Raw genomic sequence first — 113,280 nt, forward strand, 5'->3', positions numbered from 1 at the left:
CCGGGTGGCCCCTGCGGTGCAAGGAGGGCTGGAGGCCACCATCCCCGCCTGGGGCGTGGACCGGGTACGGGCCTCTCGTCCCCGGCGGCGAGGCCGGGTGGCCCCTGCGGTGCAAGGAGGGCTGGAGAGAGTGCGGCATCGGTCTCGGCGGGCAGGGGGTCCGCCCCCCGGATCGGCCTGCGCCGAGGGCAGGTCCGCGCATCGGCCTGCCCGGTCACTCGCTCCAGCGGGAAACGGGAGTCTCGCGGCGGCCGGATCAGGGGTGCTCCCTTGTCGACCTCGTGGCAGCCGGCGCCCGGCCGTCCCCGGGGTTCGCACGCGCCGCCTGCCGGCTGCCCCCGGCCGGTCGTCAGGACGCGTCCGCGGCCGCCGTTCCGGCAGCCGGGCGATCACGTCCGTGCAACCCGCTGACGGAATTCCACCGTCAGGATGGTCCCGGTACCGACCCGCAGGACCACAGAGCCACGCACTCCTCGGTCATTGCGGGACGCCCCTCAGCTTGTTCCTTGGCCTCGCGCCGCGTCGGACGGTCGGCGGTGGGACAAATTTCGGTGCGTGTCGGGGGCAGACCGGTCAGACTCACGGCATGACAGCGAAGATCAGCCGCATCAACCCCGATCAGTTGCACGAGACACCGGGCTACCACCACATCACCGTGGTGGAGACCGGCCGAACGGCCTATCTTGCCGGGCAGTGCCCCCTCGACCCGGGCGGCTGTCTCGTCGGCCCGGGCTCCCTCACGGTGCAAGTCGATCAGGTGGTCGTGAACGCACTTGCTGCCCTTGCAGCGGTAGATGCTCAGCCGCAGCACGTGGTGCGTTCGGTGATCTACGTGCGGAGCCATGACAGGGAGGACCTGGGCCTGGCCTGGAACCGGCTCACCACTTCCGCCCTCGGACCGGCTTTCACGTCCGCCAGCACGCTCTTGGGGGTTGCACAGCTGGGCTTCGCAGGGCAGCTGGTCGAGGTGGACCTCACCGTCGCGCTGCCCGACTGAGCGGCCTCACGCCTCGAACAGCGCCTCGAACTGCTTCGCCCACATGGTCATGTGCCGGACGCCGAGGCGGCCTCCGTCTGATCAGGTGTTCCGACCAAGGTGCACTGACCACGACGCAGGCCGTGAGGGTGAGTCTGCTGCCTGAAGCCACTGTGGGTGAGGCGTCGCGGAAGCGTCACGCTTTCGGGACGAGTTGTACGCGTGTCCGACCGTGCGGGGCGACGAGCTGCTCGAGCTGTCGGATGCCGTGTCGTGTGCGCCGGGTGCAGTGCACTCGGCGGTGGAGCTGACGCTGCTGCCCGAGCACCGGCGCGGGCACGGCGCGATGTACGCCCTGACCAACACCAGGCCGCCGACCGATGGACCTGGCTGATCATCTCCGCATGCACCCAGCTGCGACTCGCCTGCCTGAGTCCGACGGACGTTACGGAACCTCCGCAGCGACGGAAGGGCCAGAGAACAAGCTCAGGCCGTGTGCGGGAAGTGGATCAAGCGCTCCCGGCGAGTTCGACGAGGTGCCGGGCTGTGCCGGCGGGATCGACGATCTGATGGAGGTGTGCGCCGGGCAGGTGGGCCGTACGCCAGCCACGTTCGCGCGCATCGACGGCAAGGACGTCGTACGGAGGGCCGAACAGCAGGTAGGAGCATGGGTGGTCGTCCCAGCCCTCGGGGACCGGGATGCGCTGTTCGTAGTAGGACAGCGGCAGGGTCGGCTGCTCCGCGACGACGGTCTGTCGCACCACCGGATCGGAGAACATGGGCGCGACGTCTGCCTCGTCCCACCAATCGGTCCAGCGCGGCAGCCTTCCGTTCACAGCCATCGGGCGGAGGAGATCCAGCACCTCGGGTGAGGCGACAGGGGTCGGCCCGACCCGGGCCGGAAGCGCAGCGTCGACGAAGATCGAGCCGGTCACCGGATGGTCGAGGGCCGAGCGGATCGCCGGGACGAACAACCCTGCATTGCTGTGTGCGACCAATGTGAGGGGGCTCCCGGGCGGGACCTGCCGAAGGTCGTCGCGGACGGTGGCGACGATGCGGGGCCAGAAGGGCGGAGCGCCGGCGCCCACGTGCAGCAGGGACGGCACGCGTACCAGATGTCCCGCCGCCGTCAGGTGTTCGGCCACAGGGTGCCAGGTCGAGGGGCCTACAGACGGACTGTGTACGAGAACGAAGATCGGCTGCATGCGACGATCCTGTCGCCTGTGCCGTCGAAGCGGCGACCGTGTCGGCCGACAGCAGAACGCCGGGCTTCGAGGAGGCGTCACGGGCCGCCGTTCAGGGTGCCGCACCCACCGGGATCCGCGCCGTACGGGGACCGGCCGCCTGCGGCTCGGCCGGATCGCGGACGCCTCCCCTGGTCAGCGGTTGCGCGAGGCGCGTACCACGGGCAGCCCATCAGCGCGGCCTTCGCCCGGGTGCCGTTGCGCCGTCGAGCTGGTGCGGCGACGGGCTGGACGGCGGGACGTGGAAGACCGGTGGTGGGGCCGAGAGCCGACCGAGGGCCGGAGCGCGGGAGCCCCAGCATCTGTCGGCGCCTCATGCCGTTCCGCTGCCCGTGCGACGCGACCCTCGCCTCATGCGGTCATTCCATGAGGGCCTGCAGCGCCTGCATGCAGGGCAGACAGTGCTGGTCCGTGGGTTCCTGCCCGCTGGGCTCCTCAAGCTTGTGCAGCCCGCACAGCGTGGATGTCTTGTCCACGGTCAGGACGTGCCATGCCTGTTGCCCGGACGGACCTGCGCCGCACCACATTTCACGCATCCTGGTCCCTTCTGGGGTCGACACGGATGGCTTCCATCCGAGCACGGTCCACGCGAGAACGCTTCACGAGGTGAGGCACTCGGGTGCCGGCGTGCGGGCCGGCGCGGCGAGTGCCGCCGCGCACCGTGCCCTCGGGACGATGGACTCACCGCTGATCACGACGTTCCCGCCAGAGGGTTGCGGTCTGTGCCGTATGGCGGAGCCGCAGCGGGCGTGGACCGGATTCCGCCGGTAGGACTCGGAAGAGTGACGGCCTTACCGAGACTGGGCGGTGGTTTCGATGGCGAACGGATGGACGCGTCCAGGACATGCCTGGGCGGCGCCCGTGGATCTCGATGGAACCGGGTACTACCTCCACTGGGGTGTCCTGCAGATCTCCGCTGCGAACGCCGTGGTCATCGTTGTGATGCTGATCGTCTTCGTGCTGGCGCTGCTCCTGCCCTTCCCCCACGGCCGGCGGCGCCGATGAGCGGCGCGGCAGAAGACCGGCCGAGCGGCTCGGGAGGTGTCCCCGCGGGTGGATGGACGGGCGCTGTGCAGCGGCGCGCCGTACGCGCGTTGCCGCCGGACACGTTGCTGCCCACCGCGCAGCCGGAGTACGTGGCCTCGTGGATCTACGTGTTCGGGGTCCTCACCCTGTCGAGTCTGGTGGTCGTCGTCACCACGGGATGCGTTCTGGCGCTCTTCGGGCCTGCGTGGTGGCACGTCTCGGATGCGGGCAGGTACGTCAACAGTCTTCACCTGTGGAGTGTCGAACTGTTCATGTTCTTCATGGTCGTCCATCTGTGGGGCAAGTTCTTCATGGCCGCCTGGCGCGGTCGCCGGGCGCTGACCTGGATCACCGGAGCCGTCGTCTTCCTCGCCTCGATCGGCGCCGCCTTCACCGGCTACCTGGTGCAGCAGAACTTCGACTCGCAGTGGATCGCGGACCAGGCCAAGGACGGCCTGAACTCGGTGGGCATCGGCGCCTGGTTCAACGTGCTGGACTTCGGGCAGATGTTCATGTGGCATGTCGTGCTGCTGCCCCTGGCCGTGGTGGTCCTCGCGGTCTGGCACATGCTCCTGGTGCGCCTGCGCGGCGTGGTGCCGCCCATCGGCGCCACCACGGCCGACGACGCGCCCGGCGCCGGCAGATCGCAGGAGCCCGCATGAGGGGACGCAAGATCGGTCGTGAGCCGGTGCCCGACCCCGGTTCCTTCCCGCAACGGCCGTACGACCTGGTCAAGGAGTTCACCCTCGCCCTGGTGGCGGCCGTCGTGCTGACGGTCGGGCTCGCGGCGCTCTTCTCCTCACCCGACGAAACCCCGATCACCCTGGCCCGTTGGGCGAGGGCCGCGCCCGACGACTTCACCGCCACCGCCGTCGCCGAACTGGCCGCCACCAGCGGCACCGCACAGTACGGCCCCCCGTACACCACCACGCCCGGTGCCGAACAGAAGATCGGTCCGGTGAGCCTCCAACGCGCGGCCGGCGTGACCATCCCGATCGACACGGCACGCGACTTCGTGCTCCGCCCGCTCACCGCCGCGCCGGAGCCCGCTTCCGTGTCCGACGGCCTGACCGCGTGGCGCACCGCGCCCGTCCGCCGACAACAGCAATGGGCCGCCGCGTACGCCGACGCGCTCGACGAGGCCGGAGGCGATCCAACCCGCGTCCAGCCCGGTGACTACGGCCCCGTCCCGGTGCTGACCTCCCGGCTGCTGGAACTCGCGAAGGCGGGCGCACTCGACGGCGAACTGCTGGCCGCCGGGCACTTCTACCAGACGGACTACACCGAACCTCTGCTGTTCCTGGGCGACGGCTCGTACCTCGAGGACCAGGCCCGGGCCCGGCACCTGGCCGGTGACCAGTGGGGCATGATGAACGAGACCGGCAACTACCCCGGCCAGCCCTGGCTCTGGCTGTACACGCTGTGGTACCAGATCGAGCCGTTCAGCAGCTCGGGCAACGCCGACGCCCTCGTCTGGGGCCTGATGGCGCTGCTCACCCTCGCCTTCGTCCTGGTGCCCTTCATCCCGGGCATCAGGTCGATCCCACGCTGGAGTCGCGTCTACCGACTCGTCTGGCGCGACCACTACCGCTCCCATCGCACGGCACGGCGTCACTGACCGAACGGGCCGCGACCCCGCGGGCGCCCGGGTGGGAGCGCCGGAAGTCATTCGGTCGGAATGGTCCGTCCGAGGCCCGGCGGGTGGCCGCAGAGGTGTGCGATGTGCCGAGTGGCGTTCATGAGTTCGTTCATGCTCGTCTCGTCGGCGTCCGAGATCTCGTCGAGCCGCTTCGCGTCGGCCGACAGGTCCTCGGTGCCCTCGTAGCGTTCGGCTGCGTCCGCGAGATTGCCCGCGCCCAGAACACCGGGTCGCTGCTCATGTGCCCAACGAGCACATGAGAGCAGCAGGAAGTCGCTCGCAATGCGGCAACTGCTGCTTGACGACAGCCGAGTTCGCCCTGGCACGGGGCTGGGCGTCACGGACGCGCGGCGGCGCGACGCGGGACCGGCGGCGACGGGCCCTGGCCGGGCACTCCCGGCATGCCCGGTCAGGCCCGGCCCGACGCGCCTGACCGTCAGGAACAGCCGGCGGTCGCGGCTTCTGCCACCTGGTTCCGCCACGGCGGGTTGGGGCCTGCGACCGAACAGGTCAGGGCCGAGACCCGAGCGCCGAACCGGCAGGCCTCCGCGACGTCGGCGAGACCGAGACGGGCCAGTCGGCCACCGAGGAGTCCGCGGGCGTCGAGGTGGTGCAGCAGGCCGGCGGTGAAGGAGTCGCCCGCGGCGACCGTGTCGACGACCTGTGCGGTCACCGCGGGTATCCGCAGCCGTTCGCCGTCGAGCGAGGCCAGGGCGCCCTCCGCGCCGAGCGTGATCACGACGAGCCGTGCTCCCGCGGCATGCCAGGTGTCGCACGCCTGCTCGATCGGAGTGCCCGGCAGAAGCAGTCCCAGGTCGTCCTCGCTCAGGCGCAGGATGTCTGCGAGACCACACCACCGCGTCAACCGGCCCCGGTAGACATCGGGGTGCACCAGCTGCGGCCTCACGTTGGGATCGATGCTGATGGTGGTCTGCGGTGCGGCTGCCGCCAGGAACTCCTCCACCACCGTCCCGCCGGGCTCTCGGACCAGCGCCAATGACCCGCTGTGCAGACAGGCCGTCCCGGACAGGTCCACTCCGGCCAGTTCCTCCGGGGTCCACTGCCAGTCGGCCGTGTTCTGTGAGTGGAACGAGAACGTGGCCTGCCCGGTGACGTCCAGCTCCGCCACGGCCAGTGTGCTGGGCTCATCGGCGGTGACGGCGTACGACAGGTCGACGCCGGATGCCTCCAGATGGGCTCGGAACAGGCGGCCGAACACGTCGCCGGACAGACGTGCGAGGAAGCGTGCCGGCGTGCCGAGCCGGGCCAGTGCCACCGCCGTGTTCGCGGGTCCGCCGCCGGGCAGCACCCGCAGCGCGAGTTCGTTCACGGGGCTCGCCGCTTCGGGGAAGGCGTCCGCGACGCATTCGCCTAGAACGGTGATCCGATGCGGGCTCATGGACTGCTCTCCCTCGGTCGAGGCGCGAAGAGATCGGGACAAGGAGGCCGCCCGACCGGCTGCGCGGGCTGCGGCGGCTGGGTAACGCCACCGCTGGGTGACGGGGCCGGACCCGGGATTCACTCGGGTCCGGCCCCCGCCCGGCAGGTACGACCGGGGTGTGACCGCTGGGAGGGTGGCAAGGGCTGTGGCCGGGAGGAGGTCAGGGCAGCACGACGATCTTGCGTCCCTGGCCGGCGGCGAACCGGTCCAGTGCCTGCGGGTACTCCGCCAGCGGCATCCGGTGGCTGATGAAGACCTGCGGGTCGAGGACTCCGGTGGCGAAGAGTTCCGCCGCCCGTTCGTAGCTGTGCAGCACCGCCATGGAGCCGGTGATGGTGATCTCCTGGTTGTAGATGCGGTACGGGGAAATGGTGGCTGTCGTCGCGTAGTCGGAGACACCGAACTGCAGGAACGTCCCTGCCTTGGCGACTCGTTCCAGGCCGTCCTGGATGGCGGCGGCGTTGCCGGTCGCGTCGACCACCACGTCCCAGCCCGCGGGTCGCCCCAACTCGTCCGCGGACAGTGCCGTGTGGGAGCAGCCCAGCTTCTCGGCCGTCGCGAGTCGCTCCGGATTGACGTCGACGACGTCGACCGAGGAGGCACCGGTGCGTTTGGCCAGCTCCAGCATCATCAGGCCCATCGTTCCGCTGCCGTAGATCAGCACGTGGGAGCCGATCCTGCTGTTGAGCACGTCGTAGCCGCGTACGGCGCAGGACAGCGGCTCGATCAGGGCGGCGTCCTGGACGTCGACGTGGTCCGGCAGCCGTACGCAGTTGGCGACGGGCGCCACGGCGTACTCGGCGGCGCCGCCGGCCCGGGTGACGCCGATGGCCTGCCACCGGTCGCACAGGTTGTTGCGGCCCACGCGGCAGTAGCGGCACTCGTTGCAGTACAGCGAGGGGTCGACGGCGACCCGGTCACCGATCCTCAGTTCGGTGACCTCGCTGCCGAGGCCCACCACCTGCCCGGCGAACTCGTGGCCCGGTACGACCGGCAGGGTGGGGGCGAACTCGCCCTGGAGGATGTGCAGATCGGTTCCGCACAGTCCGCAGGCCGCCACCTCGACCACGACCTCGCGGGGCCCGGGTGTGGGGTCGGGCACCGTGGTGACGGCGACCTTGCCGGGGGCTTCGATGACAGCGGCTTTCACTTGACTGCTCCTAGGGACAGGCCGCGGACCAGTTTGTCCTGGGCTGCGAAACCGGCGATGAGGACCGGCAGGGAGACCAACGTGGCGGCGGCGCAGAGCCGGGCGAGGAAGAGGCCCTCGCTGGTGATGAACCCGACCAGGAAGACCGGTGCCGTCGACGCCTTGGTCGCGGTGAGGTTGACCGCGAACATGAACTCGTTCCAGCTGAAGATGAAGCAGATCAGCGAGGTGGCGGCCAGTCCCGGCATGGCGACCGGTGCGACGATCCGCCACAGCACGGTGGGCAGGTTGGCGCCGTCGACCTCGGCGGCCTCCAGGATCTCCTTGGGGACCTCGGCGAGGAACGACCGCATCATCCACACCGCGATCGGGAGGTTCATGGCGGTGTAGAGGATGCTCAGCGTCCACACGTTGTCCAGCATCCCGACGTCCTTGACGATCAGATACACCGGGAGCAGGGCCGCGATGGCCGGGAGGAACTTCGTGGACAGGAAGAAGAACATCACGTCGGTCCACTTCTCGACCGGCTTGATGGACAGCGCGTAGGCCGTCGGCACGGCCAGGGCGAGTACCAGCAGTGTCGAACTCACACTTGCCATGGCCGAGTTGAGGAGGAAGGGAGTGATGTCGCGGCTGAACAGCAGCTTGTACTGGTCGAAGGTGAGGGGTGCGAAGAGGGACGGCGGGTTGGTCGCCGCGTCCGCCTCCTGGTGGAAGGACGTCAGTGCCATCCACGCCACGGGTGCGAAGAACGCCAGTGTGGCGAGCCAGGCCGCGAACGTCCACGCGGGTGACAACCGGGACGCACCGTGCCGGTCGTCGCGTCGGCGGATGAGTTTCTTGAGCTTCGCGCCCGGGGCGGTGGCGGTCGCGTGAGTCATCGGGACACCTCCTCGCGGAACAGCGACGCGATGGTGCGCAGCGCGAAGGTCGCGATCACGATGGAGCCGAACACGACGACCACTCCGGCGGCCGCGGCCTGACCGTACTCGTACTTGCGGAACATGGTCAGGTAGATCTCGTAGGGCAGGTTGGTCGTCCGGGAGCCCGGTCCGCCCTGGGTGATGGTGTACACGGCGTCGAAGGTCTGGACGACGTAGATCGTGCCGAGCAGGCAGCCGAGCTCGATGTACTGCCGCAGGTGCGGCAACGTGATGTGGCGGAAGGTCGCCATGGCCGAGGCTCCGTCGACACGGGCCGCCTCCAGCACGTCACCGGGCTGCGCCTGCAGGCCGGCCAGCAGGATCAGCATCATGAACGGGGTCCACTGCCAGACCAGCGACACCACGACCGCCGGCATGGGGTAGGAGGACACCCAGTCGATCGTGGGTCCGTTGTCCGCGCCGAAGAGCCGGTAGACGGCGTTGAGGATGCCGTTGAGCAGTCCGTAGTCGGGGTTGTAGATGGCGTGCTTCCACAGCAGCGCCGCCGCGACCGGCATGACGAGGAACGGTGCGATGAGCATCGTCCGGGCGAGACCCCGGCCGATGAAGCGGCGGTCGAGGAGCAGCGCCAGGCCGAGGCCGAGGACCACGCTGACGAGCACCACCGAGGAGGTGAGCACGATGGTGTTGAGCACCGCTGTGCGCAGTCGCTCGTCGGTGAAGACGAACGCGAAGTTGGACAGGCCTGTGAAGCGCCTCTCGCCGGGCTTGAGGATGTTCCACTGGAAGGTCGAGATGACGAGCGTGGCCACGAAGGGCAGCTGCGTGACGACGATGGTGAAGACCAGCGCCGGCAGCAGCGGGAAGCGGCGCTTCCACTTGCTGACTCCGGTGGAGGCGCGCCTGAGGCCGGGCGGCGGGGCTGTCTTGGGTGGAGCACTGAGCGCGGTCATGATGGTTCCTCTGCCGATGACGGCCGGGGTGGGGGAAGCGGCGCCCGGCCGGGGACGGACCGGCCGGGCGGTTCGGGCGGGTCACTGGTAGTTCTTGGCGACGTCCTCGGCGAGCTTCTGGCCGTCGTTCAGTGCCTTGTCCACGCTGGTCTTGCCGGCGATGGCGGCGGAGATCTCCTGGGTGACCTTGGTTCCCAGGTCCTGGAACTCGGGGACGGCCACGTACTGGATGCCCACGGTCGGCCGGGGCTGGAGCCCCGGAGCGGCCGGGTCGGCCTGTTCGATGGACTTCAGGGTGATGTCACCGAACGACGCGGCGGCCTGCTGGTACGCCGGGATCTCGTAGGTGCTGGCCCGCTTCCCGGCCGGCACACGTGACCAGCCGAGCTTCTCACCGACGAGGTTCTCGTACTCCTTGCTGGAGGCCCACAGCATGAACTTCGAGGCGGCGTCGGCGTTCTTGGTGGTCTTGGGCATCGCCCACGCCCAGGACCACAGCCAGCCGCTGCTCTTGGTCCTGACGGTCGGCGCGTAGGCGTAGCCGACATGCCCGGCGATCTTGCTGGAGGCCGGGTCCTCCAGCGAACCGGCCGCGCTGGTCGCGTCGTACCACATCGCGACCTTCTTCTGGCTCATCGCGTTCAGGCACTCGGTGAAGCCGGCCTGTGCCGCCCCCGCCTCGCCGTGCTTCCTGACCAGGTCGACGTAGAAGTCCGTCGCCTCCTTGAACTCAGGACTGTCGACCTGGGCCTTCCAGTCCTGGGTGAACCAGGTGCCGCCGAAGGTGTTGACCACGGTCGTCAGCGATGCCCCGAGCTCGCCCCAGCCGGCCAGACCGCGCAGGCAGATGCCCCGCATCCCCGGCTCGGCGCCGTCGACCTCGGCCGCGATGTCCGCGATCTGCTGCCAGGTCGGGCGTTCGGGCACCGTGATGCCCTTCGCCTTCATGACGTCCTTGTTGTACATGAGCATGGAGGACTCGCCGTAGAACGGCAGGGCGTACAGCTTGCCGTCGGAGCCGGACAGGGATATCACCATCGGCTTGAGGAGGTCGGCCTTGTCGAAGCTCGCGTCCTTGTCGGCGTAGGAGCCGAGCTCGTGCAGCCAGCCGTTCTTCTCCCAGATGGGCACCTCGTAGGCGCCGATGGTGGCGACGTCGTACTGGCCGGCCTGCGTGGCGATGTCCTGGGTGACCTTGTCGCGCAGTTCGTTCTCGGGGAGGATCGTGAAGTTGACCTTGATGCCCGTGTCCTTCGTGAACGTGCTCTTCGTCAGCTTCGCGATGTCCTCCATCTGCGGATTGCCGACCATCAGCACATTGATGCTCTTGCCCCCGCCGCCGGTGCCCGAGGAGCCGCCCGCCCCGCTGCAGGCTGCCAGCAGCGAACCGGCGGCTGTGGCCGTGATGAGGACGTGGGTGATTCTTCGTGCACGCATGACTGACTCCAGGAGGTGTTTTCGAGGGCGTGGGGAACCAGGGCCCCGGACCGGCGAGGAGGGGGAAGGGGAGAAGGGGGGAAGGGACTGCGGCTCAGACCCGGACGACCTCCGGGCCCAGCAGTGAGTAGCGATGCGCTTCGGAGGCGGCGAGCCCGGTGTCGGTGACGATGGCCTCGAACTCGGTGACGTCCGCGAAGCGGCAGAAGCTCGCGGCGCCGAACTTCGTATGGACCCCCGAGAAGACCCGACGTCTGGAGCTTCTGACGACCTGGGCCTTCACCTCACTGACCGCGGGGTCAGGGGTGGTGAGTCCGTACTCGCGGGATATGCCGTTCGCACCGACGTACGCAAGGTCGATGACGAGGCCGGACAGCATGTGGACAGCCCAGTGGTCGACCGTGGCCAGCGTCCCGCCACGTACCCGGCCGCCGAGCAGCAGCACGGTGATGCTCTCGGCGGAGGCCAGGTCACCCGCGGCAGCCAGCGAGGACGTGACCACGGTCAGTGGCCGGTCGCGGGGCAGGGCGGCGGCGATGAGCTGGGGAGTGTAGCCCTCGTCGATGAACACGGTCTCGGCGTCCCCGAGCAGTTCGGCCGCGGCGGCCGCGATCCGGGACTTCTCGGGTACGTGCATGGTGGTACGGAAGGCGAGCGTGGTCTCGAAACCCGCGCTCTCCACGGGGTGAGCGCCGCCATGGGTTCGGCGGACCAGCCCGTGTTCCTCCAGCACGTTCAGATCACGACGCACCGTCTCCTTGGAGACCCCGAGGTCGGCGGCAAGCTTGCCGACGTCCACGGATCCGGCACGGCGTGCTGTTTCCAGGATTGCGCGTCTTCGCTCCTCGGCGACCACGGTGGCACCTCCGTTTCACGGCTCTGTGCGTCAGGCCCGCGCCAGCGGTTTCCGCAACCATGCCCGTTCGGGCTCCGGTGGCAAATTTCTACAATCCCTGTGCCCCTATGACCAGGTTCGTCGCAAGGCGGTCCATGACCGAATCTGCCCGTTCTCAGGAGCGCGGATCCCTTGGACAGTGCGGTGGAGGGCCCCATGGCGTGGGAGCCGCTGCCTGTTCACCGCCCCGGAGTGCCCGTTTGTTGCCCGCTTCCCGCATGCATCCGGACGCACGGCCGGCACTTCGGCACCCGGCCCCCGACGGTCGTGCCCGAGCGAGGGGGCCCGCTCCGGCGAAGCGTCCGCCTCCGTCGGGGCCGCGCGGCGCACCCGCCGGCGGCCGGTACTCGGTGGTCCTGCCCGGTCGGTACTCGGCGGTCCAGCCCGGCCCGCCGGTGCCACCGGTGAGCCGGTCGATCTCGCCGTGGGCGGACGTGACCCGCCGCGTCGGTGACCTCGATCACGTCGTCGTCGGCGTCGTGGGTGTGGGCCGTGGCACGGCCGAGCGGGTCGGCGATCACCAGCGGCCGCTTGATCGCGTCGTATGTCGTGGCGGCGGACGCACCGGCGGGCCCGGGCGCCCCGGCACAGGGCCGGGCCGCAACCGGAATCGGACCGCGCATCCCGATCACCTCGCGCCGTACGCGGCCGGGGCCGACGACCCCGTTGGCGAACGGTCCTGGACCGATGGTGTGAGAAGGCGCGTCGTGCGCTGCGGACACCGCGGAGAAGCCGGGCGGGGCTGCTAGCTTCGCGTATCTGGTTCTAGGGCGATGCCGGGATCACCGGCGGGTGCGGAGGCAGCCGTGGCGAGGGCGCATGGACATCCCGACGGATTCCCCGAGGAAGCAGCCGGTGTTCCCGTTCGGCGTCGCAGCCTCCTGGCGTCGGCTGCGTTGGCTGCGGCCGCACCGGTCTCCGTGGCCGCCTGTTCCCACGGCCCCGGAGGTTCGAAGCCCGAGCGGTACCCCCCACCGCGGCACGGGGCAGTGCCCCGACTGATCGCCGTCCCGGAGGCGCACCGCAACATCGACTGGCTCCGATCGGCCCTTCAGGCGGCCGTGGAGATCGAGTTCTCCACCCTCCCTCCCTACCTGTGCGGCTGGTGGTCGATCGAGAACCGGACGTGTCAGGCCGCTCGGCTGATCCGGCGCATCATCTCCGACGAGATGTACCACTTCGGGATCGTCTGCAATCTGCTGGCGGGGGTCGGGGGCCGACCGCGGATCAGAGAGTCGGCACCGGTCTACCCGGGGCCGTTGCCGGGCGGGGTGCATCCGGGGGTGGACGTGTACTTGTCGGGCCTGACCAGGGCACTGGTGCGGGACGTGATGATGGCCATCGAGGCACCTGCGGCTCCGCTGACCGACAGCGCTCGTGAACCCCTCAGCATCGGCCGCTTCTACGACGCCGTGCTGCAGGCGTTCCGGGTGGTGGCGCCCGATCTGTCCGTCGACCGGCAGATGCACGAACGCATCGACGAGGACACACTCACACCCGTCAAGACCCTTGAGGACGTCGAGCGCTCGATCGAGGTCATCAAGGATCAGGGGGAAGGCACCTCGGCCTCCCCGACCGATGGCCCGGGCGACGACCACGTGGCGCACTACTACGCCTTCGCCGAGATCTACCACGGCCGGCAAGTGCGTGAGACCGACGGCGAGTGGCAGTTCGCCGGAACGCCGATCCCCTTTCCCGACGCCCGGCCCATGTCCGTGGTCCCGGCGGGCGGCTGGGACGAGCCGCCCGCCGAAGCCCGGCGGCTCCTCGACGCCTTCGACAGCACGTACACCGCTGTTCTGGACGCGCTGGACACTGCGTGGGCGGAAGGCGACCCCCGCAGCCTGATGACCGCTGTGCGCCACATGCGCAGGCTGGAGGGTCCGGCCGTGGACCTGATGGAGATGCCCCTCGCCGGCACCGAGGAGACCTACGGACCCCAGTTCCGCCCCTTGGGATGACCCGCGCCGCCCCGCGGAGCCGCGCGGCTCGCCCGACCGCGACCCCGAGCCGACGCGCCTCAGCGGCGTCGCCGGCCGGGCCGCGGTACGAAGTCGCCTCGCCTGTCGTCACCCGGGGCGACCGTGGCCCCGGGCAGGACAGGTCAGGTCACCTGCCCGTCCGCCAAGAACCGGACGGCCTCCGCGAGACAATTCCCGGAAACCGCCCACCGCTTCATCACCGCCGGAAAGGCGGCCCATTTTCAGCCTTTTCACAAAACCCCGGAAATTGTGCCGCCGGAGCCACCCGACCCGTATCCCATCACCATGACACGCCCCGCGAAGGTAATCTGCCGCCATCTTCGGAAAACGGTTCCACACATGGTCGGCCCGTCCCGCCGGCCACTGGGTGCGACTTCCAGGGAAGGTCATTAGGCTGATGTCATGGCGGACTTGGAGAGCGAGCTGGCGCGGTACACGCAGCGCCTCGCCGACAAACGGCTCGGCGAAGAGGACCTCCACACGATCAAGCGCAGCGTCATCGACTCCTACGCGGGGATCTGCGCCTCGATGACCGACCGGAAACTCCTGGACCGATTCCGGCGCGTGACCGAGGGACCGGGGGCCGGGTCGGACAGCGCCGTCTGGGGCGTCGGACGGGAGTCGGGCATCGCGGACGCGGTCTTCCTCGACACCGTCCTGGCACGCCGCAGCGACCTGCTGAACACGTATGTCTCACCGAACGGCATGGGCGGGATCCACCCCTCCGACAACGTGGCACTCGCATGGGTCCTGGGTGACTGGCTGAAATGGAACGGTCACCAGTTCCTGAATTCGGTGAATCTCTTCTTCCATCTGTCGGCGCTGCTCGCCGACCACTACGACCCCGAGGAAAGCGGCTTCGACCACGATGCCGCCGCCCTTTTCTGGACTGCATTCGCCATCGGGCAGGCGCTCGGCCTTTCCGAGACCCAGCTGATCGAGGCGCAGCGCATCGCGGGCGGCTTCGGATACACGAGCAATCAGGCTGCGGTCGGGGAAGTGACCGACTGGAAGCACTGCACCTACGCCTCCTGCGCCGCACGGGGCCTGGAGGCCGCCAGACTGGCGCGAGCCGGATTCACGGGGGCACAGCGCATCTACCAGGGTGAGTTCGGCGCGGATCATTTCTTCAGGCACCGTGGGACGGCGCTCGACGGCGAGCCCGACCTCACCCGGATCATCTTCAAGAGATGGCCGGCGCTCTTCTACTGTCAGACCCCGATCGACGTCGCGCTGGAGCTGTCCTCCGGATTCGACGGAGCCGACGACATCCGCGCGGTGACGGTGGAGACCTACGGCAGGGCGATACGGAACGGCGCCACCGCTTCGGCCTCCCACCCCGTCAGCCGTGCGGGTCGCACCCCTTCGCTCCCCTACTGCGTGGCCACGGCACTGCTCAAGCCCGTCGAATACAGCGACTTCGAGGCCGAGCGGGCCCGGGATCCGCAGCTTCGGCAGCTGATGGAGAAGATCGACGTGCGGGAGGACGCAGCGATGACTCGGAAGTTCCCTCCGATGACGCCGTGCAGAATCTCTGTGACGCTCCGCGACGGCGACGTCGTACGTGGCGAGCGGGACTTCTCACGGGGCGACCCGCACGACCCGCTGTCCGACGACGACGTCTCGGACAAGTTGCGCGCGAACCTCTCCCCTGTGGCGCCACCGACGGACCGCGGCGAGATCCTCGCCGATCTGTGGGGCCTGGAGCGGCTCGAGGACCTGTCGCCCCTGCTGACGCCGTTGAAGCAGGACCTGGCGACGACAGGGCCGTAGGGGGCCGGTCGGGTAGAGGGTCCACGGCACCATGGCCATCGCTGTCGCCACCGTCGGGGGTCCCGTGGACCCGGCGTCCCACGGCACGGCCTGCTGTATCTGTCCGCCCCCCGGTCCGCGTGCATCGTCCGTACGGGCTCCGCAGCGATCGCCGCGACGCCGAACGGAACGCGGACCCGTGGGCACCTCGGTGAGCCGGTACCGGGACGCGGGGGCACCGGGCGCAGGCGACCTTGGAAGACGGCAGAGGAACTGATCATGGGCTCTGGGACGGGTACCGGCGGTACCACCCGCGCGCGTTCGCGCACGGCATCGCACCTGCGCCGGCTCGTCACCGACATGCGGTACGGCACGTCCGCCTCCGCGTACGCGGGCAGGCGCGCCGTTCGGGTGACGCTGGCAGCCGTCTCCGCCTTCTACGTGAGCCTCTACGGCCTGCACCAACCCGTCACGGCCACCTACGGCCTGTTCGCGGTGGTGGCGATGGCCGGGCTCTCCCGCATTCCCGGTACCGGGCGACAGCGCGCCGTCGTCATTGCCCGGCTCCTGCCGGTCGGCTGGCTTCTCGTCACCGCCGGGACGCTGCTTGCCGTACACACCTGGACCGCGACGGCGGGGATCCTCGTGATCGGCTTCCTGATCGCGTACTCGGCGGTGACCGGTCCACGGCCGGCCGGTGCGGCTCCGGGCCTGCAACTGCTGTACATCCTGCCGTGCTTCCCTCCGTACGCGCCGCAGACGCTGGACGAACGTCTGGGCGGGATGACGTTCGGCGTCCTGCTGCTCGTGCTCGCCGAGAGTCTGCTGCTGCCCGACCCGCCCAGCACCTCCTATCGCGACCTGTCCGCGGACGCGGCCATGACCGCTGCACGCTGCGCAACCGAACTGACGCGGCCGCCATGGACGCTGTCGAGCGAGGCGGACGCGGCGGCGAGGTCTGCCGGTGAGGCACTGCGGCCGTCCGAGGTGCCGGAGTCGGAGCGGCCGGCCGGACCGGGACCGCGGGAGCGAGCGCTCGCCCACACCGGCATGGCCGCCCGCGTCCTGCTGGCCCGCCTGCAGGAGGCTCCGGGAACGGGTCCGCAGGGCCCCCGCTCCGAGACCCTTGCGCTTCTGCACGAGGTGGCGGCGTCGGCCAGGAGGACGACCGCTGCGTTGCGTACCGGCCGCCCGGCCGGCCCCGGACAGCTCGGGGAAGCCCTGGCGGTCTACCAGCGGCGACGCACGGTGGCGCCGCGCCGAAAGACGAACGGGGAGACGAACGGGGAAACACCCGAGACCGTCGACCGCGTCATGTACCGCCAGGCGATGCTCATCGAAACCGCCCACGCCGGGGTGACCCTGGCGGCCGCGGCGGACCTCGCGCTGGGCCGGCTCCCGGAGCCCGCGGAAACCCGGGACGGCGGCTTCTGGTACGCGGGGCAGGGCGCGGCGCGTCTGTGGGGGCATCGGCTCCGGGCGCATCTGAGCCCCCACTCGGTGTACTTCCAGAACGCCGTACGCATCAGCCTGGCACTGGCGGCCGCTCGCGCCGTGGCCGGGCTCGGCTCTCTTCCCCACGGTTTCTGGGCCATGCTGGCCGTTCTCACCCTGACCCGCACCACGGCCGCGCAGACCGGGGCAATCGTGGGCCGGGCTCTCGTCGGTACCCTGCTGGGCGCACTGGTCGCCGCCGCGATGCTGGTGCTCGTCAGTGGAAACACGGCGGCCTATGCCGTGGCACTGCCGGTGATCATGCTGGCCACGTTCTGGTTCGGGCCCACCCACGGCGTGGGATGGGCGCAGGGCCTGTTCACCCTGGTCGTCTCCCTCGTCTTCGCCCAGCTCGCGCCCTCCACGTGGCAGCTGGCCGAGGTCCGCTTCCTCGACGTTCTCATCGGCAGCTCGATCGGTCTGGTCTTCGGGCTGCTGGCCTGGCCCCGAGGTGCCCAGATGGAACTCCGCCGGGACGTCGCCGCCCTTCTTCGCGCCATCGGCTCGACCGTCACCTCGACCGTGTCGTCCCTCACGCACGGTGCGGCCGAGGAACGGAACAGCCTGCTGCCCCTGCGGCGCGCCCTGACACTCGCGGAATCGTCCTTCGCGCAGTTCCAGAGCGAGCCGCAGCGACCCGGCACTGCGGCCGTGGACTGGCATGCGGCGCTGATAGCCGGACATCACGCCCTGCGCGGGGCCCGGCGCCTGCTGGCCGAGGGGCCCCCGACCGAGACCCCGTCGCCCGCGCCCGCGTGGCAGAGGGGGCTCGACACGGACGGCGACGTCCTGGCCGAGCGCTACGCCATGGTCGGCGGGCTCCTGGAGGGCGCAAGGCCGCCACCGTCCCGGACCCGACCCCCGGTCCCCGGAGAGACCTCCGACGGCAGACCGCAGGGACTCCCCGCCTCGCCGCTCTACTACGACGCCGAGGCATGGCTGACGTCGCTCTCGGCCGATCTGGACCACGTCGCCGCGACCGCCGCCGCGGCCAGCTCGTCCTCGGAGGCGGTGCACGGGCCGTGACCGGCTCGGCTCCCCTCACCCGGCGCGCCGACCGGACGACACCGGACGACAGGGGAGAGCCGGGGGCCTCCGTGACCGCCGCCCCGCGGGCCACCGCAACCCGGCCACTTCTTCGCCGTGGGCGCGCGGGGAGCCGACGCGGCGCCTCCACGACGTCGCAGGGCCCGGCCGACCACCAGGTGGTCCGGTGACCCGCCCGGGTCCCCAGGCGGTGCGCGGTCACGCCGTGACGAGTCGGCCGGACGGAGCGTGCAGTTCGCGTACGCCGCCGCCCGTGCCTGCGGCGCAGCGGCCACGGAGAGCGAACGCGCCGGTGGCTGCGCACTGTTCGCGCCGGGCGCCGGTCCGGCGGAGGCGAGGTTGATCAGACACGGGTCGGGCCGACTCCACGGAGCCGGACGGGTGCGTGCGCGTCGCCGGCAGGCGGTGCACCGTCAGGACAGACCGCGCGACATGTCCCCGGCACCGGTGCGTCGGGCCCCGTCGCGCAGGCACGGGGCCCATGCGGCCGTGTCATTCGGCGTCGGCCGGAGGGCGGTCGGTCGGGCTCGCCGCCCAGGCCACCGCTTGGTCGAGCTCGTCGTGTCCGAACCGCCGCACTTCCGCGTGGGCGAAGTGGTTCGCGAGACGGGGCGCGAGGTCGGCGAGCCTGCTGTCGGCCGCCAAGGCCACCCTCCTGACCTCGCGATGATGGTCGCGGACGAAACGCGCGTGCCGGAGCAGGCTTCCGACGTTCTCCCAGCCGGGGAACTCGCGGGCGTGGATCACCACGCCCGGCAGGTCGTCGTGGGTCGCGAGCCAGCTGTCCGCGGTCTGGCTCAGTGCTTCGAAGTCCTGGACGCGCAGGGGCTGTTCGACCTCGATCACCAGGACCTGGGAGTCGGGGACCAGCCGGTGCGACACTCCTGGCCCCTCGGGCAGCGAGGCGAGCCAGCGGAGGGCCTCCTCGCGTTCCCGGGTCCCGAAGACGCGCACCGGGCAGGGCATCAGGAAGCCCGCGAGCCGGGTCGGCTCGCGGATCCAGCCGATGTCGCTGACGACGGCGCAGCCCTCGAACTGCCGCACGGCACCGAGCCCGACCTTGAAGTCCTCCCACCCCGCTCCCGGGGTGAACGAACGGAATTCCGTGCCGAACTCGTACAGGAACCGGATGCGGCGGCCCTCTTTGCGGGCGTCGTCGAGGAGTGGCTCGATCACCGCCGTGTAGTCGTCCTTCGAGACCGTGCCGGTCGCCTTCACCGCGTCGATCCCCGGGGGCACGTCGTGGAGTCGTTCGAGCATGTGCCGTTCCTCTCCCCGGCGCCGGCGGGATGCGGGGCTTCGGCCGGGGGCGCGAGGGTGAGGAGTCGGGAACAGACGCGGGGCCCTCGCGCAGCCGCCCCTCTGCGCCGCCGGAGGCCGACTCGCATCAGGACTCTTGCGCTCTCTCCCATGATGCCGAGCCGCGGCGATCTCCGCGACCGCGTACGGGCCCGTCCGAACCGGCGGATGCGTGACCGCTGAAGAGGGCGCGCGGGGTCCGTGCCCTCCTCACCTGCTGCGATGCCGGTCGGGCGGCCGGGACCCTCTCGTCCCGGGGGATGCCCTGCCGCCCCCTGCAAGGAGGGTCGGCCGCCTGCCACTCGACGATCGACCGACTGTTGTCCATCGGCCGGCGGACGGGCGGCGGCCGGCGGACGGCCGGCTGGCGCGCGGCGGGCGGGCGACCGGCGGACGGCAGACCCGGACGGACGGCAGGCCGTCGGCCGCACCCGCCGCCGTCCTCCTCCCCTTGTGCCATTGCCCTCACCCGGCCGCCGGATGAGGGCGCGGCGGCACCCGCGCCGGGGCATCGGGCGGTCTCAGCGGTCCGGGGCCGTGTCGTGGGCCACGAACCTCAGCTCCGCGGTGTAGCGACGGCCCCGGTCGTCGCTGAGCCAGGTCTGCTCCGGCGTCGGGAGCATCTCGGTGATCGTGACGGCGGCCTCCGGGTCCTTGCGGGCCAGGCGGCGCAGGGCCTTGGCGAGGATGGTGACGTAGACGGGGCTGTCGAAGTCGACGTAGAAGGGGCGGGACTCGGTCGGGGAGACGACGAACACGTAGCGGGGCAGGCCCAGTCCGGTGCGCCAGTGGCGGGCCCGGACGAAACGCCGGGCCTCGTCCTTGTCGACGGCGAACCGCGCGCCCGCCACGGGCGGCCGCCAGGTCTCCCGCGCGATCACCAGTCGGTCCACCGTGACCCGGGGGGTGTGGTCCACGGGCGGCAGGATGCGGACGAGGTCCATCGCCAGCGTCGTGAGGACGTGGGAGAACACGTCGACCGCAGGGAAGCGTGAGCCGTCGGGGAGCCGTACGACGAGGTCGCCGCCGTGCTCCTCGACCGTCGCGTCGGCGCTGCGCACGACCCGCGGGCGGGCCGGGTCGGCGGTGAAATCGGCCAGGGCCACCTGGTGGTCATGGGGCCGTACGAGCGTATGGCGGACCCGAGCCGACAGGCGTGCCCGGTGCTCCTTGGGAATGAGGGGCATCAGGCGCGGGCCCGGATGGTCGCGGTCGGTCAGCCGGAACAACTCGGACACGTCCGGGTGCTGGTGGGTGAACAGGGAGGCACCCAACGTGTTGGAGGCGACGTGGAGTTCACCGAGCACGGCGGTGAACTCGCCGCGTGCCACGGCCTCCGGCCCGTCGGCGGCGATCATCACGTCCGGACTCAGGTATCGGGCCGCCGTCCAGCCGCCGGCCCGGTCGCCGAACTCCGCCCGCACGACCGACTCGATGTCCGCCGACCGTACGGCGACCCGGTCGGCCGGGACGGCGGGCCGTGCTCCCGTCAGGATGCGCTGCCAGCGTGCGGCGAACTCCCCCTGGAGTGCGGTGGCGGTGTCGCGCCCGGTGCCGTGCAGCACCGGCAGGCACGCGAACCAGAACGACGCCAGGTCGACCGGGCCCTCGGCGGCGAGGCGGTCGTACACGTGGCGTGTCTCGGCGGTGACCGTCGCGGCGAGCGCGGAGGTGAGCCAGCCGGCGCTGTCCATCAGCAGCCGCAGCGGGCGCACGGCGTCGAGCACGGCCGGGCCGAGCCGGACGGTGGCGGACCGGCGGGTGTCCGCGTACACCAGTGCCCGGCAGGGTGCCGTCGACTCGGACTTCTCGCGCACGGCGGCCGTGGCGGTGAGGTCGGTGAACTCCCGCTCCAATGCTCCCATCGCCTCGACCAGCGCGTCGGCGTCCCGAGCCGCCGCCACCCGCGCGCGGCCCCGCTCCAGCCGGTCCAGTGCCTCCAGACCCCGCCGGCGCGGCCCGGGCTCGCCGACGGTTTCCAGCCAGCCCCGCAGCGCCCGGTCCGGGTGGGTGCCGGCGGGAACCTCCAGACGCCGGACGACCCAGCGACGGGCCGCCAGGTCCGCGAGCACGGTGGGCACGTCGATGCCGGGCAGTTCCTCCGCGATCCTCCGGGCGGGCCGGACGCCGTCGCAGCGGGCGAGGACGGCCGCCGTTTCGGTGGATACGGTCGCCGGGCGCCGGCCCGGTACCCGGACCTGGTTGCCGTCCACAGCGACGAAGGGCACCCGGCGCGGGGCGATCCACCCGCGCAGGTCGGGGTCGGCGTCCAGGGTCCGGGCCAGGGCGTCGAGGCCCCAGCTCGCCCAGTACACGGTCGACGCCTCGGTCAGCCCGCTGCCGGGATCGACGGCGAGGCCCTCCACGGCCGGGTCCCAACTCCCCCATCCGACGGGGCCGAAGAAGCCGATGGTGTCGTTCTTGACGCAGAACCGCTGCCAGTAGTGCGCGACGAGTTCCTCCCGCTGACGGGGCATGCTGCTGCGGCTGTCGGCGCTCGGGGTCCAGCGCAGGAACGGCGCGATGCCGGAGGTGAGCACCGGGCGGTTCTGCCAGGTGACCGCCTCCCGGAAGGCGGGTGTGCGGGCGATGTCCTGGAGGGTGTGGGCGGTCTCCACGGCGGCGTCCGCGAAGAGCCGTGCGAAGTCGGTCCAGCGGTCGCCGTCGAGGGCGTCCTCCGCGGCGAACTTGTCGGCTGCCTGCGCCAGTCCGGAGGGGGCCAGGCGCAGCACGCCGTCGGCGGGAAAGCCCGGCCCGCGCAGGGCGAACTGCTCCCACAGCCGCCAGCGGCCGAGGGACGGCACGAGGTCTTCGGTCATGGCACGGCTCTCCTTGGTGAGCGCGGGTGGACGGCGCGGTGCCGGCGCCGGAACGACTGAGGCGGTACGGCACGGGGGCCGGTCAGGCGGCGCCGTAGTCCGCGTCGACGACCGCCGCCAGTTCCCGCGGGGTGGGGTAGGCGAAGACCAGTGAGACGGGGACGTCCGCGCCGAGGTGCTCCTGGAGGCGGCCGGTGATCTGGAAGGCGGTGAGCGAGTCGCCGCCCGCCTCGTAGAAGTCGGTGTCGGGGGTCAGCTCGGGCAGGCGCAGCACGTCCCGGAAGATGCCGACGAGCAGCGCGACGGTGTCGGTGGCGGTGGCGGTGGCGGTGGCGGTGTTCGGTATCATGTCGGGTTCTCCTCTTATGCGATGACGGGTAGTCAGCGAATCGTGGCGGTACCGACGGTGACGGGGGCTCCGTCGGCGGGTGCGGGGGTGGGGCCGTGCCGGAGGCCGTGCAGGCGGGCGGGCGTGTTTCCGCCCGAGACGACGGCCACGGCCCGTTCACGGCGGCCGGCGCGCAGGGCTCCGGCCAGCGCGACCGCTCCGCTCGGTTCGGCGTCGATGCCGTGGCGGTGCAGCAGGGCGACGGTGGCGAGGATCTCGGCGTCGCCGACGGCGATCAGCTCGTCCACGCGGTCGCGGATGATCGGATAGGGGACGGTCCCGGGGCGCTGACCGCGCAGGCCGTCGGCGACGGTGGCGCTGGGCGGCAGCCGGACGGGGTGGCCGGCCGCCAGGGAGCGGGCGTAACGCGGCGTGCGGGACGGTTCCACGCCGACCACCCGCACCGGACGGTGCAGGGCTGCGAGGCAGACGCCCGCGAGGAGGCCGCCACCGCCCGTGGGGACGTAGACGGTCTCGACGTCGGGTGCGTCGGCCAGCACCTCGCTGCCGACCGTGCCCGCCCCGGCGACCACCAGGGGGTGATCGGAGGACGGGACGAGGACGGCGTCCCGCTCGGCCGCCAGGGAGCGGGCGCGCTCCTCGCGCTCGGCGACCCCGCCGCCGACCTGCACGGTCTCGGCGCCGAGGGCCCGGACGGCGGCGGCCTTCGCCGGGGAGGCTCCCGCAGCGAGGACGACGGTGAGCCGGATGCCGAGCGTGCGCGCGAGTTGGGCGAGAGCGATGGCGTGGTTCCCGGAGGAGCCCGCGACGACCCGGTCGGCGCCCAGGGCGAGGACGGCGTTGGCGGCGCCGCGCATCTTGAACGAGCCGCCGGCCTGGCGGTGTTCGGCCTTCAGCAGCAGTCCGGCGCCGAGTGCGCCGAGGGCCGGGCCGCGCAGCAGCGGCGTGCGGACGACGTGGGGCGCGATGCGGGCGGCGGCGTCCAGCAGGTCGGCGGGGCGGGGCCCCGGGCCGGCACTGCCGGCTGCCGCACCGGGTTCGGCGGGGGGCGGTGGTGCCGCGGTGTCCCGCAGGTCGAGGGCGGTCATGCGGTGCCCCCGGTGGCCAGGAGCCGACGGTCCGCCTTGCCGCCGCGTGTGGTGGGCAGGGCGTCCAGCCGCAGGAACCGGCGCGGCATCAGGTGCGGCGGCAGGGTCCTGGCGAGGTGGCCGCGCAGCTGGGCGTCCGTGGTGGCGGACAGGTCGCCGGTGAGGTGGGCGATCAGGTGGACGCGCCCCCGGTCGTCGGTGTGCGGTGTCACCACCGCGCCGGTGACGTCGGGGTGGGCCAGCAGAGGTCCCTCGATCTCCGCCGGGTCCACCCGGTATCCGCGGATCTTGATCTGCCGGTCGGTGCGACCGACGTAGTGGAGTCCTCCGGGTCCCCACCGGCCGAGGTCGCCCGTGCGGTACAGGCGGGCGCCGGGCGGGCCGCAGGGGTCGGGGACGAAGCACTCGGCCGTGCGGGACGGGCGCCCGCCGTAGCCGCGGGCCACGCCCGCTCCCCCGATGTACACCTCGCCGACCGTGCCGTCGGCCACCGGCGCCAGATCCCCGTCCAGCACGCGGACCACGGTGCCGGCGCGGGGCGTGCCCACGAGGTCGGCGGAGGGGTCCGGCGGGACGGGCACGCTGTGCCGGGTCGTGGTCATGGTGCACTCGGTCGGGCCGTACTGGTTGACGAGTCGGCCGGGCACGACGGCGCGTCCGCCGGCGGCGAGGAAGGGCCGCAGGGACTCGCCGCTGGAGGCGACCAGGGTGACGCCGGCCAGCGGGTCGGGGATCCCGGGCTGCGCCGCGAGGTGCGACAGGAACGAGGGGGTCGTGCTGAGGAGGGCCGTCACCCGGTGCTCGCGGACGGTGCCGGCGAACTCCTCGGGGCGCAGCAGCCGGGCGCGCTCCACGATCACCAGGCGGGCCCCGGCCAGCAGTGGTGCGAAGGTGTCCCGGATCGAGGCGTCGTAGCCCAGCGGTGCGGTCTGGAGGGCCACGCTGTCCGGGCCGAGGTCGAACGCCCGTGCGGTGTCGCGCAGATAGGTGTCGAGGGCGTGGTGCTCGACCAGGACGGCGTCGGGTCGGCCGGTGCTGCCGGAGGTGTGGCTGACGTAGGCGAGTGCCCGCGGGTCGACCCGTCCCTGTGGCGGTGGGGCCCCGGTGGGCCCGGGCCCGTCCAGTGCGAGGACCGGGACGCCCAGGTCCAGGGTCGGGGCCAGGGCCGTGTGGGCGAGCAGCAGCCGGGCGCCGCCGCTGCGGGCGAAGGCTGCCAGCCGGTCGCGGGGCTGGCCGACGTCCAGGGTGAGGAAGGCGGCGCCGCAGCGCAGCACCGCGGCCATGGCGGCGACGGCGTCGGTGCCGGGCGCGACGGCGACGGCGCAGACCGTCTCCGGGCGGGCGCCGTGGGCCCGCAGCAGCCGCGCGATCTCCTCGATGCGGGCGGCGAGCCGGCTGTACGTCACCTCGCCCTCGGGTGTGGCGAGCGCGATGCGGTCGGGGTGCCGGGCGGCGTGTGCGGCGATGTCGTCGGCGATCGTGCGCATCACGCGGCCCCCTCGCCGGTGACGGTCCGGTCGACGGCGACGAAGCGGAGTTCGGAGGTGTAGCGGCGTCCCTCGTCGTCGGTGAGCCATGCCTGTTCGGGGGTGGGCAGCATCTCGCTGACCTTGAGGCGGGCGTCCGGATCCTTGCGGGCGAGCCGGCGGGCCGCCTTGGCGAGGATGGTGACGTACACGGGACTGTCGAAGTCGACGTAGAAGGGGCGGGGTTCGGTCGGCGAGACCACGAACACGAAGCGGGGCAGTTCGTGCCGGCGCTGCCAGTGCCGGGCGCGGACGAAGCGGGCGGCCTCCGCCTTCTCGTCGGCGAAATCGACGTCGGCGACCGGTAGTTGCCAGGACTCGCGGGCGACGATCATGCGGTCCACGGTGATGCGCGGGGTGTGCGCGCCCTCGGGACGGAGGGTGAAGCGGTCCATGACGCGCTGGGTGAGGGTGTTGGCGTAGGCGTCGAGCAGGTCGTGCGCGGTGCCGTCGGGCAGGACCGCGGCCAGCCGGCCGTCCCGGTCCTCGACGGTGACGTCGGCACCGAGGACCGTGCGCGGGCGGTACGGGTCGCCGGTCTGGTCGACGAGGGCCACATAGGGGTCCTCGGGCCGGTCCAGGGAGGGCCTGCTGCGGGTGGACCACTTCCGGGGCAGTTCCTTGGGCAGCATGGGCAGCAGACGCGGGCCCGGGAAGTCGCGGGTGGTCTCGGCCAGCAGCGTGTCCGGGTCGGGATGCTGGTGCACGAACAGGGAGGCGCCCATCGTGTTCAGTGCGCAGTGCATCTCGCCGAGGACGAGCTGCACGTCGCCCCGGGCGAGCGCGATCTCGTCGTCGGCGATCACCAGCACGTCGGGGCTGATGTAGCGGGCCAGCGACCAGCCGTCGCCCGGCTCGTCGAACTCGCGACGCACCCGTTCGGCCAGGTCGGCCATGGCCAGCCGGACCCGGCGCGCGCCGGTGGGAAGGTCGAGGACGCGGGCCCATTTGGCGCGCAGTTCGGCCTGGACGGCGTCGATCAGGTCGCCGGCGTCCGGGTGGGGCGAGGGCAGGGTGTGCAGCCACAGGGTGCCCAGGTCCACCGTCTGCCCGGTGGCGCGCAGTCCGTCGTACACGCTGCGGAGGCGGACGCGGATGGCGTCGGCGAACCGGTTCGTCATCCAGCGGGCGGCCGTGAGGCACAGCTGCAGGGGTTCCAGGTGGGTCAGCAGTCCGGCGCCGGCGGTGGCGGTCGCCGCCCGCCGGGCGTCGGAGTACACCAGTCCGCGGCAGGGCGCGGTGCGTTCGCCCTTGACCCGCTGCGCCTCGCTGTCGGTGAGCGCGGCGAAGTCGGCCTCCAGGGCGCCGATCGCGGCGGTCAGCGCGTCGGCGTCGGTGCCGGCGGCGCGTACGCCGTCCCGGCCGCGTTCCAGCACGGCGAGCCGGTCCAGGGCCCGGGTGCGGGCGGTGGTGTCGGGGACGCGTTCGAGGATGTCGCGCAGGGCGCGGTCGGGGTGGGTGGCGGCGGGAACCTCCAGGCGCCAGTGCACCCAGCGGCGGGCCACCAGCTCGCCCAGGATGCGGCCGACCTCGTCCGCGGCCAGGCCCAGCTCGGTGGCGATCGCGGCCGGGTGCAGAGTCCCGTCGCACCGCTTCAGCACGGCCAGTTCGGCCGCGCCGATCGGCTGGGCGGGGCGCCCGGGGACCCGGACCGTGCCGTCGGCGCAGCGTACGAACGACACCCGGCGCGGCGGGATCCAGCGCATCAGCTCGGGGTCCTCGGCGAGGACCTTCGCGAGGGCGTCGACGGCCCAGCCGGAGAAGTAGACCTCCTGCTCGGCGAGGAAGTCCTGCCCGGGGTCCACGATCACGGCTCCCGGTGCGGCGGGTTCCCAGTGGCCCCAGCCGACGGGGCCGAAGAAACCGATGGTGTCGTTCTTGACGCAGAACCGCTGCCAGTAGTGCGCGACGAGTTCCTCCCGCTGACGGGGCATGCTGCTGCGGCTGTCGGTGCCCGGGGTCCAGCGCAGGAACGGCGCGATGCCGGTGCGCAGGACGGCGGGGTTCTGCCAGGCGAGGGCCGCCTGGAAGCGGGGCTGGGCGGCGATCTCCCGCAGGTGCCCGGCGGTGCGGACGGCGGCCGCGGCGAGGTCGTCGGTGAAGGCCTGCCACTCGGGTCCGGACAGCTCGGTGCCGGGGCCGAACTTGTCGGCTGCCTCGGCCAGCCCGGGCGGGGCGAGGCGCAGCACGCCGTCGGCGGGGAAGCCGGGCCCGCGCAGCGCGAACTGCTCCCACAGCCGCCAGCCTCCGCCCGGCAGCAGGACAGGTGCGTGCTCGTCCGACATCGCGTGCTCCTTCCGAAACGGGGGGTGCGCGGGGATCGCGCGGCTCGGCCGGGCGGCGGGCGCCGCCGGATGCCGGGCGCCCGGCGACCGGACAGCACGGTCCCGCGCCGCGGCACCGGGTCACCAGAGAAGATCCGGCAGCAACGCGTGCCCGGAGTTCGGCGCGTTCGTCCCTGACCGGTCGTCCCGGCGCGGGGCACGCTGACCTCGTCGGCCCCTGCTCTGCGGGCCGGCTCCATCACCTGCGGGAGGTTCACCGTGACGCAATCCGACTCCGCGATCCGCACGGGCGGCGAGATGGCCTGCCCGGACACCGACGAGATGTACCTCGTGGTGCGCAACGACGAGGAGCAGTACTCGATCTGGCGGGCGGACCGCGCGCTGCCGGCCGGATGGCACCCGGACGGGCGGCGCGGCACCCGGCAGGAATGCCTGGACCACATCGACGCCGTCTGGACGGACATGCGCCCGCTCAGCCTGCGCCGCCGGCTGGCCGGGGCCGATGTCTGAGTCCCGTCCGGGTCCGCTGCTCGCCCCGCCGGCGCACGCCCCGCCGGCGCTGTCCCTGCCCGAACGGCTGCGCCCGGCCGTCATGGACCTGTCCGGACTGCGGTCCGGCGGCCCCGTCGCGCGCCCGCGTGGATCGCGCCGCCCGCTGGAGCTCTATCTGGCGGAGGTGGGGAGCCAGGACCGTCTGGCGCTGCGGCGGGCGCGGGAGCTGTTGGACGCCGAGGAACGGGCGCGGGCGTCCGCCTTCCACCGTCCCCGGGACCGTGACGCCTACGTGGTGGCGCACGCGGCGTTGCGGGGCGTGCTCAGCACGCTGATGGGCGTCCCGGCCGACGCGCTGCCGCTCGTGCGCGAGCCGTGCCCGGGATGCGGAGGACCGCACGGCCGGCCCGCGCTGCGTTCCCGCGACGTGCACTTCTCGCTGTCGCACAGCGGGGACCTGGTGATGGTGGCGCTCGCACCGACCCCCGTCGGTGTGGACGTGGAGGGGCTGGCCACCGCCCGGGCGGTGCTCGACGCCCGGCCCGCGCTGCACGTGGCGGAGGCGGAGGAGCTGGCGCTGCTGCCCCTGCACGAGCGCCCGGTGGCCTTCACCCGGACCTGGGTCCGCAAGGAGGCCTACCTCAAGGGTCTGGGCACGGGGCTGGTGCGGGACCCCTCCCTGGACTACGTCGGCACCGGGCCGCGGCCGGCCGCTCCGGCTGCGGAGTGGACCCTGCGGGACGTCCTCGTCCCGCACGGGTACGCGGCGGCGGTGGCCCTGCGGACGGGGTGAGGGCACCCGACGGGAGAGAGCGGGGACCGGCCAGTGGCCGGTCCCCGCTCCGCGTGTCCGGGCGCGCCCCGATGCGGGCCCGGCCTTCACGGATTCGCCACGCCGGGTGGGCCCCCCGCGCTATGATCACGCGCGTGACCGCTCCGGAACCGACCGTCCTCGCCACCTCCGGGGGCCACCGCGTCGGCACGCGCACCCGGGTGGTCTTCGATGCCCTGGTCCACCATGCGGTAGACCTCTCCGGTGTGCACGGCAGGCGTCCGCGCATCCTCTACGTCGGTACGGCGACGGGGGACGCCGAGCACGTGACGGCGCGCGTGGCGGAGGCGGCCCGGGTGGCGGGTTTCGACCTCACCCCCCTGTACCTGTTCCCCATGCCGAACGTCGAGGACGTGGAGGACACGGTCCTGGACCACGACGTCGTCTGGGTGATGGGCGGTTCGGTGGCCAACCTGCTCGCCGTGTGGCGGGTGCACGGCCTGGATGCGATCATGCGGCGGGCGTGGCGGGCGGGCGTGGTGCTCGCCGGCGTCAGCGCGGGGTCCATCTGCTGGTACGAGGGCGGCGCGACCGACTCCTTCGGGCCCGAACTGCACCCGGTCACCGGCGGGTTGGGCCTGCTGCCGTACGGCAACGGGGTGCACTACGACTCCGACGCGGGCCGGCGCCCGCTGATCCACCGGATGGTCGCCGAGGGTGCCTTCGGCACGGCCCACTGCACCGACGACGGGGTGGGCCTGGTGTATCGGGGCACCGAGTTGGTCGAGGCCGTGGCGGAGCTGCCGGGCAAGGGCGCCTACGTCGTCGGCCGCTCGGGCACCGGTGTCGTCGAGGAGCGGATCGAACCGCGGCTGCTGTCCACGCCCCGGTTCTGACGCGGTCCGCCACCGGCGACCGCGCGGGGGGCGGCTGACCGTTCGGGGGCGGCGGAAGACCGGCGCCCGCCGCTCAGGTCTCCCGCCGCCCGAGTCTCCCGCCGTCCACCTGCCCCTTCGCCCGTGCGTCACGCGCCGTGCGGGGGCCTCGGTGGGTCAGACCAGGCCGTGCCGGACCGCGCGGGCCACGGCGTGCGCGCGGTTGCGGGCCTGGAGGCGCGCCATGATCTCGTAGATGACGTTCTTCACGGTGTGCTCGGAGCAGCCCAGCAGCCGCGCGATGCCCGCGTTGGCGTGGCCCTCGGCCATCAGGCGCAGCACAGAGATCTGACGTGACGTCAACTCCCCTACCCGGGGCTCGCGATGGTCCGTCCGGTCGTCCGACGGCCCGTTGGCCAGCAGGTGCGACAGTTCCGGGTAGGGGATGCTCGGGTGCGGGTCCACGGCACGCCGGGCGGCGGCCGTCAGGCTCTCCGGAGTGAGGTCCGCGCTCCGCACGACGACCGCGCCCGCGCGCAGGGCCCGGAGCAGACCGGCACGGCTGACGGTGTCGCACACGAGCAGCAGCGGTCCGGGTCCGGGGTCCTTCCGGCCGCTCAGTGCCCGTTCGGTGTCCTCCACCACGACGACGGTGACCGTGCCGGTGCCGCCCGGCCCGTCCGCGCAGCACAGGCCGGCCCGACGGGCGACGGCGCGGACGCGGTCGGCACCGCGACCGGGGAGCACGTGCAGCGGCACGGAAACGCCGACCGCACCGGACGCGCCGGGGCCGGCGGCCCGGACGGGTTCGGCGGACGCCGCCACGGGGAACGGGTCGGGTTCCGCCGACGGGACGGAGCGGGCGGGCGCGAAAGGCCCGGTGGGCAGGGCGGGTTCGGCGGACGTGGCAGGTCCCGCGCGCACGGCGGGTCCGGCAGAGGCGGCCGGGCCGGCAGGCTCGGGAGGTCCGACCGGCGGGACAGGTCCGGCAGGCGCGAAAGGTGGGGCGAGAAGGGGAAGTTCGGCAGACACGACAGACTCCGCGAGCACGTTGAGTTCGGCGACGACAGCCGGTCCGGCGGGCGCAGCCGGTCCGGCAGGCACGCGAGGTGCGGTGGGTCCGGCGGGCACGGGCGACTCGGCCGTGAGGGTGGCCGTCACAGCAGGCCCGCCCGGAGGGCGTAGGCGACCGCGTGAGCACGGTTGCGCAGCCGGAACCGCTGGGTGATGTCGTGCACGACGGTCGTCACGGTGCGCGGCGAGTAGGCGAGGCGCTGGGCGATCTCCGCCGTCTCGTGCCCGTCGGCGACCAGGCGCAGCACCGAACGCTCCCGTTCCGACAAGGCGCCACCGGGCCAGCCGCCGTGGCCGCTGCGGGCGTCGGCCGGGTGCTCCAGGACCTGCTCCAGCAGGTCCGTCGGCAGGGTGCAGTCGTCCTGCGCTGCGGCCAGCACGGCGTGCGCGAGGCGGGAGGTGTCCGCCTCGCGGCGCAACAGCAGGCCGCGGGCGCCGGCGGCGAGGGCGTGCAGGGCGTCACCGGGGGCGAGGGCGCCGGCCACCAGGACGACGGCGGGGCGCTGCGGATAGGCGCGGGCGATGCGGACCGTGTCGAGTTCGGCCGGGCCGGTCCGATCCACGGTCAGTACGGCGACCCGGGCATCGCCGGGCTCGCACAGCGTCAGTTCCTGGCAGGCGAGCAGGGTACTGCGGGTGCCGGCCTCCAGCACCGGGTCGAGGGCGACCACACCGACGGGTACAGGTGCTCCCATCTGCTGCTCCTTGGAAGGTCGTCCGCCCCGTGGTGAGCACGGCGGGCGGTTCGGGGGGTCTGCACGACACCGTGCGCCGCGCGGGGGTGCGGCAGCATCGGTAGTCGGTCCCCACCTTTCCCGGTCCCTCCCGCCGGCGGGGACGGGCCGACCCCCGTCGCCCACCGTGCGGGGACCGTCGGGCGGTGGGCGGCGCGCCCGGCGGCGCTGCTGCGGGTGGGGTGCGTCGGCGTGGCATGGGGGGCTGTCCTACGGCGGGGACGGGATGCGTGCGGCCGGGGCGGGTGGACGCGGCCTGCCCCGGGGGTGCTGCGGCCGGTACGGGGGTGCTGCGGCCGGTACGGGGGTGCTGCGGCCGGTACGGGGGTGCGCCCGCCGCCGGCTCGGGGGGTGCGCCCGCACACGGGGAACGCCGGGCCCGTCGAGCAGCCGGGCCGTGTCGCGTCCGAGGACCGTGGGGAACCGTCGTCGACCTGCGGTTCTCCTCGATGCGGGGCGTGCGTGCGGTGGCCCTCCCCCACCGGTGGGGTGGGCCCGCAGGGAATATGGGGGTCGGTTCCCCATGTGGGGTCGTCGGGGGTCTGCCACCTTCGTTGTCGTGACTGAGACCGCCAGCCTCCCGACTCCCCGGAGCGCCGGCCTGCCGCTCGCCTGGTGGGCCCCGGCGCTGAACCTCGCGGAACGGCTCGCCGCGCCCGGACTCCCGGCGGCGCCCGCCGGCTCCGCCGCCACCGGGCGCGCTCCCTGGGCCGCCGGGGACGGCGAGGGGTTCGCCCTGCGACTGGCCCACCTCGAAGTGGACGCGGAGACCGCCGCGGCCCTCGCGGCGGAGTCCCCCGAACAACTCGCCGCGCGCACGGTCAAGCCCCGCTGGGCCGCGTACGCGGAAGCAGCGTTGGACGCCGCCCCCGAGAACCTGGACGAACTGACCACCGACGGAACGGGTCCCAAGGTCTTCGCCACCGTCGTACGTCCGCTCGTGGTCCCCGCCTCCGAGCGGCTCTCCCGCCGTATGCCGGGCATTCCCGCCGTCGAGCAGGCCGTGTGGCGGGCCGCGTTCGAGCGGCTGCTGACCGAGCAGCTCGTCCGGCAGGCCGCCCGCACCCTGGTCCACGAACTGTCCCTCGCCCGGCGTGCCCGGCGGCTCGCAGGAACCGGCCCGCACGAGCGGTTCGCCTCCTTCGTCGCCGCCACCGGCAGCAGGCGGGGCCTGACTGAACTCCTCGCCGCCTACCCGGTACTGGCGCGGATGCTCGCGCAGTCGGCGCTGGACGCGGCGGACGCGGCGGCGGAACTGGTGGCGCGGTTCCAGGCCGACCGGGACGATCTGGCCGCCGTGCTGCTCGACGGGCGCGATCCCGGTGCGCTGGACAGGGTCGACCTCGGTCTCGGGGACGCCCACCAGGGCAACCGGGCGGTCGCGATCCTGCGCTTCACCGGCGGGGACCGGATCGTGTACAAGCCGCGCCCTCTCGACCAGCACGCGCTGCTCGACGGCCTGGCGGCCTGGCTCTGCGCCAAGGTGCCCGGCCTGGAGCTGCGTACACCGCGCAGTGTGCGCCGGCCTGGTTACGGCTGGCTGGAGTTCGTGGAGCACCGCTGGTGCCGGTCGGTGGCCGAGGCCGACGCCTTCTACCGGCGCCAGGGAGCACTGCTGGCGCTGCTGTACGCGGTGGACGGCGCCGACATGCACTACGAGAACGTCATCGCCTGCGGCGACCAGCCGGTCCTGGTGGACGCGGAGACGCTGCTGCACACGGGGCTCCCCCAGGCCATGACCGTCGGCGCCGACCCGGCCGCCGACGCCCTGCACGCCTCCGTGCACCGCACCTGCCTGCTGCCCCACCTGCTGATCGGCGAGCACGGCGCGCTGGACATCTCCGCGCTGGGCCGGTCCACCGACGGCACCTTCCCGAGCGAGGGCCTGCGCTGGGAGGGCAGCGGCACCGACACGATGCGCGCCGTGCGCGCCCCCGTGCCCAGTCCCGCGGCGCAGAACCAGCCGCTGCCCGACGGGACGCCCCTGGAGGGTGCCGACCACCGGGCGGCCCTGTTGGAAGGATTCCGCACCGCCTATGCGGCGCTGGCCGCGCACGGGCACGAACTGAGCGCCGCGGGTGGGCCGTTGGCGGTGCACGCCGACAGCCCGGCCCGGCTCGTCGCGCGCTCCACCCGCCTGTACGCCACGCTCCTGGAGGAGTCGGCCCATCCTTCCCTGCTGGGGGACGCTCTCGCCCGGGAGGGTGTGTTCGCGGTGCTGTGGACCGAGTCCGAGCAAGACGAGACGCGCCGGCGGCTCGTCGAGCACGAGACGGCGGACCTGTGGCGCGGCGACGTACCGCTGTTCGTGCATCGGCCGTCCGGTACAGGGGTCCGGGCGGCCGACGGCGACTGGCTGCCGGAGGTGCTGCCCGTGGCGAGCCTGGCCGCCGTCGGCGGCAAACTCGCCCGGATGGACGAGGTCGACTGCCACGACCAGGAATGGATCATCTCGGCCACGCTGGCGGCGCGGGGCACCGGTTCGCCCCTGGCCAAGCGGTCCGAGCTGGCCCTCGCCCCGCTGCCGGCGGTCGCGCCGGACGCCTCCCGGCTGCTGGCCGCCGTGTGCGGCATCGCCGACGAGATCGCCGCCCGCGCGATTCGCGGCGACGGCCGGACGAACTGGCTCGGCCTGGAGCAGGTCTCGGGGCCGCACTGGGCCGTCCTGCCGATGGGGGCGGGGCTGGGGCAGGGCTATTGCGGCGTCGCGCTGTTCCTGGCGCAGACGGACGCGCTGACCGGGGCCGGACGGTACGCCGCGCTGGCCCGGGAGGCGGTCCGGCCGCTGCCCGCCCTGCTGAAGGCGCTGGCCGCCGACCCCGAGCTGAGTGCCGCGGCCGGGCCCGGCGCCTACGACGGGCTCGGCGGCATCCTCTACGCGCTCCCGCGCCTGTCGGAGCTGCTCGGGGACGACCTGACGAGGTGTCTGCCCGACGCGCTCACCGCGCTCGGGCACGCCGTCGCCGCCTGCTCCGACCCGGGGCTGGCCGCCGGCACGGCCGGCGCGCTGGCCGGCGCCGTCGCCGTCCACGAGGCGACCGGGACGCCGCAGGCCCTGCGGCTGGCGGACACCGTGGCGGACCTGCTGCTCGCGTCGGTGTCCGGACCGCACGGCGGTGGGCAGGACGGCTCCGCGCCGGCCGGCCGGGGCGCCGGACTCGCAGACGGCGCGGCCGGCATCGGCTGGGCCCTGGGGCGCTACGCCGCCCGTCGCCCGGACCGTGCCGCCGCGCACGCCGGGGCCGCCGACGCCCTGCTGGCTGCCGCGGTCCGGGAGGTTCGGGCCGCGCACGCGGACCCCTCCTGGGTCTCCGGTCTCGCCGGTGTGACGGCCGCCGCCCCCCGGCCCGCCGCCGACGCCCTGTCGGCCCTGCTGACCGACGTCGACGTCCACCCCGGGCTGAGCCTCGGCCAGGGCACGCTCGGCACGCTGGAGGCCCTGGCCGAGCTCGCCGGGCGGGGCGACGCGGCCGCCGCCGACGCCCTGCGCCGGCGCACCGGGCAGGTGCTCGCGCTCGTCGAGGCGCAGAACCACCGGTGCGCCACGCCCGACCACGTACCCTCCCCCGGACTGCTGACCGGGCTGTCCGGCATCGGCTACGGCCTGCTCCGCCTGACCCACCCCGCAAGCGTGCCGTCCGTCCTGCTCCTGGGACGGAACGGCCACTGACCGACCACGCGCCTACGCACCACGGCACTTCCTCCATCGCCACCCGCGCCCACCGCTCGGCACACCTGAAGGGGAACACGTCATGGACAAGCACCTCACCTCCACCGCCACCGACGTCACCGCGACCTCCGCCGACGAGCAGGACGACGCCGCGGGCGGGATCACACTGCGGGGCCGCAACCGGGCCTGCGCCCGCGCCCGCGTCCTGGCCGGCCTGGTGCTGACCAGCGGCGTCGTCGTCACGCTCAGCACGCTCGACACCTCGGTCTCCGCACCGCAGTGACCCCCGGTTCCGGCGGACAGGGTGGCGCGGGACCGCCGGCTCGGGCCCGCGCCACCGTGCCGGGCCGGCTCCGCGCGGCGGCGCCGGCCGCGTACGCGTCGGGTTCCGCACGACCTGACGCAGGCCCCGCTGTTCCGATTACTATCTGCGGTCATGCGTTCCCATGCGCCTTCCCTGGTCGGACGGGACTCCCAACTGGCCCTGCTCGAACGTGCCCTGGCCGACGCACGACAAGGCCGCGGCGGTGTCGTCTTCCTGGTCGGAGAGGCGGGCGTCGGCAAGTCGAGGGTCGCGGCGGAGGCCGTCGGCGGGGCGCTGGGCACCGGGATGCGGGTGCTACGGGGCCGCAGCAGCACCACGGGCCCGGCCGTACCGTTCCGGCCGTTGACCGAGGCGCTGATGTCGCTGTTCCGCAGCGGCGAACCGATGGACGACCTCGCGCTGGGCCCCTACCGGCCGGTGCTCGGGCGGCTGATCCCCGACTGGGACACCGGGGAACGGGACAGCAGTTCCATGGTGATCCTCGGCGAGGCGGTGCTGCGCCTGCTCATCGCCGTGGGGCGCGGGCAGGGCCAGTTGCTGCTGCTGGAGGACCTGCACGACGCCGACCCGGAAACGCTCGGCGTCCTCGAATACCTGGTGGACAACCTCGAGTACTCGCCCGTGCTGCTGCTGGCCACGGTGCGGACGGACTTCAGCGACGCCCTCGACCTGGCGCAGTCCGCGCGGCGGCGCGGCGCCGCCACCCTGGTGGAGCTGCCGCCGCTGACGCGGCCCCAGGCGCACCGGATGGTCGCCGCGCAGCTCGGTGCGGACGGCCCCGACCAGGTGCCCGCGGCGGTACTGGAGCGGCTGTGGGAGGACGGCTCCGGAAGCCCGTACCTGATCGAGGAACTGCTGCAGTCGATGATCGGCGCGGGCACGCTGGTACAGGGGCCGGAGGGCTGGCGGCCCGTCGGCGACCTCCGCAGTGACGTTTCGTCGTCGCTGGCACGCGGCATTCTGCGCCGCATCGACCGGCTCGGCACACAGGGCCTGACCCTGCTGTCGGCCGCCGCCGTGCTCGGCCGGCGCTTCCCGCTCACGGTCCTGCAGCGCATGACCGGCATCGACGACCGCGCCCTGCTCAGCCACCTGCACGCGGGCGTGGCCGCGCGGCTGGTGATTCCCGACGAGCCGGCGCCCGACTGGTACTCCTTCCGCCACTCGCTCACCGTGGAGGCTCTCTTCACGCAGATGACGCCGGGCCAGCGCGCCGACCTGGCCCGGCGGGGCGCGGAGGCGGTCGAGGAACTGCACCCCGAACTACCCGGTGACTGGTGCCCGCTCGCGGCCGGGCTGCGCGGCGCGGCCGGCGACGACGTGGAGGCCGGCCTGCTGTTCTCGGACGCCGGCGGGCGTGCCCTGGCGGCCGGGGCGCTCGGCTCCGCGATCACCCTGCTCGGCCGGGCCGAGGCCTTGCTGACCGACGCGGGCGACCCGCAGGCACGGGCCCTGGTGCTGGAGAACCTGCTGCCGGCCCTCGCCGAGGCCGGGGACTTCACGCGCGCCCTCGACCTGGCCGAGGACCTGCACGTGCTGGACGGCTCGGGGCTGAGCCCCGTCCGCCTGGCGACGCTGCACACCCGGCTGGCCAAGGTCGCCCACACGGCGGGCCGGTGGAGCGACGGCAACCGGCAGATAGCGCGCGCCCGCGAGGTGCTGGCGACCACGCCGGACGAGTCGGCCACCGCGGCCGTCGACGTCACCGCCGCATACCTGGCACTCGACACGCCGGGGCCCGACCGCACCCAGCACGCGGAGAAGCTCGCCCGGTCCGCCGCGGACACCGCCGAACGCCACGGGCTGCCGGTCGTCGCCTGCCAGGCCCAGGAGCTCCTCGCGACCGTGGCCCGGGAGCGGGACCCCGAGGAGTCGGAGGCGATGCTCCGGCAGGCGCTCACCACGGCCGAACGCCACCGCCTCCCGCTGCAGCGCATGTACGCGGCGACCCGGCTGGGCGGGAACGCCTGGCTGGCAGACGGCGACACCTCGGGTCTGCTGGCGGCCCGCGAGGAGGCGCTGCGGCTGGGATCCGTGAACATCGTCCACACGGTCGACGGCATCCTCGTCCTCGACGCGGTGCTGCGCGGTCGCCACGACGCCGCCCGGCCGGCCGCCGCCGAGTGCCTGGCCGTCGTCCGGCGCCTGCGCCTCGCGCCCGCCGTGCGGTACGTCCTGATGGCGCAGGCCGTGCTGGAGGCCCACCGCGCGGACCGGGAGGCGATGGAGCGGGCGCTGGCCGCGTTCGCCGAGTGGGACGGCGCCGGCTCGCAGGAGGAGCCGCTCGGCCGCGGTCTGGCCCGGGCCTTCTGCGCCCTGCTGGAGGAGGACCGCGGCCTCGCCCGCGGCGAGCTCCGGCAGGTGCTGGCGCTGGAGGCGGACAACCCGTCCACCTACCACCTCAGCGGCACCCACGGCCTGGTCCTGCTGCTGGACGTCCTCGCCGGGGACGCGGACCGGGCCCGCCACGAGGAGATCACCGCCACCGCCATGGCCCGGATGCGCTGGAACCGGCAGTTCGTGCTGCTCGCGGAAGCCGTCCTGCTGGGCCGCGAGGGCGCGGGCGACCGCGCTGCGGCGACGGTGGAGGCGGCGCTGGCGGCGGCCGAGCCGTACCCGCTGGGCCAGCACCTCGGGCTCCGGCTGATCGCGGACGCGGCGCACCAGGACGGCTGGGGCGATCCCGTCAGCTGGCTGCGGCGGGCGGAACACTACTTCCACGAGCGGGACGTCCAGGCCGTCACGGGCGCCTGCCGGGCCGGGCTGCGCCGGCTGGGCGCCTCCGTGCACCAGCACCGCACCGGCACCAGCGGCATCCCCGACGACCTGCGCGCCCAAGGCGTCACGGTCCGGGAGTTCGAGGTCTTCCGGCTGCTCGCGGAGCGGCTGAGCAACAAGGACATCGCGGATCGCCTCTTCATCTCACCGCGCACCGCGGAGAAGCACATCGCGAGTCTGATCACGAAGACGGGGGCGGCCAACCGCGCGGACCTCTGCGCGCGGTCGGCCGCACTGCGGGACGCCTGAGCGCTCCGCCGGAAGTGCCGTGGTACGACGTCCGTCGACGACAGCGCCGTCGTGGCCGGTCGCGCGGTTCCCCGCGCCTCCTCGGGGCGCTGCCGGACCTCGGTGGACTTCGCCGGCCTGCTGAGGGTCCGTTGCCACCGGGACGATCTGCCGGGACGCTTCGCCGGGAAACCCGCCGCGCCCGGTGGGAGCCGGTGGCTCTGTGCGGTCACCGCACCGGTGGCGCGTCCGGCGGAGACCGGCCGCCCGGCGGCGGCGTCGCGGCGCGTGTGCCGCCCGGCCGGGTGCTATCTCATCTCGCGCACCTGGCGGGAACCGAGCACGGCCAGGCCGGTGAGCGCGAGCACCGCGGCCACCAGCCCGAACAGGGCGAGCGTGTCGACGCGGGCCAGCGCACCGCACGCGATCAGGGACAACGGGGCGGCGGCGTAGCCGAGGACCATGTCGACCGACACCACCCGGCTGAGCACGTCCTGGGGAATGTTCCGCTGGATCCAGCTGAGCCCGAACACGCCCTGGAACCCGATGGCGAAGCCCATGGCGAGCACCGTCGCCACGACGGCAGGGGTGCTGTGGACGAGACCGAGCACGGCCATCCCCGCGCCCAGCCAGCCGGCCAGACCGGCCACCAGCAGGCCGACCCGGGGCCGGCCGCCGAGGGCGCCGCCGGCGAGCGTGCCGAGCATGGCGCCGCCGGCGAGGGAGCCGTTCAGCACGCCCAGGGTGGCGGAGCCGCCGCGCAGCACCTGGTCGGCGAGGGTGGCGAAACCGACCGTGAAGGGCCCGGCATAACAGAAGTTGACCGCCGTGTCGAGGGCGACGATCGTGCGCAGCCGCGGGTCCCGCAGGGTGAAGGTCACGCCCTCGCGGATCCGGTCGGCCAGGGAGGTCCGCGACTCCGGCCCGGCGGCCCCCGCAGCGTCGCCCTCCGTCCGGACGGCCGTCCTGGGGCGGGTCCGGATACTCGCCACGCACCAGCCGCACAGGGCGAAGCAGACCGCGTCGACCAGGAACGCCACCGGAGCCCGCGTCACGGCGATGACCAGGCCGCCGACGGCCGGCCCGGCCACGGCCGCGATCCGTGAGCCCGCGCCCAGCAGTGCGTTGGCCGGGGTCAGCAGGCTCTCGTCCACCACGGACGGCAGGATGGACACGCGCGCCGGCTGGAAGAAGGCGTCGACGGCGCCGAACGCGGCGGCTGCCGCGCACAGCATCCACACCGTCAGCTGCCCCGTCAGCCCCGCCACGCCGACCCCGGTCATCAGCCCGGCCCGGGTCCAGCTGGAGGCGATCATCAGGGTGCGGGTGGACAGCGAGTCGCCGAGGCTGCCGCCGACCAGGGTGAGCAGGGCGCGGGGCACGGCCTGGAAGGCGAGGACGTAGCCGAGGGTGAGGGTCGAACCGGTCAGGCCGAGGGTGATCCAGGAGAAGGCGACGACGCTGAAGCCGTCGCCGAGCAGGGACAGCGACTGGCCCAGCCACAGGAGCTGGAAGGGCCGGTGCCGGGCGGGTGCCCACAGCCGCGGACCGGCTCCGGCGAGGGTGGTGGCCATGGTGTGCCTTTCGTCGTGCGGACGCATCCGGAGGGCCGGTCAGTAGTGGACGGGCAGGGCGGTGAGGCTGCGGTTGAGGAGCGAGGGCTGCCAGGTGAGCCGGGCGCCGTCGGCCAGGGCGAGGCCCCGGTGGTCGCGGACCAGGGTCCTGACCGCGGCGACGGCGACCAGGCGGGCCAGGGCGGCGCCGACGCAGAAGTGGGCGCCGAAGCCGAAGCCGAGATGGGTGGCACCGGTGCGGCGGACGTCGAACCGGCCGGGGTCGGGGAAGCGGGCCGGGTCGCGGTTGGCGGCGGCCGTGACCAGGAAGATCCGGTCCCCGGCGCGCACGGTGCGGCCGTCCAGGTCGAGGTCGCGGGCGGCGGTGCGGATCGACATCTTCGACGGGCCGTCCAGCCGCAGCGTCTCCTCCACCGCGCCCTGGACCAGTTCGGGGTCCTCGCGGACGGCGGCGAGCGCGCCGGGCCGGGTGTGCAGGGCCAGGACGGTGTTGGCGATGAGGTTGCTGGTGGTCTCGCCACCGGCGAAGGCCATCTGGGTGAGCATGCCGACGAACTCCTCGACGGTGACCGACTCCCCCACCCGGCCCTCGCCGAGGACCTGGCTGATCAGGTCGTCGGCGGGCTCGGCCCGGCGCCGGTCGACGAGGCCCGCGAGATAGTCCTCCAGGCTCACGAGCGCCTGCAGGGAGGCCCGGTACTCGCTCTCCTCCTGGGCGGTGCCGAGGACGAGGTCGGCGACGCGGGCGTTCCAGTACCAGAAGGCGGGGGCGTCGGTGCGCGGGATGCCGAGCCAGCGGGCGAAGACCAGCGCGGGCAGCGGCTTGGCCACGTCGGCCATGAGGTCGCCGGTGCGGCCGGGGACCGCCGAGCGGGCCAGGACGGCGCGGGTGGCCTTCTCCGTGAAGGTGCGGTAGCGGACCACCGCCCGTGCGGCGAAGGCCTCCTGGAAGACCCGGCGCAGTCTGCGGTGCTGCGGCGGGTCGTTGAAGACCATCCAGCGGGACAGGATCCCGAAGGCCCGCTCGGCGTCCGTGCGGGCGCCCTGCGGCACGGCGTCCATCAGGGGCCGTACCCGGTCGGCGGAGACCACCGGGTCGCGCAGGCAGCGCATCACCTGGTCGTAGCCGGTGACGAGCCACGCGTGGTGCATCGGGCTCCAGTGCACCGGCGCGTGCGCGCGCAGGGCGTCGAGGTGCCCGTAGGGATCGGCGACCATGTCCGGCGAGAGCAGGTACCGCTCGCTGAAGGCGCGGTCGGGGGCGGCGGGGTCGGGGGCGGCGGCCCGGGCCTCCCGGGCGGTGGCCGGCTCCGGCACGGTGGGTGATTCCGGGGATGTGGCCCGCTCCTGCACGGCGGGGATGACGCGTCCGGTGGTGGCCGTGGAGGCGGCGGGGGTCATCGGGCGGTCTCCGTCTCCAGGGCGGTGAGCAGCTCGGCGATCCCGGCCACCCTCGGCTCGGCCATCATCGACATGTGGTCGCCGTCGCTGATGTGCAGGGTGAGGCCGCCGCCGGCCGTCTCGCGCCAGCGCTCGACGTAGGTGTCGTAGTCGACGTCGAGACCCGGCATCGTGCGGCCGCGCGGGAGCCCGGCGGCCTCGCTGCCGACCACGAGGTGGATGTGGCCGGGGTACGGGCGGACCTCGTAGGCGGCGAGCGCGGCCAGCAGCGAGTGCCAGACCTCGATCGGGGCACCGTCGACCAGGGCCGCCTCGACGGGGCTCATGCCGGCGCCCAGCAGAGTGGCGGTCAGCTCCGCCGTCGCCCGGTCGCGTTGCGGCGACGGAGGCGTCTCCCGCAGCCGGTCGCGCAGCCGCAGGGCCGTGCGCAGGTCCTGGGTGACCCCGTTCAGCCGGGCACGGGCGGCGCTGTTGGACAGGTAGGGCTCGACGAGGACCAAGGGCGTGGTCCCGTGTCCCGCCCCGTGCAGCTGAATGGCCATCTCCAGGGCGATGTTGGCGCCCATGGACCAGCCCAGCAGGGCGTGCGGGCCCTCGGCCTCCCGGTCGGTGATCTCGGCGACGTAGTTGGCGGCGATGCCCGTCACCGTGCTCGGGTCGACCCCGCCGAGCAGTCCGCGGGCCTGGAAGGCGTGCACGGGCCTGCCGGGCGGCAGGGCGCGGGCGAGCGGCACGAACCAGGCGGCGCTGCCGCCGGTGGGGTGTACGCACCACAGGGGCTTCCCCGCGCCCTCGCGCAGCCGTACCTCGGAGGTGACCGCGGCGGGCAGCTCCGCCTCCGCGGTGCGGGTGGCGTGCGCGGCGAGCTGGGCGACGGTCGGGTGCTCGATCAGGTCGCCGACCGAGACGGTGAGCCCGCGTCCGGCAGCCGTCAGGGAGACGCGGACGGTGGACAGCGAGCTGCCGCCGATGCGGAAGAAGTCGTCGTGGACGCCGATGCGGGACAGCCCGAGCACCTCGCGCCAGATCTCGGCGAGGATCCTCTCCGCCGGGGTGGACGGAGCGGCGTACTCGGTGTCGTTCCGGGCGAGTTCGGCCGGCGGGAGCGGCAGGGCCCGCTTGTCGATCTTTCCGCTGCGGTTGATCGGCATCTCGTCGAGGACGACGAACCGGGCGGGCACCATGTAGGCGGGCAGCGAGGAGCGCAGGGCGCGGCCCAGGTCCCCGGGAGCGGGCCGGTCCGGGCCGTGCACGACGAGGTAGGCGACGAGGGCCGGCTCGCCGGGCAGGTCGGTGCGGTGCAGGACCACCGCCTGGCGGACCTCGGGCAGCTGCCGCAGCGCGTGCTCGACCTCGCCGAGCTCGATGCGGAAGCCGCGCAGCTTCACCTGCGAGTCGCGGCGTCCGAGCCACTCCACCGAACCGTCGGGCCGGTGGGTGCCGAGGTCGCCGGTGCGGCACAGCCGTGCGCCGGGCTCACCGTAGGGGTCGGGCACGTAGGTGGCTGCGGTGAGCGCGGGCCGGCCGAGGTAGCCGCGGCCCACGGCCCGACCGCCGAGATGGATCTCTCCGGGGACGCCGACCGGGACCGGCTGGAGGTCGTCGTCCAGGACGTGGATACGGGTGTTGCGGATCGGCGTGCCGATGGGCGGGGTGCCCCGGCCGGGGCTCAGTTCGGCGGCGACTGACCACACGGAGGTCTCGGTGAGGCCGTAGACGTTGTGGAAGCGCCGGCCGCGCGCCCAGACGTCGGCCAGTTCGGCCGGGCAGGCCTCGCCGGCGACCTGGAGCACCCGCAGCTCGGGGAAGTCGTCGTGACCGAGGACGGCGAGGGCGCTGGGCGGCAGCATGGCGCCGGTGACGTGGGCCTCGCGCAGGGTGCGGGCGAGATCGGGACCGGGGCGCAGCTCCTCCGCGGGCGCGGTGACCAGCCGGCCGCCGTTGGCCAGGGACCAGGTCAGCTCCAGGATCGAGGCGTCGAAGCCGAAGGACGCGAACTGCAGCACCCGGTCGTCGGGGGTGGGGCGCACCAGGTCGCGCTGGCCCTCGATCATGTTGGACAGGCCCCGGTGCGGGATGGCGACGCCCTTGGGGACGCCGGTGGAACCGGAGGTGTAGATGATGTAGGCGAGGGTGTCGGCGTCGGGTTCCCCGCCGGGGACCGGGGCCACCGGTTGCGCGGGGGCGTCCAGCTGGACGACCGGTCCGCCGAAGCGCACCCGCCCGTCCAGCTCCCGCTGGGTCAGCAGCACCCGCATGCCGCTGTCGTCGGCCATGAACGCGAGCCGGTCGGCCGGGTGTCGGGGGTCGAGGGGCAGGAAGGCACCGCCGGCGCGGAGCACTCCCAGGGCGGCGCGCACCAGGTCGGGGCCGCGTTCGGCGCAGATGCCGACGACGGTCTCCGGGCCGACGCCGAGCCGTCGCAGCCGGTGCGCCAACTGCTCGGCTTGCGTCTGCAGTTCACCGTAGGTCAGGAGCTGCCCGCAGTGCTCGACGGCGACCGCGTGCGGGGTCCGGGTGGCGTGGACGGCGACGTGCTCGTGGAACAGCAGGGGGGAGGCCGGGATCCGCGGTCCGCGGGCCCACACGTCGAGGGCGGTGGCACGGGCGTCGCCGGTGAGCGCGGGGCGGGTGACGCGGGCGTACGGGTCGGCGACCATGGCCTCCAGCTGGGCGCAGTACACGTCGGCCAGCTGCTCGGCGGTGGCGGGTGCGACGAACGCGGGGTCGGCGTCCAGGGTGAAGGCGTTGACGCTCGCGTTCACCAGCAGCGGGAACATGGTCCGGGCGATCTCCAGGGAGTCGTCCCAGGACTCGTGGGACAGCCGGTGGAAGTTGACGTAGTTGAAGACCGCGTCGGTCAGGCCGGGCTCGGTGGGCCGGAGCCGGGCGATGCGGACGAGCGGGACCCTGCGGTGCGGGAGCATCTCCTGCTCGGCGGCGAAGACGTCGTGCAGGAGGGCGAGCCAGCTGCCGCGGGGCCGGGCCACGCCGAACGGCACCGTGTTCAGGAACAGTCCGCGCATGCGGTCGGCGCCGGGCAGTTCGGGCCGCCCGTTGGTGACCAGGCCGATGCTGTGGCCGGACACACTGTCGTCGCGGTCGGCGAACAGGCTCATGGTGTGGTGGAACGCAGCGATCAGCACGGTGCGACGGGGCACGCCGGCCGTTCTGGCCAGGGAGCCGATGCGTTCGGCGAGGTGGGCGTAGGAGCGGCGGACCTCGTGCACGGGCGGACGGCCCGCGGCCTCGCCAGCGGGGCGCCGGCGGAAGGTCACAGGCCGCAGTTCGGCGAGTCGTTCGCGCCAGTAGCCGAGGGACTCCTCACTGTTCACGGCCGCGCGTTCGAGGGCCACGTACTCGGCGAAGGCCGGGGCCTGCGGGGGTTGCGGGGTGGTGCGGTGGGCGACGGCCTCGCGGTGCAGGGCGAGCAGGTCGGCGACGAGGGAGGTCAGGCTCCAGCCGTCCAGGACGACATGGCAGTCGGTGAGGACGAGCCGCAGGTCGTGGTCGGTGACATGGTGCAGGTGGATGCGGACCAGGGGCGCTGTGGCGAGGTCGAAGCGGTGCTCGAACTCCGCGTCGACGAACCGGCGCAGGCGCTCCCGCTGCTCCTGTCGGGGCAGTGCGCGCAGGTCGGTGTAGCCGACGGGCAGGTGGCCGGTGCGGTGGACGAGCTGGAGGGGTTCGCGGTAGGTGACGAGGTCCACGGAGGTGCGCAGGACGGGATGCCCGGCGACCACCGCGTCCACGGCGGCCTGGAAGGCTCCGAGGTCGAAGCCCTCGGGCACACTGATCTTCAGATCGGTGACGTTGTGGTACGCGCCGCGGCGGGGGTCGGCGAGCATCTCGTGCAGCATGCCCGCCTGGAGCATGGTGAGCGGGTAGGCGTCCGCGAGCCCGTCGGGCAGGCGGCCGGCGTCGGCGGGGTCGAGCTGGGAGAAGGGGGCGACCGGGTCGGGGGCGTCGGTGACGTCGGTGACCAGGGCGGCCAGGTCGGCCAGGGTGCGGGCGCGGAACACGTCGGCGACGGTGAAGCCGAGTCCGGCGGGGCGGCCGAGACCGACCAGGCGCAGCGCGAGGATGGAGTCGCCGCCCAGGTCGAAGAAGTTGTCGGTGCGGCTGACGTGCTCGGTCCCGAGGACCTGGCTCCACACTCCGGCCAGGGCCTCCTCCAGCGGGCCCTCGGGCGGCACGTGGGCGCGTCGGCCCGTCGATGCGGACGCGAGGGGCGCGACGGCGGTCAACGCGGCCCGGTCCACCTTGCCGTTGGCGGTCAGCGGCAGCCGCCCGTGGCGGACGAACAGGGCCGGCACCATGTACGCGGGCAGGGTCAGTCCGAGGCCCGCGCGCAGAGCGGGCGGGTCGAGGGGGCGGCCCTCGGGGGTGACGACGTGGGCGACCAGGCGGGCGGTGTCGCCGTCGCGGCGGGCCACCACCGCGACGTCGGCGACGCCGGGCAGGGCGCGCAGCGCGGTCTCGATCTCCCCCGGTTCGATGCGGTAGCCGCGGACCTTGACCTGGTGGTCGGCGCGGCCCGCATAGGCGAGTTGGCCGTCCGGCAGGACCCGGACCAGATCCCCGGTGCGGTACATGCGGGCTCCGGGCGTGCCGAACGGATCGTCGAGGAAGCGTTCGGCGGTCAGCTCGGGGCGGTTGCGGTAGCCGCGGGCGACACCGCCGCCGGCGACGTACAGCTCGCCGACGCTGCCGGGAGGCACGAGCCGGCCGAAGGAGTCGAGGACGTAGCCGTGCTGACCGGCGAGGGGGCGGCCGATGGGAGAGCGGACGGTCCCGTCGACGTCGTCCTCGGTGATCGTGCGGAGGGTGACGTGGACGGTGGTCTCGGTGATGCCGTACATGTTCACCAGGGCGGGCCGGTGTCCGGGGGTGGTGAACCAGTCGCGGTAGTCGCGGACGTCGAAGGCGTCGCCGCCGAAGACGACCGTGCGCAGGGGCAGGTCGGCGAAGGAGGCGCCGGCGCCCTCGATGTGGGCGCGCAGGCCCTTGAAGGCGGCCGGGGTCTGGTTGAGGACGGTGACGCCCTCCTCGCGCAGCACCCGGTGCACGGTGCCCGGATCGCGGACCTCGTCACCGGTGAGGACGACGACGCGTCCGCCGCTGGTGAGCGGGGCCCACAGTTCCCAGACGGAGAAGTCGAAGGCGGGCGAGTGCATCAGGGTCCACACGTCGGCGGGCCCGAAGCCGAAGTGCCGGTCGGCGGCGTCGAGCAGCCAGGCCAGGTTGGCGTGGGTGATCTCGACGCCCTTGGGGCGGCCGGTGGAACCGGAGGTGTAGATGACGTAGGCGAGGTCGCCGGGGTCCGGGAGGACGTCGTCGGTCGGCGCCGGCGGGCCGTCGGGCTCGGCGTCGAGGACGACGAGGCGGGCGGGCAGGTCCTCCACGGCGAAGCGGGTGGCGGTGTCGGTGACGATCAGGTCGACGCCGGAGTCGGTGACGGTGAAGGCGCGGCGCGCTGCAGGGTGGGAGGGGTCGAGCGGCAGGTAGGCGGCGCCGGCGCGCCACACGGCGAGCAGGGCGACGGCGAGGTCCGGGGTGCGGTCGAGGCAGACGCCGACGAGTGAGCCGGGGGTGACCCCGGCGGCGCGCAGCCGGCGTGCCAGGTCGCTCGCGGCGGCGTCCAGCCGGGCGTACGTCAGGGTGTGTCGCCCTGTGCCGACGGCGGCGGCGTGCGGCGTGCGGCGGATGTGCTCGGTGACGCGGTCCGGGGCCGTGCGCGGGGCGGCCGTGGGTCGGTGACCGGTGTTCGCGGGGCCGTCGGGGCCGAGGAGATGGGCGCGTTCGGCCGGGGTGAGGGGGTCGACGGCGCCGAGCGGGACGTCCGGGGTGGCGCGGAACGCCTCCAGCAGGGCGAGGGTGTGCCGGGCCAGGGCGGCGACGGAGGCCTCGGAGAACAGGTCGGTCCGGTAGACGAAGACGAGGTCGGTGCGCCCGTCGCCGTCGCGCAGGTCGAGGGTGAGGTCGAACTTGGCGGTGGTGAGGTCGATCCGGTAGGGCGTGCCGTGGGCCTCGCCCAGCGCCAGGTCGGAGCCGGTGGTGTCGGTGTGGGTGTAGAGGACCTGTACGAGCGGGTTGCGGGCCAGGTCGCGCTGCGGGCTGAGGGCGTCGACGACCTGCTCGAACGGCAGCGACTGATGGGAGAAGGCCTCCAGGACCCGGTCCCGGGTGCGGGCCAGGAGCGCGGCCGGGGTCGGGTCGTCGGAGAAGTCGCCGCGGAGGACGAGGGTGTTGACGAAGAAGCCGACGAGTTGTTCGGTCTCGGCCCGCTCGCGGTTGGCGACGACGGTGCCGACGGCGATGTCGCGCTGTCCGCTGTGGAAGGCCAGGGCGGCCTGGAAGGCGGCCAGCACCGTCATGTACGGCGTGGTGCCGGCCTGCCGGCCGAGGTCGGCGAGCGCGCCGGTCAGCTCGGACGGCAGGGTGAGGGTGTGGGTGGCGCCGGGACCGCCGGGCGTGTCGGGGCGCGGGTGGTCGGTGGGCAGGTCCAGCGGGGTGAGGCCGGCGAGCCGGGTGCGCCAGTGGTCGAGGGACGCGGACTGGTCGCGCTCGCGCTGCCAGATCGCGTAGTCGGTGTAGTCGAGGGGTAGTTCGGGCAGGCGTGCGGCACCGCCGCGGACGCGGGCCCGGTACAGCTCGGTGAGGTCGCGGACGATCAGTCCGAGGGACCAGCCGTCGGAGACGATGTGGTGCATGCCGAGCACGAGGACGTGCTCGTCGTGCTCGTCGTGCCCCTCGTGGTCGTCGTGGGCGGCACGGACCACGGTGGCCCGGAAGGCGGGTTCGCGGGCGAGGTCGAAGGGCCGGACGGCGGCGGCGTGCACGGCGGCGGCCACCCGCCCCTCGCGGTCCACGCCGGGCGGTCCGGTCACCTCCACCACGTCCGGTTCCGTCCCGTCGGCGGGCAGGACCCGCTGGTACGGGACGCCCTCGTGCTCGGGGAAGACGACCCGCAGCTGCTCGTGCCGGGCGACGAGGTCGGTGAGCGCGGCGCGCAGGGCCGCCAGGTCCAGGGGGCCGGTGAACCGCCACGCCGCCGGCAGGAGGTAGGTGGGCGTACCGGGGTCGAGCCGGTCGAGGAAGTACAGGCGCAGCTGGGCCGCGGACAGCGGAATCCGCTCGGGGCGGGGCCGGGCCCGGCCGGGCCCGTCGTCGCGTGCGGTGCCCTGGCCGCGCAGCCGCTGCTCCAGCAGCCGCCGGGCGGCCGGGGACAGGGCGGCCTTCGGGGCTGCCGGGGGGCCGGGACGCACGTCGGATGTGGTCATGAGGGCACTCCGATCTCAGAACGGGGGTGAGGGGGTCGGGACGGTGGCGTCCTCAGAAGTCGGCGGTGAGCGACAGGTCGATGTCGTCGTCGCTCATCCGGGAGATCAGCTCCAGCAGCCTGCGCTCCACCTCGGCGGCCAGCCGCTCCACGGTGGGGTGCTCGAAGAGGTCGCGGACGGCGAGCGGGCAGTCGAAGGCGGTGCGCAGGCGGGAGGCGACCGCCACCGCGCGCAGCGAGTGACCGCCCAGGGCGAAGAAGTCGTCGTGGACGCCGGCCCGGGGCAGGTCGAGGACCTCGCACCAGATCTGCGCGACGACCGTCTCGGCGGGGGTGCGCGGTGCCACGAACGCGTGCGGGGCGCGGGCGGCTGGCTCGGGCAGGGCCGCGGTGTCCAGTTTGCCCTGCACGGTCAGCGGCAGGGCGTCGAGCAGGACGAACACCGACGGGACCAGGTAATGCGGCAGGTGCGCCCGGCAGTGCGTGTCCAGGGCCTCCTCCGACAGTCCGCTCCCCGCGGCGTATCCGACCAGGGCGGCTTCGCCGTGCAGGGCGCGGACGACGACCGCCGCGCCGGTGACGCCGGGGTGGCGGCGCAGCACCGCCTCGGCCTCGGCGGGTTCGACGCGGAACCCGCGGATCTTGACCTGGTCGTCGTTGCGGCCGAGGAACTCCAGTTCGCCCGAGGGAAGTCGGCGCACGACGTCACCGGTGCGGTACAGGCGCCCGCCGGGCCGGCCGAAACCGTCGGGCACGAACCGCTCGGCGGTCAGCGCGGGCCGCCCCAGGTATCCCCGCGCCAGTTCGGCGCCGCCGACGAGGAGCTCGCCGGGAAGGCCGTCCGGTACCGGCTCCCCCAGGGCGTCGACGACGTAGGTGCGGCGGCTGCCGAGCGCGCGACCGATGGGCACCCGGCCGCGCGGGAGGGTGTCGACGGTGTGCGCGGTGGCCGAGATCACGGCCTCGGTGGGCCCGTAGGTGTTGATCACGGGGACCGAGGGCAGGTGGGCGAACCAGTACTCCAGTGGGTCGGCGGGCAGCGTCTCCCCGCCGGTGACCAGCAGCCGCAGAGAGGTGAGGTGCGGCGCCAGGGCGTCCAGGCGGGCGACGAGTTCCGCCCAGTAGGAAGGGGTGAGTTCCATGACGGTCACCCCCTCCTCGGCGACGCGGGCGGCGAGCTGCTCGGGGGTCCATATCTCGTCCGGGCGGACGATCACCGTCGCTCCGGTGGCCAGCGCCGGGAGGATCTGCTCCAGGGAGGCGTCGAACGAGGTCGAGGCGAAGGTGAGCACCCGGTCGTGCGCGGTGAGTGCGAACTTCTCGCGGGCGGTGGCCACATGGGCGTCCAGCGCCTGGTGCTCGACACCGACCGCCTTGGGCAGGCCGGTGGAGCCGGAGGTGAAGACGACGTAGGCGAGGGTGCCGGGGTCGGGGGCGTGGCGGGGGCCGTCGGGGTCGGGCCGGACGTCGCGGACGTCGACAGGGTCGACCCGGAGCGCCGTCACGGTGTCCCGGGTGCTCGCGTCGCACACCACGTGCCGTGCTCCGGCCTCCCGCAGCATGTGGTGCAGCCGTTCCTCGGGCAACCGGGGATCGAGCGGCACGTACACGCCGCCCGCCCGCCACACCGCGAGCATCGCGGCGACGGACCACACCCCCCGGCCCACGCACACCCCCACGGCGTCGTCCGCGCGCACGCCCGCGTCGGCCAGGGCCGCGGCGAGCCCGCCGGTCAGGGCGTCCAGGCCCGCGTGGTCGAGGGTGGTGTTCTCGCAGACGACGGCGGGCGCGTCCGTTCGGCCCGCGACGCGGAACCGGGGCGCGGGTGCGGCGTCCGTCCCGGCGGTGGCCAGCAGCCGCTCGCGCTCGTCGGCCGCGAGCAGGGGGGCCGCGTCGACAGGGGTTGCGGGTTCGGCGAGGAGGGCCTCCAGCAGCCGGCCGACGTGGTGGGCGAAGCGGGTGGCGGTGGCCGGGTCGAACAGGTCGGCGGCGTACTCGACGTTGAGGGCGAACCGCTCCGGGCGGATCACGTACGTGGCGGTGAGGTCGAACTTGGCCGTCCCCCAGGGCAGCGTGAAGTCCGCCGTGTCCGGACCCTGCGGGCCGGAGCCGCCCGTCGAGGCGTCCTGGACGTCCACCATGACCTGGAACAAGGGGTTGCGGGACAGGTCGCGTTCCGGGCGCAGCCGCTCCACCACCCGCTCGAACGGCACCTCCTGGTGGTCGAAGGCGCCCAGGACGGTCTCCCGCACCCGGTCCACGAGGGCGGCGAACGTCGGACGCCCGGACAGGTCCGTGCGCAGCACCACGGTGTTGACGAAGAAGCCCACGAGCGGCTCCAGTTCGAGCCGGCCGCGCCCGGCGACGGGGGTGCCCACGGACACGTCGTGCTGTCCCGTCCAGCGGGCGAGGACCGCCTGGGCGGCGGCCAGCAGCACCATGAAGCGGCTGCCGCCGCGTTCGCGGGCGCAGGCGTCCACGGCCTCCACCAGGTGGACGGGCAGATCGACCTCGACGGCACCGCCCCGGCCGGTGAACACGGCCGGGCGCGGCCGGTCCGTGGGCAGCTCCAGCACGGGCGCCCCGTCCAGGGTCTCCTCCCAGTAGGCCAGTTGCGCTTCGAGGGCGCCGCTGTCGGCACGGTCGCGCTGCCAGACGGCGTAGTCGGCGTACTGCACGGGCAGCGGGGGCAGCTGCGCGCTCCGGCCGGCCCTGCGCGCCGTGTAGTGCCGGGCGAGTTCGTCCAGCAGGACACCCTTGGACCAGCCGTCGGTGACGGCGTGGTGCAGGGCGAGGAGGACGACGTGGTCGTCGTCGGCCAGTTCCCACACACCGGCCCGCAGCAGGGGCGGCCGGGCGAGGTCGAAGCGGCGTGTGGCGTGGGCGGCGGCGGACCGGCGGACCGCCTCCAGGCGGCTCTCCTCGTCCGGGGCGTCGGGGGCGGGCACCCAGTGGAGCGGGATCGCCATCGGGTCGCACACCTTCTGCACGGGGCGGCCGTCGGACTCCACCAGCGCGGTGCGCAGCACCTCGTGCCGCTCCACCAGGTCGTCCAGGGCCTGCTGCCAGGCGGTGCGGTCCAGGCCGCCGCGCACCCGCCGGCAGTACCACAGCAGGTAGGAGTCGCCGCGGTCGGAGGTACGGTCCAGGAACCACAGGCGTTCCTGGGCGAAGGACAGCGGCAGCGGCCGGTCGCGGTCGACGGGCAGCACCTCGGTGGCTCCGAGGGTGCGCGCGGCGCTGACCCGGGGCGCGAAGCCGCGGACGGTGGGATTCTCGAACACGGTGCGCAGTTCGATGTCGCGACCCAGCCGCTGCGCGATCCGGGAGACCGCCATGGTGGCGAGCAGCGAGTGCCCGCCGAGGTCGAAGAAGCCGTCGTCGATGCCGATCCGGTCCAGGCCCAGGACGTCGGCCCACACCTCGGCGACGATCCGCTCCGTCTCGTCGCGCGGGGCGGCGTCGTCGGTGAGGCCCGCGGAGCGGGTGCGGACCGGGTCGGGCAGGGCGGAGCGGTCGAGTTTGCCGGAGACGCCGACGGGCAGGGCGTCCAGGACGACGAAGTCGGAGGGCACGGCGTGGTGCGGCAGGTGGCGCGCGCACCAGGCGCGCAGCTCCGCCGGGTCCGGCGCACGCGGTGCGTCCGCCGCCGGTACGACGTAGCCGACCAGGCTGCGTCCGGTGGCGGGGTCCGGACGGGCGGCCGCGGCGGCGACGAGCGGGCAGGCGCGCAGCACGGTCTCGATCTCGCCGAGTTCGATCCGGAAGCCGCGGATCTTCACCTGGTCGTCGTGGCGGCCCACGAACTCCAGGTCTCCGCCGGGTTGCCAGCGCACGAGGTCGCCGGTGCGGTACAGGCGGGCGCCGGGCGGGCCGTAGGGGTCGGGCACGAAGCGTTCGGCGGTCAGGGCCGGCCGGTTCAGGTAGCCGCGGGCGACTTCCGTGCCGCCGACGAGGAGTTCGCCGCAGACCCCGACCGGTACCGGTTCGCCGTCGGCGCCGACCACGTACACCCGCCGGTCGCCCAGGGGCCGGCCGATGGGCACGCTGCCCGCGGGGGGCTCGTCGGCGTCGTAGGTGGTGGCGGTGACGGTGGTCTCGGTCGGACCGTAGGCGTTGCACACCCGCGCCCAGGGCACCGCGGTGCGCCAGGCGGCGAGGGAGTCGGGCGGTACGGCCTCGCCGCCCAGGACCAGCAGCCGCAGTGAGGCGAGGGCCGCGGCCTGCCGCCGGTCGAGGGAGAGCGTCAGTTCCGACCAGTACGTGGGCGGCAGGTTGACGACGGTCAGTTCGTGCCGCCGGACGATCTCGGGGACCTGGGTGGGCAGCCAGGGTTCGTCGGGCCGCATGACGACGGTGGCGCCGGTGGTGAGAGCGGGCAGCACCTGGTCCAGGGAGGCGTCGAAGGAGAAGGAGGCGAAGGCGAGCACCCGGTCGGCGGCAGTGATGCCGAGCCGCTGCCGGGCGGCGGCCACGTGGGAGGCGAGCGCCGCGTGTTCCACGCCCACCGCCTTGGGCCGCCCGGTGGACCCGGACGTGAAGACGACGTGGGCGAGCTCGCGGGGGTCGGGTCGGTGGCGGGGGCCGTCCGCGGCCGGGGTGACGGCGGTGACGTCGACCGTGGCGGGCGCGAGGCCGATCGCGCCGGCGGAGGTCGCCGGGTCGGTGACCACGCAGGCGAGCCGAGCCTCCTTCGCCATGAACCGCAGTCGCTCGGCGGGCAGTTCGGGGTCGAGCGGAACGTAGGCGCCGCCCGCCCGCCAGACGCCCTCGATGGCGGCGACCGACCAGGTGCCGCGGCGCAGCAGGACGCCCACGGGGCTGCCCGCGGTGACTCCGGCCTTCCCGAGCGCCGCCGCGAGGCCCCCGGTCAGGGCGTCGAGTTCGCCGTAGGTGACGCTCTCCGCGCCGCATCGCAGGGCGGTCGCGTCGGACGGCCCGGAGAAGGCGAGCGGGGGTGTCGGCCCTGGGGGCCGGTCGGCCGCCTCGTGCCACTCGGGGCGGGGGCGGGTCGGCGCCCCGGGTCCGGTGGGCAGCGCGCGGGCCAGATCCTGAACGGGTGCGTCGGGGTCGGCCAGGACGGCGCGCAGCAGTGCCGGGTAGGCCCGGGCGAACGCGCGCATCGTGCCGGTGTCGAACAGGGTGCTGGCGTACTGCAGGACGGCGGCGATGCTGCCGTCCGTGCGCAGGGTCAGGTCCAGGAAGACGTCCAGCGGGGTCTCGGTGAGCGGCGGCTCGACGAGGGTCACGTCCAGGCCGGTCATCCGGATGGCACGGATCGGGGTGTTGAGCAGGGTGAACGACGCCTGGGCGAGCGGATGCCGGGACAGGTCGCGGCGGGAGCCGCCGAGCGCGCCGACGACGAGGTCGAAGGGGGCTTCGGCGTGGGCGAGGTCGGCCGGGACCCGGCCGCGGACCCGGTCGAGCAGGGTGGCGAAGCCGGGCCTGCCGGACAGGTCCGTGCGCAGTACGACGGTGTTGACGAGCGGACCGATCAGCGCGTCGGCGCCGCGCTGGACGCGGTCGGCGAGCGTGCTGCACACGGCGACGTCGGTGCGGCCGGACCAGTGGGCGAGGAGCGCCTGGTAGGCGGAGAGCAGCACCATGTAGCGGGTGGCGCGCCGGGATCGGGCCAGGGCGTCGACGGCGGCGACGAGGTCGGCCGGCAGGTCGAAGCGGAGGACGTCGCCCGAACCGTCCCAGACGCGGGGGCGCGGCCGGTCGGTGGGCAGGTCGAGCGGGCCGAGCCGGTCGAGCCGGCCCCGCCAGTGGGCGAGCAGGCGTTCCAGGCGCTCGCCGGAGAGGCGTTCGCGCTGTGCGCGGGCGAGGTCGGCGTACTGCACGGCGGGCGGGGCGACGGGTTCGCCGCGGTAGCCCGCGGCGAGTTCGTCCAGCAGGACTCCCCACGACCAGCCGTCCACGGCGATGTGGTGCACCTCGACGAGGAGGACGTGTTCGTCGGGCGCCACCCGGGCCAGCGTCGCCCGCAGCGGATGCTGCGCGGACAGGTCCACGGGGCGGCCCAGGCAGCGTTCGAACAGGTCGGCGGGGCCGGTCGCGTCGGTGTGCTCCAGCACCACCGGTGCCGGTGGGTCCACGACCGGCACCGGCTCGCCGTCGACGGCCGTGAACCGGGTGCGCAGGACCTCGTGCCGGGCCACGATCGCGGACAGCGACCGCTCCAGCCGGGCCGGGTCCAGGCGGCCCCGCAGCCGCAGCGCCAACGGGAGCATCGATCCGGTGGAGGAGCCGGCCAGTTGGTCCAGGAACCACAGCCGGCGCTGCGCGAAGGATGCGGTGCGCGTGTCCACGTCGTTCGGTGCCCCGTCAGGGGCCGGGCGTGTTGTCACTGTGAGCCTCCCAGCCGTGTTTTGCAGCAGACTGCCGCCGGCTCGGCTCGGCCCGTAGGGAAGAAGACGCAGCACCACCGGCAGACCGGTCCGCTGTTCCGGTGGCGTACGGAGGGGGCCGCCGATCGGGCGGGCCGGGCCCGGTCCGGCGTCCGGCGCGGCCACGGGCCGGCCCCTTGCTCAAACGTTCCTGCACAGTCGCGCGGACGGCACTCCACGCCTCCTCGACCGGGTGGGGCCGACCGCGTCGGCGGGGACGACCGCGCCTGCGGGGTGGACGGAGCCGACGGGGAGGAGCTCGCCGGCGGAGCCGAGCGGGAAGGCGGCACCGCTGGGACGAGCGGGACGGCGACGCGGGAGCGGTCGGACGGCCGGGCGGCATCGGGTCCGGGCCGGGCGGGTCCCGGCCCGGGGCGGATGACCAGCGCAGGGCCCTCCTCGGCCCCTGGCAGAACGCGCCATTCACCGGCGGCGTCCGCGTCCCGGGGTGCGGTCCGCGGCACCCGTACGGGTGCCGCACACGCTTGGGGTTACGCACGGTCAGGGCGCCCGCCGACCGCGTCGGGCGCCCTGTCGTTTTTCGGACGCAATGGGAATCTCCCCTTCCCCCGGCGTCACAGCAGGCGAACGATGTTCGAAGAGCCACGTCACGGATGTGTGACGTCGCTGACCACACCGCTCACGTTCAACACCTCATGACACTGCTGCGCCTGACGGCCCGTGGCCGGAGTACCCGGCTTCGCACAGGTCACCTTCACCGTGACGGCGGCACTCTCGGGGATCTTGATGGGGGTGACCCAGTGGTAGTCCTGGTTGCGGAACGTCTCCAGCGCGATGGTGGTGATCTTCCGATCGCCGAAGGTGATCGTCATCAGCCCCTCGTCGCCCTGGAAGTTGGCGACGACGATGTCCGTCACGCCGAAGACCTTGCCCTGCGGGACCACGTACAGACCGGTCTCGGTCTGCCCCCGGGACGTCTCCAGGTCGATGGTGGCCGAGCTCTGCTGGCCACCGGCGCCCCCGGTGCCGCTGCCGGCCTCTCCCCCGCCGGAGGGACCCTTCGTGCTCCTGTCCGCGCCCCCGCCGGCCTGCCCGGAGCCCGCGGCACCCACCGATCCGGCCCCGGGCGACGGCCCGTTCTGCAGGGCCGGGGTGGGCCGGGGGCGGACCGCCGCGTCGGCGGCCTCCCGGGCGGTGCTGCGCACCGCCGGGCGGACCAGCGCGAACCAGGCCAGCACCAGGGCGATCAGGGCGGCGAGCACCACCGGCAGCCACCGGGGGAAGACCGGCAGCTGGACGAACTCGGCCTCCAGCCGGGGCTGTACGGCCCCCTCGTGCGCGGCCTCCTCCGCCACCCCGAGGTCGCCCGGGCGTACGGTGAATGGCCAGACCATGGGCTTGCCGAACCAGACCGGTCTGCCGGTGCGGACCCGCAGCCGGGTCTCCGCCGATTCGCCGGGCTCCAGGCTCAGCTCGGCGGGGGCGAACCCGAACCGCAGTTCCTCCCCCGCCTGCTCCGGCGCGCAGGCGATCCGGGCGGAGGTGTTGCCCTCGTTGCGCACTGCCACGCGGTAGCGTCCGCGCAGCCAGCCGCGACGGCGGCGCGGGAGCACCTCGGCACGCAGTTCACGGAACTCCTCGACGTGCACCGTGGTCTCGGGCACCCGCACCGACTCGGGATGCTCGGCCGGCAGAACCCGTATCGCCAGGGGCACGTCGCCCGCCCGGACCTCCGGGGAGCGCGGTGGGGCCAGGCGGACGGTCACGGTCTCGTGGCTGCCGGGATAGAGGGAGACCCGGTCGGGCTCCACGGTGGTCCAGGCCGCGCAGTCGCCGACGACGTGGAGGCTGTACGCCTCGACGATGTCGCTGTCGTTGCGGACGGTCAGGCTGGTCGAGGCGGTGCCGCCGGGTGTCACTGTCACGGCGGGAACGGCGAGACCGGGCGCCCCGGGCCCGGAAGAGGCTGCAGATGGCGTCACGCCCCGACGCTAGGCCCGCGACCGGACCGCCACGAGAGATGCGGGGGCAACACCCGGGCAGGAGGAGTGCCCGCGACGGTCGACGACTCCGCCACCGAACGGGTCGGCCGATGCGTCGCCGGCGTGCACCGCCGGCCGACGGGCTCCGTGCCCGCACCAGAGAGGAACCGGAACCACCATGTCCTGCTCCGCCGAGAAAGGCCCGCCCATGACCGCTGACACGCCGCGCGGGACCGGCCCCGCCCCCACCGTCCGCCCCGTCCCCGCCGAGGGGGCGGAGCGGGTGACCGTGACCGTCTACGCCCAGGACCTGGTCCTGCGCATCGGCGTCGTCCAGCAGCTGCGGCAGCGCCCCGAGCTGGAACTGGTGCCGGACGACGGGGCGGACCGGGCGCGGGTGTCGCTCGTGGTCGCCGACACCGTGGACGACGAGGTGGTCGCCCTGTTACGACGGTTGCAGCGCAACCCGGGCACCCGCACCGGGCTCGTGGTCGGCGCGTTCGAGTCCGCGGCACTGCAACGGGTCATCGAGTGCGGGGTCGCGGCGGTGCTACGGCGCGCCGACGCGGACCAGGACCGGCTGCTCCACCTGCTGCTGGCGATCGCCAAGGGCGAGGGGGTGCTGCCGGGCGACCTCCTCGGCAAGCTGCTGAAGCACGTCGGCAGCCTGCAGCGTTCGGAACTCGACCCGCGCGGTCTGACCCTGTCCACACTGACCGCGCGCGAGGCGGACATGCTGCGCCTGGTGTCGGAGGGCTTCGACACCGCGGAGATCGCCCGGAAGACCTCCTACTCCGAACGGACCGTCAAGAACGTCCTGCACGAGGTCACCACCCGACTGCAGTTGCGCAATCGGGCGCACGCGGTGGGCTACGCGCTGCGCAACGGGCTGATCTGAGCACCGCCCGTACCCCGGAGCTGCCCCAAAGCGCAGCACGTGCTTCCCCCGGCGCCGCCCCTGCCGCCCTGCTGCCGCACCACCCGCCTGCGGCACCGTTCGGGGGAATCCGGGTGTTCCGAGACTGCGAGGTGGACCGTGAACGGCACCGCTGCCCCCGGCGGACGGCTCCGGCTGGGGCGAGTCGGCGCGTCGTTGCTCCTGACGGTCCCGCTGCTCGCGGCGACGGCGGCCTCCGGACCCGGCGCCGCCGCCGGTCCCGAGGCGGCAGCCGCGCCCGCGACCCGGATCGTGTACGCGGGTACCGGCCACCGCAGTCTCGGCCGGGTCGTCACCACCACCTCCAGTGAGCCGCTGTTCGGGACGGGGCCGGCGCACTTCGACGTGCAGCCGTCGGCGCTGGGCGACACGACGGTGTTCGCGAGCCGCCGCGACGACCGGCGTCCTCAGGTCTACCTGCGGTCCGCCGACGGGTCGGTGCGCAAGCTGACCGACGGCCGCGACGCGGGACATCCCCGGCTGACCCCGGACCGATCGGCGGTGGTGTTCGACTCCGCGGAGCCGGGCGGCCCCGGCGGAGCGCGGCAGCGCGACCTGTGGCTGGTCCGCACCGACGGCACGGGGCTGACCCGGCTGACCGACACGCCGTCCGACGAGGACAGCCCGACGGTGTCCCCGGACGGGCGGCGGCTGGCGTACGCCGGCAACGGCGAGTCGGCGGCCGGGTGGCAGATCTACGTGCGGCCCCTGGCCGGCGGCCCGGCGACCCGGCTCACCGGTGCACTCGGCGGCTCGGCGAGGGAGCCCGTGTGGAACCCGGTGGACGACCCGGCGCACCGCGACCTCGTCGCGTACACGTTCACAGCCGACGCGGCGGCGGGCCCACGGCTCCGGGTGACCGGCGGGGCCGCCGGGGACCGGCCACTGCTCGCGGGTGTGCAGGCGCAGTGGCGGACGCACGGGGCAGCGTGGCTGCCCGACGGGGACGGGGTGCTGTTCCTCAGCCCGAACCGCACCTGCGACTGCGAGGGCGACTGGGACCATGTGTTCCGGGTGCCCGCGCATTCCGCGGACACCCCGCGGCTGGTGCTCAGCGAGGACCGGGCGGTCGGCTCGCCCACCTGGGTCGGCCCGCTGAACGGGGGCCACACCGTGGTGGAGCGCACCTCGGCGCCCGGACCGCACGTGGCGACCCTGCAGGACGCCCGGCTGGACGGCGCCGACCCGCGTGACCTCGGCCCGACCCTCCTCACGGAGGACCCGGCGGCCGACACGGAGACGGACCCGGCGAAGGACCCTCTGTTCGACCCGTCGCCCGGACACGATCCGTGGACCGAGCGGCAGAGCTACACGCCGGACGGCCGCCGCATCGTGGTCACGCGTTTCGAGGACGGCCCCGACGGACGTGTCGAGCGGATCTGGACGGTCGACGCCGACGGGTCCCGTCCGGCGCCGATGCCGCTGGCCGGGCGGGGCCCGAAGGACTGGGACACCGATCCCGCCTTCTCCCCGGACGGCAAGTACCTCGCCTTCACGCGGTCCTCGCCGGGCGGCGTGGGATCCGCGGCCGGGCCCGGCCGGATCCTGATCGCCGACGTCGCCACCGGCAAGGTCGTCGACGAGATCGTCCCGCCGGCCGGACGGCAGGCGGACGGCGACGCCCAGCCCACCTGGTCCTCCGACGGCACCACTCTGGCCTTCACCCGCACCGAGGTGATCGACTCGCACGGGGGCGACAAGCACGTCTGGACCGCACCGGTGAACGCCCTCGACCGGCAGCGCGACCTGAGCGCGGCCGTCTGCCCCGGAGCCTGCGCGGTCATCGACGACAGCCCGGCGTTCTCGCCGGACGGCCGCTCCCTCGCCTTCAACCGGAAGAACGGCGGCGGCCGGATCGACGAACGCAACGGCATCGTCCTCACCTCGCTCTCCGGGGACCGCTGCCGGGTCCTGCTGCCGGCGGCAGCCCGGGACACCGCCGACGCCTGCCACCGGGAACTGCCCGACACCGCGGCGACCGGCCCGCACCAGCCGCGCGACGCGGCCTGGACGCCGGACGGCGACGGCCTGGTCCTCAGCGCCCGTCCGGAGCAGGCCGCCAACTGCCCGGAGCGGCTGTACGTGCTGGACGTCGCGACCGGTCGGCTGTCCCCGCTCACCGAGGCGATGCCGGGACGTCAGAAGGAGCCCGGCGTGCAGCAGTCGGTGGACCTGGCCGTGCACGCACCGGGCACGGTTCCCGCCATCACCGTGGGGACGGCCGCCGACATCCGCGTCGACGTCGTCAACCACGGCCCGGCCGCGTCGCCCGGCACCCGGCTGACCGTCGACCCGCCGGCCGGCGTCACCGTCACCGGGATCCGCCGGCCGGGCGGCACCTGCGACGCGGCCGCGCTCCGGTGCGACCTCGGGGTGGTGCCCCCGGACACGACCGTGCCGGTGACCGTGACGGTGGACGGGCTCACCCCCGCCGACCACACGGTGGGCTGGTCGGTCACGGGCAGCGTCATCGACCCCGAGCCCACCGACAACAGCGCGGGCACCGTCGTCCCGGTGCGCAGGGCTACTCCGCCGCCCCCCACACCGACACCCGACCCGACGCCCGCCCCGCCGGCCCCGGAGCCACCCGCACCGCTCCCGGCACCCGAGGCCGGACCCGGGGTGCGGGTCTCCGCCCGCCCGAACCCCGGCTACGTCGGCGGCCGGGTCGTGGTGACGTACACCGTGCGCAACGGGCGCAACGCCCTCGCGACCGGTCTGCGGCTGCGCATCGGCCTGCCCGCCGGGATCCCGCACGACGCGCCGCCGCCGGACTGCGACGCCGCGTGGGTGTGCACGCTGCCCGACCTGGCGCCGGGCGCCGACACGGTCGTGCGGGTGGTGCTCACTCCCGACCGCGCGGTGACCGGCCGCGCCACCGGCGTCCTCACCACGACCGGGACGGACGCCGACCCCGGTGACAACACGGCCCGGACCACGCTGCGGATCCTCCGACCGCGCATCGTCGCGGTGCCGCCGATCGGCAGGCCCGGCTTCGTCACCTCCGTGCGCGGCAGGGACTTCCCGCCGGGGGTGCCGGTGCGGTTCACCTGGAAGCCGGGCATCACCACCGCCGCCGCGCCGACCGTGCCGAAGCCGGACGGCACCTTCATCGGGCAGTTGCTCATCCTCGCCAAGGACCGGACCGGGCCACGCACCATCACCGCGCGCGGTCCCGGATTCGCCCCGGTCCGGACGGACTTCCTGGTGGTGAACGGCAGTGTGCAGCCGCCCGACGAGGTGACCCGCCGGTGATCCACGAGGTCGACGAGGCGCTGCGCGGTCTGCTCGACGAGTCCGGGCTCGCGGCCTCCGGTGTCGAGGTCGTCTTCGACGCGCCGACGCGCGACTGGGCGGCCCGCCGCAACGCGCCCACGGTGTGCGTGTTCCTGTACGACATCCGGGAGGACGTGTCCCGGCGCGGCAGCGGCGCCGGCGAGGTGCACGACCCGGACGGGCACCTGGTGGCGCGCCGCGGCCCGCCCCGCTGGTTCGAGCTGACGTACCTGATCACGGCGTGGGCGAACCGCCCGCAGGACGAGCACCGGCTGCTCTCGCAGGTCCTGGCGTGCCTGGTGGCCGTCGACGCGCTGCCGGACCGGCTGCTGTCGGGCACCCTCGCCGCACTCGGCCTGACCGTGGACCTCGACACCGCCGGGGCCGGACTCGCCGCGCCGGCCGCCGCCGACGTGTGGTCGGCGCTCGGCGGTGAGCTGAGGGCGTCGCTCGGTGTGCGGGTGCGCGCTCCGCTCGCCGCGGTGGCCAGGCCCACCGCGCCGCCGGTGACCGAGGGGCTCGTGGTGCGCTCCGGCGCCCGGCAGGAGGACGGCGGTGGGGTGCCCTGGCACCGGCTCCGGTACGAGGAGGTGGGCGACCCGGGCCCGGACGGGTTCTCCGGCCGGCGCGCGCGACCCGCCGCGCCCGTCCGCCGCCGTCGCGGGGGCAGGCAGCCGTGACGTACACCGACGGGCGCGCCGACGTGGCCGCCGATCACCTGTGGGCGCGGTTGCGGCTGGTCGAGGACCGGGTGCGGCACGCGGTCGCGGCACGCCGCGCGGTCGATCCCGACCCCGACGACCTTTACCGGGGCCAGTACCTCTCCCCCGGCGAGGTGGAGCGGATCCTCGACGGGCCGGGCGGCCTGGACGTGCCGGGGCACCGGCCGCAGCCGGCGCCGCCGGAGACCGTGCTCGGCACGCTCGCCGTGCGGTTCGGGCTGGCGCCCCTGGACACGGATCTCCTCCTGGTCGCCGTGGCCCCCGACCTGGATCCCCGGTTCGAGCGGCTCTACGGCTACCTCAACGACGATCTGACGCGCCGTCGGCCCACGGTCGCCCTGGCCCTGGAGTTGTGCGGGCTCGCGGCGGCCTCGGCCGCACGGTTCCGCCTGTCGACGGCGGCGCCCCTGAGGGCGGGCGGTCTGGTGGAGCTCGCGGAGCCGGACCGCCCGCTGCTGTCGCGGGTGCTGGCGGTCCCCGACCGGGTCACCGCACACCTGCTGGGCGGCACGGAGCCCGACACCCGCCTCGCCGGCGTGCTCGGCGAGGCCGTCGACGACCCGACGGCCGAGGCGGAGGACGTGCGCCGGGCGGCCTCGGCGGCCGGGACCGGATCGGGCCTGGTGCACCTGCTCGACCGGGGCGGGGACGCGCCGGGACTCGCCGCCGCCGCGGTGCGCGCGACCGGTCTGCGCCCGCTGGTCCTCGACCCGGCGGCCCTCGCCCGGCGCTCCGAGGACCTGCCGGCGCTGGCCCGGGTGGCGGCGCTGGAGGCCCGGCTGAGCGGGGCGGGGGTCGTCCTCGGCCCGCTGGAGGCGCTCTCCCCTCAGGCCTCCGAACGATCCTGGCGCATCAGGGAGTTGAGCACGGCTCTGCGCGGCACCCCCCTGTTCGCGTACGGTGCGGACGGCTGGGATCCGGCGTGGGCGGCCGACAGCCCGGTCGTCGTCCCGGTGGCCCCGCCCGCCCCGGCGCGGCAGACCGCCCGCTGGCGGCACGCCCTCGCCCTGACCGGTGCCGCAGGCGCCGCGGACGGTGCGGTGGACACGCTCGCCCGGGCGGTCGCCGCCCACCGCCTCGACGGCGCGCAGGTGCGCCGGGCCGCCGCCGCTGCCGTGCGGGGTGCCGCGCTGGCCGGCCGGCCGGTCTCCGCCGGCGACCTGCGGTCGGCGGTACGGGCGCAGAACGGCGCGGGGCTGGCCCGGCTGGCCCGCAGGGTGGAACCGGCTGTCGGCTGGGACGACCTGGTGCTGCCCGCGCCGACCCACCGGGCGCTGCGGGAGCTCGCCGTGCGCGCCCGCCACCGCGAGCAGGTGCTCGGGCAGTGGCGGATGCGGCCTGGCGGCGGACGGGGCCGTGGAGTGATCGCCCTGTTCGCCGGGGAGTCGGGCACCGGCAAGACCATGTCCGCGGAGGTGGTCGCGGCGGACCTCGGCATGGACCTGTACGTGGTGGACCTGTCCACGGTCGTCGACAAGTACGTCGGGGAGACCGAGAAGAACCTGGAGCGGATCTTCACCGAGGCGTCCGCGGTCAACGCGGTCCTGCTCTTCGACGAGGCCGACGCCGTCTTCGGGAAGCGTTCGGAGGTCAGGGACGCGCACGACCGGCACGCCAACATCGAGTCGGCCTACCTGCTGCAGCGCATGGAGTCGTTCGACGGGATCGCCGTGCTGACCACCAATCTCCGGGCCAACCTGGACGAGGCGTTCACCCGGCGGCTCGACGTGGTGGCGGAGTTCCCGGTACCCGACGCCGGCCGGCGGCTGGCCCTGTGGGAGCGGTGCCTGGGGGATCGGCTGCCCCGCGGTGAGGACCTGGACCTCCGCTTCTGCGCGGACCGCTTCGAACTGGCGGGCGGCTCCATCCGGGCCTGTGCGGTGACCGCCGCGTATCTCGCGGCCGAGTCCGATGTGCCCCTCACCATGCGGCAGTTGGTGACGGCGGTGGCCCAGGAGTACCGCAAGCTCGGACGGCTGGTCCTGGAGAGCGAGTTCGGGCAGTGGACGCGGGACGTGCGGGCACAGGGGTGACGGAGCCGGGCCGCCGCGGCCTGGGCCGGGTGGGTGACCGGCCCGGAAGCGGTCGCGGCCTCAGACGTCCTCCTTGAACTTCTCCATGCGGCGGCGCATGGTGCGCGGGGTGATGTGCAGGAAGGCGCCGAGGGACGTGGCGTTGTACTGACCGGCCATCGTGCGCAGCACCGTCTCCATCGCCGGCCCGAACGCGGGGGTGTCGCCCGGGTTGTCGGCGCCGTCCTCGACGGCCTGCCACCATGTGCGGAACTGCGAGGACATGGCGGCGCGCAGCAGGTCCCTGCCGGCGTCGTCCAGCGGGCGGCCGAGGGTGCGGGTCGCCCCCTTGCCGCTCTTGGGCGCGGCGGCCGAGGAGGACGCCTCGCTGTCGTCCCGCCGCGGCTTCTTGTGGCTGCCGGTGCGGCGCTTCACGGTCTCCGTGAGGCGGTTGGGGGCGACGCCGAGGTGGCCGGAGATGCTGTTCATCGAGATGTCGCGCTCGTCGACCAGCCTGCTGATCGCCTCCAGCAGGGCCTGCGGATAGTTCAGGGCGGCGTTGCCCTTCCCGCCGTCCTTGCCCTTGCGTTCCTCCAGGGCCTTCTTGAAGTCGGCGCCCATGGCGTCGTCGAGCATCCTGATCGCCTCCGGGTCGTCCCTGATGTGGGTCTTCCGGGGGCGCTTCAGCTTGTTCCGGACGGCTTCCGACTCGGAGTCCGCGCTCGCCACGCCCCTGACGCCGCTCAGGTCCAGGCCGGCGAACGAACGGGTCAGCGAACCGTCGCTCCCCTCGACGACATCGGTGTCGGAGGGGGTCTCATGACCGCCGGTGCCGTGGTCGGCATGGCTGTACGTGACCTTGCCGTCCTTGGTGCGCTGCTTGGCCGCGACCCGTGTCTGCCGGCCGCCGCGCGAGCCCGTCTCCGCCCCGGCGGGGACGCGTTCCCCCGCGAAGGCGGAGATGCGGGTGCCGTCCTGGGCCTTGGTGACGATCTGCTCGGACATCCAGTTGCCCCCGCCCTGCCCGCCGGGCGGCCGGGCGACGTGGGGCAGGTGCTCCACGATGGTGCCGGCCGACTCCTGGAAGAACGAGCCGAAGTCCTGGTTGAAGCTCAGGGGGAAGCCTTGCCGGCGGTAGTGCTCGAGCATCGCCCAGCACGTCTTGCAGGGGCGCTTCATGCCGCGGACCACGATCCGCTCGCCGAGGTGCTCCTCCGCGAGCCCGGCCGTCTCCAGGGCGAGCATCAGCTTCTGCTCGGCGTGCATCGACCGGGTGCCGTCCGGGTTCTGACCCGGTCCGGTGGAGTGCTTGAGCAGGATCACGGCGCCCTTGTGGTCGTCCGAGGTGAGCATCTCCTGCAGCCGGGCCAGTTGCCCGGGATCCGTGGGCTGCGCCTCCATCTGGACGACAGGGCCCCTGCGGCGCATCGCCTCCGCGGTCTCGCTGGCCCGCTGCCCCTGGTAGACCTGCTGGATCTTCAGTCTGGCCCGCCGGTTGGTGCCGACGGCGTCGTCCGCGTCCCGGGTCGGCCGGCCGGCGCGCAGCGCCCGTTCCGGCGGTTCCGCGTTCATCAGGTGGGACAGGTCGGGCGCGGGTGCGTCCTGCGGGGCGGCCTCGGACTGGGCCCGGAGGTACTCCATCAGCAGGGTCACGGAGCGGTTCCGGTTGGTGGCGAACACCAGCCGTCCGTTGATCAGCATGCCCTGCACCTCGGACTCCCTGGGCGGGCCCTTCTTCTTGGGCGCCGCGCCGCCCCGGGCCTTCTTCCCCTTCCCCGGCGCCGGCCCCGGGGCGCTCGTCGCCCGCTGGGCGGCCGCGGACGAGGACTCGGCCATGGCGGTGTCGCCGTCGGCGTCGACGGCGGGCGTCCCACCCTGCGCGTTCTGCTGGGCCACGTCGTGCAGGTAGCGGATGCAGTTGAACAGCCGGATGCAGATGTGCCGGAGCGTCTGCTCGGCCCGTTCACCGCTCTGGTCGCGCGGGAACCTGACCACGGCCTGCTGTGTGGAGCGTCCCTCCTGCAGGAGCGTGGGGTCGCAGGTGCAGGCGCGTACGTCCTGGACGAGCTGCCGCAGCGTCTCGTCGCCCGCCATGGCCTCGGCGATGTCGGACTCGTCGTCGCCGAGATACTCGTCCTCCTCGTCGCCGGAGGCACGCTGCACCGGCGCCGCCCTCGGCGCGGAGGGCGCCGTCGCCGCCGGCGGCCGCGCGGTGCCCGGATCCGCCACGCGCAGGACCGGCACCGGGCCGCGCATCACCTGCCGTGCCTGCTGCTCCGCGGCCACCTCCCAGCGGTCGCCGGGGTCGGAGACGGCCAGGCCGCGCTCGTCGGCCGTGCCGCCGACCGGGCCCTGCCGCTGCTGCAGGTAGTGGCTCAACTCGTGGGCCAGGGTGAGCCTGTCTCCACCTCCGGGGCCCACGACCACGTGCCGTCCGGACGTGAAGGCGCGAGCGTCCACCTCCTCGGCGGAGCTGCGGGCCAGCCGCCCGGTGTGCAGCCGTACGCCGGAGAAGTCGGCGCCGCCGAACCGGGCCTCCATCTCCGTGCGCACCCCGTCGTCGAGCGGTCTGCCCGGCGTGCGCAGCACCTCGTGGACCAGGGAGGAGCGCTGCACCGGTGCGGCGTCGTGCCCGCATCCGGGCGCGTGCTCGTGCACGTTCCCGTCGTCCCGCCGGTTCCGTGCCCGCTGGACCATCCGGGTCACGGCGGCGTTGCCGGCCGTCGGTTGGAGCGCGGCGGCCTGTGCCGGGCTCAGGGGCGCCCCGGGCACCGGCCGGGGCCGTTCGGACGCCCGGCGCCGCACCGGCTCAGGCCGCCCGGCCGGGCCCTGCGGCCGCGTGCGGTCGGCTGCGGATTCACGCAAGGGGCGGCCTCCTGGTCCCGAAGACGTCGCACCGTCCGGGGCGAGCGGGCACCGGGACGGTCTCCCACACGGTCCCGGTTCCCCGGCCCGCCTTCCAGGGCGCCGGGCACCGTCCCGGGGGCGGCGCGGCTGCCCGATGGGGAACCCGGGCTGCCTCACGGCCCGGCGCCGCCTGCCCGGCCGGCCGCCCCGTACGCCACTCCGGTCACAGCGTGGTAGGCGGAGCGGGCGGCGTCCCACGTGCCGGGAGGGCGTCCCAAAAGGCAGCGCGGCTGCCCCCGGCCAGGTCCCCTCGCCCCTGGCGCCGCGCCGGAACGGCCTCGGAGACTCGGCATCGACGCAGGTGACCATGGGACACGAAGGAGCACGCATGCCGACGTACCTCACCCCGGGCGTCTACGTGGAGGAGGTGCAGTCCGGTGCCCGTCCGATCGAGGGGGTCGGCACCGCCGTCGCCGCGTTCGTCGGGTTCGCCCGGACCGGCCCGTTCCACGAACCGACGCTGGTCACCAACTGGGACCAGTACGTCCAGCTCTTCGGCGGCTTCACCGAGGGCACCTGTCTGGCACACGCGGTGTACGGCTACTTCGCCAACGGCGGGGGCGCCGCCTACGTGGTGCGGATCGGCGAGTCCCGCGCGCCGGCCGGCGGCCCCCGGGAGTCCCCGGGGGCGCCGGCGGCGGCGCGGCCGGTGCCGCTCGGCGGATTCCTGGTGGCGGCCCGGCCCGGCGCCTCGGGTCTGTCCGTGGAGATAGCCGCCCCGGACGGGGAGAACCCGCCCGAGGACCGTTTCCGGCTCCTGGTCCGCCAGGGCGAGCAGGTCGTGGAGACCTACGACGTGTCCACGCGCAAGAACGTCAAGGGGTACGTCGTCACCCAGCTCCGCGCCTCCAAGCTGGTCGAGGTCACCGAGCAGCGCGAGTCCGCCCAGACCCGGCCGGCCGCGCAGACGGTGACACTGCCCGACGCGCCCGCCGCGCCCGCGGCGCCCGCCTCCGGTGAGGTGGCGCGGCACGATCCGGCCGAGTACGTCGGCGACATCGCCGCCCGGACCGGGTTCGGCGGCCTGGAGGCCATCGACGAGATCACGATGGTCGCGGTGCCGGATCTGATGGGTGCCCATCAGCGCGGCGACATCGACGCGGAGGGCGTGCGCACCGTGCAGCTCGCGGTGATCTCCCACTGCGAGCAGATGGGCGACCGGGTGGCGGTCCTGGACACCCCGCCCGGGCTCACCGCGCAGCAGGTGCGGGCCTGGCGCAACGACGAAGCGGGCTACGACTCCCGGTACGCCGCCCTCTACTACCCGTGGGTGCGGGTCTTCGACCCGGCGACCGGCCGCAACACCACCGTCCCGCCGAGCGGCCACATCGCGGGCGTGTGGGCGCGCAGCGACGCCGAGCGCGGTGTGCACAAGGCGCCCGCCAACGAGGTGGTCCGGGGCGCGGTGGACCTGGAGCTGCGACTCAGCAAGGGCGAGCAGGATCTGCTGAACCCGATCGGTGTGAACTGCGTCCGCGCCTTCCCCGGGCGTGGGATCCGGGTGTGGGGCGCCCGCACTCTGTCGTCGGACCCGGCGTGGCGGTATCTGAACGTCCGTCGCCTGTTCAACTACCTGGAGGAATCCATCCTGCTGGGCACCCAGTGGGTGGTCTTCGAGCCGAACGACGACCGGCTGTGGTCGAGCGTCCGGCGCAACGTCACCGCGTTCCTCACCGAGGAATGGCGCCGGGGCGCGCTCTTCGGCCGCACCGCCGAGGAGGCGTTCTACGTGAGGTGCGACCGCTCCAACAATCCGCAGGAGTCGATCGACCAGGGGCGGGTGGTCTGCGAGATCGGGGTCGCGCCGGTCAGGCCCGCCGAGTTCGTGGTGTTCCGGCTGGCCCAGTTCTCCGACAGCACCAGCATCGTCGACGAGTGACCCGCGGGTCGGTCCAGGGAAGGTGACAGTCAGTCATGGCAGAGGGCGATGCTCTTTCCACCCATGTCTTCGGCGTGCAGCTCGGCGGCTACATGGTGGAGTCGATCCAGGAGATCAGCGGGCTCACCGTCGAGGAGGAGGTCGTCGAGGTCCGGCAGGTCAGCTCGGAGGGCAAGCAGATCATCCGGAAGCAGCCGGGAGCCCGGCAGGCCGGTGAGATCACGATCACCCGGGGGCTCGACCAGAGCAGCGAGTTCACGCAGTGGATCAAGGAGACCCTCAACAACGGGGCCGTCGACACCGCGCGGCAGAACCTGACCATCGAGATCAAGGACTCCAAGGGGGACACGGTCCGCCGCATCCAGCTGATGCAGGGCTGGGCGTCCCGCTGGGAGGGCCCGTCACTGCGGGCCGGGGAGTCCGCGGCGGCCACGGAGACCGTCACGATCGTGTTCGAGGAGATCGTCGTCGAATGAGGCGCCGTACGGTGACGGCGGGCAATCTGGAGGAGATCCTGGAGGTGACGGCGCCCGTCCCGGCCGCCGACCAGCCGCAGGCCCCGGCCGCCCGCCCCGCGACACACGAGGAGCACGGGCTGCGCACGGAGTTCGAGTTCGAGCTCCCGCGCGGCTACGTGGACGAGACGGGCACCGTGCACCGGCACGGCGCGATGCGGCTGGCGACCGCCCGCGACGAACTGCGGCCGCAGATCGACCTGCGGGTCAAGGAGAACCCGGCCTACCTGAGCGTGGTGCTGCTGAGCCAGGTCATCACCCGGCTCGGCACCGTCACGGACGTGCACGCAGGGGTCGTGGAGCGGATGTACGCCACCGATGTCGCGTTCCTCCAGGACTTCTACCGCCGCGTCAACAGCGAGGGGCACACGCGCGCGGCGGTGACCTGCCCGCACTGCGAGGGCGCCTTCGAGGTCGACCTCTCGGGTGGGCGCCTGGGGGAATCGTGACGTACGCACTCCCCCGGCTCCACGAGGAGATCGCGTACGTCGCCTACCACTTCCACTGGCAGCGCGAGGAGATCCTCGGCCTCACCCACGCAGAGCGCCGGCGGTGGGTGTCCGAGATCGCCCGCATCAACACCCGAGTGAACGAGGGCGGTTGAGTCACATGGCATGGCGGGACAGACTGCGCCGCCGGCCGCGCCTCGGGGACGCGGCCGGGTACGCACCGGGCGCGGGGAACGCTTCCGGCCCGGGGACGGGGGATGCGGCCGTCCCGGGGACCACCGGCACGACCGGGCCTGCCGCGCCGGGCGCGGGAGGTACGTCCGTCCCCGGCGCGGCAGGCCCGGTCGTGCCGGGCGACTGGGACGGCGGCTGGCGCCGCACGCCGGCGCCCGCACTGACCGTGGCCCGCGCCCCGCTCGGCGTCAGCGACGGGCTCGCCTTCCGCTCGTCGCTCGCGTCGTGGCAGAACCCGGCCCTGGGCACCGGTCTCGGCCACGCCCTGCTGCCCTCCGCTCCGGTCGGTCTCGCCCACGGCATCGCCGGTCCCGCGCTGCCGCGCGCGGTGCATGCCGACGGCGGACCGCTGCTGCTGCGGGCGGCGCGTCCACAGGCGGAGGCCGGGACCGCGACCTCATCGGGAGAGGCCCCGGCGCCGCAGACCCCCCGGGCGCCGCGCGGGAGATCCGCGGGGGCGACACCGACCACGCCGACGGCCGACGGCTCCGGACCGGTTCGCCGGGCGGGCGGCGGCTCCCGCACCCCCGCGGGGGCCGATGCGGTGAACACGCCCGCGGCACAGGGCCGTACGGACACCCGGGGGGCCGGCACGGCTTCCTCCCGGAACGCTCCGGCGAGCGCGCGCCCCTCCGGTGCGGCCGACGGCGGGGGCACGGCCGTGGCGCCCGTGGCCCGGCGCTCGGCGGCGGTCGCGCCCGACCGTGCGGCCGCGACCGCCGGTCCCCGCCCGCCCCTCGCGGCCCCGACGCCGCTCGTCCAGCGGGCCCCGGCCGGGTCCGCCGGGCGGACGGCCCGGGCGGACGGCACCGGCCGCCCGCTCGCCGAACCGGAGATTCCCCCGGTCCGCCGGGTGGCCGTGGTGCCGAACGGCCCCCGCAGGGCACCGGCACCCGGGACCACCGCGCTGTCCCCCTCCCCGGCGCGAGGACGGGCGGCGGCGCCCGGGGGGATCGGCGGCGGTACACCCGCGGCGAACGAGCCCGCCGTGGAGGACGGCGAGGGCTTGCGCGATGGACACGCGGTGACGGTGCGTCCGCGGCCGCTGGGTCCCCCGCTGACCGTGGCCCGGCGGGCCACCGGCCGGGCGTCGCGCCGGCTCGCGGCCCTGCGGCCCGAGGCGGTTCGCGGCACCGTCACCGACGCCGTTCTTGAGGGCGGCCGCGGCGGGACCGCGTATGCCGCCCAGTCCCGGGCCGCCGGTCCGGGGCCGCGGCCCACGGCAGCCGCCGCCGGGGCTCCCCCAGCCGCCTCGCCCGTGCAGCGCGCCGCGGCCCCGGACCGGACGGACGGCCGGGGCCCGCTGGGCGCGCCCCTGAAGGCGCTCCCCGCCACGGCGGAGCCCCTGACCCCCATGACTCCCGAGGCGTCCGGCCCGGCGGCCGGCGCCCGCCCGGCGGCGGGGCCCGTGCTGCCCGTCGTCCAGCGGCGGCCGGACTCGCCTGCTGCCCCACCGGTCCCGCACGAGGGGGACCCTGCGGCGCCCGCGAGCCACGGTGCCGTGCCGCCCCCGGCTGCGCAGTCCGCGCCGGGGCGCGGTGTCGCCCGGTCCGGTCCGGGCGGGGCACGGGCCCGCGGCGGTCTGGGCGCGCCTCTGCCCGCGCTGCCCCCGACCGCCGACGTGCTCCGGGCCGCGGCCCGCGCTCCCCGGACGCCGGGCGCCGTCGACGACCGCGGTGCTCCCGGCGGCCGCCCGGACGTCCGGGACACCCCGGGCGCCCCGGCCGTCCGGCCTGCCCGGGTGAACCGCGGTAGCGGGTCGGGCACACCCGAACGCCCCTCGGGGACGGGCACCGCCCCTCTCCTGGGTGCGGTGCCCGCAGTACAGCGCAGCCCGGCCGCCGGATCTCCCGCCGGCGCGGGGGATGCGGTACCGGCCCGCGGGGCCGCGGGCCCGCCGCCGGACACCGGCGCGGCAGGCGCCGCACCGCTCGTGACGCGCGGGGGCGCCCGGTCGGCACCCCCGGCGGAAGCAGCGCCCGGATCCGCCCCGCGCGTGTCCGCTGCCGTGCACCGCCCGGCCGTGCAGCGGGCACCGGACGGCTCACCCGGCGGTGGGGCGGCGGTCGGTGATGCGCCGACGCCGGCCCGCTCACCGGCCCGTGGGCGGGTCCGCGACGGCGCCCGCGCGCCCGGACCGGCCTCCGGCACCCGCGCGGCGGGACCGGTCGCCGGCAGCCGCAGCGCGCCGGGTCCCGTGGCCGTGGCCCGGGCGGTCACCGGGCCCGGCGGGATGCGGGGGCACGGCCCGGTCGCCGTCCGGGAACCGCTCACGACCGGGCGGCCCGCGGCGCCGTCCGGGCCGGCCGCGCCCCACGTCGTCCCGCTGCTCGCCGCGCGCCCGCTCGCCGTCCGCACCCGCGTGCCGGAAGACACTCGGTCGCCCTCCGCGGAAGGGGGCGCTCGACGCCCCGTCGTCGCCGCGTCCTGGCCCCGTGGGACGGATCAGGCACCGGGCGCGCGGGACACGCCCGTGACGGGCGCCGCCACGGGGCCGGCCCGTGACGGGCACGCCACGGCACCCCGGGTGTGGCCGTCCCCCGCCGTCGCTGCGTCGTCGGGCGCGAACGCGCCGCCGTCCGGCACGAGCGGTCCGCCTCGGCCCGGCGGGACCGTACCCGTCGTACGCCCGCATCCGCTCGTCCAAAGGGCGGCGGCCGGCGGGGAGGCGACGGCGCGCCCGCAGGCGCTGCCGGTGGCCGGCCCGTCGGGGGCTCCGCTCCAGGACCGCGCGTCCGCCCCGGCGGTGCCCGGCCCACCGGTGCCCGTCGTGCGCACCGCTGCTGTCGGCTCGGCGGCTCCGGGACCCGCCGTCGGCGCAGCGGTGCCGGTCGTCCAGCGGCACAGGTCCGGAGCGGGCGCGGACGCGGCCCCCGCCGCGCTTCCCGCCGGGGTGCCCGGGACGGCGGTACCCGCCCAGGGACGGCAGCGGCAGACCTCGGCGCCGCCCGCGCCCGCGCCGGCCGCCACGCCGGACGCCGGAGCCGACCTGGACGACCTCGCGCGGCGCCTGCTGGACCCGATGGCCCGGCTGCTCCGCGCCGACCTGCGGCGCGGGCGGGAACGCGCGGGCCGTCCGCACGACGGACGCCGCTGAGGGCACGGAGCGGAGAAGACGGAGAAGAACGGATGACGGACAGCATCTTCGCGACGAGCGTGTTCTTCCGGCTCGCGATCGGCGGCAACGACCTGGGGGCCTTCCACACCTGCTCCGGCATGGGAGCGGAGGTGGAGATGGAGAGCTACGCCGAGGGCGGCAACAACGGGTTCACCTGGCAGCTGCCGGGCCGGGTCACGTGGTCGAACATCACGCTCACCCGGCCGGTCACCGCCGACACGGCGAAGATCGGCCGCTGGCTGGACGAGACGCTGCGGCGGGTGGAGCCCAAGGACGGTGAGATCGTCGCCCTGAAACCGGACTTGACCCGGATCATCAGCTGGCAGGTGCTGGGGATCGTGCCGGTGCGCTGGCAGGGGCCGTCCTTCGACCCGTCCTCCTCCCAGCCGGCCGTGGAGACGCTGGAGATCGCCCACGAAGGCCTGCGGCCGTCCTGACAACCCGTCACCGGCGAGTACCGCCCCCGCCAGGATCCTACGGAAGGAGTCCCCGGTATGTCCCCCATCGGCCGCGCCGGCCGGGCCAGGGCCCAGCTGACGCTGAAGGAACCGCCGGCGACGGTCGGGGCGAGACCCGGCGGGACGATCGCACGGCTGAACCTGCGGTTCAACCCGACCACGCTCCAGTTGCGCAAGACCACCGAGTGGCGGCGCAGCCCGTCGCGGATGGCCGGGGCGTCGGCGCTGCCCGAGTTCGTCGGCAGCGGGCCGCGGGAACTGAGCCTGGAGGTCTTCCTCGACGCCACCGCCACCCACGACAACTCCGTCGAGCAGGCGGTGGAGAAGCTCATGAAGGGGTGTGTGCCGACCCCGGCGAGCCTCGCCCGCAAGAAGCCGGCGAGCCCGTGGGTGCGGTTCGAGTGGGGCACCGCCCGCACGACGTCGTTCGACGGGGTGCTGTCGAGCCTGTCGGTGACGTACACGCTGTTCGACGTGGACGGCAGTCCGCTCAGGGCGACGTGCGCGTTGTCGGTCCAGGAGGCGAGCGTGGACCCCCCGGGGCAGAACCCGACCTCCGGTGCGCGCTCGGCCCGCAGCACGCACCTCGTGGTGGCCGGGGACAGCCTGGCGATGCTGGCCTGGCGGGAGTACGGCGACGCGACGGCGTGGCGGGTCATCGCGGAGGCGAACGGGATCGACGACCCGATGGCCCTGGTGCCCGGCACGGAACTGGTGGTGCCGGGGCCGGCGGACCCGGACGGTGAGGAGGAGCGGTGAGCACACCCGAGGCACGGGGCGGCCGGTCGTTCGCCGCGGACCCGATCGTGGAGGCGCCCGGCGAACTGCCGCAGATCTGGGCGGCGCAGCTGGTCAGCTGTGTGGTGGACGAGAACGTCGGCCTCCCGGACACGGCGGTGGTCAGCTACCGGGACCCCGACCACGAGTTCCTGAGGTCGACCGGGATCACCCTCGGCACACCGCTGCGGGTGTCGGTGATGACGGTCTCCGGGCAGGCGCGCGAGCGGCTGTTCGACGGCGAGGTCACGGCAGTGGAGATCGACCGGGACAGCACCGGCTCGTTCACCGTGGTGCGGGCCTACTCCAGGGCGCACCGGCTCCAGCGCGGCCGCAAGGTGGCGGCGTTCCGGAACATGACGGCCGCCGCGATCGTCCGCAAGGTGGTCGCGGGCGCCGGGCTCGCCTGCGGGACGGTGGAGGCGGCGCCGGTCACCTATCGGCACCTGTCTCAGCCGAACGTGTCCGACTGGGAGTTCCTGCAGTACCTGGCGGGCGAGAGCGGCGCGCAGGTACGCGTGGACGACCAGGGCGTGGTGCAGTTCACCCGGCCGGCGAAGGCCTCGGCCGCGCCGGCGCCGTCGACGCCGGCGACGCAGGACCCGATGGTGCTGGAGTACGGGCGGAACCTGCTGGCGCTGCGGGCCTCGCTGTCGGGTGCGGACGGGGCGTCCTCGGTCGAGGTGCGCGGCTGGGACGTCACCACCAAGACCCCGCTGGTGGCCCGGCACCCGTCGGTGGCCGGCGAGACGGTGCTGCCGGGACTGGCCCCGGAGTCCGCGGTCCGGTTCGGTCGGTCGGCGAAGCTGACCGTGGCGGACACGCCCTACCGCACGCAGGCCGAGACGACGGCGGTCGCGCGAGCGGTCGCCGGGCGGATGAGCGCCGGTTTCGCGGAGCTGGAGGCGGTGGCCGAGGGCAATCCCCGGCTGCGGGCGGGCCGCCCGGTCGCGCTCGGGAACGTGGGCGAGGCCTTCTCCGGCCGGTACACGGCGACGGCGGTGCAGCACAGTGTGGAACCGCACGGCGGCTACCGGACCACGGTGTGGGTCGGCGCCGGTTGGGACCGGTCCCTGGCGGGTCTGGTGACCGGCGCGAACGCACCCGGACGCAGCCCCCGCGTACCGGGCCTGGCGATCGGCGTGGTGACCGACGTGCGGGAGCCCGGCGGCGCCCAGAGCGGCGGGGTGCGGCTGAGGTTCCCCTGGCTGGACGACACCTACGTGACCGACTGGGTACGCACGGTCCAGTGGGGCGGCAAGGGCGGTGGGGGCGTGGTGAGCCCGGAGGTCAACGACGAGGTGCTGGTCGGGTTCGAGCAGGGTCTGCTGGACCGGCCGTACGTCATCGGCGGCCTCTACAACGGTGTGGACGAGCCGTCACCGCACGACGTGCCGCTGGTGGACGCGACCAGCGGCACGATCAACCGCCGTTCGGTGGTGTCCCGTTCGGGCCACCGGGTCGAACTGCTCGACGCCAGGGCCCCGGGCCCGTCCGGCGTGCGGCTGCGCACCGCCGACCGGCGGCTGGAGGTCCTGCTGCACGACCGGGACGACAGGATCGAGCTCACGGTGTACGCGGCGGGCGGCCGGAGGCCGCTGTCCTCGGTGCGGCTGGACACCCGCGGCATCACCTTGGACGCGGGCAGCGGCACGGTCACCCTGAAGGGCGGCGCCGTGACCATCGACGCCGACACGGCGGTCCGGGTCGGCGGCGAGACCGTGAACGTCGCGGGACGGGCGGACCTCACCCTCGACGGCGGTCTGCTGGGGGTGCTGAAGGCGAGACTCGTCCGCATCAACTGACGCCGCACGGCGCCCTCCGCACTCCCTGCTCCCTGCTCCCTGCTCCCTGCTCCCTGCTCCCTGCAACTCGTTCCCATCACGCGGTCCTTGAGGCCCCGACCACTCTCCGAGGAGCCCGGCATGCCCGCCGCAGCCCGTACCGGCGACCCCACCAGTCACGGCGGTGTCATCACCACGCCTCCGCCCGGCGCCGCCGCGGCGGTGGCGCGCGTGCTGATCGGCGGCCGTCCCGCGGCCGTCGTGGGCAGCCTGCACACCTGCCCGATGCCCCCGCACGCGGCCCTGGGCCCGACCGACGTGATCACCCCCGATCCGGCCGCCGTCGCCTCGGGCGAGGTACTCATCGGCGGGCTGCCGGCCGCGCGGGCCGGCGACCGCACCGTGTGCGGCGCGATCGTCCAGCTGGGCGCGGTGAACGTGCAGATCGGCGGCGTGCTGTGAGCGAGCGGTTCATCGGGCGCGGGTGGGCGTTCCCCCTGCGGGTCGGGCCGACCGGCGGGATCGGCATGGTGGAACGGGAACGGGAGATCGAGGAGGCGATCCGGCTGATCCTCGGCACCGCACCCGGTGAACGCCCGATGCGGCCGGAATTCGGCTGCGGCATCCACGACTTCGTCTTCGCACCCGGCGACGGCGCCACCGCGGGGCGGATCGCCCGGCAGGTGCGTGAGGCGCTGGAGCGCTGGGAGCCGCGGATCACGGTGGACGACGTGGTGGTCGCCTTCGACGCGGTCGACGACGGAACCCTCTACATCGACGTGCGCTACACGGTGCGACCCACCAACGACCGGCGCAATCTGGTGTTTCCCTTCTACACGATCCCCTCCGAGGAGGGGGCCGAGGAAGCGGTCGCGGACTGATGGCCCTGCCCTCCCCCAACCTGGACGACCGGCGGTTCCAGCAGCTCGTCGACGAGGCGAAGCGGTACGTGCAGCAGCGCGCGCCGGAATGGACCGACCACAATGTGTCCGACCCGGGTGTCACGCTGATCGAGACGTTCGCGTACCTCGTGGACCAGTTGCTGTACCGGTTGAACCGCGTGCCCGACAAGAACTACACCGCCTTCCTCGACCTGCTGGGCGTCCGCCTGTTCCCGCCGGCCGCGGCGAGCACGCAGGTGGACTTCTGGCTGTCGGCGCCGCAGCACGACACGGTGACCCTGCCCGCAGGCACCGAGGTGTCCACGGCGGACGGCGAGACGGAGGAGACCGTCGTCTTCGCGACCACCGGTGAGCTGCGCATCGTGCCGAGCGAGTTGACGCGGCTGGTGACCGTCCCCCGGACCGGTGACCGGACCGACCGCACCGCGGAACTCGCCGAGGGCCGCGACGTGCCGTGCTTCCAGGCGGTCCCCGAGCCGGGTGACGCGCTGTTGTTCGGGCTGCCTCTCGCCGTGCCGCACTGCGTGCTCGCGGTCCGCCTGGACAGCCGGGTCGAGGGGGTCGGCGTCGACCCGCGGCAGCCGCCGCTGGTGTGGGAGGCGTGGACCGGGAGCCGCTGGGAGGCCTGCGAGACCGGATCGGACACCACCGGCGGCCTGAACCGGCCCGGTGAGGTCCTCGTGCACGTGCCGCCCGGGCACACGGCGTCCGTGATCGGCGGGACCAGGGCGGGCTGGCTGCGCTGCCGTGTCACCGAACCGGAGCCGGGTCAGCCGTTCTACTCGGAGTCCCCGACGGTGCGCGAGGCGACGGTGTTCACGGTCGGCGGCACCACCTCCGCCGAACACGCCGAGACCGTCCGCGACGTGGTGCTCGGCACGTCCGAGGGTGTCGCCGGCCAGACGTTCCGTCTCGGCCGACCTCCGGTGCTCCTGGACGGCGAGCCGCCGGTGGTGGAGGTCTCCTCGGCCGACGGATGGCAGCGGTGGGAGGTGGTGGAGCACTTCGGCCGCTCGGGTCCCGACGACCGGCACGTCGCCGTCGACGCCACGACCGGCGCGTTCTCCTTCCCCCCGGCGTTGCGCGAACCGGACGGGACACTGCGGCTGTGCGGCGCGGTACCGCAGAAGGGCGCCCGGATCCGGGTGGCGCGGTACCGCACCGGCGGCGGCCCGGCCGGCAACGTCGCCCGTGGCGCGATCTCGGTGCTGCGCAGTTCCGTGCCCTACATCGCCCGGGTGGGCAACCGGGAGGCGGCGCGCGGCGGAGCGGCCGGCGAGACCGTCGAGAACGCCAAGCTGCGGGCACCGGGCGCGCTGCGGATGCAGGAGCGCGCGGTCACCGCCGAGGACTACGAGGTCATCAGCCGGCAGGCGGCCCCCTCGGTGCGCCGGGTGCGCTGCCTGCCGGCCGGGGAGGCCGATGCGGGCGCGGTGCGGGTGCTGGTGGTGCCGGACGCGGTGGCCGACGAGGGCGACCGGTTGCGGTTCGAGCAGCTGATCCCTTCGGACCAGGTGCTGGCCGCGATCACCGCGAGCCTGGACGAGCGGCGGTTGATCGGGACGCGGCTGGTGGTGGAGCCGCCGTTCTATCAGGGCGTCACCGTCGTCGCCCGCCTCGCGGCTCCGCCCGGCGACACCGACCGGGTGCGGGACGCCGCGCTCACCGCGCTGTTCCGGTACCTCGACCCGCTGCGCGGCGGTCCGGACGGCACGGGGTGGCCGTTCGGCCGGGCGGTGCAGTACGGGGAGGTGTTCGGTGTCCTGCAGCGCGCCACCGGCGACGCGCTGGTGGAGGAGATCAGGCTGTTCGCCGCCGACCCGGTCACCGGCCGGCGCGGGGCGCCCGCCGACCGGATCGACGTGGATCCGGGCGCGCTGGTGTTCTCCTACCGGCACCAGGTCGTCGTGCAGGCCCTCGAACCCGAGGGGCGGTCATGAGTCGCGCCGCCGTGCCGGGCCTGGAGAGCCGGCATCCGATCGGGGGTCTGCTGCCCGCGCTGTACGCCGACGACGACTTCGCACAGCGTTTCACCGCCGGGCTGGACACCGTGCTGGCCCCGGTCTTCTCCACCCTCGACAACCTGCCCGCCTATCTCGACCCCCGGGTGGCACCGCTCGACTTCGTCGCCTGGCTGTCGTCGTGGGTGGGCGCCGCCGACGACCAGCACCGGCCCGCGGAACTGCGCCGTGCGGCGGTGATGCAGGCGGTGGACCTGCACCGCCGGCGCGGCACCCGGCACGGCCTGGTCGAACGGCTTCGGCTCACCCTCGGGGTGAACGCGGAGGTCACCGGCGACGGCGGGGCGGCGTGGTCGCGTACCGCGGGCGCCGCCCTGCCACCGCGCGCGGCAGGCGAGGTGGTGGTCCGGGTGTGGCCGGACCGCACCCCGGACGTGGACGAGGCGCGGGTCCGAAAGGCCGTACGGGTGCTGTGCCCCGTGCACGTCTCGTGCCGGGTGGAGTTCCTGCCCGGCCCGCCCGCCGGGGACGGGGAGTGATCTCGTGCGCACCTGTCCCTCGTGCGGCGCGGCCGACGATCCCACGGACGACTTCTGCCGCAACTGCGGGACGTACCTGGGCTGGTCCCACGCTGCGCCCGACACGTCCTCCCGGTCCACCGCCTCCGGAGCACCCCTCCCGCCGCCCGGCGGGGCGGACGCCCCGCCGTCGGACGGACGGCCGTCGCCGGACCCGGCGGGCGGCGAGCCTCCCGCCTCCCACGCCGCGCCCTCCCGCACCACAGCCTCCCGCTCCCCGTCCACGCGGGGCGGCGGAGCCGCGGGACGCGCCCGCGGGGAGGGCCGGGAGGGTCCGGACACGAGCGGTACGCGGCCCGACGCGAGCGCCGGGCCGTCCTCGGCCGCTGCTCCGGACGTTGCGACACCGGACGTGACAGCGCCTGACACGACAGCGCCTGACATGGCGGCTCGGGACGAGGCGACCGGGAACAGCGCGGTTGCGGACGGTGCGATGCCGGCTGCCGCTGCTCACGACGCCGCGGTGCCTGGCGCGCCGCCACGGCCGGCCGGGGAGGAGCCGCCGGACGACGCGGGCCGAAGGCGGGCGCCCGGCCCCGGCGCGGCCGACCACACCGGAAGCGGGGCCGGGGAGGAACGCGGCGCCTCCGTCAGGAGGTGGCGCCGTGCGGGGTCGCGTGCGGCGCGCTCCGGCGACGCACCCGGCCGTGTCCTGCCCGACGGCGATGCCCCCGGAGACGGCGACCCCTTCGGCCCGCACCGGCCGAGCCCGCCGGAAGCGGCCCCGGCGGGCGGCGCGGACGTCTCCGGCGGCCCCGGCGCGGACGCACCCGGCCCCCGGCTTCCCGGGTCGGACGGACGGGCCGGTCCACACACCGAGCCGGTGCTGCCGGTACAGCCCGCGCGGCCGGTCGCGCCGCGTCCTCGCGTACGCCCCGTCGAGGCGCCGGAAGAGGTGGCGGGTCGTCCCTGCCGGGAGTGCGGCACGCACAATCCGCCGGACCGCCGGTTCTGCCGCCGCTGCGCCGCCCCACTGGCCCCGGCGCCGGCGCCCGCCCCGCTGCCCTGGTGGCGGACCGTGTGGCCGCTGCGTCGCCGGGTCCGGGCCGGGTCCGGTCGCGCGGTGCGTCTGCTGGTGATCCTGGCCGTCGTCGCGGCGCTGTGCGCGGCCGGGTTCCTGCTGCTGCCGGCCGGGCGTGCCCTGATCGGCGACACGCGGGACAAGCTCGGCGGCGCCGCGGCCGTCACCCCGACGCTCGTCACGGCGAGCGCCGAGGTCCCCTCCCATCCGGCGACGGACACGACGGACGGCCTGAGCAACCACTACTGGGGCGCCCCCGGGGCCGGTGCCTCGGTGACGTTCACCTTCGGCGAGCCGTTCCGGCTGGTCGACGTCATCGTCACCAACGGCGCGTCCACGTCGCCGCAGCAGTACGCGCGCGAGGCCCGGGCGCTGAGGATGGATCTGGAGATGACCTCGGCGGACGGCACGGTGCACCACGAGGCACTCTCACTCAGCGACAAGCCGGGTCCGCAGACCGTCCCCACCGGCGTCGACGACGTGGTGGCCGTACGGCTGGTGCTGCGGTCGGTCACCGGACTCGCGCCGGGGCGTCATGTCGCGGTCGCGGAGGTGGAGTTCTTCCGGCGCACCTGAGATCCGGCCGACCGGGTCGCAGATCGCCGGGGCAGCCGCGAGGAACGCCGGACCGCGACGCAGGCGTCCCCCGTCCTCGGCTTCTCTGATTCCCGGTTTCCGTGCTTCTCCGTCTTTCCGCTTGTGCGCCTCCGCCTGAACGACGAGGCCCTGCCGCCGCCCTCCCCGCAGGGGCCCGGGGCCCCGTTGATCCACTTCCCGGCCCACCGCCCGCCGCTCACGCGGTGGCGCGGCTCGGCCCGAACGCCTACGGGGCGCGGGCGAGGACGGTCAGCGTGCCGCGCGGGCCCCTGGGATCGCCGTACGCAGGGTCCGGAGCAGGCCGTGGTGGTGGCGCGGTGACACCGCGTCACCGCGGCTGCCCGACCATGTCCAGCCACCGCTCCAGTTGCTCCGCCTGTCCCCGCATGACATCGGGATCCCGGAAGGTGTGGGCGAGCAGGGACGCGCCCTGGAAGACGGAGACGAGGGTGAGCGCGAGGTCGCGCGCGTCCTGCTGACCCAGAAGCCGGAACTGGTCCTGCGCCCAGTCGACGTACTCGCCCATCAGGGCGGCAGCAGCGGCGCCCGGACCGTCCTCGCGCTTGCCGAGTTCCGAGCAGAGCGTGCCGTGGGGACAGCCGTAGCGGGACACGTGTGCGCCGGACCGTGTCAGGGAGCGGGCGAACGCCTTCAGGCGGTCCAGGGGGAGCGGGTGCTGCCGCTCCAGTCCGGCCAGTTCGGCCCGGATCGCCTCGGCGTGGGCGGCGATCACCGCCTGGACGAGTTCGTCCTTGGTCTTGAAGTAGTAGTAGACGTTGCCCAGCGGGACGTCCGCCGCGGCGGCCACCTTCGCCAGCGAGGTGCGTGCCACGCCGTTCTCGTGCAGCAGCTCGGATGCCGCCCTGACGAGCCGTTCCTGCTTGCCTCCGGCTCTGGTCCGCTGTGAGTCAGTCATCAAACCGAACGATACCTCTTGCGCCGCCGCCCCCGTCTCCGCTTAAGTTAGTCATCCAACTGACTCGCTCGGGGGAGGCGGCGAACGCGCTCGGACGAGCCGGGCCACGCACCCGCCGACGGCTGGGCCGGCGACCTCCCGGCGCGATGACCGGGAGGGCCCGACGGCTCGCGGCGCCCGGCACGGCACCCCGCCACAAGTCGCGTGGCCCGCGCCCCGCGCACCCGATCAGCCGGTCCCGGCCGGCGCACCCCGACCCACTTCCACGGAAGGAAGTTCCACGATGAGCACCGTTTCCGACTACGGGCCCTGGGCCGTCGTCACCGGAGCGTCGTCCGGCATCGGCAGGGCCGTCGCCGAGCACCTCGCCGCCGAGGGGGTGCACCTCGTCCTCGCCGCCCGGTCCACCGGGCGCCTGGAGGACCTGGGCCGCCGCCTCACCGAGCAGCACGGCGTGCGGCACCGGGTGGTCACCGTCGACCTGAGCCGGACCGACGGCGCCGCCACCCTGCTGCACGCCGTCGGTGATCTCGACGTCGGCCTGCTCGTGTCCAACGCCGGCGCGGGCCGCCCCGGCCTGTTCCTCGACCAGGACCTCGACGACCTGAGGACCCGCCTCACCCTCAACACCACCACGCACCTGGAGCTCGCCCACGCGTTCGGGCGCCGGTTCACCGCCCGCGGCGGGGGTGCCATGTTGCTCGTCTCCGCCCTCGGAGCCCTTCACGGCCTGCCGCACATGGCGCACGAAAGCGCCTCCAAGGCCTACGTGCTGCACCTCGGCGAGGCACTCCACCACGAACTCGGCCCGGCCGGAGTCGCCGTCACCGTCATGCTGCCGGGCAACGTCGACACACCGATCATCGACTCCCTCGGCCTGGACCGCGGGCGCCTGCCCCTGCGCCCCCTGCCCGTGGAGACCGCCGTCCGCCAGGCCTTCGACGCTCTGCGCAGGCGGCGCGCAACGGTGATCCCGGACCGGAGGCTGCGCACCGCTACGCGGCTCACGCCCCGGGGCCTGTCCATCCGGATGAACGGCCGCATGCTCGAACAGGCCGCACGCAACCTCGACACCCGCCGGCCCGTCGCCACCGAGGCGCACACCGGCGACGGAGTCTGATCGGCTCGGACCACAGGCCGTACGGCCTCCCGCACGAAAGCGCCCGGCGCCTGGCGGCGGCGGGCCCCGCCAGGCGGTTGCCGCACCGCCACCTCCCCGCCGCGCCGTGCACCCGGCGGGAGGCACGGCCCGGACACGACCCACGCCCCTCGCACCGCCCCCGGATCCACGACCGCCGGGACCGCTCGCTCTCCTGGCCCGCGGCGATCCGCCGGGGCGAACCTCCCGGGGGAATACACAGCGACCTCACAGGAAAGGGCGCACGGCCGCAGGCACGGAATGCGCCTGGCGGCGCCCACCCGCGACCATGCCGCCACCGCCTCCGGAGAGATGGCGGGCCACTCCCGCAGCACACGTCAAAACGTTTCTGTCGAGCCTGCGCAGGACCGCCCCGCAAGCGATACGACGCCGTACCCATCCGCGCACGAGCCGGTTCGCCACTCACGGAGTCCAGATTCTGCACATGATCCGAGTTTCACGACTGCTCTTGCCAGTGGCCCGCCTTCTGCCGCTGTCTGGTGATGCATCCACCTCCCCACCGGGTTCCCGATGAACTCCGGGACCGAGCGGCAGGCCACCGGCAGACCCGGTGCCGTCGCCGTTCCGGGAGGTGGTCGGACGACACCAACCTGAGGAGTAGTCATGAAGAAGGCCTACGAGGCACCGACTCTCGTCCGGCTCGGCACGTTCCGGAAGGAGACCGGGCTCCTGGGGCGCTCCGGTAACGACCGGCTGGTCCTGAGCAAGAACTGACGGCTGACGGTCCCTGACCGACGACATGACTGAACTGCACGAAAGTGCGGGGACGGGCCCCGGCGACCCGCACTTCGCGGTCTTCACCGACCACGTGGACGCGGCCGCCGTGGCCCGCTCCTTCTCCCGTTCCGGACACCGGAGCCTCGCGCACGCGTCGGGCCGGCCCTGGCTGGTCGGCCACTGGCACGACGACGAGATCGTCACGGCGACCGCCGGCACCGCCGCCCTCGCCGTCGTCGGCTGCTGCCCCGTCGACGCCGGCGAACTGCGGCGCCGGGCAGCCCGGTTGCGTGATCTCGCGGAGCTCGACGCACTGGCCCGGTCCCTCCCCGGCAGCTTCCATCTCGTCGGTGCCCTCGACGGACAGGTCAGGGTCCAGGGCACGGCCTCCGGACTGCGCCTGGTCTTCCACGCGGAGATCGACGGCGTACGGGTGGCCGCCTCCCGCGCCGACACGCTCGCCGCCGCACTGGGGCACGAGCCGTCCGTCCAGGAACTGGCCGTCAGGCTCCTGTGGCCCGCCCCTTATCCGTTGTTCGAGACATCCCTGTGGCGTGCGGTCACCGCCGTCCCGCCGCAGGACGCCGTGGTCGTCGCCGTGGACGGACGCACCGTCCGCCACACCCGCTGGTGGACACCACCGGAGCCGGTCCGCCCGCTCGCCGAAGCGGCCCCCCTGATCCGGACGGCACTCCAGGAGGCGGTCGGCGCGCGCACCCGCCAGGGCGGCGTGGTCAGCTGCGACCTGTCCGGCGGCCTGGACTCGACCTCGGTGTGCTTTCTGGCCGACCGCTCCCCCGCCCGCGTGGTGGCCAGCACCTGGCCGGGACGCGACCCGGCGGACACCGACCTGCACTGGGCCGAGCAGGCGATGCGGCATCTCCCCGACGTCGAGCACGTGGTCTGGGACGCCGACGCCTCACCGCTGGTCTACGACAACCTCCTCGGCATCGACGACCTCCTCGACGAACCCACCATCGGCGTCATGGACCGCTCCCGCGTCCTGCACCACCTGCCCGGCCTCGCCGACCGGGGCAGCCGGCTGCACCTGACCGGCATCGGCGGCGACCACGTGGCATGGTGCTCCGAGGCGTACCACCACCGCCTGCTGCGCACCCGGCCGCTGTTCGCGCTGCGCCAGCTGAGGGGGTTCAGGGCCCTGTGGCAGTGGCCGCTCGCCGGAACGGTCCGCGCCCTCGCCGACTCCCGTCCGTACGGGACGTGGCTCGCCGACACCGCCGGCCACCTGCGTGATCCGCTGCCCCCGTCGGTCGCCACGGGCCTCGGCTGGGGCATGGCCCCGCGCCTGTTCCACTGGATGACGCCCGAGGCCGAGCGCCTTGCCCGCAGGGCGCTGCTCCGCACCGCGGCCACGGCCTCGCCGCTGCACCCGGACCGCGGCCTGCACAGCGACCTGGAGCAGATCAGGTCGTGCACCCGCGTCATCCGCCAGTGGGACCGGATGGCGGCCCGCACCGGACTGCCGATGGCCTCGCCCTTCCTCGACGACCGCGTCATCGAGGCGTGTCTCGCCGTCCGTCCGAGTGAGCGCGTGACCCCTTGGCGGTACAAGCCCGTCCTGACCGCCGCGATGCGCGGCATCGTGCCCGAGCCCTGCCTGCGGCGGGCCGACAAGGCCACGGCCTCCATGGACGCCTCCAACGGCCTGCGGCAGCACCGCGCCGACCTGCTGGCCCTGTGGGAGGACTCACGGCTGGAAGAACTGGGGCTGGTGGACGGCTCCGAGCTCCGTCGCCTCGCCCTGCGTCCCGCCTCCCGGGGGCTGTCCGACGCCATCCTCTACTCCACGATCGCCACCGAGGTGTGGCTGCGGGGACCGGCCCGCGACCGCGACCGCATCCCACAGCCCTGACCACATCCCCCGTACAGAAAGGCCCCCGCATGCCCCTGGGGTTCGGTGACAACATCTCCACGGCCGAGACCGACTACGGCACGGTGCTGCTGGACGAACGAGCCGGCACCTACTGGGAGCTGAATCCGACCGCCACCGTGGTGGTACGGACCCTGCTGGCCGGCGGCGAGGAGTCGGACGCCGCCGCCGCGCTGGTCCGCGAGTTCGACATCGACCAGGCCCAGGCCCTGCAGGACGTCGAGACTCTCGTCCGGGAGCTGAGGAGTTCGGGGCTCGCCTCATGACGACACCGAGCGCGCTGGAACGGCCCACGGGCGTCCCCCCGACCCGGCTCCTGGCCGCCCGTCTCGTCCTGCTCCCCGCCCTCCTCCTCGCCCTCCTGCCGCCGCGCCGCATCCGCACCGTACTCGGCCTGCTGCGGCGCGGAGCGGCGCCCGCCGGCACCGCGCAGGCCTTGAACGCCCGCGACGCCATGTGCGCCGCCAGCCTGCACTGCGCCGGACCGAGGGGATGCCTGCCGCGCTCCCTGGGGGCCGCGCTGCTGTGCCGGCTCGGCGGAACATGGCCGACCTGGTGCACCGGCGTCCGCGTCGTCCCGCCGTTCACCGCGCACGCCTGGATCGAGGCGGACGGTCACCCCGTCGGCGAGGGCGCGCCGGAGGGCTACTTCGCCCGGCTGGTGGCCGTCGGCCCGCTGCCGCGGCCCACCGACCGATGACCGGCGCGTCGGCGGTGAACGGCGGCCCGGCCGCGGTGAACGGCAGCCCGGCCGCGGGCGCCACGGGCGGCACGTCCACCCGAGCGGCCGTCGCCACCATGTACCGCCTCACCGCCGGGCACCGCGGCGCCATCGCCGCCGCCACCGCCCTGACGCTCGTGGGGTCGGCCCTCGGGCTGGCGCAGCCGCTCGTCGCCAAGCACGTCGTGGACGCGAGCGGCCACGGGCAGGTGATCTGGCCCCTGCTGGCCCTCCTCGGCGCACTGTTCGTCGTCGAGGCGGCCACCGGGGCCGCGGGGCGGTTCCTCCTGGAGCGGATGGGTGAAGGCGTCGTCCGGCAACTCCGGCACGGGCTGGTGGGACGGCTGCTCCGGCTGGAGATGAGAGAGTACGACCAGCACCGCGCAGGCGACCTCATCTCCCGGGTGACGGCCGACACCACCGTGCTCCGGGAGGTCGTGTCGCAGGCTCTCGTCGACCTGGTGACGGGGAGCATCGTCGCGGCCGGGGCGATCGTCCTCATGGCGTGGCTCGACCCCCTGCTGCTGCTCCTCGTCGCCGCCACGGTGGCCGCGGCGGCTTTCGTCGTCGCTTCGCTCCTCACAGGCATCCGCAACGCCTCCGAGCACATGCAGAACTCCGTCGGCGCCCTCGCCGCCGACCTCGAACGCGCCCTCGGCGCCCTGCCGATGGTCCGCGTCCACCGTGCCGAGGAGCGCGAGGCGGCCGGCATCGGCGCGCGCGTGGAGGCGGCCTACGGTGCGGGCGTGCGCACCGCGAAGCTCGCCTCGGTGATGAGCCCCGCGGTCGAACTCGCCGTCCAGGGCTCCTTCCTCATCGTCCTGGTCGTGGGCGGCCTGCGCGTCGACAACCACGCCGGATCCCTCGGCGACCTCGTCGCCTTCCTGCTGTACGCCTCGTTCCTCGTCCTGCCCCTGTCCTCCGTCTTCCGCGCCATGGGCCTCGTGCAGCGCGGGATGGGCGCCTACCAGCGCATCGAAGGGGCACTCCGACTGCCTGTGGAGCCGACGGCGCCGCAGACTCGGCAGGCCGCAGCGCACACGCCGCTGCCGGTGCGGCCGTCCACCGCACCAGGACGGGTCGCCCTCGCCCTGCACGACGTCCGCTTCGGCTACGACACGCAGCGGCCCGTCCTGCGGGGCATCTCGTTCACCGTCGCGCACCGGCAGCAGGTCGCCCTGGTGGGCCGGTCGGGAGCCGGGAAGAGCACGGTCTTCGCACTGGCGGCACGGTTCTACGAGCCGGACGCAGGAACGGTGCTCTTCGACGGAAGGCCCACCACCGAACTCACCCGTGACGCCTGCCGCCGCCGGATCGCGGTCGTCGACCAGAACAGCCACGTCGTCCACGGCACGCTGCGCGACAACATCGCCTACGGCATGCCCGGCGCGACGGAGGCGGAGATCCGGCGCGTGGTCGAACTGGCCCGGCTCGACGAGGTGGTCGACCGGCTACCCGGCGGTCTGGACGCCGTCGTCGGCGAACGCGGCAGCACCCTGTCCGGCGGAGAACGCCAGCGCGTCGCCGTCGCCCGCGCCCTGCTCGCGCGCCCCTCGGTGCTCCTCCTGGACGAGCCCACCTCCCACCTCGACGCGATCAACGAGGCGGCCCTCATCGGTGTCATGAAGGAGGTCGGTCAGGAGTGCGCCGTCCTGGTCATCGCCCACCGCCTGTCCACCGTGCAGCACGCCGACCACATCGTCGTCCTGCACGAGGGCCGCACGGAGGCCGCCGGACGCCACGAGGAACTGCTGGCGTGCAGCCCCCTCTACCGCGAACTGGCCGCGAGCCAGATGCTCCGCCCGGGCGCGACCCCCGCCCATGGCACCGTCCCCGGACGGACGGGCTGACGCGCCCGGGCGGGGCCCCGTTCGGGGGCGGGTGGACACGGGGCGGCCGTCGTCTGCCCGTGGCAGCGACGGCCGGGTCAGGTGGTCGGAAAGCCGCTCCGCGGCCCGGAAGGAAGCGCGCGCCGCCGACCTCTCGGGCCCGGACCAGGAGCACATGCGGTTCCGAGGCGACGGGCGTCAGTTCCACAGCAGCTCGGCCACGGCACGGAGCCTCCCTCGCCAGGCGAGTGATCGGACATCGGCCCACCGAGGTGTGCGCTCCCACAACCAGGCATGGCGGCGGCTCCTTCCCGCGATGTCCCCACTGCACGCAGCCGCTGCCGCACCGACCACCGGGACGGCCGCGAGCGTCGACAGCACCTGCTGAATGCCGCCTTCCGCACTGACCACGGCCTCGCCGACGAAGAGCGTTCCGGCGACAACTCCCGCCAGAAGCCGGCGGAGCAGCCCATGAGTCGTGAGCCGGCCCGGCGCGAGTGCCAACGCCGCGCCGAGGAGCAGGCCCAGCGCTGCGCCCACCGACAGGCTGCCACCCATGAGGACCACTTCGGACAAGAGAGCCGGAAGCACTGCGCGCCAAGGCGCCACCACCGACGCGACCATCACCGCAGCCGTCCACACGGCGCCCCAGCCCACCGCGCAGACCCCTCCGACGACCAGACCGAAACGCAGGCCTCGCGTCACGGCACCCCGCTTCACGGGTTCCCCCTCGCGCGGCAGCTCACGTGAGCGGATCCTTCCTCGGCGCGGCAGCGGCACTCGGCCGGTGGCACCGCTCTCTCGGGGCAGGAGGCTCCCCTGCACAGCCTCAGAGGGCGTCCAGGACCTCCCGCGCGGCCCGCTCGCCCGACCGGACGGCGCCCTCCAGCTTGCCGTTCCATGCCGTGGAGGTCTCCGTCCCGGTCCAGTGGAGCCGCCCCGTCGGGGCGGCCAGCGCCGGGCCGTACGCCGTCCAGACGCCAGGGGTGAGGTATCCGCCGTACGCGCCCCTGGTGTACGGGTCGTCGCCCCACGACCATTCGTGGTACGAGCTCGGCGAGCCGGCCTCCGGGCCGAAGTAGCGTGTCAGGTCGGCCAGGACGGCGTTCCGGCGCTCGGCCTGCGACGCCGGGGCCAGCCGACGGGCCTCCGCGCCCTCGATGAAGGCGACCAGCACGCCCGGGGTGCCGCTCGGGGGTGAGTTGTCCGCCGTGGCCCGGACCGCCCCGTGGTCGCTCACCACCTTCCCCGACAGCCCGTCGGCCGCCCAGAAGCGCTCCGGGTACACGCAGTGCGTCTTGATCACCCATCCCATGGGCATGCGCTGGGTGAGGTGGTCCCGGGCCGCGGGAAGAGGTGGCTCGTAGCGGATCCGGGCTGTCAGGGCGGGAGCGGGAGACAGCACCGCGCGGGACGCCCGTATCGTCGTCGCCCGGGTGGTGAGCAGCACTCCGGCGCCGTCGTCCAGCACGGCGGACACGGGCGCGTCGAGCAGCACCGGGTGCGGCAGCTCCGCGGCCATACGGGCGCTGATCCGCTGCGCGCCGCCGACGAAGCGACGTTCGGGGCCCAGGTCCCGGTCCGACACGAGCCGGGTGATCTCATGGGCGCCGGAGCGGACGATCGCCAGCGCGGCCAGCAACGAGGTCCGGCCGGGGCCGCCGCCGAAGACCCCTTCCAGGCTGCGTGCCAGCCCCGCGCGCGCCGCCGGGTCCTCGACCCGGGCGTCCAGCCAGTCCTGGAAGGTGATCGCGTCCCACTCCTCGGCGTGCGGGGCGGCCCAGGGCCGCCCCGCCGGCAACTCCCCGGCGAGCCGCGTCAGATCCGCGGCGGACTGCCGCAGTGCGGCGGCGGACTCCTCCGCCCGTTCCAGGAACAGCCCCGGCGCGGTGCCGCGCCGGCCGTCGTGCCAGTGCACGGTCAGGCCGTCGTCCCAGCTCGGGAACAGCTCCACCCCCAGGGTGCGGGACAACTCCACGACGTGGTCCTGGCCGGGGCTCACCCACTGGCCACCGTGGTCGATGGCGACACCGTCACGCATGGTGACGGTGTAGGTGCGCCCGCCCACCCGGCGCTGGGCCTCGACGACGAGCACCGACACTCCGGCCGCCGCCAGCTCGCGGGCCGTCCGCAGACCGGAGAGCCCGCCGCCCACCACCGCCACGTCGCAGGAGAACTCCTCACGTGACACAACCCCAGCATGGGCCGACCTCCCGTGCCCCACCAGTCGGGGCGCCGGCCCCGCCCGGCGCCCCGGCAGGGCGGCCTCCGAGAACGCCGATCCGCCCACCCGGGCCACCGGTGGCCACCCGCCGCCCGGCCGCCGTCGCCTCCTGCCTCCGCCCCGCGCCGCCACAGCCGTTCCACCGCATGCGACCGGCTGCCGACGACTCACTGTCGTGGACACGGGGCCGTCGACCGCGACGGCTGACGGCGCCGCTCCGGGGGCCGCCCTTCCCGCCGTGGCCGCCCGGGCAGCGGCCGGCACCTCGCCCGGGGCCGCGGCCCTCTGCGCCGCGCTCCCGGCGGCCCTGTCCGACGGCGCGGCCCCGCCGGTTCGGTCCGTCCGGGACGGGTGTGTGACAGTGCGGGCCCCGCCTCGTTGAGTCCGACGAACGCGACGAAGACCGGCCGGGCCGGCCGAGGCGGTACGGCATGCAGCGGCTGCATGCCGTACCGCCTCGGCCCCCGTCCCGCCCCGTCGCCACCGTCGGTCCGACAGCGAAGGCTCACCCATGGAATCCCTCCCACTGCCCGGACGTCAGGGACCCCTCGGCGGTGCGGCGAGCGCGCGGCCGGTGCACGGCCGGCGGTGCTCCGAAGGCCCGCGACGAGAGAGGACCCGATGGAACACCTGGTCGACGCCGAGATCCTCATGGACTTCCTGGCCGATGATCTCGAATACCCCATTCCGGTGCGGATGCTGTACCACGGCTGTGATCCGCTGGCGGTCCGGCTCACCTTCGCACTGCCCGGTGACACACCCGTCACCTGGTACGTGGCCCGTGAGCTGCTCCTGGAGGGACTGCTGCGGCCGGCCGGCGAGGGGGACGTCCGCGTGCTCCCGGCGCAGAGCCGCCACCCGGACGCCGTACTGATCCACATCCGCGTCTGCGAGGAGGAGGCGCTGTTCCGCAGCTCCGCTCCGCCCCTGCTGGCGTTCCTGGACCGCACCGGCATGGTGGTGCCGGTCGGCCGCGAGGATCTGCACCCCTGCTTCCAGGAGCACCTCGACGACGAACTCGACGCGATCATCCGGACCTCGCTGTGACCCGTCGACCGCCGTGAGCGCTCCTGTGGCGGTACGCTCCGCCCGCTCCCGGAGCCGGACACCGTTCGCATCCCGCTCGCAGCGCCCCTGGACCACACCCTCCTCAGCCGACCTCCTCGCTGTCGAACCTCCAGCCCCCGGGAATGACAGCGCCCCCGCGCGACCTCGCACAACCCCGCGCGCCCCCGCACGACGCCCCGCGACACCACACGCCCCCGCGTGACCCCCGTACAACCGGGCCACGACAACGGTGGACTTCGGCGTGCCGCCCGGCCCCGCCCCACGGCAGGCGGCCGGAAGCCGGCCGCGGCCGATACCCGCGCGTGCTCGTCGGCAGGACGTGGACCGGCCATGGCCGTTCGCCCGGAGCCGCCTCGCCCGGAGCCGCCTCGCCCGGACGACGGACTCACCGCTCCTGCGCACCGGTTCCACGCCCTCTGACGCCCGCTCGGCCCTACTCGGCAATCCGTCTCCGGCAAGGACGAGATCCCCCACGCCTGCCGACCCCGTCCCGGCAGTGCTCTCTCGCGACAGGCGTGTCCGACGACTCCCCCGGCACGCCAACCACGTGACTCAGCGATCGAACAGACGGTGCGTCACACGTTCGATCCGTTCGGTGCCCCTGACAAGTGCCCAACGGCTCGGCCGCCCGAGGCCTTCCGGCCCCATCACCCTGGCCCCGTTCGCGACCAAGGTGTTTGAAGGAGGTCGAACGACATGAACCCTCGTATCAGCCCGAACGAGACACCCTCCGCCGACGCATCGGAGCGCGGCACTTCGGGCGTCAGCGGCAGGTTGGGCGGCGCCCTGGCCGATACCGCCGGTGTGGAACGGGAAGAGCTGACCATGCGCGCGGCACACCTGCGTCAGATGGTGAACGACCTGGCCGCCTTGCACGGCCCGGGGATCGACGCGGTGTGCAAGGTCGCCGTGGACATGTGCAGCGTGGACTGTTCCGCCGTTCTCATCGGCCGCGGCGAGAGCCGGGGAGCCCTGCACACCACCGACCGGGCCGCGGCGTCGATGGAGGACCTGCAGATCACCGTGGGCGAAGGTCCCTGCGTGGACGCGTGGGAGACCCGCAGGCCGGTGCTCACCGCCGATCTGGACGAGCCCGAGGTGGCGGACCGGTGGCCGGGATTCGCCTCGCTGGCGCGGGCCGCCGGTGTACGCGCAGTCTTCGCGTTCCCCCTCCAGGTGGGCGCCGTCCGCCTGGGCACCCTCTCTCTCTACCGCCGGCAGCCCGGCCGCCTCGGACAGGACGAGACGCGGGACGCGATCCTGCTCTCCGCCATCGCCGTGGACCAGTTGCTGGCCCTGTCGGAGGGAGCCGGCGCGTCCGACCCCCAGGAGATCGGTGTGGGCGAGGACAGCCTGAAGATCTATCAGGCCACGGGGATGGTGGCGGCGCAGCTCGGCGTCGGAATCGAGGAGGCTTTCGCACGGCTGCGCGGCCGGGCCTTCAGCGAAGGGAGGCCCCTGTCCCACGTCGCAGGCGGGGTCCTGGAGGGAGTCGAGGCGTTCACGGCCCAGGAGGAAGGCACCCACGGCTCTCCGCCCTCCACGGAACACGACGAGGACAGGTGAGGAGCGTCCGTCATGGCACGCGAAGAAGCACTGATCACAGCATTTGTCGACCTGGCCGACACCCTCGTCGAGGAGTTCGATGTGATCGAATTCCTCAATCGCCTGGCGGGGCACTGCGTCTCGCTGCTGGACGTCGACGCCGCGGGCATCCTGCTGACCAACCCCCAGGGCCGCCTGCACCTGATCGCCGCCTCCAGCGAGAAGGCCCGGCTGCTGGAGCTCCTGCAGCTGCAGGGCTACCAAGGGCCGTGCGTGGCCTGCTACACGGAACGGCGCCGGATCGACTACAACGACGCCGACCCGCAGGCGCCCGTCACGGACCTGCCCTGGCCCCGCTTCGCCAAGGCGGCCCGGCAGGAGGGTTTCCACAGTGTGTGCGCTCTGCCGATGAGGCACAACGGACAGGTCATCGGCGCGCTGAATCTCTTCCGCGCCGAACCCGGCATCCTCGACGAACGGAACGCGATGCTCGGTCAGGCGCTGGCCGACATCGCCACGATCGGCATCCTGCAGGAACGGGCGTCGCGACAGCGCGAGATCCTGGCCCAGCAGCTCCAACACGCCCTCGACAGCCGCGTCATCATCGAGCAGGCGAAGGGCTTCCTGGCGCACCGGCTCCAGGTCTCGCTGGACGACGCGTTCAACGCCCTGCGGACGATGGCGCGCAGCGGCAACCGCAAGCTGGTCGACGTGGCGCTCCACGTGGTCACCGCTCCCGAGTCCGCCCCGAGACGTCCTATAGCAGACCCCGCAGCCGAAGAGAGCTGACCCTGGCGCCGGTTCACCCGAACCGGCGTCGCCGGGGTTTCGGCCTCACATCACCCCAAGGGGTGAGATTCACACAGACCGGCCAAGCGCCCCATTCCCCCGCGCCGACCACCGCCACGGAGCTGACGTGGCTGGTGAACGGGCCTTCACCCAGATGATGGGCTTCATGTCAGGTGCCGCTCCAGACCCCGGCGGACGCAGGACCCAGGCTTTGCCTCGGCCAGGAGCAGTCGTGCACCTCCACACCGTGTCCACCGTCCGTCCCGACCACATCCTGGTGTCCCTGTACGGCGAGGCGGACGTCCTCACCGCGCCCCTCCTGCGCCAGACGTTCGGCACCGCCCTGCGCCGGGCCGAACACGGCTACGTCGTCGCAGATCTGTGCGGTGTCGACTTCATGGACCGCAGTGGCGCCCGGCCGCTCGTCGAGGCCGACCAGATCCTGCACCGGCAGAGCCGACGCCTGTGGCTGGCCTGCCTGCACAGCCACACCGACCTCATACTGCGCAGCATCCGGCTCGACGGCTACTTCCCCGTCCTGCCCGTGACCGTCCCGGTGCCGCGGTGCCAGCACTTCGATCCCGGGTGGCGGCCCTGGACGGCGGAGAGCGACGGGACGGGCGGCGCAGACGGTGCGGGCCGCCCGCTGCCCCGTCCGTCCGGCGACCGGGACACCTGGTGACGGGCTCGGCCTGCTCCGACGTCACGTCCACCGGGCCGCGGAAGCCGCCGCCGTCGCCCCGGCGCCCCGGGCGGCGCACACGGGCGAAACGTCGCACGGCGGGCCGGAGCGGGCCCCGGAGCATCGTGGCACCGGTGCGCCCGGCGCCCGGCGGCTACCGGTAGAAGCGCACGGCGTCGGCGGACCCCTGGGCGTCGAGTTCCAGCACCCCGCCGTCCGAGGTCACGTACAGCGAGCCCGCGGTGAACCGGTGGTGCCCGGTGCCGTCCGGCAGGCGGGTGACCGGAGTGACGGCACCGGTGCGCGGATCGAGCCGGAGGAGCTGGGCCGGGCCGGAGGTGGAGACGGCGTACACCGGGCCGTCCTCCGCGGCGGACCGGGCGAGCGCGGCACCGGGGCGGCTCCACAGCTTGGCGCCGGTGGTGACGTCGTACCCGTCGATCCCGTCACCGGCCGAGTCCTCGGCCGGGGTGACCAGGACGTCGCCGACGAGGCGTGCGGAGCGGTCGGCGTCCGACTCGTTGCCGGACAGCACCGCGGTGTTGCCCACGGCGAGCTTGCGGCTGCCCCCGGAGGAGGTGAAGACGCGGACGCTGTCCTCCGTGGGGGTGTGGAGCGAGGCGATCAGCGGTGAACCGGACAGGACCTGCTTCACCACGGTCCGGGTGCTGCCGTTCCGGGTCCACAGCACCTTCCCGGTCTCGCCGTCGTACGCGCTGAAGGTGTACTTCTTCTGCTGGTCGGCGCAGTAGTCGTTGACCAGGACGACACCCTCCGCACCCCAGTCGAGGGCGTTGCAGTAGGCGCCGCGGGCCCGGTAGCCCCAGACCCGGTGGCCGGTGCGGATGTCGAGGCCGCCCAGGAAGTTCTGGCTGACGACGGTGGCGACGTCGCCCTGCACGAAGGTCCGGGTGGCGGTCGCGGTGGGGTGCTTGCCGTCGACCAGGGGCACGCTCCACAGGATCTTGCCGGTGGCGGCGTCGACGCCGGCCAGCGACGTGCAGGAGTGACCGTCCTGGCCGAACGCGACCGTGCCGATGCCCTGTTCGGCCGGGCGCGGGGACATGGCGCACGGCACGGTCCCCTCGGCCGCGGGGGTGGTCCGCCACATCTGCTTGCCGTCGGACAGCCGGTAGGCGCTGACGCCGCCGCGGGTGGAGGCCCGGACCAGCAGCGTGCCGGTGTTCCAGCTGCCGACCAGTTCGTCGTCCGAGGCGGGCGCGGGCACCCTCCAGGCCTGGGTGGCCTGCTGGGACGCCAGGGGCACGGTGTCCGCGTCGCGCAGGGCCACTGCGGTGCCGCTTGCCGCCGCGACGACGGCGACAGCCAGGACGATCTTCATCGCGCCACGGCCCCGCGGCAGGCGCCGCCGGGCGGGCGGGGTCTCGGCGGCGCCTGCCGCGGGGGCGGGTGCCGGCGCGGTCCCGGGTACGGGGCCCGGGCCGGGCGGCACGCTTCCGGAGGGAAGGGCCGGAGCGGCCGGGGATGCCTGCGCGGCGGACGGAGCGGGCACCCGGGTGTGCGGGATGCCCGTGGACGCCGGGACCGGTGCGGTGGCCTGCGCGTGGCCGGGGAACGCCCCGGGCCAGTCGGAGCGCACCCGCTCGGGGGGTGTCCGGCGGACCGGTTCCGCCGTGACCGGCGTACGGGGCCGGAATGCCCAGCCGGGCTCCGGCTCCTGGGAGCCCTGCCCTGCCGACGGTTGTTCCGTCATCTCGTCCTTCCACTCCGCTCGGTCGTCCGCGCCTGAGCGGCCGACGGCGCTGACGCGCCCCATCGTCGATTCCCCGCGGCCGGACCCGCCGTCCGGCCGTTCTCGCGGCCGGACGGCGCCGGCCTGCGGACTCAGTCGCGTGTGAACGGGTGGCCGAAGCCGGCCCGGGCGGATTCCACGCGGAAGGCGGCCTGGGCGCCGAGTGAGGTGTCGATGCGCCAGTCCGTCGGCTGGGAGCTTCCCGGCCAGGTCTTGCGCTGGTCGTACCAGACCAGGCCGATGACGCCCGCGTCGGCGGCGCCGTCGAACAGGTCCCGGATCTGCGCCTGCTTCCTGCTGCCCTGGGCGACGCCGGTCTCGGTGATCAGCACCGGCTTGTCGCAGAAGCGGCCGATCTTCTTCAGGGTGGGGGTGAACAGCGTGGAGAACGCGACTCCGTCGACGGGACCGTAGTAGCCGACGACGCCGACCCAGTCGACGTAGTCGTTCCCGGGGAAGTAGGGGCGCAGTTCGGCCTTGCTGGCCGTGTCGACGACATGGGGGTTCCACACCCAGATCACGTTGGTGACACCGAGTTCACGGAAGACGTCGTGGAGGTGCCGCCAGGCCCCGACGAAGTCGGAGGGCTTCTCGTGGCCAGGGCCCCAACCGTTCCACGGGCTGTTCATCTCGCCGGCGAACGAGAGGGCCAGCGGCCCCCGGTAAGCGGCGACCTGGTGGGCCAGCTTGCGGATGTAGGTGTCCTCCGCGCCCTCCGCGACCCCGGCCAGCGAGGTGTCGACGGGCACCAGGGCGAGCATCGGGAGCTGGCCGTGCTTCCAGAGGAAGGCGTTGCCCTCCGGGTCGAAGTCGTCTCCCCAGGAGGTGTAGTACTCACGTATGTCGGGGGCACGCCCCGCTTGTTCCGTGAACGTCTTCACGATGTCGTACTGCCAGGGCGTCTTGTTGTCGACGACGCCCAGCATCCGGCCGGACGGGCGGAGCATCGACGACACGTCGAAGGGGGCCTCGGGGGAGGCGGACGACGCCCCACCCGCCTCTCGGGTGTCTCCGGCGGCGCTCTTGCCACCGAGGACGTAGGCGGCGACGAGGCCGGCGATGACGAGGGCCACTGCGGCCAGCAGGTAGCCGGGGCGGGGACGTCTGGCCATGCGTGGGTCATCCGATCGGCAGGTGGACGGGGTCGGGGGCCCGGATTCTACGAGGCCTCCCCATGTTTTCCCTATCTTGTCTCGATATCATCACAGGCTGCCTGCCAGAGCATGACAATTCGAACATCCCGACCGCTGTTCATAGTTGGCTCCAGTACTTTCATCGCGCTCTGGAGTCCGCGGCGACGCGATCATTGAAAGCCGAGGTCCTCGGTGACCAGCCCATCCCCGCAGCCCGACCCGTCTCCCGTCTTCGTGGACCGGACGGGGCGGCGCGGCCGGCTTCTGCGTGGGGCCGGCTGGGTGTTCGGCGTGCTGTGCGTCGGATGCTTTCTGGCCATGATCTCCGGCCTGCTGGGCACCCAGTCGCAGGCCCCGCCGTTCGCCGTCCCCGGCACCGCCGACACCACGCCGCCCAGTCAGTTCGTGAACGCGCCGCTGCCGGCCCCGCCCGACTCCTCGCGTACAGGAGGGCAGTCGGCCGACGCGAGCCCCTCCGCCACCGACGCCCCCTCGGGGAGCCGAAGCGTCTCCGACACGGGCACCGGAACCACCGGCGGCGGCACCGCCTCGGGCACGCGTGTCTCCCACAGGGGCGCGGGCACCGGCACCGCGACGACCGGAGCCGGAACCGGTACCGGGACCTCCACCGGCACCGGCGCGGGCACCGGCACCGGCACCGGCGGCGCCGACGGCACCTCGGGGAACGGCGGAGCCACGGGGACCGGCGGCACCACGGGCGGCACCACCGGCACAGGCACCGGCACAGGCACCGGCACCGGCACCGGCACCGGCAGCACGGATGGTGGCACCGGCACCACGGACACCGGCGGAGGCACCTCCGACACCGGCGCAGGAGCCGGCTCCGGAGCCGTCGACCCGGCAGCAGCGGTCCCCTGAACCCGACCGGCCACGACCGACACGCCCCCGCCCCGCGAAGACGACGACCTGGAAGTGCATGTCCCGCCATCAACGCTCCCGGCGTTCCCCCCTGCGCTCACGCCGACTCGCAGCACCCCCCTTGCGCTTCTTCCTGCCGCTGACCGTGCTCATGACACTGCTGGCGCTGATGGTGCTGCGCGGCATGGCGAACAACGAGGTCTTCCACGACGAACGCACCGCGGTCTCGGTGGACAAGGGCACCGTGCCGCCCGGCGTGCTGCAGGGCGGGCCGGTCGTCGACGCCCGCGGTGACAGGAACGACCGGCCGGTCAGCTACTCGATCCCCGAGAAGACGGTGGTCCTGACCTTCGACGACGGCCCCTCCGCGACGTGGACGCCCAAGATCCTCAAGGTGCTGGCCGACGAGGGCGTACGGGCCGACTTCTTCGTGACCGGCTCGATGACCACCCGCAACCCCGAGTTGATCCGCCGGATCGTAGCCGGCGGACACGAGATCGGGCTGCACACCTTCACCCACCCCGACCTCGCCCTGCAGACCAGCACCCGGCTCACCTGGGAGCTCGGCGAGACCCAGCTCGCCCTGGCGGGCGTGGCGGGCATCCACACCACCCTGTTCCGCCCGCCCTACTCCTCCACCGTCGACGCCCTCGACGACTGGTCCTGGCCGGTGACCAAGGAGGTCGGGGCCGACGGGTACCTGGTCAGCTTCATCGACAAGGACACCGACGACTGGAAGCGGCCCGGTGTCGACGCGATCGTCAAGGCGGCCATGCCGGACCTGCCCGGCCAGGGCGAGATGGTGCTGATGCACGACGCGGGCGGCAACCGGTCGCAGACCCTGACCGCGCTCCCCCTCATCATCAAGAAGCTCAAGGCCGAGGGCTACGCCTTCAAGACCATCGGCGAAGCGCTCGGCACCGGCCCCGCCAACACCCGGGTCGACGGTTACGACCTGTGGGCGGGCAAGGCCTTCCTGTGGTGCACGTCCTTCGCCGTGCACCTGATGCCCTGGCTGGTCGTCCTGCTCGCGGTGGTCGGGACCCTGGTGTTCCTGCGCTTCGCCCTGATGCTGGTGCTGTCGGTCATGCATGTCCGCCGCACCCGGAAGCGAGGATTCACCTGGGGCGATCCGGTGACCGAACCGGTCACCGTGGTGGTGCCCGCCTACAACGAGCAGGAGTGCATCACCAACACCCTGCTCTCCCTGGCCAGGAGCGAGCATCCGATCGAGGTGATCGTCGTCGACGACGGGTCGACCGACGACACTGCCGCCATCGTCGAGGAGCTGGACCTGCCCATGGTCCGGCTCATCCGGCAGCCCAACAGCGGCAAGCCGGCCGCCCTCGACACCGGTGTGGCCGCGGCCTCCTACGACCTGGTCGTGATGATGGACGGCGACACCGTCTTCGAGCCCTCGACCGTGGGCGAGCTGGTGCAGCCGTTCGCCGATCCGCGGATCGGCGCCGTGGCGGGCAACGCCAAGGTCGGCAACCGCGACACGCTGATCGGCGCCTGGCAGCACATCGAGTACGTCATGGGCTTCAATCTCGACCGCCGGATGTACGACGTGCTCGGGTGCATGCCGACCATTCCCGGCGCCGTCGGCGGCTTCCGACGCTCCGCGCTGGAGCAGGTGGGCGGGATGAGCGACGACACGCTCGCCGAGGACACCGACGTGACGATGGCCCTGCACCGCGGCGGCTGGAAGATCGTCTACGCCGAGAAGGCCCGCGCCTGGACCGAGGCGCCCGGCAGCCTGCGCCAGCTGTGGTCCCAGCGCTACCGCTGGAGCTACGGCACCATGCAGGCGATGTGGAAGCACCGGCACGCGGTGCTGGAGCGGGGCGCCGCAGGGCACTTCGGCCGCGTGGGGCTGCCCTTCGTCGCCGTGTTCATGGTGCTCACCCCGCTGCTCGCGCCGGCGATCGACGTCGCCATGCTCTACGGGGTCATCTTCGTCGACCCGTACGCGACCCTGGCCGCCTGGTTCGGGGTGATGGCCCTTCAGGCCGTGTTCGCCGCGTGGTCCTTCCACCTGGACGGTGAGAAGTACTGGCACCTGATCACCCTGCCCGTGCAGCAGGTCGTCTACCGGGTCCTGATGTACATGGTCCTGCTGCAGTCCTGGATCACCGCCCTGACCGGAGGCCGGCTGCGCTGGCAGAAGCTGCGACGCACCGGTGAGGTCGGCCTCGACGTCACCATGGGGGAGATGCCGTCATGAGCACCGCGGAACCAGTCCGGGCCGGATTCACGGTCGACTCCGACACCATGGCCCTCCGGGCCCTGCCCGGCACCATGGTCACGGCCTCCGGACTCGTGCTGCCGGTCGAGCCGGATCCGGCTCCGGCCGAACCCGTGACCCGGAAGCCGGGCCGCGACCGCTACCTCGACCTGCTGCGGGCGATGGCGCTCGTCCGGGTCGTGATCTACCACAACTTCTCGTGGACCTGGCTGCCGCTGGTCTTCCCGTCCATGGGCGTGATGTTCGCGCTCGCCGGGTCGCTCATGGCCCGGTCCCTGAGCCGGCCGGCCTTCGGCGTCATCCGGTCACGACTGCGCCGCCTGCTTCCTCCCCTGTGGATGTTCGGCGCCGTCGTCGTGCCGGCGATGATCCTCGACGGCTGGGGCCCGGACTACGACGGGCATCCGAACTGGTGGTGGGGCCACCTCGCGTTCTGGATCCTGCCGGTGAGCACGCCGCCGTTCGCCGACCACCTGGGCGGTTTCGGCGGGCATCTGCCGGCCACCTGGGCGGAGCAGATCGTGGTACCGCTGTGGTACCTGCGCGCCTACCTGTGGTTCATGGTGCTGTCGCCGCTGCTGCTCAAGGCCGTGCGCCGGACACCCTGGGTCACCCTGGTGCTGCCGCTGGTCCTGTCGGCCGTACTCAACTCCGGACTGGTCGACCAGTCCGGCCGGATCATGGAGACGGTCACCGACTTCACCACCTTCGGGGCCTGCTGGATCCTGGGCATGGCCTACCACGAGGGCGTGTTCCGCCGCATACCCGCCTATGTCGCACCGTCGATCGCACCGCTGCTGCTCGCCGTCGGCTTCTGGTGGCTCCAACAGGCCCCGGTGGACCAGCCCAGGATCGGCCCCGACATCGAGGCGGTGCCGCTCGCGCAGGCGATCTGGTCCTTCGGCAGCGTGCTGCTGCTCCTGCACCTGAGTCCGTCCTGGGAGAAGTGGCCGCGGCGGCTGGAACGGTTCAACGGAGTCGTCAGCCTGCTCAACTCCCGCGCGGTCACCGTCTATCTGTGGCACGCCCTGGCCCTGGTACTGACCGAGCCGCTGATCGAGCCGCTCTGGGACAACGCGTTCTTCTACACGCACCTGCGCTGGCTGCTCACCAGCCAGTGGTTCCCGCTGATCGTCGCCGTCCCGCTGATCGTGCTGGCGCTGCTGCTCTTCGGCTGGGTCGAGGACGTCGCCGCCAAACGCCGTCCACGCCTGTTCCCGTACCCGCGGCGGCCCAAGGGGCAGCGGCGGAAATAGCGCGCCGGAGGCCCGGGTCGACGGGCCGGAGGCCCGGGCCTCCCGGGATGCGAGGCCGCCGGGGCCGCATCCCGCCGCGGTCGGCCCGGAGGAGGCCGGCCGACCGGATCGCCGTCCTCGGCGGGGGCCGGATCGTCGCCGAGGGCACCGCCGACGAGCTCAAGACCGGCTCACGTTCCCTGCGGCGTCCGCGGTTCCTGACCGCCGACGGCGGGTCCGGACAATTCATACGGAATCACCGGATCCGCCGGCGATGCTGACGGTGTGTGACCAAAACCACAGGCAGGGGCGGTCTTTTCGCTGCGCGCAATGATTGATCCGCACGTTCCCTCCGTACGTTCTGATGACCGGGATGCTCACGTCAGGAGGCGCCATGCCCATCTCCCGCCAAACGATCGGCACCGTCTTCGTGGGCGGCGCGTTGGTTCTGACTCTCAGCGCCCTCGCATACCCGTCCATGCTCGGCGTCCAGAACGCCAGTACCAACCAGAGCCGCATCATCGCCAACACCGAGTACGGCCCACTGACCGAGTCCGACCGCGACTTCGTGGTCAAGGTGCGCTCCGCCGGACTCTGGGAGTACCGGCTCGGGCAGGACGCCATCAAGCAGGGTGCCACCAAACCGATGAGAGAGGCCGGAGAGCATCTGGTCGTGGGGCACGCTCTGCTCGACGACAGCTGCCGAAGGATCGCTCCGGTGCTGAACATCACCCTGCCCAACGAAGCCACCCCGCAGCAGCAGCAGTTCGTGGCCACCGTGGAGTCCAAGACGGGCATGGAGTTCGACTCCACCGCCGCCAACATCATGCGCGTGACCCACGGCCAGATCTTCCCGGCCATCGCCAAGATCCGCGCCACCACTCAGAACACACTGGTGCGCCAGCTCGCCGACCAGGCCAACGAGGTGGTCCTCGACCACATCGCGTCGATGGAGAAGACCGGACTGGTCAACTTCGACCAGGTCAACTTCCAGGAGACCACGCCGCCCAAGCTCCCCCAGAACCAGCTGACACCCCCCGCACCGCAGCCGGGTTCCCCCATCGTGAAACTCGCGGCGCCCACGAACATCAAGAACTTCTACAAGACCACCGTCCACGTGCCGTGACCCTCCCGGCCGTCCGCGGGGGTGCACGTCCCTCCGCAGAACGAGGCCGGCCGGGGCCGAATGCCCCGCCGGTGCCGGTGCCGGTGCCGCCGACGGTGTCGCGGCCGTAGTCGATCGATCACCGGCGTCCTACTCGCGTGACGGATGGGGCGCCGGTTTCCGCTGTCCGGTGACCCCGGCCACAGCCACAGCGAACGCCTTGCCGGAGACAGCTGCTCCGCTGGAGTGTGCTGCTCACAACTCCCGCTGTCCCAGACGAGGTTGCCGTGAAGTGTCCGAGCCAGGAGTGCCAGTCGTCGAACGTGCAGCTGTTGTCCCACTACGTGGATTCGCTGCCGCCGGGGTCGCCGAACCGGGAGCGGTACGCGAAGCCGGCCGGTCCGGGCAGGTCGTTTCCGGGCGCGCTGGTGGTGATCGTGCTGGGGATCGCCGCCCTGGTGTCGGGGCACGTGTGGGCCGGTCTGCTGGCGGTGGCCGGTGGCGGGGCGTGGGGCTGGGTGCTGTACCGCAGGTACGAGGCGGCGGAGTCGGCACGGGCCGCGTGGTCGAATCGGCGGATCTGTCTGGCGTGCACGGAGCAGTGGGTGCCGTGACGTCCTCGCCGTCCCGACAGCGGTGTTCCGCACCTGCGCGTCCTCTCACGGGGCCCTGTGCGGGCGACCCGACGACGCGCTGAGGTGCCGTCGCCGTCGTCGTGCGCCCGCCGGGGACGACGGGCAAGCCCGTAAGCTGACGGTCGTGGCAAGAGTGCGGTTGAGTGTGGCCGAGCGGCGGGAGGAACTGCTCCGGGCCGCCGTCGAGCAGATCGAGGCACGCGGTGTCGCAGCGGTCAGGATCGCCGACGTGGCCGCGGCGCTCGGGGTGAGCAACGCGCTGGTGCTCTATCACTTCTCCACGAAGGAGAAGCTCGTTGCCGCGGCGTTCGCCCACGCCGCGGCGGACGATCTGGCCCGGCTGCGCCGACTGCTCGGGCGCCGGACCAGCGCGCTGCGCAGGCTGCGCTCAGCGGTGCGGTGGTACGCGCCGACCGGACAGGCCAAGGGCTGGCGGCTGTGGATCGAGGGCTGGTCCGCCTCGCTGCGCGAGCCCGCCCTGCGGGAGGTCACGCGCGACCTCGACCGGCAGTGGAAGGCCTCGATCGCCGAGGTGGTCGCCGAGGGTGTCGCAGCGGGCGAGTTCACGTGCCCCGACCCGGCGCAGACCGCACTGCGCCTGACCGCGCTGCTCGACGGCCTCGCCGTGCAGATGACCGCCTACCCGGGCGCGGTGTCCCGGGCTCGCGCGCAGAGTTGGGTGGACGACGCCCTGGCACGCGAACTGGGCCTGGAGCGGGAGTCCTCGGCACCGCCGCGCTGACGGGGGGCGACCGGCCGAGGACGCCGGGGGGCGGATCCGGGGCGTGGCGTCGCGGCAGTCCGTGCCCGGCGCGGCGGGTGCGGCGGGTGCGGCGGACCGCTCGCCGCGGGTCCGGCGGCAGGGAGAGCGCGGGCACCCTGGGCGTCGGAAGGGCGGGCCGGGTGGCCGCGGGCACGCTGGGCGTCGGAAGGGCGGGCCGGGTGGCCGCGGGCGACCGGGGGCTCGGACTCCTCGCCCGAGGCCTGGGCGGACGGGGTCGGCGCACGGGATCCACCCACGCCCGGAGCCCGCAACCCGCAACCCGCGCCCGCCCAACCCCGGCACGCCGGGGTCCACTGCACCACCCTTGCGCCCCGCAGGCCTGCACGCCCGCACGCCCGCACGCCCGCACGCCCGCACGCCCGCACGCCCGCACGCCCGCACGCCGGTCAGGAGACCACGCCACAAGCGCACCCTCCTCGCTCACGCCGTACCCGCCGTCAGGCCACGGAGGCGATCCGCGTCCTGATGTCGTCCGGGGACAGAGTCCCCTTGGCGGTGACGTGGTCACCGGAGGACTCCCCGCGCAGCCGGCGCCCGATCCAGGGCACCAGGTACTCGCGCGCCCAGTGGACGTCGTCGCGCCGTACGTCCAGGGTGCCGCGGGGTGGCAGCGGCGGCCACGACTGCTCCGGATCGGCGGGCACCGGCAGACCGAGCGCCTGCCCGGCGCGGAGCGCGACCCGCGTGTGCCCCTCGGGCGAGAGGTGCAGCCGGTCGTCGTCCCAGGCCCGCCGGTCCTGCACAGACCTCAGGGACCACAGGTCGAGCACCGGGCAGCCGTAGCGGTCGGCGATGGCCCGCACATGCCCGTTGTAGGTGGCGATCTTCCCGCGCAGGTGCTTGAGGAGCGGGACGCCGCGGGTGTCGAACCCGGTCGTCACCATGACCGTGCCGGCCGCCTCGGTGAGCAGCGCGACGGCTTGCTCGAAGCGCTCGGCGACCTCATCGGGGTCCGTGCCGGGCCGGATGATGTCGTTGCCGCCCGCACAGAACGACACCAGGTCCGGCGCGAGTTCCCCGGCCCGGGGAAGTTGGTCGGCCACGATCTGGTCGAGGAGCTTCCCGCGCACGGCGAGGTTCGTGTAGGTGAAGTCGCCCTCCGGCTGCCGGTCCGCGAGAAGTACGGCGAACCGGTCGGCCCAGCCGACGAACTGCCCGTCGGGGCCGGGGTCGCCGACGCCCTCGGTGAAGCTGTCCCCCACCGCCACGTACGACCCGATCACTGTCCTGCTGTCACTCTTCGAATCGTCTGCCACAGCCGTCCATGATTCACCCTCCAATGTGACCTACGCGACCGTAGGCAGGGGTTGACGGGCGGTGACATAAGCCACTGCGCCACCTGGGGCCGAGAGGGAATAGACCATGCTTCCGGGTGTGCCGAAGGCCGGACCCGGGGATGAGGTCCGGCCTTCGGCGGCGTGCCGGGCAGGGCGGTGCGTGGGCGAGGGTCGCGTCAGCCGACGGCGAGGCCGTGCGAGCGCAGGTAGGCGACCGGGTCGACGTCGGAGCCGTAGTTCGGCGTGGTGCGGATCTCGAAGTGCAGGTGCGGGCCGGTCACGTTGCCGGTGGCACCGGACAGGCCGATCTGCTGACCCGCGCTGACGGTCTGGCCGGCCGAGACCGACAGCTGCGAGAGGTGGCCGTACTGGGCGTAGTAGCCGTCGTGCAGCTTGATGACGACCTGGTTGCCGTACGCGCCGCCCCAGCCCGCGGAGACGACGGTGCCCGAGGCGACGGCCTTGAGGGAGGTGCCGGTGGGGACGACGAAGTCGACGCCGGTGTGGTAGCCGCTGGACCACATGCTGCCGGCCACGTGGTAGCCGGTGCCGACGGCCGCGCCGGCGACCGGGAGGCTGTAGCCGGTGGCCGCGGCGGGCTTGGCGGCGGTGACGGTCTTCGCCGAGGGCTTGGTCGCCGAGGACTTCGTGGACGACTTCGCGACGGCCGAGGACGCGGAGGTCTTGGCCGTCGCCGCCTCCTTGCCGAGGGCGAGCTTCAGGCCGGGGTGGATCAGGGACGGGTCGCTGCCGATGACCGCACGGTTGTCCGCGTAGAGCTTCTTCCAGCCACCGCTGACGTGCTGGTCGTGGGCGATCTTCGACAGGTAGTCGCCTGCCTTGACCGTGTAGTGCCGCACGGTGGCGCTCTTCGCCGCCGCCTTCTTCTGGACGACCTGGGAGACGACCTTTTCCGGGGCGGACTGGGGTGTGGCGGCGTGGGCGCCGGTGGCTCCCAGCAGCGGGAGCGCGAGCGCGGCGCCGCCGGTGCCGGCGACGGCGATGGAACGGGTGAAACGCTGGGCCTTGGGACGGCGGTGCTTACCCTTCGCGGGCATGGCGAATTCCTCTCCGGCGCCTGCGAGGTGAGCTGTCGGGTGCGGACTGGAGATGTCCGGCCGCGCGCTCGGCGCGACTTGACCCCTAGCCGTTCCGGAGACCGGAACAGGCGGTTGTACCTGTGGGTCCCCCGCTCCTGCCGGGCACGGGTGAGTGTGTGCGGGCCCCGGGCGGCGGCAGGATTCGGCGTTCCGCCCGGATCGGTGTGGAACGTAGGCGAGCAAGACGCACAGGGACAAGCGCGGGGTGTCACGGACGACCATTTCGCATGATCGGCGGACAGAATTACCGGTCACCCTGTGTGCATTCGACGCCGCGCCATATGGCCAATGCACGAGGAAAGAGCCGCGAATTACGTGAACATGACGCGCGACGGACGGTCACGAATATGACGCTCCTCACGCAGCCGCCCGCCATGCCCCTTTATTCCACGCCGAGTTGTAACGAAGTCAGCAATTCGGACAGAAGGACCAGATACGACACAGGCGGAGAACTGCCGCATCGAGATTCCCGCTCGGGCCGACCTGAAGCCCGCCGCACAACAGAACGGCCCCTCGGTGGACTTCACCCGCTTCAAGGCGTTCGTACCCATTTCTCCAGATCCAGGCCGCACAGCCGCAGCGCCGGGACGGGCGCGCCGTGCCGCCACGCCCGGACATCCTCCCGGACGGGTTCGGGGGCAAGTCGATTACGGAATTCCATCCATGTTTGTCCCGTTTGGCACTGCACCAACTCGGCGTGCCCGGGCGCAGATGACTGTCCGGACCGACCATCTCCGCTTCGAACTCGATGCCGAACCGGAGCCCGAGGCCGTGCACATGGCCGGCGAGCGGCTTGAGACTCCACGGGAAGTGCTGCGGGCCGGGCCGCCGATCCCCGGGGCCGCCCGGCCTGAGGCGCGGCCGCCGAACCAGTCGCCGTGGACGACGAACAGCGCGACGCCGATTCCGACCGGTCGCCGTCGGTGTCGGTGTCGGTGTCGGTGTCGGTGTCGGGTAGGTCCTGTGCCCACCCGACGTGCCAGACGCGGCTCGGGGCGCCGAAGCCGCCGTCGCTCCACAACCCGGCGAGGACGGGCGTGCCGTACGACGCACCCCTGGCCGGCGTCGGCAGTCGTCGCGCCCGACGCCCCCGCGATCCGCTCCCGGGCACCCGGGAGCGGGGCGGTGCGGTGCGGTGCGGATGGGGGTACGCGCCGGACCGGCCGAGCGCGCAGCCGCAGACCCAGGCCCCCGGTGGTGCCGGTGCCGAGCGCGACCCGGGGCAGAGGCCGGCGCCCGGTGCGGCGGCGGCCCCCACCGAGGTCCTGCTTCCCCGCGGCAGACACCGCGCCCCTGGCATACGAATCGTGCGATCGCGCACCGCCGTCATCACGGGGCACGCACCGGCTCGGCGACGCCGGTGGAAAACCCGCCGCACCGCGCCGCGCGCCCCCTGCGTGCCCCTGTGGGCAACCCGTTGCCCCAGGTATCCGTGTCGTATGGTCGAGAGGATCCCCGCCGAGCCGCGCCGGCGGGCCGAGTGGGAGGAGCCCTTCGTGACGCAGCAGGTGCCGTCGACCGAACCGGAGCTGGCCGGAGTGCGCAACTTCCGCGACGTGGGCGGGCTGCCCACCGCGGACGGGCGGCGCGTCCGCCACGGAGTGCTGTTCCGCAGCGGTCACCTCGCCCACGCCACGCAGGAGGACGCCTCGTTCCTGTCCGCGCTGGGCCTGCACACGATCTTCGACTTCCGCAACGCGGCCGACCAGAAGCTGGAGGGTCCGGACGTCGAGCTCCCCGGTGTGCGCAACGTGAACCTGCCGCTGAGCGACCCGGCGGACGGCGCCGAGTTCTGGAAGATGGTCCGCGACGGCGACATCGGCCAGCTCCGCACCGTCCTCGGCGACGGCAGGGCCGCCCACCGGATGATCACCTCCTACCGGATGATCGTCCGGGAGCGCACCGCCGAGCACTCCCGGGTCCTGCACGCGCTGGCGGAGGACAGCGTCCCCGCGCTGATGCACTGCGCGGCGGGCAAGGACCGTGCGGGGCTGTCCATAGCCGTCACGCTCCTCGCGGTCGGTGTGGAGCGTGACGCGATCCTCACCGACTACCTGGAGTCCAACGCCAAGCACCGCCGCTACAGGGTGCGCCGCAGCAACGGGTCCGGCGACGCCTACTCCCCCGAGGTGATGGAGCTGCTCAGCCCGCTGTTCGACGCGCGTGCCGAGTATCTGACGGCGGCGGTCGAGACCATCGAGGAGACGTGGGGCGGCGTGGAGACCTACCTCTCGCGGGGACTGGGCCTCAGCGCCGAGACGCGCGAGCGGCTGCGGGACCGGCTGCTGGACTGACGCGGCCCGCGGGGACGCTGCTACTGACCGGCCCCGACCTCGAACAGCAGCCAGATGAACGCGGCCAGGACGTGTCCCACCGCGATGTAGATGATCAGCCGGATCCACAGGGTGCGGGGGAACCTCTCCTCGCGCTCGCTCATGGCGTCTCTCCAGGGGTGGGGCCGAGGCACAGTGCGGCCGTCGGGCTCTGCAGCAGGGTGTGGACGAACAGGAGCTCCACCCCGTCCGCGTCCTGCGCGGCGAGGCGGTGCGGGGTCAGCGAGTCGAAGTGCGCACTGTCGCCGGGCGCCAGCCGGTGCGTGGTGTCGCCCAGGTGCAGCACGAGCCGCCCGGTGAGGACGTACAGCCACTCCTCGCCGGGATGCACGCGCACGATGTCGCCCTGGGCGCCGTGGGGGACGTGGACGCGAAGGGCCTGCATGCCGCGGCCGGGAGCGCCGGCCTGCCAGTACGTCCAGCCGCCGGCCGCCGTCGACTCCATGCCGGCGTGGCGCACGACGGCGTCGCGGTCGGCGACCGTCTCGCCGAGCAGCTCCGAGACGGTCGTACCGTAGACGCGGGCCAGTGCGAGCAGCATCGGCAGGGAGGGCTGGCGCTGCCCGGTCTCCAGCCGGGAGAGGTGGGCGGGCGACAGGCCTGCGGCGCGGGCCGCTGCCTCCAGGGTGAGATCGGCCCGGCGCCGCAGGGCACGCAGCTGCGGCGCCACCGCGGTCAGGGCTTCGGGGGAGCTCATGCCTCCATTCAGCCGGACCCCTTGCCCGCTAGGCAAGTTTCTTGCCTCTGAGGCAAACCCTCGAAGGCGGCAGTCGGGGTCAGCGTCCCGAGACCGCCTGTCTGGCCAGCGTCTTGCCGAAGTCCCAGACGAGGCCGCCGCCGTTGTGCGCGTCGTCCATCACGGCCCTGAACGCGCCCACGAACCGGTCCACGTCCGCCTCGTCGATCACCAGCGGCGGAATCAGCTTGATCACCTCCAGGTGGTCGCCCGAGACCTGCGTGAGGATCCGGTGCCGCTGCAGCAACGGCACCACCACCATCTGTGCGAACAACCCCTTGCGCGCCGCCTGCAGCATCGTCCACCGGCTCCGCAGCCGCAGCGACCGCGGCCGCCCGAACTCCACGCCGATCATCAACCCCCGCCCGCGCACGTCGGCCAGCAGCTCGTACTCCCCCACCAGCCCCGTCAACCGCGACTTCAACAGCTCGCCCGTCGCCCGCGCCCGCGCAACGATCCCCTCGTCCTCCATCACCGAGAGCACCGCCAACCCCGCCGCCATGGCCTGCGCATTCGATCCGAAGCTCGCCGAGTGCACCAGCACCCGGTCCATCGACGAGAACACCTTCCTGAAGATCCAGTCCCGCCCCAGTGTCGCCCCCACCGGCACGTACCCGCCCGACAGCGCCTTCGCCACGCACACCAGGTCCGGCTCCACACCCTCCTCGTGCTGGTAGGCGTAGAAGTCACCGGTACGGCCCAGACCCGTCTGCACCTCGTCGGCGATCAGCAACGCCTTGTGCCGGTGCAGCAGCTCCTGCGCCGCCCGCAGATACCCCGGCGGCGTCGCATGCACACCCTTGCCCTGGATCGGCTCCACGATCAGGGCCGCGACGTCCCCCCGCTTCAGCTCACGCTCCAGGGCGTCCAGATCCCCCAGCGCGACCACCCCGTCGGGCAGCAGCGGGCCGAACCCGTCCCGGAACGAGGACTCACCGTTGACCGACAGCGACCCCACCGTCAACCCGTGGAACGCATGCTCGCAGTACAACACCCGCGACCGGCCCGTCGCGCACCGCGCGAACTTCAGCGCCCCCTCGACCGCCTCGGTCCCGCTGTTGCCGAAGAACACCCGATCCAGATGCGGACTGTGCCCCAGCAACCGCTCCGCCAGCAGCCCCGGCAGAGGAGGACAGTCGAACCGCGTCAGATCCGCCAGCTGCAGGTCCAGCACGTCGTGCAGCGCCTGCCGCACCACCGGATGATGCCGGCCGAGCCCCATCACCCCGAACCCCGCCAGCATGTCGAGGTAGTCGTTGCCCTCCGCATCCCAGAAGTGCGCACCCGCGGCCCGCTCGTACACCTTGTCGAAACCGATGGTGTGCAGCATCCGCGGCAGCTGATGGTTCAGGTACCGGTCGTGCAACTCGTAGCGCTCGGCCCCCCGCGCCGCCAGCAACCCGTTCAGGTCGAAGGGGGCGGCCTGCGGCGACGCGGATTCCGCGGTTGTCATTGCTGTCTCTCCTCGGGCAACTGTTCCTCGTCGGCCGGGCCGGCGTCCTGCACGGCCAGGCTCGCGCTGATCCGGCCCGCCACCTCGACGGGGGTGAGCCCGATGTCGGCCAGCACCTCGCCCCGCTTGGCGTGCGCCAGGAACTGGTCCGGGATGCCGAACCGCCGTACCGGCACGTCCACGTCGGCATCGCCCAGCGCCAACGCCACCGCGCCGCCGACCCCGGCCGCGCGGCTGTTGTCCTCGACCACGGCGACGAGGCGGTGCGCAGCGGCGAGGCGGGGCAACGCCGGGTCGACGGGCTTGACCCAGCGGGGGTCGACGACGGTGCTCCGGATGCCCCTGGCCTGGAGCAGTTCGGCGGCCCGGAGGCAGACCGGCGCCATCACGCCGACGGCGACCAGCAGGACCTCGGGGTCCTCGTCGCGATGCAGCACGTCCAGGCCGCCGACACGGTCGACGGCCGGGATCCGCGGTCCCACCGACTCCTTCGGGAAGCGCACCAGCGTGGGCGCGTCGTCCACGGCGACCGCCTCCCGCAACTGGGCGCGCAGCTGGTCGGCGTCACGCGGCGCGGCGATCCTCAGGCCGGGGACGACCTGAAGGATCGACATGTCCCACATGCCGTTGTGGGAGGGACCGTCGGCGCCGGTGACACCCGCGCGGTCCAGCACGAAGGTGACGCCGCACCGGTGCAGGGAGACGTCCATCAGCAGTTGGTCGAAGGCGCGGTTGAGGAAGGTGGCGTAGACGGCGACGACCGGGTGGAGGCCTCCGGTCGCGAGTCCGGCGGCGGAGACGGCCGCGTGCTGCTCGGCGATGCCCACGTCCCACACCCGGTCGGGGAAGCGTGCGGCGAACTTGCCGAGGCCGACCGGGTGCAGCATGGCGGCCGTGATGGCGACGACATCGTCCCGTTCCTCGCCGATGCGCAGCATCTCCTCACCGAAGACCGACGTCCAGGACGGCCCGGCGGCCGGGCTGAGCGGCTCGCAGGTGCGCGGGTCCATCACGCCGACGGTGTGGAAGTGGTCCTCCTCGTGGGCGAGGGCCGGTTCGTAGCCGCGCCCCTTCACGGTGAGGCAGTGCACGAGGACGGGGCCGTGGAAGCGCTTGGCACGTCTGAGCGCCGACTCGACCGCCTTGATGTCGTGGCCGTCGATCGGGCCGACGTACTTCAGCCCCAGGTCCTCGAACATGCCCTGCGGGGCGAAGGCGTCCTTGAAGCCCTTCTTCGCTCCGTGCAGGGACTCGTAGAGGGTGTTGCCGACGACCGGGGTGCGCAGCAGTACGTCCTTGCCCCAGGCGAGCACCTTCTCGTAGCTGTCGGTGGTGCGCAGGGTGGCGAGATGGTTGGCCAGGCCGCCGATGGTCGGGGCGTAGGACCGCTCGTTGTCGTTGACGACGACGATCAGCGGCCGGCCCTTGGCCGCCGCGATGTTGTTCAGTGCTTCCCAGGCCATTCCGCCGGTGAGGGCGCCGTCGCCGATGACGGCGACGACATGGCCCTTCTCGCCCTGGACCTGACGTGCCTTGGCGAGCCCGTCCGCCCAGCCGAGGGCGGTGGAGGCATGGCTGTTCTCGATGACGTCGTGCTCGGACTCCTCGCGCGAGGGATAGCCGGACAGGCCCCCCTTGCCGCGCAGCTTGGAGAAGTCCTGACGCCCTGTCAGGAGTTTGTGGACATAGCTCTGGTGGCCGGTGTCCCAGAGGATGCGGTCGACGGGCGACTCGAAGACCCGGTGCAGGGCGATGGTGAGTTCGACCACCCCCAGATTGGGCCCGAGGTGACCACCCGTCCTGGTGACCGCGGTCACCAGGAACTCACGTATCTCTTGGGACAGTTCGCCCAGCTCCGCCTCGGACAGCGCCTTCAGGTCGCGTGGTCCGCGGATGTTCTCCAGCATGCTCACCCTCGGCCCCCTCTCGATCCGTGCCGTAACTCAACTCACCGTGACTGCCGATTTCCCCGTGTCCGCGACGGAGTCCTGCTCCATCTGCTCGGCGATCTTCATCGCCTCTTCGATCAGGGTCTCGACGATCTTCGACTCGGGCACGGTCTTGATGACCTCGCCCTTGACGAAGATCTGCCCCTTGCCGTTGCCGGAGGCGACACCC

At 73.7% G+C, this 113,280-nt stretch carries 81 protein-coding genes, 2 pseudogenes and 1 riboswitch; of the genes and pseudogenes, 48 read left to right on the forward strand and 35 right to left on the reverse strand.

Going from position 1 to position 113,280, the window contains the following annotated elements; genetic code table 11:
* Positions 1-586 precede the first annotated feature (586 nt).
* A complete protein-coding gene (locus JS756_RS26350; RefSeq protein WP_205385702.1) occupies positions 587-997 on the forward strand; it encodes a RidA family protein in 411 nt (136 codons plus the stop codon).
* Positions 998-1,125: 128 nt separating this feature from the next.
* A pseudogene (locus JS756_RS37610) lies at positions 1,126-1,340 on the forward strand (NF041680 family putative transposase); the annotation flags it as partial.
* A gap of 145 nt (positions 1,341-1,485) precedes the next feature.
* On the opposite strand, the gene JS756_RS26360 reads toward JS756_RS37610, so the two are convergent.
* Entirely contained in the window at positions 1,486-2,181 is a 696-nt protein-coding gene (locus tag JS756_RS26360) for an alpha/beta fold hydrolase (protein WP_205385703.1), read from the reverse strand.
* Between the two features lie 900 nt (positions 2,182-3,081).
* On the opposite strand from JS756_RS26360, the gene JS756_RS26365 reads away from it, so the two are divergent.
* From JS756_RS26365 to JS756_RS26375, 3 genes are all read left to right on the forward strand, one after another.
* On the forward strand, positions 3,082-3,225 hold the full coding sequence (locus JS756_RS26365; protein WP_205385704.1) for a hypothetical protein: 144 nt from the start codon (positions 3,082-3,084) through the stop codon (positions 3,223-3,225).
* 65 nt (positions 3,226-3,290) lie between these two features.
* Positions 3,291-3,908, forward strand: coding sequence for a cytochrome b N-terminal domain-containing protein (locus tag JS756_RS37855; RefSeq protein ID WP_205385705.1), 618 nt, complete (start codon positions 3,291-3,293; stop codon positions 3,906-3,908).
* On the forward strand, positions 3,905-4,864 hold the full coding sequence (locus tag JS756_RS26375) for a hypothetical protein (RefSeq protein ID WP_205385706.1): 960 nt from the start codon (positions 3,905-3,907) through the stop codon (positions 4,862-4,864). Before JS756_RS37855 ends, JS756_RS26375 begins: the two co-directional genes overlap by 4 nt.
* A gap of 47 nt (positions 4,865-4,911) precedes the next feature.
* On the opposite strand, the gene JS756_RS26380 is transcribed toward JS756_RS26375, so the two are convergent.
* The 7 genes from JS756_RS26380 to JS756_RS26410 form a co-directional block, all read right to left on the reverse strand.
* Positions 4,912-5,211: a hypothetical protein gene (locus JS756_RS26380; RefSeq protein WP_205385707.1), complete on the reverse strand. Its 300-nt coding sequence runs from the start codon at positions 5,209-5,211 to the stop codon at positions 4,912-4,914.
* Between the two features lie 110 nt (positions 5,212-5,321).
* Positions 5,322-6,284, reverse strand: a complete 963-nt coding sequence (locus JS756_RS26385; RefSeq protein WP_205385708.1) for a carbohydrate kinase family protein — start codon at positions 6,282-6,284, stop codon at positions 5,322-5,324.
* A gap of 202 nt (positions 6,285-6,486) precedes the next feature.
* Positions 6,487-7,476: a zinc-dependent alcohol dehydrogenase family protein gene (locus JS756_RS26390; protein ID WP_205385709.1), complete on the reverse strand. Its 990-nt coding sequence runs from the start codon at positions 7,474-7,476 to the stop codon at positions 6,487-6,489.
* The gene (locus JS756_RS26395) at positions 7,473-8,357 is read right to left on the reverse strand and encodes a carbohydrate ABC transporter permease (RefSeq protein ID WP_205385710.1); all 885 of its coding nucleotides are present in this window, start codon (positions 8,355-8,357) and stop codon (positions 7,473-7,475) included. The genes JS756_RS26390 and JS756_RS26395 overlap by 4 nt, the downstream gene beginning before the upstream one ends.
* On the reverse strand, positions 8,354-9,313 hold the full coding sequence (locus JS756_RS26400) for a carbohydrate ABC transporter permease (protein WP_205385711.1): 960 nt from the start codon (positions 9,311-9,313) through the stop codon (positions 8,354-8,356). The genes JS756_RS26395 and JS756_RS26400 overlap by 4 nt, the downstream gene beginning before the upstream one ends.
* Before the next feature lie 81 nt (positions 9,314-9,394).
* On the reverse strand, positions 9,395-10,750 hold the full coding sequence (locus tag JS756_RS26405; RefSeq protein WP_205385712.1) for an ABC transporter substrate-binding protein: 1,356 nt from the start codon (positions 10,748-10,750) through the stop codon (positions 9,395-9,397).
* Between the two features lie 94 nt (positions 10,751-10,844).
* A complete protein-coding gene (locus JS756_RS26410; protein WP_205385713.1) occupies positions 10,845-11,606 on the reverse strand; it encodes a DeoR/GlpR family DNA-binding transcription regulator in 762 nt (253 codons plus the stop codon).
* Between the two features lie 1,028 nt (positions 11,607-12,634).
* On the opposite strand from JS756_RS26410, the gene JS756_RS26415 reads away from it, so the two are divergent.
* The 3 genes from JS756_RS26415 (at position 12,635) to JS756_RS26425 (ending at position 17,899) form a co-directional block, all read left to right on the forward strand.
* A complete protein-coding gene (locus JS756_RS26415) occupies positions 12,635-13,606 on the forward strand; it encodes a ferritin-like domain-containing protein (protein WP_307791082.1) in 972 nt (323 codons plus the stop codon).
* Between the two features lie 423 nt (positions 13,607-14,029).
* A complete protein-coding gene (locus JS756_RS26420; protein WP_205385715.1) occupies positions 14,030-15,400 on the forward strand; it encodes an MmgE/PrpD family protein in 1,371 nt (456 codons plus the stop codon).
* A gap of 258 nt (positions 15,401-15,658) precedes the next feature.
* Positions 15,659-17,899: an FUSC family protein gene (locus JS756_RS26425; RefSeq protein WP_240204400.1), complete on the forward strand. Its 2,241-nt coding sequence runs from the start codon at positions 15,659-15,661 to the stop codon at positions 17,897-17,899.
* 513 nt (positions 17,900-18,412) lie between these two features.
* On the opposite strand, the gene JS756_RS26430 is transcribed toward JS756_RS26425, so the two are convergent.
* The 6 genes from JS756_RS26430 to JS756_RS26455 form a co-directional block, all read right to left on the reverse strand.
* Positions 18,413-19,180: a SpoIIAA family protein gene (locus JS756_RS26430; RefSeq protein ID WP_205385716.1), complete on the reverse strand. Its 768-nt coding sequence runs from the start codon at positions 19,178-19,180 to the stop codon at positions 18,413-18,415.
* A 560-nt stretch (positions 19,181-19,740) separates the two neighbouring features.
* A complete protein-coding gene (locus JS756_RS26435; RefSeq protein ID WP_205385717.1) occupies positions 19,741-22,038 on the reverse strand; it encodes a lantibiotic dehydratase in 2,298 nt (765 codons plus the stop codon).
* A gap of 82 nt (positions 22,039-22,120) precedes the next feature.
* Complete coding sequence (locus JS756_RS26440) at positions 22,121-22,387, reverse strand: acyl carrier protein (protein WP_205385718.1); 267 nt, start codon at positions 22,385-22,387, stop codon at positions 22,121-22,123.
* Positions 22,388-22,419: 32 nt separating this feature from the next.
* The gene (locus tag JS756_RS26445) at positions 22,420-23,475 is read right to left on the reverse strand and encodes a threonine ammonia-lyase (RefSeq protein ID WP_205385719.1); all 1,056 of its coding nucleotides are present in this window, start codon (positions 23,473-23,475) and stop codon (positions 22,420-22,422) included.
* Positions 23,472-24,962 (reverse strand): amino acid adenylation domain-containing protein, encoded by a 1,491-nt coding sequence (locus JS756_RS26450; protein ID WP_205385775.1) that lies wholly within the window; start codon positions 24,960-24,962, stop codon positions 23,472-23,474. The genes JS756_RS26445 and JS756_RS26450 overlap by 4 nt, the downstream gene beginning before the upstream one ends.
* Positions 24,962-27,286 (reverse strand): lantibiotic dehydratase, encoded by a 2,325-nt coding sequence (locus JS756_RS26455; RefSeq protein WP_205385720.1) that lies wholly within the window; start codon positions 27,284-27,286, stop codon positions 24,962-24,964. The genes JS756_RS26450 and JS756_RS26455 overlap by 1 nt, the downstream gene beginning before the upstream one ends.
* 297 nt (positions 27,287-27,583) lie before the next feature.
* On the opposite strand from JS756_RS26455, the gene JS756_RS26460 reads away from it, so the two are divergent.
* The 3 genes from JS756_RS26460 (at position 27,584) to JS756_RS26470 (ending at position 29,446) form a co-directional block, all read left to right on the forward strand.
* A complete protein-coding gene (locus tag JS756_RS26460; RefSeq protein WP_205385776.1) occupies positions 27,584-27,796 on the forward strand; it encodes an MbtH family protein in 213 nt (70 codons plus the stop codon).
* Positions 27,789-28,571, forward strand: coding sequence for a 4'-phosphopantetheinyl transferase family protein (locus tag JS756_RS26465; RefSeq protein ID WP_240204401.1), 783 nt, complete (start codon positions 27,789-27,791; stop codon positions 28,569-28,571). Before JS756_RS26460 ends, JS756_RS26465 begins: the two co-directional genes overlap by 8 nt.
* Positions 28,572-28,705: 134 nt before the next feature.
* Complete coding sequence (locus JS756_RS26470) at positions 28,706-29,446, forward strand: Type 1 glutamine amidotransferase-like domain-containing protein (protein WP_205385721.1); 741 nt, start codon at positions 28,706-28,708, stop codon at positions 29,444-29,446.
* A 156-nt stretch (positions 29,447-29,602) separates the two neighbouring features.
* Here JS756_RS26470 and JS756_RS37860 read toward each other — a convergent pair whose 3' ends face one another.
* A complete protein-coding gene (locus JS756_RS37860; RefSeq protein WP_205385722.1) occupies positions 29,603-30,349 on the reverse strand; it encodes a helix-turn-helix transcriptional regulator in 747 nt (248 codons plus the stop codon).
* 233 nt (positions 30,350-30,582) lie between these two features.
* Positions 30,583-31,194, reverse strand: a complete 612-nt coding sequence (locus tag JS756_RS26480) for a helix-turn-helix transcriptional regulator (protein WP_205385723.1) — start codon at positions 31,192-31,194, stop codon at positions 30,583-30,585.
* 598 nt (positions 31,195-31,792) lie between these two features.
* On the opposite strand from JS756_RS26480, the gene JS756_RS26485 reads away from it, so the two are divergent.
* The 3 genes from JS756_RS26485 to JS756_RS26495 all read left to right on the forward strand — a co-directional run bounded on the left by JS756_RS26485 (position 31,793) and on the right by JS756_RS26495 (position 38,255).
* A complete protein-coding gene (locus JS756_RS26485; protein ID WP_307791084.1) occupies positions 31,793-34,903 on the forward strand; it encodes a type 2 lanthipeptide synthetase LanM family protein in 3,111 nt (1,036 codons plus the stop codon).
* 82 nt (positions 34,904-34,985) lie between these two features.
* The gene (locus JS756_RS26490) at positions 34,986-35,186 is read left to right on the forward strand and encodes a hypothetical protein (protein WP_205385725.1); all 201 of its coding nucleotides are present in this window, start codon (positions 34,986-34,988) and stop codon (positions 35,184-35,186) included.
* A 153-nt stretch (positions 35,187-35,339) separates the two neighbouring features.
* Positions 35,340-38,255 (forward strand): helix-turn-helix transcriptional regulator, encoded by a 2,916-nt coding sequence (locus tag JS756_RS26495; RefSeq protein ID WP_205385726.1) that lies wholly within the window; start codon positions 35,340-35,342, stop codon positions 38,253-38,255.
* 287 nt (positions 38,256-38,542) lie between these two features.
* Here the strand turns inward: JS756_RS26495 and JS756_RS26500 are convergent, their stop codons facing one another.
* From JS756_RS26500 to JS756_RS26520, 5 genes are all read right to left on the reverse strand, one after another.
* Positions 38,543-39,808 (reverse strand): MFS transporter, encoded by a 1,266-nt coding sequence (locus tag JS756_RS26500; RefSeq protein WP_205385727.1) that lies wholly within the window; start codon positions 39,806-39,808, stop codon positions 38,543-38,545.
* A gap of 39 nt (positions 39,809-39,847) precedes the next feature.
* The gene (locus JS756_RS26505; protein WP_240204403.1) at positions 39,848-41,209 is read right to left on the reverse strand and encodes a cytochrome P450; all 1,362 of its coding nucleotides are present in this window, start codon (positions 41,207-41,209) and stop codon (positions 39,848-39,850) included.
* Positions 41,206-48,492, reverse strand: coding sequence for a non-ribosomal peptide synthetase (locus JS756_RS26510; RefSeq protein ID WP_205385728.1), 7,287 nt, complete (start codon positions 48,490-48,492; stop codon positions 41,206-41,208). Before JS756_RS26510 ends, JS756_RS26505 begins: the two co-directional genes overlap by 4 nt.
* 52 nt (positions 48,493-48,544) lie before the next feature.
* A complete protein-coding gene (locus JS756_RS26515; protein WP_307791086.1) occupies positions 48,545-54,802 on the reverse strand; it encodes a non-ribosomal peptide synthetase in 6,258 nt (2,085 codons plus the stop codon).
* Positions 54,803-55,488: 686 nt separating this feature from the next.
* Entirely contained in the window at positions 55,489-56,766 is a 1,278-nt protein-coding gene (locus tag JS756_RS26520) for a COG1470 family protein (protein WP_205385730.1), read from the reverse strand.
* 265 nt (positions 56,767-57,031) lie between these two features.
* On the opposite strand from JS756_RS26520, the gene JS756_RS26525 reads away from it, so the two are divergent.
* The 4 genes from JS756_RS26525 to JS756_RS26540 all read left to right on the forward strand — a co-directional run bounded on the left by JS756_RS26525 (position 57,032) and on the right by JS756_RS26540 (position 63,791).
* Positions 57,032-57,721, forward strand: a complete 690-nt coding sequence (locus tag JS756_RS26525; protein ID WP_307791088.1) for a helix-turn-helix transcriptional regulator — start codon at positions 57,032-57,034, stop codon at positions 57,719-57,721.
* Positions 57,722-57,859: 138 nt separating this feature from the next.
* Positions 57,860-61,015, forward strand: a complete 3,156-nt coding sequence (locus JS756_RS26530) for a hypothetical protein (protein WP_307791089.1) — start codon at positions 57,860-57,862, stop codon at positions 61,013-61,015.
* Positions 61,012-61,716 carry a Pvc16 family protein gene (locus tag JS756_RS26535; RefSeq protein WP_205385733.1) on the forward strand — a complete coding sequence of 235 codons (705 nt, stop codon included), beginning with the start codon at positions 61,012-61,014 and terminating at the stop codon, positions 61,714-61,716. The genes JS756_RS26530 and JS756_RS26535 overlap by 4 nt, the downstream gene beginning before the upstream one ends.
* A complete protein-coding gene (locus JS756_RS26540) occupies positions 61,713-63,791 on the forward strand; it encodes an AAA family ATPase (RefSeq protein ID WP_205385734.1) in 2,079 nt (692 codons plus the stop codon). The genes JS756_RS26535 and JS756_RS26540 overlap by 4 nt, the downstream gene beginning before the upstream one ends.
* A 60-nt stretch (positions 63,792-63,851) precedes the next feature.
* Here the strand turns inward: JS756_RS26540 and JS756_RS26545 are convergent, their stop codons facing one another.
* Positions 63,852-66,635 carry an eCIS core domain-containing protein gene (locus tag JS756_RS26545; protein WP_240204404.1) on the reverse strand — a complete coding sequence of 928 codons (2,784 nt, stop codon included), beginning with the start codon at positions 66,633-66,635 and terminating at the stop codon, positions 63,852-63,854.
* A 370-nt stretch (positions 66,636-67,005) separates the two neighbouring features.
* Here JS756_RS26545 and JS756_RS26550 point away from each other — a divergent pair, with 370 nt between their 5' ends.
* The 13 genes from JS756_RS26550 to JS756_RS26610 all read left to right on the forward strand — a co-directional run bounded on the left by JS756_RS26550 (position 67,006) and on the right by JS756_RS26610 (position 80,929).
* Positions 67,006-68,556, forward strand: coding sequence for a phage tail sheath family protein (locus tag JS756_RS26550; RefSeq protein ID WP_205385735.1), 1,551 nt, complete (start codon positions 67,006-67,008; stop codon positions 68,554-68,556).
* A gap of 35 nt (positions 68,557-68,591) precedes the next feature.
* Complete coding sequence (locus JS756_RS26555; RefSeq protein ID WP_205385736.1) at positions 68,592-69,032, forward strand: phage tail protein; 441 nt, start codon at positions 68,592-68,594, stop codon at positions 69,030-69,032.
* Positions 69,029-69,520, forward strand: a complete 492-nt coding sequence (locus tag JS756_RS26560; RefSeq protein ID WP_205385737.1) for a hypothetical protein — start codon at positions 69,029-69,031, stop codon at positions 69,518-69,520. Before JS756_RS26555 ends, JS756_RS26560 begins: the two co-directional genes overlap by 4 nt.
* Entirely contained in the window at positions 69,517-69,675 is a 159-nt protein-coding gene (locus JS756_RS26565) for a DUF6760 family protein (protein WP_205385738.1), read from the forward strand. The genes JS756_RS26560 and JS756_RS26565 overlap by 4 nt, the downstream gene beginning before the upstream one ends.
* A 191-nt stretch (positions 69,676-69,866) precedes the next feature.
* Positions 69,867-72,851: a hypothetical protein gene (locus JS756_RS26570; protein ID WP_205385739.1), complete on the forward strand. Its 2,985-nt coding sequence runs from the start codon at positions 69,867-69,869 to the stop codon at positions 72,849-72,851.
* Between the two features lie 32 nt (positions 72,852-72,883).
* Entirely contained in the window at positions 72,884-73,309 is a 426-nt protein-coding gene (locus JS756_RS26575; protein ID WP_205385740.1) for a phage tail protein, read from the forward strand.
* A gap of 57 nt (positions 73,310-73,366) precedes the next feature.
* Complete coding sequence (locus JS756_RS26580) at positions 73,367-74,089, forward strand: CIS tube protein (protein ID WP_205385741.1); 723 nt, start codon at positions 73,367-73,369, stop codon at positions 74,087-74,089.
* A complete protein-coding gene (locus JS756_RS26585; protein WP_205385742.1) occupies positions 74,086-75,912 on the forward strand; it encodes a VgrG-related protein in 1,827 nt (608 codons plus the stop codon). The genes JS756_RS26580 and JS756_RS26585 overlap by 4 nt, the downstream gene beginning before the upstream one ends.
* Before the next feature lie 120 nt (positions 75,913-76,032).
* Positions 76,033-76,353, forward strand: a complete 321-nt coding sequence (locus JS756_RS26590; protein WP_205385743.1) for a PAAR domain-containing protein — start codon at positions 76,033-76,035, stop codon at positions 76,351-76,353.
* Positions 76,350-76,772: a GPW/gp25 family protein gene (locus JS756_RS26595; protein ID WP_205385744.1), complete on the forward strand. Its 423-nt coding sequence runs from the start codon at positions 76,350-76,352 to the stop codon at positions 76,770-76,772. The genes JS756_RS26590 and JS756_RS26595 overlap by 4 nt, the downstream gene beginning before the upstream one ends.
* A complete protein-coding gene (locus tag JS756_RS26600) occupies positions 76,772-78,733 on the forward strand; it encodes a putative baseplate assembly protein (RefSeq protein ID WP_205385745.1) in 1,962 nt (653 codons plus the stop codon). The genes JS756_RS26595 and JS756_RS26600 overlap by 1 nt, the downstream gene beginning before the upstream one ends.
* A complete protein-coding gene (locus JS756_RS26605; RefSeq protein ID WP_205385746.1) occupies positions 78,730-79,293 on the forward strand; it encodes a phage tail protein in 564 nt (187 codons plus the stop codon). The genes JS756_RS26600 and JS756_RS26605 overlap by 4 nt, the downstream gene beginning before the upstream one ends.
* 1,102 nt (positions 79,294-80,395) lie before the next feature.
* On the forward strand, positions 80,396-80,929 hold the full coding sequence (locus JS756_RS26610) for an NADase-type glycan-binding domain-containing protein (RefSeq protein ID WP_240204405.1): 534 nt from the start codon (positions 80,396-80,398) through the stop codon (positions 80,927-80,929).
* 349 nt (positions 80,930-81,278) lie between these two features.
* On the opposite strand, the gene JS756_RS26615 is transcribed toward JS756_RS26610, so the two are convergent.
* The gene (locus tag JS756_RS26615) at positions 81,279-81,866 is read right to left on the reverse strand and encodes a TetR/AcrR family transcriptional regulator (protein ID WP_205385748.1); all 588 of its coding nucleotides are present in this window, start codon (positions 81,864-81,866) and stop codon (positions 81,279-81,281) included.
* Positions 81,867-82,149: 283 nt separating this feature from the next.
* On the opposite strand from JS756_RS26615, the gene JS756_RS26620 reads away from it, so the two are divergent.
* The 6 genes from JS756_RS26620 to JS756_RS26645 all read left to right on the forward strand — a co-directional run bounded on the left by JS756_RS26620 (position 82,150) and on the right by JS756_RS26645 (position 88,204).
* A complete protein-coding gene (locus tag JS756_RS26620) occupies positions 82,150-82,986 on the forward strand; it encodes an SDR family NAD(P)-dependent oxidoreductase (RefSeq protein WP_205385749.1) in 837 nt (278 codons plus the stop codon).
* Between the two features lie 642 nt (positions 82,987-83,628).
* Complete coding sequence (locus tag JS756_RS26625) at positions 83,629-83,739, forward strand: keywimysin-related RiPP (RefSeq protein ID WP_205385750.1); 111 nt, start codon at positions 83,629-83,631, stop codon at positions 83,737-83,739.
* A 25-nt stretch (positions 83,740-83,764) separates the two neighbouring features.
* Positions 83,765-85,615: a lasso peptide isopeptide bond-forming cyclase gene (locus JS756_RS26630; RefSeq protein ID WP_205385751.1), complete on the forward strand. Its 1,851-nt coding sequence runs from the start codon at positions 83,765-83,767 to the stop codon at positions 85,613-85,615.
* A 29-nt stretch (positions 85,616-85,644) separates the two neighbouring features.
* On the forward strand, positions 85,645-85,899 hold the full coding sequence (locus tag JS756_RS26635; RefSeq protein WP_205385752.1) for a lasso peptide biosynthesis PqqD family chaperone: 255 nt from the start codon (positions 85,645-85,647) through the stop codon (positions 85,897-85,899).
* Positions 85,896-86,333, forward strand: a complete 438-nt coding sequence (locus JS756_RS26640; protein ID WP_205385753.1) for a lasso peptide biosynthesis B2 protein — start codon at positions 85,896-85,898, stop codon at positions 86,331-86,333. Before JS756_RS26635 ends, JS756_RS26640 begins: the two co-directional genes overlap by 4 nt.
* A complete protein-coding gene (locus JS756_RS26645; protein WP_205385754.1) occupies positions 86,330-88,204 on the forward strand; it encodes an ABC transporter ATP-binding protein in 1,875 nt (624 codons plus the stop codon). The genes JS756_RS26640 and JS756_RS26645 overlap by 4 nt, the downstream gene beginning before the upstream one ends.
* A gap of 177 nt (positions 88,205-88,381) precedes the next feature.
* Here JS756_RS26645 and JS756_RS26650 read toward each other — a convergent pair whose 3' ends face one another.
* A complete protein-coding gene (locus JS756_RS26650) occupies positions 88,382-88,888 on the reverse strand; it encodes a hypothetical protein (protein ID WP_205385755.1) in 507 nt (168 codons plus the stop codon).
* 124 nt (positions 88,889-89,012) lie between these two features.
* On the reverse strand, positions 89,013-90,374 hold the full coding sequence (locus JS756_RS26655) for a flavin monoamine oxidase family protein (protein WP_205385756.1): 1,362 nt from the start codon (positions 90,372-90,374) through the stop codon (positions 89,013-89,015).
* 654 nt (positions 90,375-91,028) lie between these two features.
* Between JS756_RS26655 and JS756_RS26660 the strand changes: the two genes are divergently transcribed.
* The 4 genes from JS756_RS26660 (at position 91,029) to JS756_RS26675 (ending at position 94,491) form a co-directional block, all read left to right on the forward strand.
* Positions 91,029-91,454, forward strand: a complete 426-nt coding sequence (locus JS756_RS26660) for an SsgA family sporulation/cell division regulator (RefSeq protein ID WP_205385757.1) — start codon at positions 91,029-91,031, stop codon at positions 91,452-91,454.
* 717 nt (positions 91,455-92,171) lie between these two features.
* Complete coding sequence (locus JS756_RS26665) at positions 92,172-93,041, forward strand: GAF and ANTAR domain-containing protein (protein ID WP_205385758.1); 870 nt, start codon at positions 92,172-92,174, stop codon at positions 93,039-93,041.
* Positions 93,042-93,053: 12 nt separating this feature from the next.
* Entirely contained in the window at positions 93,054-93,809 is a 756-nt protein-coding gene (locus tag JS756_RS26670) for a GAF and ANTAR domain-containing protein (RefSeq protein WP_205385759.1), read from the forward strand.
* A gap of 232 nt (positions 93,810-94,041) precedes the next feature.
* The gene (locus JS756_RS26675) at positions 94,042-94,491 is read left to right on the forward strand and encodes an STAS domain-containing protein (RefSeq protein WP_205385760.1); all 450 of its coding nucleotides are present in this window, start codon (positions 94,042-94,044) and stop codon (positions 94,489-94,491) included.
* Positions 94,492-94,645: 154 nt separating this feature from the next.
* Here the strand turns inward: JS756_RS26675 and JS756_RS26680 are convergent, their stop codons facing one another.
* The gene (locus tag JS756_RS26680; protein ID WP_205385761.1) at positions 94,646-96,268 is read right to left on the reverse strand and encodes an outer membrane protein assembly factor BamB family protein; all 1,623 of its coding nucleotides are present in this window, start codon (positions 96,266-96,268) and stop codon (positions 94,646-94,648) included.
* Between the two features lie 68 nt (positions 96,269-96,336).
* Positions 96,337-97,356 (reverse strand): glycoside hydrolase family 26 protein, encoded by a 1,020-nt coding sequence (locus JS756_RS26685; protein WP_205385762.1) that lies wholly within the window; start codon positions 97,354-97,356, stop codon positions 96,337-96,339.
* A gap of 213 nt (positions 97,357-97,569) precedes the next feature.
* Here JS756_RS26685 and JS756_RS26690 point away from each other — a divergent pair, with 213 nt between their 5' ends.
* The 6 genes from JS756_RS26690 (at position 97,570) to JS756_RS26715 (ending at position 104,221) form a co-directional block, all read left to right on the forward strand.
* Positions 97,570-98,256: a hypothetical protein gene (locus JS756_RS26690; protein ID WP_205385763.1), complete on the forward strand. Its 687-nt coding sequence runs from the start codon at positions 97,570-97,572 to the stop codon at positions 98,254-98,256.
* 58 nt (positions 98,257-98,314) lie between these two features.
* Positions 98,315-100,483: a bifunctional polysaccharide deacetylase/glycosyltransferase family 2 protein gene (locus JS756_RS26695; protein WP_205385764.1), complete on the forward strand. Its 2,169-nt coding sequence runs from the start codon at positions 98,315-98,317 to the stop codon at positions 100,481-100,483.
* Complete coding sequence (locus JS756_RS26700) at positions 100,480-101,760, forward strand: acyltransferase family protein (RefSeq protein ID WP_240204407.1); 1,281 nt, start codon at positions 100,480-100,482, stop codon at positions 101,758-101,760. Before JS756_RS26695 ends, JS756_RS26700 begins: the two co-directional genes overlap by 4 nt.
* 373 nt (positions 101,761-102,133) lie before the next feature.
* Positions 102,134-102,865, forward strand: coding sequence for a DUF4142 domain-containing protein (locus tag JS756_RS26705; protein ID WP_205385765.1), 732 nt, complete (start codon positions 102,134-102,136; stop codon positions 102,863-102,865).
* A 266-nt stretch (positions 102,866-103,131) separates the two neighbouring features.
* On the forward strand, positions 103,132-103,458 hold the full coding sequence (locus JS756_RS26710) for a hypothetical protein (RefSeq protein WP_205385766.1): 327 nt from the start codon (positions 103,132-103,134) through the stop codon (positions 103,456-103,458).
* A 145-nt stretch (positions 103,459-103,603) separates the two neighbouring features.
* Complete coding sequence (locus JS756_RS26715) at positions 103,604-104,221, forward strand: TetR/AcrR family transcriptional regulator (RefSeq protein WP_205385767.1); 618 nt, start codon at positions 103,604-103,606, stop codon at positions 104,219-104,221.
* 479 nt (positions 104,222-104,700) lie between these two features.
* On the opposite strand, the gene JS756_RS26720 is transcribed toward JS756_RS26715, so the two are convergent.
* From JS756_RS26720 to JS756_RS38110, 3 genes are all read right to left on the reverse strand, one after another.
* Positions 104,701-105,486 (reverse strand): SGNH/GDSL hydrolase family protein, encoded by a 786-nt coding sequence (locus JS756_RS26720; protein WP_205385781.1) that lies wholly within the window; start codon positions 105,484-105,486, stop codon positions 104,701-104,703.
* Positions 105,487-105,716: 230 nt separating this feature from the next.
* Positions 105,717-106,598 (reverse strand): M23 family metallopeptidase, encoded by an 882-nt coding sequence (locus tag JS756_RS26725; protein WP_205385768.1) that lies wholly within the window; start codon positions 106,596-106,598, stop codon positions 105,717-105,719.
* A 4-nt stretch (positions 106,599-106,602) separates the two neighbouring features.
* A riboswitch (cyclic di-AMP (ydaO/yuaA leader) is annotated at positions 106,603-106,761 on the reverse strand.
* Between the two features lie 287 nt (positions 106,762-107,048).
* Positions 107,049-107,693, reverse strand: coding sequence for an alpha-galactosidase (locus JS756_RS38110; RefSeq protein WP_205385769.1), 645 nt, complete (start codon positions 107,691-107,693; stop codon positions 107,049-107,051).
* A gap of 443 nt (positions 107,694-108,136) precedes the next feature.
* Here JS756_RS38110 and JS756_RS26735 point away from each other — a divergent pair, with 443 nt between their 5' ends.
* Positions 108,137-108,934 (forward strand): tyrosine-protein phosphatase, encoded by a 798-nt coding sequence (locus tag JS756_RS26735; RefSeq protein ID WP_205385782.1) that lies wholly within the window; start codon positions 108,137-108,139, stop codon positions 108,932-108,934.
* A 20-nt stretch (positions 108,935-108,954) separates the two neighbouring features.
* Here the strand turns inward: JS756_RS26735 and JS756_RS26740 are convergent, their stop codons facing one another.
* The 5 genes and pseudogenes from JS756_RS26740 to JS756_RS26760 all read right to left on the reverse strand — a co-directional run.
* Entirely contained in the window at positions 108,955-109,077 is a 123-nt protein-coding gene (locus JS756_RS26740; protein ID WP_205385770.1) for a DUF6126 family protein, read from the reverse strand.
* Positions 109,074-109,670, reverse strand: a complete 597-nt coding sequence (locus JS756_RS26745) for a helix-turn-helix domain-containing protein (RefSeq protein WP_205385771.1) — start codon at positions 109,668-109,670, stop codon at positions 109,074-109,076. Before JS756_RS26745 ends, JS756_RS26740 begins: the two co-directional genes overlap by 4 nt.
* Before the next feature lie 79 nt (positions 109,671-109,749).
* Positions 109,750-111,162, reverse strand: a complete 1,413-nt coding sequence (locus JS756_RS26750) for an aspartate aminotransferase family protein (RefSeq protein ID WP_205385772.1) — start codon at positions 111,160-111,162, stop codon at positions 109,750-109,752.
* On the reverse strand, positions 111,159-113,075 hold the full coding sequence (gene dxs, locus JS756_RS26755) for a 1-deoxy-D-xylulose-5-phosphate synthase (RefSeq protein ID WP_205385773.1): 1,917 nt from the start codon (positions 113,073-113,075) through the stop codon (positions 111,159-111,161). Before dxs ends, JS756_RS26750 begins: the two co-directional genes overlap by 4 nt.
* A 30-nt stretch (positions 113,076-113,105) precedes the next feature.
* A pseudogene (locus tag JS756_RS26760) lies at positions 113,106-113,280 on the reverse strand (flavodoxin-dependent (E)-4-hydroxy-3-methylbut-2-enyl-diphosphate synthase); the annotation flags it as partial.

It is taken from the genome of Streptomyces actuosus (assembly GCF_016921115.1).
Taxonomy (GTDB): Bacteria; Actinomycetota; Actinomycetes; order Streptomycetales; family Streptomycetaceae; genus Streptomyces; species Streptomyces actuosus_A.

Coding starts and splice junctions, on each gene's coding strand:
- JS756_RS26350 (WP_205385702.1), top strand. CDS start 587: ATGACAGCGAAGATCAGCCGCATCAACCCCGATCAGTTGCACGAGACA.
- JS756_RS26360 (WP_205385703.1), bottom strand. CDS start 2,181: ATGCAGCCGATCTTCGTTCTCGTACACAGTCCGTCTGTAGGCCCCTCG.
- JS756_RS26375 (WP_205385706.1), top strand. CDS start 3,905: ATGAGGGGACGCAAGATCGGTCGTGAGCCGGTGCCCGACCCCGGTTCC.
- JS756_RS26385 (WP_205385708.1), bottom strand. CDS start 6,284: ATGAGCCCGCATCGGATCACCGTTCTAGGCGAATGCGTCGCGGACGCC.
- JS756_RS26395 (WP_205385710.1), bottom strand. CDS start 8,357: ATGACTCACGCGACCGCCACCGCCCCGGGCGCGAAGCTCAAGAAACTC.
- JS756_RS26400 (WP_205385711.1), bottom strand. CDS start 9,313: ATGACCGCGCTCAGTGCTCCACCCAAGACAGCCCCGCCGCCCGGCCTC.
- JS756_RS26405 (WP_205385712.1), bottom strand. CDS start 10,750: ATGCGTGCACGAAGAATCACCCACGTCCTCATCACGGCCACAGCCGCC.
- JS756_RS26420 (WP_205385715.1), top strand. CDS start 14,030: ATGGCGGACTTGGAGAGCGAGCTGGCGCGGTACACGCAGCGCCTCGCC.
- JS756_RS26425 (WP_240204400.1), top strand. CDS start 15,659: ATGGGCTCTGGGACGGGTACCGGCGGTACCACCCGCGCGCGTTCGCGC.
- JS756_RS26430 (WP_205385716.1), bottom strand. CDS start 19,180: ATGCTCGAACGACTCCACGACGTGCCCCCGGGGATCGACGCGGTGAAG.
- JS756_RS26435 (WP_205385717.1), bottom strand. CDS start 22,038: ATGACCGAAGACCTCGTGCCGTCCCTCGGCCGCTGGCGGCTGTGGGAG.
- JS756_RS26440 (WP_205385718.1), bottom strand. CDS start 22,387: ATGATACCGAACACCGCCACCGCCACCGCCACCGCCACCGACACCGTC.
- JS756_RS26445 (WP_205385719.1), bottom strand. CDS start 23,475: ATGACCGCCCTCGACCTGCGGGACACCGCGGCACCACCGCCCCCCGCC.
- JS756_RS26450 (WP_205385775.1), bottom strand. CDS start 24,962: ATGCGCACGATCGCCGACGACATCGCCGCACACGCCGCCCGGCACCCC.
- JS756_RS26455 (WP_205385720.1), bottom strand. CDS start 27,286: ATGTCGGACGAGCACGCACCTGTCCTGCTGCCGGGCGGAGGCTGGCGG.
- JS756_RS26460 (WP_205385776.1), top strand. CDS start 27,584: ATGGCCTGCCCGGACACCGACGAGATGTACCTCGTGGTGCGCAACGAC.
- JS756_RS26465 (WP_240204401.1), top strand. CDS start 27,789: ATGTCTGAGTCCCGTCCGGGTCCGCTGCTCGCCCCGCCGGCGCACGCC.
- JS756_RS26480 (WP_205385723.1), bottom strand. CDS start 31,194: ATGGGAGCACCTGTACCCGTCGGTGTGGTCGCCCTCGACCCGGTGCTG.
- JS756_RS26490 (WP_205385725.1), top strand. CDS start 34,986: ATGGACAAGCACCTCACCTCCACCGCCACCGACGTCACCGCGACCTCC.
- JS756_RS26495 (WP_205385726.1), top strand. CDS start 35,340: ATGCGTTCCCATGCGCCTTCCCTGGTCGGACGGGACTCCCAACTGGCC.
- JS756_RS26500 (WP_205385727.1), bottom strand. CDS start 39,808: ATGGCCACCACCCTCGCCGGAGCCGGTCCGCGGCTGTGGGCACCCGCC.
- JS756_RS26505 (WP_240204403.1), bottom strand. CDS start 41,209: ATGACCCCCGCCGCCTCCACGGCCACCACCGGACGCGTCATCCCCGCC.
- JS756_RS26510 (WP_205385728.1), bottom strand. CDS start 48,492: ATGACCACATCCGACGTGCGTCCCGGCCCCCCGGCAGCCCCGAAGGCC.
- JS756_RS26525 (WP_307791088.1), top strand. CDS start 57,032: ATGACCGCTGACACGCCGCGCGGGACCGGCCCCGCCCCCACCGTCCGC.
- JS756_RS26550 (WP_205385735.1), top strand. CDS start 67,006: ATGCCGACGTACCTCACCCCGGGCGTCTACGTGGAGGAGGTGCAGTCC.
- JS756_RS26555 (WP_205385736.1), top strand. CDS start 68,592: ATGGCAGAGGGCGATGCTCTTTCCACCCATGTCTTCGGCGTGCAGCTC.
- JS756_RS26560 (WP_205385737.1), top strand. CDS start 69,029: ATGAGGCGCCGTACGGTGACGGCGGGCAATCTGGAGGAGATCCTGGAG.
- JS756_RS26575 (WP_205385740.1), top strand. CDS start 72,884: ATGACGGACAGCATCTTCGCGACGAGCGTGTTCTTCCGGCTCGCGATC.
- JS756_RS26580 (WP_205385741.1), top strand. CDS start 73,367: ATGTCCCCCATCGGCCGCGCCGGCCGGGCCAGGGCCCAGCTGACGCTG.
- JS756_RS26590 (WP_205385743.1), top strand. CDS start 76,033: ATGCCCGCCGCAGCCCGTACCGGCGACCCCACCAGTCACGGCGGTGTC.
- JS756_RS26600 (WP_205385745.1), top strand. CDS start 76,772: ATGGCCCTGCCCTCCCCCAACCTGGACGACCGGCGGTTCCAGCAGCTC.
- JS756_RS26605 (WP_205385746.1), top strand. CDS start 78,730: ATGAGTCGCGCCGCCGTGCCGGGCCTGGAGAGCCGGCATCCGATCGGG.
- JS756_RS26615 (WP_205385748.1), bottom strand. CDS start 81,866: ATGACTGACTCACAGCGGACCAGAGCCGGAGGCAAGCAGGAACGGCTC.
- JS756_RS26620 (WP_205385749.1), top strand. CDS start 82,150: ATGAGCACCGTTTCCGACTACGGGCCCTGGGCCGTCGTCACCGGAGCG.
- JS756_RS26625 (WP_205385750.1), top strand. CDS start 83,629: ATGAAGAAGGCCTACGAGGCACCGACTCTCGTCCGGCTCGGCACGTTC.
- JS756_RS26630 (WP_205385751.1), top strand. CDS start 83,765: ATGACTGAACTGCACGAAAGTGCGGGGACGGGCCCCGGCGACCCGCAC.
- JS756_RS26635 (WP_205385752.1), top strand. CDS start 85,645: ATGCCCCTGGGGTTCGGTGACAACATCTCCACGGCCGAGACCGACTAC.
- JS756_RS26640 (WP_205385753.1), top strand. CDS start 85,896: ATGACGACACCGAGCGCGCTGGAACGGCCCACGGGCGTCCCCCCGACC.
- JS756_RS26645 (WP_205385754.1), top strand. CDS start 86,330: ATGACCGGCGCGTCGGCGGTGAACGGCGGCCCGGCCGCGGTGAACGGC.
- JS756_RS26660 (WP_205385757.1), top strand. CDS start 91,029: ATGGAACACCTGGTCGACGCCGAGATCCTCATGGACTTCCTGGCCGAT.
- JS756_RS26665 (WP_205385758.1), top strand. CDS start 92,172: ATGAACCCTCGTATCAGCCCGAACGAGACACCCTCCGCCGACGCATCG.
- JS756_RS26670 (WP_205385759.1), top strand. CDS start 93,054: ATGGCACGCGAAGAAGCACTGATCACAGCATTTGTCGACCTGGCCGAC.
- JS756_RS26680 (WP_205385761.1), bottom strand. CDS start 96,268: ATGGGGCGCGTCAGCGCCGTCGGCCGCTCAGGCGCGGACGACCGAGCG.
- JS756_RS26685 (WP_205385762.1), bottom strand. CDS start 97,356: ATGGCCAGACGTCCCCGCCCCGGCTACCTGCTGGCCGCAGTGGCCCTC.
- JS756_RS26695 (WP_205385764.1), top strand. CDS start 98,315: ATGTCCCGCCATCAACGCTCCCGGCGTTCCCCCCTGCGCTCACGCCGA.
- JS756_RS26700 (WP_240204407.1), top strand. CDS start 100,480: ATGAGCACCGCGGAACCAGTCCGGGCCGGATTCACGGTCGACTCCGAC.
- JS756_RS26705 (WP_205385765.1), top strand. CDS start 102,134: ATGCCCATCTCCCGCCAAACGATCGGCACCGTCTTCGTGGGCGGCGCG.
- JS756_RS26725 (WP_205385768.1), bottom strand. CDS start 106,598: ATGCCCGCGAAGGGTAAGCACCGCCGTCCCAAGGCCCAGCGTTTCACC.
- JS756_RS26740 (WP_205385770.1), bottom strand. CDS start 109,077: ATGAGCGAGCGCGAGGAGAGGTTCCCCCGCACCCTGTGGATCCGGCTG.
- JS756_RS26745 (WP_205385771.1), bottom strand. CDS start 109,670: ATGAGCTCCCCCGAAGCCCTGACCGCGGTGGCGCCGCAGCTGCGTGCC.
- JS756_RS26750 (WP_205385772.1), bottom strand. CDS start 111,162: ATGACAACCGCGGAATCCGCGTCGCCGCAGGCCGCCCCCTTCGACCTG.